This window comes from Paenibacillus sp. sgz302190 (assembly GCF_059820445.1).
In genome coordinates this window covers 115,343-230,685 of the sequence record NZ_JBZYAO010000009.1, presented here as the reverse complement: position 1 = coordinate 230,685, position 115,343 = coordinate 115,343, and the positions used below count along the sequence as shown (strand labels likewise).

General features: G+C 51.4%; 63 protein-coding genes and 1 pseudogene (2 of these 64 running past the window's edge). 57 read left to right on the top strand and 7 right to left on the bottom strand.

The window, feature by feature from the left end:
* From AC6RNO_RS13220 to AC6RNO_RS13190, 7 genes are all read left to right on the top strand, one after another.
* On the top strand, positions 1 to 1,835 hold the 3' portion of the coding sequence (locus AC6RNO_RS13220) for a helix-turn-helix domain-containing protein (RefSeq protein ID WP_497105712.1). It extends 415 nt beyond the left edge of the window; 1,835 of the gene's 2,250 nt are visible here — the last part of the coding sequence; its start codon lies off the left edge, out of view; its stop codon occupies positions 1,833 to 1,835.
* Positions 1,836 to 2,011: 176 nt separating this feature from the next.
* On the top strand, positions 2,012 to 3,598 hold the full coding sequence (locus AC6RNO_RS13215; RefSeq protein ID WP_474681270.1) for an extracellular solute-binding protein: 1,587 nt from the start codon (positions 2,012 to 2,014) through the stop codon (positions 3,596 to 3,598).
* 94 nt (positions 3,599 to 3,692) lie between these two features.
* Positions 3,693 to 4,598, top strand: coding sequence for an ABC transporter permease (locus tag AC6RNO_RS13210; protein WP_474681269.1), 906 nt, complete (start codon positions 3,693 to 3,695; stop codon positions 4,596 to 4,598).
* A 15-nt stretch (positions 4,599 to 4,613) separates the two neighbouring features.
* Positions 4,614 to 5,492: an ABC transporter permease subunit gene (locus AC6RNO_RS13205; RefSeq protein ID WP_497105711.1), complete on the top strand. Its 879-nt coding sequence runs from the start codon at positions 4,614 to 4,616 to the stop codon at positions 5,490 to 5,492.
* A 44-nt stretch (positions 5,493 to 5,536) separates the two neighbouring features.
* On the top strand, positions 5,537 to 6,328 hold the full coding sequence (locus tag AC6RNO_RS13200) for a Nif3-like dinuclear metal center hexameric protein (RefSeq protein WP_497105710.1): 792 nt from the start codon (positions 5,537 to 5,539) through the stop codon (positions 6,326 to 6,328).
* 59 nt (positions 6,329 to 6,387) lie between these two features.
* A complete protein-coding gene (locus AC6RNO_RS13195) occupies positions 6,388 to 9,813 on the top strand; it encodes a glycoside hydrolase family 2 TIM barrel-domain containing protein (protein WP_497105709.1) in 3,426 nt (1,141 codons plus the stop codon).
* Between the two features lie 50 nt (positions 9,814 to 9,863).
* Positions 9,864 to 10,547, top strand: a complete 684-nt coding sequence (locus AC6RNO_RS13190; RefSeq protein WP_497105708.1) for an MOSC domain-containing protein — start codon at positions 9,864 to 9,866, stop codon at positions 10,545 to 10,547.
* Positions 10,548 to 10,637: 90 nt separating this feature from the next.
* Here AC6RNO_RS13190 and AC6RNO_RS13185 read toward each other — a convergent pair whose 3' ends face one another.
* Together AC6RNO_RS13185 and AC6RNO_RS13180 are read right to left on the bottom strand one after the other, a co-directional pair.
* Entirely contained in the window at positions 10,638 to 12,413 is a 1,776-nt protein-coding gene (locus AC6RNO_RS13185) for a cache domain-containing protein (RefSeq protein WP_497105707.1), read from the bottom strand.
* Positions 12,410 to 13,420 carry a response regulator gene (locus AC6RNO_RS13180; RefSeq protein WP_497105706.1) on the bottom strand — a complete coding sequence of 337 codons (1,011 nt, stop codon included), beginning with the start codon at positions 13,418 to 13,420 and terminating at the stop codon, positions 12,410 to 12,412. The genes AC6RNO_RS13185 and AC6RNO_RS13180 overlap by 4 nt, the downstream gene beginning before the upstream one ends.
* 259 nt (positions 13,421 to 13,679) lie before the next feature.
* On the opposite strand from AC6RNO_RS13180, the gene AC6RNO_RS13175 reads away from it, so the two are divergent.
* From AC6RNO_RS13175 to AC6RNO_RS13155, 5 genes are read left to right on the top strand one after another with little or no spacing between them, the layout of a single operon-like run.
* Entirely contained in the window at positions 13,680 to 15,182 is a 1,503-nt protein-coding gene (locus AC6RNO_RS13175) for an extracellular solute-binding protein (protein WP_497105705.1), read from the top strand.
* A gap of 26 nt (positions 15,183 to 15,208) precedes the next feature.
* Complete coding sequence (locus tag AC6RNO_RS13170; RefSeq protein ID WP_474681261.1) at positions 15,209 to 16,105, top strand: ABC transporter permease; 897 nt, start codon at positions 15,209 to 15,211, stop codon at positions 16,103 to 16,105.
* A 1-nt stretch (position 16,106) separates the two neighbouring features.
* Positions 16,107 to 16,961: an ABC transporter permease subunit gene (locus AC6RNO_RS13165; RefSeq protein ID WP_497105704.1), complete on the top strand. Its 855-nt coding sequence runs from the start codon at positions 16,107 to 16,109 to the stop codon at positions 16,959 to 16,961.
* Between the two features lie 23 nt (positions 16,962 to 16,984).
* A complete protein-coding gene (locus AC6RNO_RS13160; protein ID WP_497105703.1) occupies positions 16,985 to 18,307 on the top strand; it encodes a sulfatase-like hydrolase/transferase in 1,323 nt (440 codons plus the stop codon).
* Positions 18,308 to 18,331: 24 nt separating this feature from the next.
* Positions 18,332 to 19,879: a sulfatase-like hydrolase/transferase gene (locus AC6RNO_RS13155; protein WP_497105702.1), complete on the top strand. Its 1,548-nt coding sequence runs from the start codon at positions 18,332 to 18,334 to the stop codon at positions 19,877 to 19,879.
* A gap of 316 nt (positions 19,880 to 20,195) precedes the next feature.
* Here the strand turns inward: AC6RNO_RS13155 and AC6RNO_RS13150 are convergent, their stop codons facing one another.
* The gene (locus AC6RNO_RS13150) at positions 20,196 to 20,531 is read right to left on the bottom strand and encodes a hypothetical protein (protein ID WP_497105701.1); all 336 of its coding nucleotides are present in this window, start codon (positions 20,529 to 20,531) and stop codon (positions 20,196 to 20,198) included.
* 468 nt (positions 20,532 to 20,999) lie between these two features.
* Between AC6RNO_RS13150 and AC6RNO_RS13145 the strand changes: the two genes are divergently transcribed.
* From AC6RNO_RS13145 to AC6RNO_RS13090, 12 genes are all read left to right on the top strand, one after another.
* A complete protein-coding gene (locus AC6RNO_RS13145) occupies positions 21,000 to 30,566 on the top strand; it encodes a glycoside hydrolase (RefSeq protein WP_497105700.1) in 9,567 nt (3,188 codons plus the stop codon).
* Between the two features lie 436 nt (positions 30,567 to 31,002).
* Positions 31,003 to 31,890 (top strand): 3-hydroxyacyl-CoA dehydrogenase NAD-binding domain-containing protein, encoded by an 888-nt coding sequence (locus AC6RNO_RS13140; protein WP_497105699.1) that lies wholly within the window; start codon positions 31,003 to 31,005, stop codon positions 31,888 to 31,890.
* A gap of 79 nt (positions 31,891 to 31,969) precedes the next feature.
* Positions 31,970 to 32,212 (top strand): acyl carrier protein, encoded by a 243-nt coding sequence (locus tag AC6RNO_RS13135; protein WP_474681254.1) that lies wholly within the window; start codon positions 31,970 to 31,972, stop codon positions 32,210 to 32,212.
* A complete protein-coding gene (locus AC6RNO_RS13130) occupies positions 32,212 to 33,345 on the top strand; it encodes an acyl-CoA dehydrogenase family protein (RefSeq protein WP_474681253.1) in 1,134 nt (377 codons plus the stop codon). The genes AC6RNO_RS13135 and AC6RNO_RS13130 overlap by 1 nt, the downstream gene beginning before the upstream one ends.
* A 34-nt stretch (positions 33,346 to 33,379) precedes the next feature.
* Positions 33,380 to 34,435, top strand: a complete 1,056-nt coding sequence (locus tag AC6RNO_RS13125) for an HAD-IIIC family phosphatase (protein WP_474681252.1) — start codon at positions 33,380 to 33,382, stop codon at positions 34,433 to 34,435.
* A 27-nt stretch (positions 34,436 to 34,462) separates the two neighbouring features.
* Positions 34,463 to 35,716 (top strand): acyltransferase domain-containing protein, encoded by a 1,254-nt coding sequence (locus tag AC6RNO_RS13120; protein ID WP_497105698.1) that lies wholly within the window; start codon positions 34,463 to 34,465, stop codon positions 35,714 to 35,716.
* A 16-nt stretch (positions 35,717 to 35,732) separates the two neighbouring features.
* On the top strand, positions 35,733 to 44,978 hold the full coding sequence (locus tag AC6RNO_RS13115) for an SDR family NAD(P)-dependent oxidoreductase (RefSeq protein ID WP_497105697.1): 9,246 nt from the start codon (positions 35,733 to 35,735) through the stop codon (positions 44,976 to 44,978).
* 112 nt (positions 44,979 to 45,090) lie between these two features.
* On the top strand, positions 45,091 to 46,878 hold the full coding sequence (locus AC6RNO_RS13110; protein ID WP_488436325.1) for an ABC transporter ATP-binding protein: 1,788 nt from the start codon (positions 45,091 to 45,093) through the stop codon (positions 46,876 to 46,878).
* A 43-nt stretch (positions 46,879 to 46,921) separates the two neighbouring features.
* The gene (locus tag AC6RNO_RS13105) at positions 46,922 to 48,766 is read left to right on the top strand and encodes an ATP-binding cassette domain-containing protein (RefSeq protein WP_497105696.1); all 1,845 of its coding nucleotides are present in this window, start codon (positions 46,922 to 46,924) and stop codon (positions 48,764 to 48,766) included.
* Between the two features lie 38 nt (positions 48,767 to 48,804).
* On the top strand, positions 48,805 to 49,710 hold the full coding sequence (locus AC6RNO_RS13100) for an ACP S-malonyltransferase (protein ID WP_474681247.1): 906 nt from the start codon (positions 48,805 to 48,807) through the stop codon (positions 49,708 to 49,710).
* A gap of 49 nt (positions 49,711 to 49,759) precedes the next feature.
* Positions 49,760 to 51,583: a non-ribosomal peptide synthetase gene (locus AC6RNO_RS13095; protein ID WP_488436328.1), complete on the top strand. Its 1,824-nt coding sequence runs from the start codon at positions 49,760 to 49,762 to the stop codon at positions 51,581 to 51,583.
* 16 nt (positions 51,584 to 51,599) lie between these two features.
* On the top strand, positions 51,600 to 52,622 hold the full coding sequence (locus tag AC6RNO_RS13090) for a hypothetical protein (protein WP_497105695.1): 1,023 nt from the start codon (positions 51,600 to 51,602) through the stop codon (positions 52,620 to 52,622).
* A 100-nt stretch (positions 52,623 to 52,722) separates the two neighbouring features.
* Here AC6RNO_RS13090 and AC6RNO_RS13085 read toward each other — a convergent pair whose 3' ends face one another.
* Positions 52,723 to 53,610, bottom strand: a complete 888-nt coding sequence (locus AC6RNO_RS13085; RefSeq protein ID WP_488436330.1) for a TetR/AcrR family transcriptional regulator — start codon at positions 53,608 to 53,610, stop codon at positions 52,723 to 52,725.
* A 263-nt stretch (positions 53,611 to 53,873) separates the two neighbouring features.
* Between AC6RNO_RS13085 and AC6RNO_RS13080 the strand changes: the two genes are divergently transcribed.
* From AC6RNO_RS13080 to AC6RNO_RS13050, 7 genes are all read left to right on the top strand, one after another.
* Positions 53,874 to 54,518, top strand: a complete 645-nt coding sequence (locus tag AC6RNO_RS13080; protein WP_488436331.1) for an HlyD family secretion protein — start codon at positions 53,874 to 53,876, stop codon at positions 54,516 to 54,518.
* Between the two features lie 21 nt (positions 54,519 to 54,539).
* A complete protein-coding gene (locus AC6RNO_RS13075) occupies positions 54,540 to 56,126 on the top strand; it encodes a DHA2 family efflux MFS transporter permease subunit (protein WP_497105694.1) in 1,587 nt (528 codons plus the stop codon).
* A gap of 51 nt (positions 56,127 to 56,177) precedes the next feature.
* Positions 56,178 to 56,837 (top strand): HlyD family secretion protein, encoded by a 660-nt coding sequence (locus AC6RNO_RS13070; RefSeq protein ID WP_474681241.1) that lies wholly within the window; start codon positions 56,178 to 56,180, stop codon positions 56,835 to 56,837.
* An 11-nt stretch (positions 56,838 to 56,848) separates the two neighbouring features.
* Positions 56,849 to 58,174, top strand: a complete 1,326-nt coding sequence (locus AC6RNO_RS13065; RefSeq protein ID WP_497105693.1) for an efflux RND transporter periplasmic adaptor subunit — start codon at positions 56,849 to 56,851, stop codon at positions 58,172 to 58,174.
* Positions 58,175 to 58,202: 28 nt separating this feature from the next.
* Positions 58,203 to 59,951, top strand: coding sequence for a hypothetical protein (locus AC6RNO_RS13060; RefSeq protein WP_488436333.1), 1,749 nt, complete (start codon positions 58,203 to 58,205; stop codon positions 59,949 to 59,951).
* A 114-nt stretch (positions 59,952 to 60,065) separates the two neighbouring features.
* Complete coding sequence (locus AC6RNO_RS13055) at positions 60,066 to 60,314, top strand: hypothetical protein (protein WP_497105692.1); 249 nt, start codon at positions 60,066 to 60,068, stop codon at positions 60,312 to 60,314.
* Positions 60,315 to 60,434: 120 nt separating this feature from the next.
* The gene (locus tag AC6RNO_RS13050) at positions 60,435 to 63,206 is read left to right on the top strand and encodes an S-layer homology domain-containing protein (protein WP_497105691.1); all 2,772 of its coding nucleotides are present in this window, start codon (positions 60,435 to 60,437) and stop codon (positions 63,204 to 63,206) included.
* A gap of 141 nt (positions 63,207 to 63,347) precedes the next feature.
* On the opposite strand, the gene AC6RNO_RS13045 is transcribed toward AC6RNO_RS13050, so the two are convergent.
* Both AC6RNO_RS13045 and AC6RNO_RS13040 read right to left on the bottom strand, forming a co-directional pair.
* Positions 63,348 to 64,244 (bottom strand): RCC1 domain-containing protein, encoded by an 897-nt coding sequence (locus AC6RNO_RS13045; protein WP_497105690.1) that lies wholly within the window; start codon positions 64,242 to 64,244, stop codon positions 63,348 to 63,350.
* An 866-nt stretch (positions 64,245 to 65,110) separates the two neighbouring features.
* Positions 65,111 to 65,551: a hypothetical protein gene (locus AC6RNO_RS13040; protein WP_497105689.1), complete on the bottom strand. Its 441-nt coding sequence runs from the start codon at positions 65,549 to 65,551 to the stop codon at positions 65,111 to 65,113.
* Positions 65,552 to 65,591: 40 nt separating this feature from the next.
* Here AC6RNO_RS13040 and AC6RNO_RS13035 point away from each other — a divergent pair, with 40 nt between their 5' ends.
* From AC6RNO_RS13035 to AC6RNO_RS13000, 8 genes are all read left to right on the top strand, one after another.
* Positions 65,592 to 65,813: a hypothetical protein gene (locus tag AC6RNO_RS13035; RefSeq protein ID WP_497105688.1), complete on the top strand. Its 222-nt coding sequence runs from the start codon at positions 65,592 to 65,594 to the stop codon at positions 65,811 to 65,813.
* A 760-nt stretch (positions 65,814 to 66,573) separates the two neighbouring features.
* Entirely contained in the window at positions 66,574 to 67,083 is a 510-nt protein-coding gene (locus AC6RNO_RS13030) for a hypothetical protein (RefSeq protein WP_497105687.1), read from the top strand.
* Positions 67,084 to 67,121: 38 nt separating this feature from the next.
* Positions 67,122 to 68,411, top strand: a complete 1,290-nt coding sequence (locus tag AC6RNO_RS13025; RefSeq protein WP_497105686.1) for a hypothetical protein — start codon at positions 67,122 to 67,124, stop codon at positions 68,409 to 68,411.
* A 109-nt stretch (positions 68,412 to 68,520) separates the two neighbouring features.
* A complete protein-coding gene (locus AC6RNO_RS13020; RefSeq protein ID WP_497105685.1) occupies positions 68,521 to 70,761 on the top strand; it encodes a helix-turn-helix domain-containing protein in 2,241 nt (746 codons plus the stop codon).
* A 263-nt stretch (positions 70,762 to 71,024) separates the two neighbouring features.
* Positions 71,025 to 71,939, top strand: coding sequence for an ABC transporter permease subunit (locus tag AC6RNO_RS13015; RefSeq protein WP_497105684.1), 915 nt, complete (start codon positions 71,025 to 71,027; stop codon positions 71,937 to 71,939).
* Between the two features lie 18 nt (positions 71,940 to 71,957).
* A complete protein-coding gene (locus AC6RNO_RS13010) occupies positions 71,958 to 72,833 on the top strand; it encodes an ABC transporter permease subunit (RefSeq protein ID WP_497105683.1) in 876 nt (291 codons plus the stop codon).
* Positions 72,834 to 72,858: 25 nt separating this feature from the next.
* Positions 72,859 to 74,532, top strand: coding sequence for an extracellular solute-binding protein (locus tag AC6RNO_RS13005; RefSeq protein WP_497105682.1), 1,674 nt, complete (start codon positions 72,859 to 72,861; stop codon positions 74,530 to 74,532).
* Between the two features lie 18 nt (positions 74,533 to 74,550).
* Positions 74,551 to 78,669 (top strand): PA14 domain-containing protein, encoded by a 4,119-nt coding sequence (locus AC6RNO_RS13000; RefSeq protein ID WP_497105681.1) that lies wholly within the window; start codon positions 74,551 to 74,553, stop codon positions 78,667 to 78,669.
* A gap of 435 nt (positions 78,670 to 79,104) precedes the next feature.
* Here the strand turns inward: AC6RNO_RS13000 and AC6RNO_RS12995 are convergent, their stop codons facing one another.
* Complete coding sequence (locus tag AC6RNO_RS12995) at positions 79,105 to 80,280, bottom strand: acyl-CoA dehydrogenase family protein (RefSeq protein WP_497105680.1); 1,176 nt, start codon at positions 80,278 to 80,280, stop codon at positions 79,105 to 79,107.
* A gap of 330 nt (positions 80,281 to 80,610) precedes the next feature.
* Here AC6RNO_RS12995 and AC6RNO_RS12990 point away from each other — a divergent pair, with 330 nt between their 5' ends.
* The 18 genes and pseudogenes from AC6RNO_RS12990 to AC6RNO_RS12905 all read left to right on the top strand — a co-directional run.
* Positions 80,611 to 82,272, top strand: coding sequence for a hypothetical protein (locus AC6RNO_RS12990; protein WP_497105679.1), 1,662 nt, complete (start codon positions 80,611 to 80,613; stop codon positions 82,270 to 82,272).
* Positions 82,247 to 86,761 carry an amino acid adenylation domain-containing protein gene (locus AC6RNO_RS12985; protein ID WP_497105678.1) on the top strand — a complete coding sequence of 1,505 codons (4,515 nt, stop codon included), beginning with the start codon at positions 82,247 to 82,249 and terminating at the stop codon, positions 86,759 to 86,761. The genes AC6RNO_RS12990 and AC6RNO_RS12985 overlap by 26 nt, the downstream gene beginning before the upstream one ends.
* A gap of 46 nt (positions 86,762 to 86,807) precedes the next feature.
* The gene (locus AC6RNO_RS12980) at positions 86,808 to 89,915 is read left to right on the top strand and encodes a cyclic peptide export ABC transporter (RefSeq protein WP_497105677.1); all 3,108 of its coding nucleotides are present in this window, start codon (positions 86,808 to 86,810) and stop codon (positions 89,913 to 89,915) included.
* On the top strand, positions 89,915 to 90,616 hold the full coding sequence (locus AC6RNO_RS12975) for a thioesterase II family protein (RefSeq protein WP_474681223.1): 702 nt from the start codon (positions 89,915 to 89,917) through the stop codon (positions 90,614 to 90,616). The genes AC6RNO_RS12980 and AC6RNO_RS12975 overlap by 1 nt, the downstream gene beginning before the upstream one ends.
* Positions 90,616 to 91,899, top strand: coding sequence for an acyltransferase domain-containing protein (locus AC6RNO_RS12970; RefSeq protein ID WP_497105676.1), 1,284 nt, complete (start codon positions 90,616 to 90,618; stop codon positions 91,897 to 91,899). The genes AC6RNO_RS12975 and AC6RNO_RS12970 overlap by 1 nt, the downstream gene beginning before the upstream one ends.
* A gap of 3 nt (positions 91,900 to 91,902) precedes the next feature.
* Positions 91,903 to 93,069, top strand: a complete 1,167-nt coding sequence (locus tag AC6RNO_RS12965; protein WP_488436350.1) for a pyridoxal phosphate-dependent aminotransferase — start codon at positions 91,903 to 91,905, stop codon at positions 93,067 to 93,069.
* Between the two features lie 12 nt (positions 93,070 to 93,081).
* A complete protein-coding gene (locus AC6RNO_RS12960; protein WP_488436351.1) occupies positions 93,082 to 93,480 on the top strand; it encodes a VOC family protein in 399 nt (132 codons plus the stop codon).
* A 12-nt stretch (positions 93,481 to 93,492) separates the two neighbouring features.
* A pseudogene (locus AC6RNO_RS12955) lies at positions 93,493 to 93,918 on the top strand (condensation domain-containing protein); the annotation flags it as partial.
* A 19-nt stretch (positions 93,919 to 93,937) separates the two neighbouring features.
* Positions 93,938 to 97,411, top strand: coding sequence for an amino acid adenylation domain-containing protein (locus tag AC6RNO_RS12950; protein ID WP_497105675.1), 3,474 nt, complete (start codon positions 93,938 to 93,940; stop codon positions 97,409 to 97,411).
* A gap of 128 nt (positions 97,412 to 97,539) precedes the next feature.
* Positions 97,540 to 97,989, top strand: a complete 450-nt coding sequence (locus AC6RNO_RS12945) for a 3-hydroxyacyl-CoA dehydrogenase family protein (RefSeq protein WP_474681218.1) — start codon at positions 97,540 to 97,542, stop codon at positions 97,987 to 97,989.
* A gap of 11 nt (positions 97,990 to 98,000) precedes the next feature.
* The gene (locus tag AC6RNO_RS12940) at positions 98,001 to 98,252 is read left to right on the top strand and encodes an acyl carrier protein (protein WP_474681217.1); all 252 of its coding nucleotides are present in this window, start codon (positions 98,001 to 98,003) and stop codon (positions 98,250 to 98,252) included.
* 4 nt (positions 98,253 to 98,256) lie between these two features.
* Positions 98,257 to 99,294 carry an HAD-IIIC family phosphatase gene (locus AC6RNO_RS12935; RefSeq protein WP_497105674.1) on the top strand — a complete coding sequence of 346 codons (1,038 nt, stop codon included), beginning with the start codon at positions 98,257 to 98,259 and terminating at the stop codon, positions 99,292 to 99,294.
* Positions 99,291 to 100,586 carry an acyltransferase domain-containing protein gene (locus AC6RNO_RS12930; RefSeq protein WP_497105673.1) on the top strand — a complete coding sequence of 432 codons (1,296 nt, stop codon included), beginning with the start codon at positions 99,291 to 99,293 and terminating at the stop codon, positions 100,584 to 100,586. Before AC6RNO_RS12935 ends, AC6RNO_RS12930 begins: the two co-directional genes overlap by 4 nt.
* The gene (locus AC6RNO_RS12925; protein ID WP_497105672.1) at positions 100,546 to 108,000 is read left to right on the top strand and encodes an amino acid adenylation domain-containing protein; all 7,455 of its coding nucleotides are present in this window, start codon (positions 100,546 to 100,548) and stop codon (positions 107,998 to 108,000) included. The genes AC6RNO_RS12930 and AC6RNO_RS12925 overlap by 41 nt, the downstream gene beginning before the upstream one ends.
* Positions 108,001 to 108,019: 19 nt before the next feature.
* Positions 108,020 to 111,772, top strand: a complete 3,753-nt coding sequence (locus AC6RNO_RS12920) for an SDR family NAD(P)-dependent oxidoreductase (RefSeq protein ID WP_497105671.1) — start codon at positions 108,020 to 108,022, stop codon at positions 111,770 to 111,772.
* On the top strand, positions 111,765 to 113,996 hold the full coding sequence (locus AC6RNO_RS12915; protein ID WP_474681212.1) for a type I polyketide synthase: 2,232 nt from the start codon (positions 111,765 to 111,767) through the stop codon (positions 113,994 to 113,996). The genes AC6RNO_RS12920 and AC6RNO_RS12915 overlap by 8 nt, the downstream gene beginning before the upstream one ends.
* Positions 113,997 to 114,005: 9 nt before the next feature.
* On the top strand, positions 114,006 to 115,013 hold the full coding sequence (locus AC6RNO_RS12910; RefSeq protein WP_474681211.1) for an ABC transporter ATP-binding protein: 1,008 nt from the start codon (positions 114,006 to 114,008) through the stop codon (positions 115,011 to 115,013).
* Positions 114,988 to 115,343, top strand: the 5' end (the start) of a protein-coding gene (locus AC6RNO_RS12905; RefSeq protein ID WP_474681210.1) for an ABC transporter permease. It continues 454 nt past the right edge of the window; only the first 356 of its 810 coding nucleotides appear in the window; it begins with the start codon at positions 114,988 to 114,990; the stop codon falls past the right edge of the window. Before AC6RNO_RS12910 ends, AC6RNO_RS12905 begins: the two co-directional genes overlap by 26 nt.

The window sequence follows — 115,343 nt, the reverse complement described above, 5'->3', positions numbered from 1 at the left end:
TGTTCTACGATGTGAACCATCGGTCCCCGCAATTGACCTATGACAATTGGCTGGCTGGCGTAAGGGAACCTGACCGCAAGAAATACCGGTTGATGCCGGTCAACGAGTCGGACAAGCCGGGAGAAACGGTCGTCTTTATGGAAGCGTTAACGAATAAAGCCGAGAGAAGGCAAGACGGGACGTTAATGATGCCGATCAACAGAAACAATATACAGCATTTGCTGGAGAACGTGGATTGGGTGAACAGGGGCAGAATTTTTATTATCGATCAAAATGATGAAATTTTGTTCCAGAACCGCAATGGCGAAATTGTGCCGAAAACGTATTTTCAATCTTTGCGCAGCTCCGACAGCATGGTTACGTTTGTGGACTCGGATACTACGGCATGGCGGTATGTAAGCGTATTTCCTTCCGATGTATTCTGGGAGCGTGCCAGAGAAATCCGCAACCTGAACCTGTTGGGGCTGTTGATTTGCTGTCTTATCGGAGCCGGAGTGATTTCCTATTTTGCCCGGAAAAATTATGGTCCCGTCCGCGAGCTGGTCCATGTATTTTCACGCTTCAAGAAGGTGAGCGAGGGGGACGGTAAGGACGAGTATGCCTTTATCCGCGAGAGCGTGCTGGCGACTTTGCGGGAGCGGGACGATATGAACAATCAGCAGTACCAGCAAGTTCGAGTGCTTCAGGGCTACTATTTGTCGCGACTGTTAAAGGGGCATGCGGAAGAATCGCTGTCCATAGAGGAAGCGGCGGGAATTTACCGTCTGCAATGGACGTCGGCGCAGTTTTCCGTACTGTTGTTTCATATGGAGTTGGGCCAAGTTGGCAAGAGAATGTCATTGGAATTGTCGCATTTTATTGTCTCCAATATTGTGATGGATCTGATTCGGCCCCGGCACGGCATCCATTTTGCGGATTTGGACGGTATGCTGGGAGCCATTGTGAATGTGAATCCGGAGCATGCAGGATGTTGGAAAGAGGATGTCGAGGCAGCGCTCTCGGAGGCGCTTGAGTTCATCGAGCAGCGTTACCGCCTGTCCTTCGTCGTCGCAGGGAGCGAATTGCAAAACGGGCTTAAAGGAATCCATCAAGGTTTCCTTCAGGCGCTTGAAGCCCGGGAATACAGCTTGCTGCTTCATGAGGACGGAGTTATCTGGTACGGGGATATTAAACAAGAGGACACGGATTATTATTATTCCATGAATGATGAGATCATCTTGATCAATGTGATCAAGAGCGGCGATGCGCACAAAGCCATCGAGCTGATGGACGATCTGATCGAGGGTATATTTAGCCATCAATCTTCAATTGAAATGATCAAATGCGCTATGATTGACCTGGCCAGTACGATGATGAAAACCATTCCTTTAGATACGCATAAATCGGCCATGTGGGAAGAGCGGCGTCCGGTCAAGCGTCTGCTGGGTTGCTCCACCCGCGCCGAATTCAGGCAGGAGCTTCTGGAGATCGTATCTCTAGTCTGCGAGCGCGCCCATGCGAAAATGTCCCAAATGAGCAATATGGGCATAGGCAGTCAGGTGGAAGAGTACGTGAAAGCCAGCTTCTCCGATGACAATCTAAGCGTCTCCATGATCGGGGCGCACTTCGGCATTACTCCCCAATATGTGTCCAAAGTTTTTAAGGCGCATGCCGGTCAAGGGCTGCATGACTATATTAGCCAGGTCAGAATCAGTAAGGCGAAGCTGCTGCTGGATGAAGGGGCCTCGATCGACGAGACGGCGCTTAAGGTCGGATTTACCAGCAGCAGCGCCTTTATCCGGGTGTTCAAAAAATATGAAGGCATAACGCCGGGCCGATATAAAAGTTTGCCATGATCAGCAAAAACCGGCATTAACTAAAAAGACGATAGAAGTCAAATTGACAATCGTCTTTTTTTGCATTTCGTCAACCGAGTTGCGAAATTGAACATTGCCGGCATCGGGCGCTTGGATTACATTGAGAAAGCGGTTAATCAAGGCACAAATCAAATGATCAGGGGGATTGGCTCATCATGAAATCAATAAGCAAAGGCAAGCTCCTTAGTTCCGCAGCTCTCATTGCAAGTTTCGCGCTGATGGCGGCGGGATGCACCGGAGGCCAAAGCAATGAAGGGGCGCCGGCGGCAAATACGAGCGGCAAGAACGCAAACTTTACGTATCCGATGCAGGGAAATATCGAACTAACTTATATGACGGAATCGCTTGGCGGCATCCCCGAGAAAGTACAGATTGATGAAGAATACCAAAAGCGTACCGGAATCGCCATTAAGCATCTAGGCGGCACACCGATGAAAGACCAAAAGTTCAGCCTGCTGCTGGCAGCCGGGGAGCTGCCGGACATATTCCTGAATACTTGGCTTCAATATCCGGGGGGACCGGAGAAGGCGGTGGAGCAAGGTTATATTTTGAAGCTTAACGATTACATCGATCAATACGCTCCCAACCTGAAGAAAGCGCTGCAGGATAATCCGGAGATCGATAAAATGATCAAAACGGACAACGGCACGTATTATGCATTCCCGTTTATTCGTTCGGAAGCCGGTCGCGTATACGGCGGGCCCATTATCCGCAAGGATTGGCTGGATGAGCTGGGGCTGGGTGTTCCTGAAACGATCGATGAGTGGTATACCGTGCTGAAGGCGTTTAAGGAGAAAAAGAACGCTGCGGCGCCGGTTACTTTCCGTACCATGTTCTTGGGAGAGCGTACCGGAGGCTTTGCGGGCGCCTATGGAGTGATGGGCAACTACTATGTCAAGAATGGCAAAGTCGTCTACGGCTACTTGGAACCGGAATATAAGGAATATCTTCGAACGATGAATAAGTGGTATAAGGAAGGCTTGATCGATAAAGATTTTGCATCGATCGATGCGGCGACGGTCGACAAGAAAATGACGTCCCAGGTGAGCGGAGCGACGTTCGGTTGGCAGTTTTATATCGAAAAGTACAATTCGACCGCGCAAGCCGCCGACCCGAAGGCAAACTATGTCGCCGCGCCGTATCCGACACTCGTAAAGGGCACCAAGCCGGAATTCGGCCAGCTTGATAATGCGTATGCGGGCACAAGCTCCGCAGCGATCTCGGCGAAAACCAAAAACATTGAAGCAGCGATGCGCTGGCTGGATTATGCTTACTCCAAGGAAGGCAGCATGCTGAATACGTTCGGCATTGAGGGCACTACATACGAGATGAAGGATGGTAAGCCTGTATATACGGATCTGGTCGTTAAAAATCCGAAAGGACTCGGCAGCGACCAAGTCATGATGCAGTACGCTCATGGCACGAACTTCCCGATGATCCAGAAGGATAACAACCTGCCGACGAAGTACAAGCAGACGACCGATGCGATTGATATCTGGAAAAATACGAATCACGCGAGCCATTTGCTGCCGCCGGTGACGCCGACTGCGGCGGAATCGGACGAAATGGCCAGCATCATGAACGATATTAATGCGCTGGTGAAAGAGGCGGAGTTGAAAATTATTTTGGGCGCCGAGCCGGTCGACAACTATGATAAATACGTTCAGCAAATGAAGAGTTTGGGTATCGAACGCGCGCTGAAGATTCAACAGGATGCGTATGAAAGATATTTAAAGCGGTAATGAAAGCCGAGGCTGGGGACCGCCGCTCGCTAGACGCAAGCAGCGGTCCTTTGTTCTGAGCGGATTTGGGACTGTGCAAAAGGAAGGTGGAGCAATGACCAGCTTATTAAGGAAAGATTTCATACGCAACAAGTGGCTGTACGTCATGATGATCCCTGTCATCGTCTACTACATTGCCTTTCATTATGCGCCGATGTATGGCGCGATCATCGCCTTTAAGCAGTTTGTGCCCGCCAAGGGGATACTTGGAAGCGAGTGGGTGGGCTTTAAGCATTTTAAAGAATTCTTTTCCAGCATTTATTTTTTTCGTGTGATCAAAAATACGATCTTGCTCAGCATGAGCAATCTGCTTTTCGGATTTCCGGCGCCTATTATTCTTGCTTTGCTGTTGAATGAATTAAAGAGTCCGCTGTTCCGCCGCATTACGCAAACGATTACGTACATGCCGCATTTCATTACGCTGGTAGTGGTCGCCGGCATTATCCGGTATTTTACCCTGTCGGATGGTTTGATCAATGATGTGATCGCCTTCTTTGGAGGGGAGCGGGCATCGTTCCTGCAGCAGCCGGAGTCGTTCCGGTCCATCTATGTGATCAGTGAGATCTGGCAGCAGATAGGCTGGGGAACGATCATCTATCTCGCCGCGATATCCGGCATTGATCAGCAGCAGTATGAAGCCGCCAAGATCGACGGCGCCACGAAGTTCCGCCAAATCTGGCATATTACGCTGCCGGGCATCCTGCCTACCGTCATGATCATGCTCATTCTGGCGCTGGGCAACTTGATGAACGTCGGCTTTGAGAAGATCATTCTTTTATACAGCGCAAGCATTTACGAAACCGCGGATGTCATTTCCACTTTCGTGTACCGCAAAGGGATTTTGGAATTTAACTATGGATACAGCACGGCAGTAGGATTATTCAATTCCGTGATCAATTTCATCATTCTTCTGATGGCCAATCAGTTCAGCAAGCGGGTCAGTCAGAACAGCTTATGGTAAGGAGGGGGACCCGCGATGAACCGACCCACACTCGGAGAACGGATATTTGATGCAGCCAACTGTTTAATTATGGTAATATTGATTTTAGCGACGTTATACCCTTTGCTGTATATTTTGTTCTCGTCTTTAAGCGATGGCAGCAGGCTGATCTCATTCGACGGCATTTTGCTCTGGCCGCAAGGATTTTCGCTGGATGGCTACAAAGCCGTTTTTAGCAATGCCACCTTTCTTCAAGCTTTTAAAAATACGTTCTTCGTCCTGTTCGTTGGCGTGGCGATTAATCTGACATTAACGTCGCTCGGCGCTTATTTTCTTTCGAGGGACGATGTGTTATTAAGCAGGCCCATTATGTTCTTCATCGTATTCACGATGTTTTTTCAGGGCGGACTTATTCCTTTCTATTTGATCGTGAAGTCCTACGGGCTTACGAATACGTTATGGGCGTTAATTCTTCCGTCAGCCATCAGTACTTTTAATTTAATCATTATGCGAACGTATTTTCTGGCTATTCCCAAAGAACTTGAAGAATCGGCCTTCTTGGACGGAGCGGGGCATTTCACCATTTTGTTTCGTATTTTCATCCCTCTATCCATGCCTGTAATAGCCGTTATGATTTTGTACTATGGGGTAGGGCATTGGAACAGCTGGTTCAACGCGATGATCTTCCTGCGCGATCAACATTTATTTCCCGTTCAATTGGTGGTCAGGAACATTTTATTGGAGAACGACAATGCGAATATGATCGGGACGACAACACTGATGCAGAGTCAGAGCGTTGCCGAGACACTCAAGTATGCGGCGATTATCGTTACGACGGCTCCGATCTTATTGTTGTATCCGTTTCTGCAAAAATACTTTGTGAAAGGAGTCATGGTCGGTGCATTGAAAGGCTGATGTGCCTGGAAGCGGCACGGACATGAATGACTTGAGGGCAGACGATGAGTGTAAAAATAAAAACGGTTATCGACGCGTTAATAGCTCCGGTCGGCAAGCTTGAGCAAACCGTCGATACGCTGAAGTTCGGCCATCCCGACACAGAGGTGACGGGGATTGTGACCGCCTTCATGCCTACGCAATTGGTCATCGAGCAAGCGATACGGCGGGGAGCGAATTTGATTATTGCTCACGAAGGGCCGTTCTTCTCGCATCATGATAGCGCAACTCATAAGGAAGACCCGGTGTACGAGGAGAAAAGGAAGCTTTTGGAATCCTCGGGCATCGCGCTATTCCGGTTCCACGATTACTGGCATCGCTATACGCCGGATGGCGTCATGGAGGGCTTGATTCAGGCGCTCGATTGGACCCCGTACATTCGGAAGCATGATGCTGCGGCCTCCGTCCTGCATATTCCCGCAGATACGGCAGGCGCAATCGCGGAATATGTGAAGAAAAAGCTGGGAATTGCTTTTGTAAGAACGCAAGGCGACCTCGGGATGAATTGTTCGAGGATCGGCTTGCTTGCGGGATACCGAGGCGGAGGTCAGCATACGCTTCCTTTATTTTACAAAGAATCTCTGGATCTTATTTTATACGGGGAAGGGCCGGAATGGGAAACGCCCGAGTATGTGAGGGATGCGGTCTATCAAGGAAGACGCAAGGCGTTGATCGTCCTCGGTCATGCTGAAAGCGAAGAGCCGGGTATGAAGCTCCTGGCCGACAAGCTGACAAGCATGTATCCGGATATTCCCGTTCACTATATCAAAGAACGTCCGATTTTCCAGATTGTGTAAGGTGGGAGAAACCGAGTGAGTCTAACAATGGGAATGATGGGAGAGGACGGCAGCAGGTTATGAATATGAAAATATTATTTAACGACGGATGGGAATTTGCAAAAAGCGGCTTGGAAGCGACAGATTGTGCCGGTCTAACGTTCGATCCCATTGATATTCCCCATGATTGGCTTATCTACGATACGCTTAATCTTTATGAAAACAGTATTGGCTGGTATCGCAAGACATTTATTTGCGCCAAAGAAGATAGGCAGCTTTTGCTATGCTTTGACGGTGTTTATATGGATTCTTCCGTCTATGTGAACGGGTGGTTTGCAGGAGAATGGAAATACGGGTACTCCTCATTCGAACATGACATCACAGCTGCCGTCGTCGAAGGGGCGAATGAAATTATCGTAAAAGTCGTGCACCAAAGCCCGAGCAGCAGATGGTATTCGGGGGCGGGCATCTACCGCAATGTATGGCTCAAAACAAGAGATAACAATCATATTGCAACGGATGGCGTTTACATAACGACGAAAAAGACGGACGACGGCTGGCAGGTCGAAGTAGATACCGAAATGTGCGTGCATGAAGCTGTGCAAATTTCGCACACAATCCTGTACAAGGATCAAATGATTGCCGCCGTATCAGAGAAGGTTGATACAGGAAACGATATTCGAACAATGAGCCGACTAAGTCTGTTTGTTGAGAACCCTTTGCTATGGAGCACGGATGAGCCCAATCTCTATCGGCTGATTACCAGATTAGAGCTGACAGCATCGAATAGTGAAATTGAAAACATATCCCACAATATCGGGTTTCGGAGCATTGAGATGTCCCCCAGCCAAGGACTTCATCTGAACGGTAAAAAGATGAAGCTGAACGGAGTTTGCGAACATCACGATTTAGGTGCCTTAGGAACGGCGTTTAACAAAACGGCGATGAAAAGAAGGCTTGATATTTTGAAAGAAATGGGTGTCAACGCAATACGGACGACCCATAATATGCCGGCCCCGGAATTGATGGATTTGACGGATGAGATGGGAATACTTGTCGTCTCGGAAGCTTTTGATATATGGGAAAGACCTAAAACCAAGTTTGACTACTCAAGATTTTTTAAGGACTGGGCTTCTGCCGATGTGAAGAGCTGGGTGATGCGGGACCGGAATCATCCGAGCCTGCTGATGTGGAGTATCGGAAATGAGATTTACGATACTTATGCGGATGAGAGAGGGCAAGAAATAACCAGGATGCTAATGGACGAGGTCGGGATTTATGACCCGAAAGGGAATGCAAGGGTCACGATCGGCTCGAATTATATGCCTTGGGAAAATGCTCAAAAATGCGCTGATATCGTTAAGGTCGCAGGATACAATTATGCGGAAAAATATTATCATAAGCATCATGAAGAGCATGAAGACTGGATTATTTATGGCAGTGAGACATCCTCTGTCGTGCAAAGCCGCGGCATCTATCGTTTCCCGTTCGAAAGATCCATTCTTGCCGATGACGACGAACAATGCTCCGCACTTGGAAATAGTCCGACGAGCTGGGGGGCCAAATCGGCGGAAGCATGCATTATCGCAGAAAGGGATACGCCGTTCTCCCTCGGTCAATTTATATGGACCGGATTTGATTATATCGGTGAACCGACTCCGTATCATACGAAGAACTCTTATTTTGGACAAATCGATACGGCTACATTTAAGAAAGATTCCTATTACATCTATCAGGCGGCATGGACGGATTACAAGACCAGTCCGATGGTCCATATTTTTCCTTATTGGGATTTTAATGACGGCCAGATGATTGACGTTCGCGTCTGCTCGAATGCGCCCAGAATCGAATTGCAGCTGAATGGCGTTCGGGTAGGAACGCATGATATCGATCATCAACACGGTACGCAGCTTGTCGGCTGGTGGAAGATTCCTTATCAAGACGGCGAATTAACTGCAATAGCCTATGATGAAGCTGGCCGTATTCTTGCTGCCGACAGCCAAAAATCGTTTGGCGATGCGAAGAAGATCCGTTTGGCCGCGGATAAAGAACGGCTTCTGGCCGATGGCACAGATCTTATTTTCGTAGAAATTACAATGGAAGATGAGAACGGGCATACCGTAGAAAATGCGAATAATCAAGTGCATGTTGAAGTGACTGGGGCAGGCCGGCTGCTTGGTTTGGACAACGGGGACAGTACGGATTACGATCCGTATAAAGGATTGAGCAGAAGGTTGTTCAGCGGTAAGTTGATGGCTATTATCGGATCGACGCTTACGCCCGGAAACATTCAGATCAAAGTATCTTCGGCAGGAATGAATAGCCGGACAGCGGAATTCGAGTCTCTCCCGGTTGAGGCTCGGACAGTTGCGGGTATTTCCGCGAATACCCGGAATCATGAGCTGCCGTGCGTCATGGGCATGGGAAGCGGCGAAGAAATACCGGTTCGCAAGATTGAAATCATTAGCGATTCCGGGCAACGGTTCGATGAAACGGCCAAAGATATGAAGGTAAGGGCAAAACTGCACCCTGCTGACACCACTTATCAGGAAGTCGAGTGGAGCGTGGTGGATGCTGCAGGGATTGTGTCCAATATCGCAAAGGTGGATGCGGCCGGCTGCGAAGCAAAGGTCACCGCGCTGGGGGACGGCGAGTTCCGTCTTCGCTGTACAAGCAGAAATGGCAGCGACAAGACCAGGATCATATCGCAATTGGAATTTACGGTTGTCGGGCTGGGCACAGCTTACCTCGATCCTTATGGTTTTATATCCGCAGGCCTTTACGATTACAGTAAGGGGGATGTCGGCAACGGGAATGAAAGAGGTGTAGCCACCAGCAGGGAGGGCGAAACTCAAGTCGGCTTTCATCAAATAGACTTCGGCCCCTATGGTTCCGACACGATCACCATCCCCATTTTTGCTTTAACGAGCGAAGAGTACCCCCTGCAAATTTGGGAAGGAGTGCCAGGGGAGGACGGAAGCTCACTCTTGGCGGATGTCGTCTACCAAAAACCAACGAAGTGGAATACGTATCAAGAAGAAACCTATCATCTGTCCAAGAGACTTCGCGGCATTTCTTCGATTTGCTTCGTCCTTCGTCAGAAGGTGCATATTAAAGGATTTTCCTTCCGGCAAGGGAGCAGAGCCTTCGAGCTTAATCACGCGGCGGAATGCGACCGCATATATGGGGATACATTTGAAATTACAGGAACAAGTGTAGAGGGGATAGGCAACAACGTTTCCCTGGAATTTGAACATTTCGATTTTACCAGTGATGGCGCAACAAGGCTTGTTGTGTTCGGCAAATCGCCTATCGATAAAAATACGATTCATATCCGCTTCGCGAACCATAAAGGTGAAAGCAACCGGATTGTTGATTTTACTCAGTCCGACGGGTATGAAGAGCAAGTTTTCGACTTGGAAAAGATTACAGGCGTTCAAAAAGTAACTTTTATTTTCCTGCCGGGATCCAATTTCGATTTTGGCTGGTTCCGTTTTGAGAAATAAGGCTGATAATGGTTCTTGAATCCACAGATGGAAAGGCGCGGTGATCTCCAATGAGTCATGTCGAAATACTTTCGATCAATATAGGTAAACCCCAACAGATAAGCTTTAATCATAAAGAAATTTCAACCGGAATATTCAAACGGCCTGCGAACAGATCCCTATTTTTATCGAGTCTGAATTTCGAGGGGGACGGCCAAGCGGATCTGGTTCATCATGGCGGCAAGGAGAAGGCCGTATGCGTCTATCCTTACGAACATTATCCGTACTGGGAGAAGGAATTACAAAGAACTTTGGAATACGGCGCATTCGGAGAAAATTTAACGATCCGGGGACTACTCGAAGCGGATGTCTGCATTGGCGATATATTTGAGCTGGGCGAATCGATCGTGCAGGTCAGTCAACCACGGCAGCCTTGTTATAAATTGTCCGTAACATACAACTTGCCCGATATGCCGCTAAAAGTGCAGGAAACCGGTTATACAGGCTTTTATTTTCGCGTTTTGCAAGAAGGAGTCGTACCCGCATCCGCCTGTTTAAGAAGAATTGCCCGCCATCCCAAAGCAATAACGGTTTCCTATGCGAACCGTATCATGCATCGTGAGAAAGATCATATCGCAGGTATTAGAAAAATTCTCGAAGCGGAAGAGCTGTCGGTAAACTGGAGAGCAACGTTTTTAAAACGTTTGGAAGGGAATGAAGCGGATTCCCGGGAACGATTAACCGGTAATAAATGAACAGCCGCTTCATTTATTTTCCTCCCTAAAAACGTCAAATATCGCACAGAAGCAAACAATATTAGAACATCAACCAAGATAATCGGCTTATCATTTGGCCGCTCTGGGGATTCGGATTCCGATTACAGTGCCTCTGCCCGGAAAGGAATGAATCGAAACTCCGTAAGCGGGGCCATATTTTAGCTGTATGCGCTTTTGGACATTGGGCAGGCCCAGCGATTCGTGCTGACTTGCTTCGTCATGTGCATTTCCGGACTTAAATGCGTGCTCGAAGCTTTTTTGCTTATGTTCGTCGATTCCGGGTCCGTTGTCCGCAATTTCGATGATAAGGTCTTGCTCCTCGGCGTAGGCGGTTACGATGATAGCTCCGTTCCCTCCGCGAGGCTCGATTCCGTATTTCACGGCATTCTCTACGATGGGCTGCAGAGTCAGCTTCATGATTCGGGAATCCAAAAATTTTTCATTGATGACAACTTTGCTTTCAAAGCTTTTGGGGAATCGAATGTGAATAATTTCCAAGTATTTCATAAGAATCGAGAGCTCGTCTTTCAGCGTGACTTCCATATTGGCGAAACTGGCCGCGTAACGGTATACATCGGCTAAATTTTGCGCAAGCTTTTCCGTTAACGGATTATTTTCCAAACACGCAATGCCGCTGATGATGCCGAGCGTATTGTAGAGAAGGTGCGGATTAATCTGATTTTGCAGCGCTTGAATGGCGGCTTCCTGTTGATGCAATTGCAGCTTCATCTCTTTCATTTCCAGTTCGGCTACCATTCTTAACGAATCGTTCAATTGTTCCACCATCTTATTGAAGCTGTAGCTCAGAATTTGAAATTCGTTGATTTCGGAGTTTAGCTCAACTCGAACATTCAAACCGCCTCTGGCCACCGCCTCCATGGCGGATTTCATTTTTTTTACCGGTCCGACAAAACTTTTCAACACTAGCGGAATGACCGCCACGAGACAGAGAATGATGATAACGACCGTGATCAGTGAAGATTTGATGGCCGTATTCAATCCGCTCGCGATTTCTTGATAGGGGACAATGGCCACGATGTTCCATCCTGTTTGTCCGGATTTTGTAACATCCACCAAGGATTTTTTGCCGTTCCACTCCTGGATGCTCGATTGCCCGTCCAATTGCAGAGACAGCGTGTTGAGGCCCGTATCGCTTCGGGCCTTCCCTACCCATCTTTCATCCGGATAATAGATCACATTCCCTTCCGGCGACAGCAAAAAGAAAAACCCGCTCTTGCCCAGATTGGACTTTTGGAACGTGGCGTTAATTTCGGCAAGGGAAAATTCAATGACCAGGTTCCCTATTAAAGAAACATTTTGAGAACTGTACACGGGAATCAGCATGCTCATAACCGGCAGATTATTCGTCGAATTTCTGTACGTTGGCAATGTTTTGGTTTGCGCCGTCGGCGTTTCCAAGTACCAAGGTTTATTGGCGTACATCGTTTCACCTTTATTGAGGGCAATGATACGCTTATCGGAAGAAACCAAGTACAGATTGACGATCTCCGGATAGTTAAAAGAGATATAGACTTCCATTTCCTTCTGCAAATCCGTAACTTCTTGCGGAGTTAGTGGGGCGCCGCTTTCCAGCCACTTCTGAACCAACTGTGTAGTGATCAAGGTTCTCGTCGATTGGGCCATTTGCTTTAAATAAAATTCAAGGTGATAGCTAAGACGTTCGGAGGCCTCTCCAGTAATGGTTTTGAAATCCTGCTTTACCGCTTTGTTATAAAATAAGTAAGAAAAACTGGCCATCAGCAGGACGACCAGGATGGAAAGGCACATGAAAAGGGTATACATTTTTACAGCTATGGAAGAATTACGAATGAAGCCCTGTCTCATACTCCCAGGCTCCTCTTATACTCGTTGGGCGAAAGTCCCGTTATCGTCTTAAACAACCGGTTGAAGTAAGGCAGCGTCGAAAAGCCCACCATATCGGCGACTTCGTAGATTTTCAAATCCGTCTCAAGCAGCAGCTGCTTCGCCTTATCGATCCGGTATTGGTTCAAATAGTTGACGAAGGAATCGCCGGTATTTTTTTTGAAAATGACGCAAAACCGGGAGACGCTTAAATCAGCGATTTCGGCAATTTGAGACAGTGTAATTTCTTTCATATAATTTTTTTGCACATATTCTTGAACTCTTTTCATAACCAGATTCGGATTTTGGCTGGGAGCGGTTTCAAGATGCCGAAACCAATTTTCCAATAAGGAATAAAAGTATTTAAGAATCGCTTCCTTGTCTTGTCCGTTGATGGAGGCCCATTCCGCTCGCTCCCCCGTATGGCCGGTCTGTTCATACAGCTTGTCCGACAAGATACGCAGCATGCCCATTTTCTCGCCATGTGCCGCATGTTTGACGGTTAAGACGGATTTAATCAGCTCGGATAATTCGCGCCAAGCTTTTGGCCGGTCAAAGGAATCCAGCTTATGAATAAATTCATGGATGAGCAGCCAATGTTCCCGGTGCCGGTGAGAGCGCTGCATAAATTCCACGGAATGTGTAAGGGCTTTCTTTATTTTCTCTTCTGAAATCGGCTTAAGGACATACTCGGCAACCCCATACCTCATCGCCTCTTGCGCATAGGAAAAATTATCATACCCGCTAATAATGATCGGCGCGACAGACACTTGATATTCATACACTCTTTGCAGCAGTGCCAGCCCATCCATCCCCGGCATCATAATGTCGGTGATCAGCACGTCCGGCCACAATTCATTCATCAACTTCCACGCTTCTTCGCCGTCTCTTGCTTCACCGATAACTTTAAATCCTTCGATTCTTTCAATCAATTCAATGACCTGATTCCGGATCCAGAATTCATCTTCCGCAACAAGCACCTGATACATAGGAGCACCTCATTTGCTGATCGAACTTTAAGAAGAGTCGGTACGTCCCGATTGACCGAATCTATATTCATTTTATCCGCTCGACTTTCGTTTGCATACCCTATTTTCGAAGGCCAGAACGCATGGACACGTCTCAATCGTCGTGTGAGAAAAAAATAAGTCAATAAACAAAAAAATAGGGTAACGTAAATACAAGCCGAGAACTGTATAGTAAGTAGTGTGAGATTTATCACATCCATATATCCAAGGGGGAAAAAAAGTGAAAAAACTTGCCGCATTAGCCGTATCTTCTTTGATTATCGTCAGTACTACCGGATGCGGGAAAGCAAGCGATACACAAAAGCCGGATGGAACCGGCAGCGGTTCGACCGATAAGAAAATGACCGTCACTTTAATGACGTCAAGCTTTTCCGGAGGGGGATGGGCGGACAATAGCCCGGTGGTGCAGAAGCTGAATGAAAAATTAAATATCGACCTGCAAATTCAGTGGGTTCCTTTCGACACATTGGCTCAAAAGGAAAACGTTATGGCGGCTTCCAACAGTTTTCCCGATGTGTTCTGGGTTCAGCAAAACGAGTTTGTCAAATGGCGGGATAAAAATGTATTCATGGATGTCAAACCGTACTTGAACCAATATCCGAACCTGAGCAAACAAATACCGGAAGATGGATTGCAAATCGAAAATCCGAAGGGAAAATACTTCGGCATTCCTTACTATATTCAGGATACGCGGGATTCGTTTATCATCCGGCAAGATTGGCTGGACAAGCTTGGATTGAAAATGCCGACAACAGTGGACGAATTCGCGCAAGTGGCCAAGGCGTTCGCTGCGCAAGACCCGGATGGCAATGGCCAACAAGATACGAGCGGTTTCTCGTTCGGCATTCAAAACAATAAATTTTACGGTATTGCTCCGATCATGGCGGCATTCGGCCTGGGCAACGAGTGGAGCAAATCCGGCGATCAGTTGGTCAACTTTAAGACGCAAACCAAGGAACTGAAACAATTTGTTACCTTTATGAACAAGCTTTATCAAGAAGGGGCTCTGGACAAAGATTTCGCCACCAATAAAACGAACGATCAAGCGGACAAGTTCACATCCGGCAAAGTGGGGATTGCCGAAGTCGTCCCGGTGGAGTTTCTTCAAAACCGCTTGCCTACTTTGAAAAAAGCGCAGTCAAGCGCAGTAGTGAGCCAGCTTCTTCCGCCGAAAGGCCCGGATGGGAAACAAGGGACCTCCACCTTGTCGATGACATCTAAGATTGTGATCAACAATTCCATCGACAAAGACAAGCAGCAGCGCATTTTGAAAATGCTGGATTATATGCTGTCCGACGAAGGGTATGACCTGATCAAAAACGGCGTTGAAAATGTGCATTACAAATCGGATAACGGCAAGTTCGTCAAATTGGAAGCTTATGACAAAGATCGTCCGTTTCTGCTTTCTACATGGTTCATGCGCCGATTTGATCCGTTAGTGCAAATTCATAAGTGGGATGACGGAAATCTGGCCAAACAGCTTCAAGCCTTTGGCGACAATAACGCAAAATACAAATGGCCGAATGCGGCGGCTGCGGTTGTATCGGACGTTCAAACCAAGCTTGCGCCAAATCTGGACCAGAAATGGCTCGCGAGCATGATTAAAATTATTATGGGGCAAGCTCCTGTGGATACGGTCGATCAGGCGGCGGAAGAATGGTTGAAAAATGGCGGGGACCAAATCACGAAGGATATCAATGCCGAGTACCAAAAGCTTCAATAACTAATTACTGGAGTTGAACGATCCCCATGATGAAACTTGGAAGTCGCAGCGTGCCGTTATATTTGATGATTTTGCCCGGTTTGTTATTCTTTATCCTGTTTCGTTATATTCCGATGGGGGGTCTAGTCCTTGCTTTCAAGGACTACGACCCGATCGGCGGATTTGCCAGCAGCCCTTGGGTCGGCTTGGACAATTTTCGCAAGCTATTCGCCGACCATGATTTCTGGATATTGCTGCGCAATACGTTTGTGTTAAGCGGAATTAATTTACTTTTCTTTTTCCCGGTGCCCATCATAATCGCGTTGTTATTGAACGAAGTTAGATTGCCGTGGGTTAAGAAAATCGTGCAAACGACCATCTATATTCCCCACTTTGTTTCGTGGGTCGTAGTGGCCGGCATCACCGTTGTATTATTTGCCACACAGGACGGCGGGATTAACAAGCTTTTGGTGCAGTACGGATTTCCGCGATTCGAGCTGTTGACAGATCCCGCTTACTTCCGAGGGCTGTTCTTATTCCAAAATATATGGAAAGAAATGGGGTGGAGCGCGATTGTGTTTCTTGCCGCATTGGCCTCAGTGGACCCGGGGCTTTATGAGGCTGCCTACGTCGATGGCGCAGGACGCTGGAGACAAATGTGGCATATTACTTTGCCGAGCTTGCGTTCCATTGCGGTCATTTTGTTTGTGCTGCGCTTGGGTTCGGTCATGGATGTAGGCTTTGAGCAAATATTGTTGATCCAAAATTCGGTAAATATTAGCGTGTCCGACGTCTTTGACACTTATGTGTACCGCAACGGCATTCAGCAAGGCGAGTACAGCTTTACGACCGCAGTAGGCCTTTTTAAATCCGTTGTCGCTTTCGTTCTTGTCATGACGGTGAATCATTTGGCCAAGAGGTTCGGCGAGGAGGGAGTTTACTAGTATGAAAAAAGCAAATATCCTCTTCGACGCATTTATTTATGCGGTGCTGCTGGTCTGCTTTCTATTTGTAGCCTTTCCGTTCGTCTACATCCTGTTCAGTTCATTCTCTACAAAAAGCGAATTTATGACGCGCGGATTTTTTATTTTCCCGCATGAATGGACGCTGAACTCGTACGGCTATTTGCTGCAAAATCGAAATTTCACGCATGCTTACGGCAATACGTTTCTGATCACGATTTGCGGGACGGCGATAAGCCTCTTGTTCACCGTATTTATGGCTTACGGATTATCCAAGAGCTGGCTTAAGGGGCGAAGAGTGCTGAATCTGCTTGTCTTGTTTACGATGATTTTCAACGGCGGAATTATTCCCACTTATCTCGTCGTGCGGCAATTGCACCTGTTGAACAGTTATTGGGCGCTATTTTTGACCGCCGCTATTTTCCCGTTCCTGCTGATTATTATGCGCAGCTTTTTTGCCAGCGTTCCGTTGGAACTGGAGGAGGCGGCCAGAATTGACGGGTGCGGCGAATGGCGGTTGCTGTTCCGCATTATTTTGCCGCTGTCTTTGCCTTCGCTCGTTACGATCGGGCTTATGTATGGAGTAGCTCATTGGAACAATTATTTTCAAGCGATTTTGTACCTAAACGATGCTGACAAATGGCCTGTCCAAGCTTTCCTGCGTCAATTTTTACTTGAATCCGATACTGGAATGGCGACAGACATCGGGGGATTCGAATACGGGCCGCCGGTCAAAATGGCCGCCGTCGTGGCTACAGCCTTGCCGCTTATCTTTTGTTACCCTTTCCTGCAAAAATACTTTAATAAGGGTATGATGGTAGGTTCAGTCAAAGGTTAAGCCGAAGGAGGAGACATGCAGCGATGCGCAATATTGTCATGATTACGACAGACCAACAGCAAATGCGGGCGATGAGCTGCGCCGATTCAAGCTATCGCACGCCCAACCTGGATCGGCTGGCGCAGATGGGCGCACGGTTTACAGGGGCTATCAGCACGTCAGCCCAATGTTCGCCTTCAAGAGCTACCTGGGTGACAGGGAAATACCCCCATCAGGTGGGCGTCAATAATATCGGCCATATGCTGGATCCCGGCGACTGGGGAATCGCCAAGGAATTCAATAGCTGCGGCTATGAAACCGTGTATTTCGGCAAATGGCATCTCGGCAATACTCCAGCCGATTACGGGTTTCAAATCACCGATTACCGGACGGACGGCTTGCAGCTTGACGGAGCCAACGGCGATCCCCGGTTTCACAGCTGCAAGGACGCCGAGACAACGGCGAAGGCGCTCAATTACTTGGGGGACCGCGATGGCGGGAAGGCGTTTTTTTTAACGGTATCGTGGTATATGCCGCATCCGAATTCCCCGGAGGACGGTCCCTTCGAGCTTCTTGAAGGCGATGCCGCCGCATTTCCGAGGGAGCGGATGCCCGTGCCGGCCAGCTTTTATGCCGACGATTTATCCACGAAGCCTGCTTTTCAAAAAGAGCGGGCTTCGAAAGCCGAGTCGGCGCTGACTGAGGACATCGTGAAGCGCGATGCGCAGCGCTATCGGGCCATGCTGAGCCTGATGGACCGGAATTTGGGCCGCTTGCTGGAGCAGCTCGAAAGGAAGGGGCTGCTGGACAATACGGCCATTCTTTTCACCAGCGATCATGGAGATATGCAGGGGGCGCACAAGCTGCGCTTAAAGGGCGTTATTCCGTACAAGGAGCTGTATAACGTGCCGATGATCCTCTATGTTCCCGGCCTCGATCCGGCGAGGAAAGTCATTCCCGATCTTGTTTCAAGCGCTGCGGTTCCGGGGACTTTGCTCGAAGCGGCAGGGCTTCCGGTACGGGAGCGCTTTGAAGGCGGCTCGTTTTTGAACGCGATGGTGCGGAAGGAACGGCCTTCGGAGGAAAAAGTATTTTTCGAGCACTACAAGGCGTACTGGGGATTCCATCCGTTCCGGGGCGTGCAGACGGCGAGATGGAAATATGTGTTTTATTACGAAGAGGGCTACGAAGAAATGTATGACCTGGAAGAGGACCCGGATGAGAATGTAAATGTTGCCAACTGGCCGAAATTCGAGGGGATCCGCCGGCTGCTCAAGGAAGAAGTGGATTGCTGGTGGGAATCAACGGGAGCACTTACTCGAGAGCCGATTATCGATCAGAACAATCCATGGGGCAAAGATATTTAGCGATGAATGGAGAGGTTGAGGTAGATGAGAATATTATTTTTGGATTTGGATTCGACGAGCCCGGATCATCTGGGATGCTACGGTTATCATCGGAATACTTCGCCGAATATTGATAAAATCGCAGCCGAAGGCGTGCGGTTTAACAATTATTATACATCCGACGCGCCATGCGCGCCTTCCCGGACGGCGCTGATGAGCGGCAAGTTCGGGATCATCAACGGTCTTGTAGGCCACGGCGGTACAGCCGGCGATATGAAGCTGGAAGGGACGGAACGCGAGCTGATGGGCAAGCTGACGCGCGGAGGTGCGCTCCCGTCTTATTTGGGACTGGCTGCCGACTTGAACACGGTGTTAATTAGTCCTTTTGCCCAAAGACATTCGACTTTTCATTTTTATGCCGGATTCAACGAAATCCTTAATACAGGCAAATATGGCAACGAATCGGCCGAACATGTAACGCCGGTCGCTCTGGATTGGATCGGGCGCAACGCAAGCAAAGATGACTGGTTCCTGTATATCAATTACTGGGATCCTCATACGCCTTACCGCGCACCGATGGAATTCGGCAATCCGTTCGCCAATGAGCCGCTGCCGGCATGGTTGACGGAGGAAGTGCTGGAGAGGCATAAGCAAATGGTCGGTTCCCATTCCGCGAATGAGCTGAATATCGATTTTCGGAACAAGACCTACAATAATGAAACGAGTCCGAATTTCCCTCGGCATCCCGGGGAAATTCAAAACATGGACGACATGAGAACGATGATTGACGGTTACGATTGCGGCATCCGTTATATGGATGAGCATCTTGGCCGGTTATTTGCCGCTTTGGAAGAGCAGGGCGTCATGGATGACCTGATCATCATCATTTCTGCGGACCACGGCGAGAATATGGGGCAATTGGGCATTTACGGCGAACATGCGACCGCCGATCAGGGCACATGCCGCATTCCTATGATTATTCGTTGGCCGGGCATGAAGCAGGGAATCGCAGATGACGGCCTGCATTACCATCTGGACCTGCTGCCGACAATGGCTGACATGCTGGGGACGCCGATCGTGCCTGACTGGAGCGGTGTCAGCTACGCCCCTGTTCTGAAAGAAGGAGCCGACTGCGGTCGCGATTATTTGGTCGTTTCGCAATGTGCCCATGTCGTCCAGCGAAGCGTTCGTTTTCGAGATTGGATCTACATCCGGTCTTATCATGACGGATTCCATCTGTTTGACGAAGAGATGCTGTTCAATCTTGCCGAAGACCCTAAAGAACAGCTCAATGTTGCGTCCGAGCACCGGGACGTTTGCATGGAAGCGGTCTATTATTTGAACCAGTGGCATGACGAAGCGATGCGCCGGAACAGCGACGCGGTCGACCCGTTGTGGATGGTGATGAAAGAGGGCGGACCGTTCCATGCCAGGGGGTATCTCAAAGGGTATATCAAGCGGCTGGAGGAGACGGGCCGAGGGCATCTCGTGCCGGAACTCGTCCGTAGGCATCCCGGTGAGTTCCCGCAAGAACCGAATGCCGTCATGGGGCATTTTCAAGCGAAGATTGGCGCCAGAATGGCGGGGAAATAGGGGAGCCGACAACCGCCTATCCGCCGGAGGGGACGAGCCGTATCATGCGCGGTAGGGCTTACTTATGCCGCAAATCCCGCCGCAACCGTTGCCGTGTGTCGTCACGCAGCCGGGATGCACCGGACGGTTCAGCGAGCGGGCCGCCTGATAGGCGCTTCCGTCCAAAAGCCTGCGAGAGTGCAGGGATTTCTGGCGCCGAGGGGGGCTGCGTCCATGTGGGCGGTGAAAAGCCTGCACAATTCAGGCTGTTGAAAAACCCCCACGCTAGAGGAGATAGCTGCAATCTGCTTGGCTGCACGAAGAAAACCTGCAAAAATCAGGCCACCCCAAAACCCCCCACGTTAGAGGAGATAACTACAATCTGCCCGGCTGAACGAAGAAAACCTGCAAAAATACATGAATTTGCGTTCTTGATCGCTGACCACGAATAATTCCTGCAATTGTGCAGGCTTTTCAGCGGGGACATGGGCTCAGGTTCACTTTCAGCGAAAATTCCTGCACTTTTGCAGGTTCTTCGCCAAAATAGGCCAATTTCAGGGAAAAAACCTGTACTTTCGCAGGTTTTTTCCCTATCAAGCTGCTTTTTGCCCATTTGCGCAGTTCCGCGACCTATACCGGGAGAGGCACTGGCGGGGAAAAGCAGTTCCCCCAAAATCAGGGTCCCTCTGCTTCCCCTAATCCTAACAACGTGTCGCGACTTTCTCGGGCAGCCTGCACAATTGCAGGAATAGTTTCTTTTCAAGCATATGTTTGCAGGTTTTCTTCACGAACGCGCCAAGCGGATTGTGCTATCGGCTCTGGCGCGGGTTCCTTGGTCAGCCTGAGTTACGATGGCGATGGTTCCATAATTAAGCAAAACTGCGGCTCCAGACGTTGGGGCAGCAGTTTTTTTGCGTTGATTTTGCGTGGGTTTGCCGCTTACAGTATTGCCGGGCCTTAGAGACCAATGATTGGAATCGTAAAAAATTATAATTTTCGAAGAAAAAATTATATCGTGAATGGGTTAAGTTTCAGCTATAATGAGCTATAAATTATCTTGAATGAAGGTAATTTCCGGAATTAGCCGGACTGTGGTTTTCAAGCGCTGCTGTTTCTTATACACACCTGGAGGAGGAAAAAGATGTTAAAACGCACCCTGGCGCTGGTCACTTCCGCACTTGTAGCTGCCGGTCCTATGGCACCGACAGTTACACATGCCGCAGATGTTAGCAGAGCTTTAGTGAGCATCGATGCGAGTTCAACTTTTCAAACCATTGACAACTTTGGCGCATCTGACGCGTGGTCCATGGATCCGATCGGAAAGGAATGGTCTGAAAGCAACAAGGAGAAGATTGCCGATTTACTATTTTCGCAGGACAAAGGGATCGGTTTATCAAGCTGGCGGTTTAATATCGGGGCCGGTTCCAACGATACGGATGAAAATATTATTACAATCCCATGGAGAAGGGTGGAAAGCTTCAAGAAAGATGAAAACAGCGCTTACGATTGGTCAAAGCAGGGCGGACAGCAATGGTTTTTGAAAGCTGCGAATGACAGAGGCGTTAAGGATATTATCGCATTTGTGAACAGCCCGCCGGTATGGATGACCAAGAACGGGCACGCACAGCCGGACGCTTCCGTCGGCTCTACGAATCTTAAACCGGGTTACGAGGGCAAGTTCGCCGGCTTTTTGGCTGATGTGGTGGATCATTTCGATAAGTCAGGCATTCATTTTAATTATGTCAGCCCCATCAACGAACCTACGTGGGATTGGAACGGAGCCGGACAAGAGGGGAACCGTTATAACAACACGGATTTTATCAATGTCATTAATAATCTTTATGCGGAGCTCAAGAATAGAAACATCAATACCAAAATCACTGCTCCTGAAGGCGTCGAAATCCTGGCTCTGCTTGATGACGCCAAATATGCACAATTTATGGCCTCCTCCCAAAATCCTAACGATAACAAACAACAATATCAGGGCGGAAGCAACAAATTAAATGTAGGCAAGTACCGGGAATATATCAAGGATTTTTTGGGCAATCCTGAAATCGCTTCCAAAATCGACAACAAGATCGTTTCCCACTCTTATTGGTCGGATACGGTTTCCGACAAAAACGGGGACCGCCTGGGGGCATTGCGGAAGCTGCTGTGGGAAAATCTGCAAAGTACGTTGCCGGGTTCGTCCTACTGGATGAGCGAGTACTGCGTTCTCGGCGATGTCGGGGAAATGCAGGGGAACGGAAGAGACTTAGGCATCGATCCGGCGCTTTTGATAGCGCGCACGATTCATTATGACCTGTCCGTTGCGAATGCATCCGCTTGGCAATGGTGGACGGCTGTGTCCAAAGGAGATTATAAAGACGGTCTGATTTATACGGATTATAGCGTGCCGGGTGACCAGCAATCGATCTATACGTCCAAAATGTTATGGGCATTGGGCAATTACAGCAAATTTATTCGTCCCGGGGCCAAACGGATCGCCATGACCGGACTTGCGGAGAATGACCCCAAGGGATTGATGGGTTCGGCTTATTTGCATGAGGGCAATCATAAAATCACTTCCGTCTACGTGAACTATACGAATGAGGATAAGCCGATTACCGTTCAGCTTAATCAAGTGCCGGACGGAAAAAAAGTATACCATCTTACGCCTTATGTGACGAGCGCAAGCGAAAGCTTGACTCAGCGCGACATGGTAACGGCGGGTGCTGACGGCGCATTTCAGTACACAATTCCCGCAAGGTCCATTGTAACGTTGGACGGCAGCTATGTGCCTGCGGATCAAGCGCCGGATAAGCCGGGTATTGATTCCGTCAAGCCCTTGAATAAAGCGGCGGATATCAAGCTGAACGGGGTTGCAGGAGCCGAAAGCTATAAAATCGTTTACGGCAAATCCCCGGACAATATGAATATGACTGCCGGTCCGGTGGCGGGTGCAAGCTACACGCTCCTCGGGCTGGAGAATAATACTGCGTATTACATACAGGCAATAGCCGTGAACCGGAACGGCGAAAGCGCCCCTTCCGACACGGCAACTGTGACGCCGGTGCTTAGTCCGCCGCAGCAGGTGTCCGCAAATCCCGTTGACGGAGGGATCGGCATTCAATTCTCCGGCGATCCTCATGTTCCGCACTATTTGGCAAAATGGGGAACCGCCAGCGGCACGTACAACGGCACAGTGGAAATCGCCGGTCAGGACGGTTTGTATAAAGGCGTCATTACAGGTTTAACCAACGGCAGTCCCTATTACTTGGCGATCCAGGCGCAGGACGGAGCGGACTACAGCGCTTTGTCTACCGAAATGACGGTAACCCCGACTGTTCAAGCGCCAAGCAAGCTGATCGCCGTTCCGGGCGACGGCAAAGTTCAACTGGAGTTCCCGGAGGTGCCGGGCATTGCCAAGTATGCTTTGGAAATGAACACCGGGAACGGTGCGCCGACAACGACGCAGCTGCTTACGAATTCCGCAACGATCGATCATCTGACAAACGGTCAAATCTATTCCTTCCGCGTATCTTCTGTAGGCACGGGCGGAACGGGGCAGCCGACAGCAAGCATCCAGGCTATGCCTCAAGCGGAAAACGTTACGTGGGAAGACGATTTTCAGAACGCTTCCTTGATTCCCTATAATCAGGATGTCAGTGTATGGAAGATGGAAAACGGGCTGTTGAAACATCAATCCGGAGGAGACAACCAGGGAGAGCTATCCGTTAAAAATGTCAAGGTGATTGACGGCACTATCTCCGTTACGGCCAAACACGCCGAGCCGGGCGCCGACTGGGGAGTTGTTTTCCGCGGTACGGATTATAATCATGCCTATGCCTTCGGATTCGAGAACGACGCGCTGTTCTTGCGGAAAAATGGCACGAATCTGGCCAAATCGAAGGCTTTCTCGGCCAAGCTGAACCAACTGTACCAGTTGAAGGTCGTTTTGGACGGTTCGCATATTCAGGCCTATCTGGATGATGAACTGATCTTTGATGTGCAGGATTCCACTTACAGCAGCGGTATGGTAGGACTGCATAGCTGGGATGATGCGCAGTTTAGCTACATGAAGGTGATTAGGCCGGGTGACTTGAAGAAAGCCCCGGAGATCAATACGGTTCGCAGCGGCAACCATCGGATCGATTTGAAATATGCGGAAATCGACGGGGCAACCGCCTATACGGTGCAATACGGCACAGCATCCGATAACTTGCAGAATCAAGCGGCTGCGAGCGGAGGAAATGCCGCAATAACCGGGCTCAGCAACAATCAGGTTTATTATTTCAAGGTTGTGGCGACGAATGGAGTCCTTCAGACCGAATCAAGCATCGTATCGGGTACGCCGCACGATGTCGATGTATCGCAGCTGCTCTACTATGTAGATGCGGGGGATTCGAGCCCGGATAAATTGGAAGACGGCGAGTCGTTCGGTTCCATGAACGGAGTGGAGGATCAAGCTTACGGGGCGGATCCCGTGACCGGATACAAGTGGGGCTATGAAGCCGACGATTCGCAAACTTGGGCCAATCTAACCGAGGACCGCTGGAGCAGCATTCGCCAGTACGACGGCAGCACCAACGGCAAAGGTCTCGCCTATCGGTTTGAAGTGCCCAACGGGTTGTATAATCTGGATCTGGGATTCGATGATCCTTGGGATAGTGCCGACAGGGTGATGGATATTGAAGTAGAAGGACAAAAAGTTCTTACCAACTACTTGATCGGAGCGGGCCAAGACGTGAAGCGGGTAGTGGGCGTTTCCGTTACGGATGGAGAGCTTGACGTAAAAATCATAAAACAGGGCGGCAACAAGCCCTTGATTAGCTGGCTTACCGTTCAGCAAGATACCGGCGTTCCTGCTCAACCGGCGATCAAACGCGCAGCCGAAGGGGATTCCAAGGTTACTTTGTATTTTGACGAGACTATTCATGCCGATTATGACATTGCGTATGGCACGGATCAAGGGAACCTTGCCCACCACATCTCTGTGCCGGGAAATGTCAACCATTACACGGTTGAAAATTTGACGAACGGCACGCCGTACTATTTTGCGTTGACAACGGTTAGAGGCAGTTCCTCAAGCCCTGCATCCGACGTGAAAACGGCGACACCGGTAGGCCCTGCGGATCCTAATCTATACTATTTTGTGGATGCAGGGGCGACCACTGTGCAAAACGGGGTTACACTCGGCGCGAAACAGTCGGTTCCCGATCAAAGTTTCGGAAAGGATCCCGTCACCGGAGCAGCCTGGGGATATGTTGCGGATGACGGGCGCACCTGGGCCAAGAGCGATGAAACAGACCCGTTTCTCTCGATCCGTCAATATGACGGAAATGATAACGGGAAAGGAATCGCTTATAAATTTGAAGTCCCCCCTGGCACGTACGATGTGCGAATGGGCTTTGACGATCCTTGGGATTCGCCGACCAGATTGATGGACATCTACGTTCAGAACGACCGCAAGCTACAAAATTACGTGGTCGGCGACAAGCGGGAGATCAAGGAATTTACCGCGGATGTGACAACAGACCAGCTTGAAGTCAAACTGGTTAAGGCAGGGTCCGACAAGCCTGCTGTCGGGTGGATTTCCGTCCGATACGTGAAACCGCTTCCGGGATTGGAGAACACAGGTCCGAAGCTTTGGTACAAGTTCAATGAGGGCAGCGGGACAACGGTTAGCGATGCTTCCGGAAACGGCCATGCGGGCACGCTTAGCGGCGGCGTTTCGTGGGGAACGGCGAAAAACGGCGCTGGCGCTGGCGCGTTAAACGGAACAGACGGCTTCGTTCAGATGCCGAACGGAATGCTGTCGGGTATAACGGACCTCACGGTGTCGACGAATGTGTATATCGATCCGGCAATTAAGAATCCTTACTGGATCTTCACGTTCGGTTCGGCGGAAAACCCCGCTTCGGCTCCCGGCACCAAATATTTCGGCATGTTGACGGACGGAAGCGGCAATTCCCGCGTCAGCATGACGAACGACAGGTGGTCCGCGGAACAAAACGCGTCGAAAGGCTCATCCCTTGCCAAAGGGGTGTGGAAACATGTCGCCGTGACCGTGTCCGGCACAATCATGACATTTTATGAAGATGGAAACAAGATTGCTGAGAGAAAAAATGTAACGGTTTCTCCCAAAGATATGGAGGTGACCGTAGCCAACTATATCGGCAAGCCTGCTTATCCTGCGGATCAATACTTTAAAGGGCAAATTTCGGATTTTCGCTTATATGACCGGGCTTTATCCGCCAGTGAAATCAGAAATGTATGGATCGAATCCCTGACTGACAGCGAGGCTGTTCAGGCGGTCAAAGACGGCTTGGATTTAGGTGATACTGCGGCTGTGGTCGGCAACTTGACACTTCCGACTGTCTATGCGGCCGGGGTAAACGTCACATGGAGCTCTGACCGCACGGATATTATTTCCGCTGACGGCAAGGTGACCAGACCGCTCGACGCAGATACAACGGTCCATGTAACGGCAGCTATTCATAAAGGGGCTGCGACGGACAGCAAAACCATTGCGGTTACCGTTTTGAAAGCGGGGGATGCGGTCGGCCTGGACTCCCGCGCCTATGTGCTATTTCTCAACCAGACCCACAGGACGAAAGTTACGGTTACTCATCCGGACGGATCTGTGGACGATGTGACGGGTTCAGCCGCGTATGAATCGTCGGATTCCAATGTTGCCGCGGTGGACGGTTCGGGAGTGGTGACCGGGCTCCGCAAAGGAACGGCAGTCATTAAGGTTGCATACAAAGGCGAGACCTACCAAGTAACTGTAACGGTAAAGAATGATATGCTGCTGTGGTACAAATTGGGCGAAACCGGCGGCACTACCGCGGCAGACGCATCGGGGAACGGGAACGACGGTATCCTCAAAAACGGCGCAGCCTGGGGACCGGGCATTGGCGGCAGCTCGCTGCAATTAAGCGGCGGTTACAACGGCGCCTATGTACAGATGCCGAACAACCTGCTCCAGGGGGTCGACGATTTGACGATATCGGCCTTCATGAAGCTGGATGCAACCGCAACGGCGCCGCAATGGCTAGCTACATTTAGCAATACGAAAAATGGATACATCTACTTCGCGCCGACTTTGAGCGGCAGGTTCAGATACTCCATTACGCCTACGAACTGGAGCGGAGAGAGCGGGGTAGCGAGCAGTTCGATTCCCGTCAATTCCTGGAGGCAGGTTGCGGTAACTTATTCTGCCTCAACCGGAACCGCCACCTTGTATGTGGACGGAGCAGCCGTACAAAGCGATTACGTTGCTCAAAAGCCGAGCAGTCTGGAACCGACCGATGCGAATTTTATCGGCAAGCCGTGGCCCAATTATGGCGACCCTTATTTTAAAGGCAACGTCAGCGACTTCCGCTTATACAGCAGAGCGTTGGAGAAGTCCGAAATTCAGTCGATCTATGAAAGCAAGCTGAGCGATATGTTTATGGCGGATCAAATGAACCTGACGCTCGGGGATACCAGCGCCGTACAAAGCAGCTTGAAACTCCCGGCCAGAGGTTCGTACGGAAGCGCGATCACCTGGACTTCAAGCAATGAAGCGGTGATCAACAGCCGGACGGGCGCGGTGACACGTCCAGCAGCCAGCGACGGCAATGCAACGGTCATGCTGACGGCGACCATCAGCAACGGCCGAGCGACAGCAACCAAAACGTTTGCTGTGACGGTCATCAAGCAGCTTGCGGATGCCGAGAAATTGCAACGCGATGCGGAGAATTTGACGGTTCACAACATCGGCGATGTCCGCGGCAATCTGACACTGCCTGTACAAGGCGAGTTCGGCTCCGTGATTTCATGGTCCTCCGAGGACCCCGCCGTCGTTGCGCCGACCGGTGAGGTGAAGCGTCCCGCCGCGGGTACCGGTGATGCGGACATCAAACTGACGGCAACGCTCAGGTTGAATGGCGAGGTTCTCACCAAGGCATTTTTGGCTCACGTAAAGATGCTGCCCGCGAAGCCGGATTATGCAGGCTATCTGTTTGCCTACTTTATCGGCGAAGGCACGAAAGACGGCGAACAGCTCTACATGGCGGCGAGCAAGGGAAATGATCCGCTGCACTGGAACAATTTGAACCAAGGCAAACCTGTATTTACATCCCGACTGGGTGAAAAAGGGGTCAGAGACCCTTCCATTGTCAGGTCCCCGGACGGCGATAAATTTTACATGATCGCAACGGATCTTAATATTTACAGCAACGGGGATTGGACCCGGGCGCAAACAACGGGCAGCACGTCCTTGTTGATTTGGGAATCGTCGGATTTGATCCATTGGTCGAATCAAAGACTGGTTAAAGTATCTTCCGATTTGGCGGGAAATACTTGGGCGCCGGAAGCGTTCTATGACAAAACGACCGGGGAATATGTCGTCTTTTGGGCTTCGAAGATGTACAGCGATGCCGCCAAGTCAGGCAGTCCGAATGAGAGAATTATGTATGCGAAGACGCGGGATTTTTATACGTTTACGGAGGCCAAGGAGTACTTCAATCCCGGATATTCGGTCATTGATACGACCATGATTGAAAACAACGGGAAGATTTACAGATTTACGAAGGATGAACGCGATTTCAACGCTGCGACTTCGCCTAACGGCAAGATGGTATTCGAGGAATCCGGCGACTCCATATTCGGCAGCTTCACCATGATCAAAGAAGGGATCGGCAAAGGAACGATCCCTGCCGGAGAAGGACCGCTGGTGTTCAAGGCGAACGGAGAAAACAAATGGTATCTGTTTATCGATTACTTCTCCGGCGGAGGCTACAAGCCTTTTTACACCACCGATCTGGCATCGGGCATATGGACTCCGGTTTCAAGCGGATACAGTTTCCCGACACCGGCGCCGAGACATGGAACGGTGCTGCCGATCACAGCGGAGGAGCTAACGAGAATCAACGGAACACTGCCGGTTGAAGTCGCACCTGCGGCAAGTGAAGTGACGAGCGTGACGCTCGATCAACAGGCTCTCGCTCTAAAACCCGGGCAGACCGCACAGCTGAAGGCGACCGTTCTCCCCGACCTTGCAGGGAACAAGACGGTCCTGTGGTCCAGCAGCAATGAAGCGGTCGCCACCGTCGACGGCGCGGGAACCGTGACCGCAATCGGCAGCGGTACGGCTGCGATTACCGCGACTACGGTGGATGGCGGAAGGATCGCCACGGCTCAGGTCACGGTTCGGGAAGCAGGCGCAGTACCTGTAACCGGCGTGTCGCTCAATATGGCCGCGGCCCTGCTGCAAGTCGGAGGGACGACGCTGCTTGAGGCCGCCGTCACACCGGGCGACGCAACCAACAAAGCGGTGCGCTTCACCTCTTCAGCGCCAAGCGTAGCCTCCGTGACGTATGCGGTTTATAACGCGCAAACCGGAACGACCAGTGTTATTGTTACCGGCGTTTCCAGCGGAACTGCGCTCGTCATTGCTACAACAGAGGACGGAAGCTATACGGCGGCCAGCACTATAACGGTGGCAAGCGGCGGCGGCGATAGCGGCGGTAGCGGCAGTACATCGAACTCGACCGGATCGGCCAACACGCCTAAAGAACCGGAAGCGCCTGTCAGCGACATCCCCGGTAAAGTGAAAATAGGAGCCCCTGTTGTCGAGACAGGATCAGCCAAAGTCACTGTCGATGCTCAAGCCTTGAACAAGGCTTTTGAAGAGGCGGGGGTTGCCCTGATTGAAGTGCCGAAAACAGCGGAAGTAAATCGCTATATCGTCAACCTGCCGGCTTCGGCGCTGACGGCAGCGGGTGGCAAACAAGTCACAGTAGCAACAGAAATCGCTACTGTCGCAGTACCTTTGGGCATGTTAGGAGCTTCTGCCGGAACGGGCACTGCGGACGTTACGTTGTCGATCGGGAAAGCCGATGCGGTTGGCCTGGATGCGGCGGCACAGGCGGCGATCGGCAGCAAGCCGGTCATTGAGCTTACTTTGACGGCGAATGGGTCGGCCATTGCCTGGAACAACCCGGAAGGACCGATACGCGTGTCGATCCCTTATACGCCTTCCGCCGAAGAGCTTGCTAATTCGGAGCATATTACTGTTTGGAAGGTCGGTGCAGACGGACGAATAACAGCAGTTCCTACGGGAAAATATGATGCAGCTGCCGGAACCGTCACCTTCGCGACCACGCAACTCGGCCGATATGCGGTTGCCTACGTCCACAAGTCTTTCCGCGATCTGGCGGATTACGGCTGGGCCAAACATGCAGTCGAGGTCATGGCGTCTAAAGGAGTCATTCAGGGTACTTCGAACGATATCTTTGAGCCCGGTGAAAACATTACGAGAGCCGATTTCGTCCAGCTTTTGGTTCGCACTCTTGGATTGACCGCCAAGACAGACGGCCAATTTGCAGATGTCAGCTCCAACGCTTACTACGCCGATGCGATAGCGATTGCCCGGAAGCTGGGAATTTCCGCCGGGGTCGGCGGGAACCGATTCAGCCCGGATTCGACGATCACCCGTCAAGATATGATGGTATTGATCGAGCGCGCGTTGAAGGCGGCGAAAAAACAGATTGCAGCAGGATCGGAGGACCATCTTTCCGGATTTGCCGACAGCTCGGAAGTCGCACCCTATGCGAAGCAAAGCGTAGCTGCGCTTATCCGGAACGGAATTATTAGCGGAGACGGCAGCGGAATCAATCCGCTCGGGAATGCAACGAGGGCAGAAACGGCAATGCTTATGTATCGAATCTACAATAAGTAGGTATTTTGGGCCGAGAAGACGAAAATTTTGATTGCAGGACCATTAGTATCATTGGATGCTAGTGGTCTTTTTTTGCACGAATCTTGCTGCGCGTTGTAGGGCGAAACGCTGGATTTTACCGGATGACGTTGTAAATATTTGCTTTTCTCATTTGTAAATTCATGGTACAATATGGAATATTAATGGTTTAAACTCCCTCAGCTAGCGCGGCTGAAATACTGATTTCCCCATTCTCTGCTTGCTGCATGCATCAAGTTTTTTCTTTCCTTACAGGAATTCCCGCATGACTCCACTCCAAGCTTCTCTCACCAAGTTACGCCATAGTCTGTTCATAGTTTATTCCTTTTACTTCCATTGATTAAGTTAATAGATTGCTGATTGGCAATCCGGATGCACGGTCATATCAATTCATAGCGGCAAATCCCCTGATTTTGGCATGTTTTCGGGAAGTTTATTTAACGAGGGAGTGATTTATTTGGAAAAAATCGGAGTAATTGGCGCTGGGGTTATGGGCAGAGGAGTTGCCCAGAACTTCGCACAATTCGGCTATCCGGTTGTTCTCATAGATATTTGTGAGAGCATACTGGAGAAAGCAAGCGAGGAAATCTATAACAACGTGAGGTTTCAGGGATTATTCAAGAAGAGCGAAGTTGTAATGGAGCCTGAAACTGTACTATCAAGAATAAAATTTTCTACCGATTATGGGTTGCTGGCCGAGGTGGGTTTTATCGTAGAGAATGTTGCTGAAAAATGGGAAACCAAGAGTGAGGTTTATAAAAAATTAGATGAGATCTGTCAAGATAACTGCGTAATCCTGGTTAATACTTCATGTATATCTATAACAAAGGTTGCATCTTTAACTAAAAGGCCATCCTTTATCCTGGGGGCTCATTTTATGAATCCCGTGCCTGTGAAATCGGCGGTTGAAATCATCCGCGGTTATCATACATCTGATTCAACTATCGAGCGGACCAAGGAACTGCTTTTCACAATTGGCAAAGAAACGATCGTAGTGAACGATTATCCGGGCTTTGTCTCGAATAGGATTTCACATTTATTTATGAATGAAGCGGCTTTTGTAGTCCAGGATCAGGTAGCTTCGCCCCAGGAAGTAGATGATATTTTTAAAAAATGTTATTCGCATACAATGGGGCCATTGGAAACTGCAGATTTGATAGGCTTGGATACAGTGGTGCAATCTTTGGATGTTTTATATGAAAGTTACCAGGATTCCAAATTCCGCTGCTGTCCCCTATTGCGTAAAATGGTCGCAGCCGGCTTGTATGGCAGAAAGTCGGGACAGGGGTTTTATACATATGAATAAAGTCGCGTAGGAAGGGGGCCAAATTAAAGTTAAAACAATGAATTGACAAAGTATTTTACTTAAAGGAAGGTGATTTTTTATGGAAAATGTACATGTAAAGGTCAGGATTAAGGGATTTCTCGGCAAATTTTTCAAAAAGCACGAACTGCGGGATGACGAGGATATATTCTCATTGGGATTTGTAAACTCTTTATTTGCTATGCAGTTAGTTATGTTCCTCGAAAAAGAATTCAAAATAAGAGTTGACAATAAAGATCTCGATATGGACAATTTCAGGTCTATCAATTCCATTTATGAACTTGTCGAAAGGAAAGCCAGTTAATGATAATTGAACTGACCAAGGAACAACAGGCATGGAAGGCTGAATTCAGAGAATTTGCAGATCAGGTAATCGAACCTAGTGCTGAAGAGAACGACCGGGAGGAACGTATTGCGCCCGAAATTATAGCGAAGCTGAAAGAGAAAGGATACTTGGGTTCCATGCTTCCGAAGGAATACGGCGGAATGGGACTGGATTGGGTTACAGTCGGCATCTTGAATGAAGAAACGGGACGAGGATGTTCCTCCGTTAGAAGCTTGCTGACCGTCCATGGAATGGTGGCATTGGCCATTCTAAGGTGGGGAAGCGATGAACAGCGAAGCCGGTTGCTGCCCCAACTGGCCGCCGGCGAAATCATAGGCGCTTTTGCGCTTACAGAGCCGGATGTAGGCAGCGATGCTAAGAATGTACAGACAACAGCTGTTCTTTCGGACGATTGCTATGTGCTGAATGGACGCAAAAAGTGGATCACCATGGGGCAGATCGCTGATATTTACTTGGTGTTTGCGCAGTGTGAAGGCAAACCCACTGCTTTTTTGGTCGAGAGCAGTTCTCCCGGATTTGTCAGAACCCCCATAACGGGGATGCTGGGAGTAAGAGCTTCGATGCTGGCGGAGCTGCATTTTGACGATTGCAAAATCCCGAAAGAACACATTGTGGGACGAGTGGGGACAGGCTTATCGCACGTGGCCTTAAATTGTCTGGATTATGGAAGATACACCGTTGCCTGCGGATGTGTCGGCCTGGGACAAGCCTGCTTGGAACAATCCGTGAGCTATGCGAGGAAAAGGAAGCAATTTGGTTCGCCTTTACGGGAGAATCAACTGATCCAAAAAATGTTAACCGAAATGGCGGTAAATACCAAGGCGGCAAGATTACTATGTTACCATTCGGGATACTTGAAGGATGCCATGGATCCCGATTCGATCATGGAAACGTGGACGGCAAAATATTTTGCCTCCAGGATGATTAATCAGGTAGCAAGTGATGCTGTGCAAATTCATGGGGCAAATGGATGCAGCCGTGATTATCCCGTTGAAAGGTATATGCGCGACGCCAAAATCAATGAAATTATCGAGGGAACTACGCAAATGCACGAGATGCTTATCGCAATGAACACATTGAGGAACACCTAACCACTTTATACAAGCCGCGTTGGAGGGATGCGTGATGAACAAAGAAAGCACCGCAACGAAGGAAAAACAAAAGATCAAATGTATTGTATGGGATTTAGACAATACGATTTGGGACGGGGTACTTCTTGAAGACAACAACGTCACGCTTCGAAGCGGGGCCGTTGATATTATCAAAACGCTGGACAACCGTGGGATCTTGCAGTCCGTTGCGAGTAAAAATGATCATCAGGCAGCCATGAATAAGCTTGAAGAGTTTGGACTGCAGGAATATTTCATCTATCCTCAAATCAACTGGAACTCGAAATCCTCTTCCATCGCGGCTATTGCGGAATCCATCAATATAGGCATAGACACACTGGCATTTGTCGATGATCAACCCTTTGAACGAGAAGAAGTCAAATATGCGCTTCCTGAAGTCCTTTGTATAGACGCTTTGGATTTGCACCTGCTCCTGGACATGCCCGAGATGAACCCGAAATTCGTTACAGAAGATTCAAAAAATCGAAGAAAAATGTATATGAGCGATATCAAACGGAACCTTGTAGAGGAAAGCTTTATAGGTACACACGAAGAGTTTTTAGCGTCGCTCAATATGAAATTTTTTATATCAAGGGTTAAAGAAGGGGACTTGCAGCGAGCGGAGGAACTGACGGTAAGAACCCATCAATTAAATACTACCGGATACACGTATTCGTACGAAGAGATCGACAAGATGAGTACATCGGATACTCATTTGCTGCTCATTTCGGATTTGGAAGATAAATATGGGACCTACGGTAAAATAGGGCTAACGCTTATAGAAATAGGACAAGACGTATGGACCATAAAGCTCCTGCTGATGTCCTGTCGCGTCATGTCGCGCGGAGTAGGGACGGTCATGATCAATCACGTCATGAACCTTGCCAAGAAGGCAAATGCGGTACTGCGTGCCGAGTTTGTCACGACGGACAGAAATCGGATGATGTATGTTACGTATAAATTTGCAGGGTTTAAAGAGATTCACGAAGACGGAAATTATATCGTATTCGAAAATGATCTTTCCAATATACAGCCGTTGCCCGGGTATATCAGGCTGGCTGTGGAAAAATAAAAATAGTATGCAGGGAGGCATTTGATCATGGAAAAGTTCGCTTTTATTTTTCCGGGACAAGGAACACAGTTTATACAGATGGGCAAATCGTTTTTTGATCACTACTCGATCTCGAAACAGACATTCGAGGAAGCGAGCGATGTTTCGGGAATCGATGTCGCCAATCTATGTTTTAACGGAAGCGTGAGCAGCATTAATGAATTTTCCAATATGCAGCTTGCTATTTTAACGACCGAGATTGCGATATTTAGAGCGTACATGGAGGATTATGGGGTTTACCCTCAATTTGCAGTAGGCCACAGTATTGGCGAATATGCCGCTCTTGTGAGTGCCGGGGCTGTAACTTTCAGGGATGCGATTGCAATCATGATGAAAAGGGGGGAATTAATAAACGGAGTAGTTCAAAAAGATATAGGTCATATGGCCATCATCGAACAATCCAAACAGGAAATCATAGAAGAGTGTATCAGAGCGGCCAATGCGGAGGGGAGCGTATTTATTTCATGCTTCAACTCAAATAGTCAATACGCGATAAGCGGCTTAAATGAGAAACTTGAAGCGGTCGAACAGCAACTGCTTGATAAAGAGGCCATGGTATCCCCGCTTTTCAGCAGTCCGCCGATTCATTGTCCGATCATGAACGAAATTTGTATGGAGTATTTGGAGTATATTAGCGGTTTTGAATTTTATCCGTTTAGATTTCCTGTTATATCCAACTATACCGGTAATCCTTTATCGGACCCGAATAAAATTGCTAAAAGTTTGACTTATCACTTAATTTCTCCGGTTCTGTTTACTTCAGCCCTTCATCTCTTCCGGCGATTTGGCGTTACGGCGACGATTGAAATGAGCCCTAAGCTGCTATTATCCGAATTTATTAAGGAGAATCTGCCGAACTTGAAAACCTATTGTTATGGCTTGATCAATGACAAGCACAAGCTGGATGTTTTGTTTACATCCGACCCGAATTTCGCTAAAGATCTGCCCAATTTTGCCGGAAGATGCCTTAGCATTTTAGTTTCTACAGAGAACAAGAACACGGATCACAATGAATACAAGGAAGTTGTTAAAATCTATGAAAAGCTCAAAGAGAAATACAATGCGACATCTAAGCATAGAGACGGTGTAAAAAGCGAGATACAGGCCGAAATGCTTGATATGTTGATTGCGGCGTTGCGAATCAAAAAGCTTGACCCGAGACAAATCAGAAATTGCGTAAAAACGTTATTGGATGAAACCAATTCTTTCTATCATTTTACCAAAGTATTTCAGACTCTGTAGAAAGCGGGATCATGTCATGAAAAATAACCATATCGATCATTCGCCTTATAAAGAAGATGATATAGCGGTTATTGGCATAGGATTGCAAATAGCCGGCACCAACAATCTGGATGAATTTTGGGAAGTTTTTGAAAATAATATAGACCTCATCAGGGATCTTCCGCAAGGCCGCCAAGATGATTTGCAAGAGCTTGCCCACATCTATACGTTGATGATGCCGAATTCCAACAGTAAAATATCATACAACAAGGCTGGATATTTGGAGCGTATAGACGAATTCGACTATGAGTTTTTCAAACTCCCGCCTATAGAGGCACAAGTCATGGATCCTATACAACGGATATTGCTGCAGACCATTTTCCATGCATTCGACGATGCTGGCTACACATCGGAAATGTTGAACGGTTCCAAAACCGGTATTTTTATCGGTTATACCCCTGGCTCTACGAAAGATAATTATTCCACGAATATTTTCCATAATAATCCTGAATTGATCAAGTATTCAAATGTAGGCAATATGCCTTGCATGGTGCCTTCCCGCGCATCGTACCTATTAAATTTGAAAGGGCCGACGATGGTTATTGACTCCGCGTGTTCTTCATCTCTGGTGGCCATTCATGATGCATGCGTAAGCATCAAAAATGGCACATGTTCCATGGCGATCGCCGGCGGCATCAGACTGCATTCGTTTCCAATTGCCTATGATGATATGAATGTAGGCTTTGAAACGGATGATAGTAAAACCAGAACCTTTGACAATACGGCCAGCGGAGCGGCAATAGGAGAAGGATCTGCGGTTGTTTTATTGAAATCGTTAAAAGCAGCGGAACAAGACAAAGATCATATTTATGCGGTAATCAAGGGCAGCGCGATTAATAATGATGGCGCGTCTGCAAGCATTACGGCTCCAAATCCCGCCGCTCAGGCCAATGTTATTTTGGATGCCCTGCAGTCGTCCGGAATTTCCCCTGAAGAGATCGACTATATTGAGACGCACGGCACGGCAACCGCGCTTGGAGATCCGATTGAATTTCGAGGTCTTACGAGCGCATTTGAGAAGTATACGGATAAAAGGCAATTCTGCGGATTGAGCTCATCGAAAAGCAATATCGGACATTTATATGAAGCTGCCGGAGTTGCTTCTTTTATTAAGGCGCTTGCCGCCATTAAGAATAAAAAGATACCGGGAGCAAGCCACTTCAACATTCCTAACCTAAAGATTGATTTTTGTGATTCTCCCTTCTACATAAACACTACTACGAAAGACTGGAATAAGAATGGCTTAAGGGTTTGCGGGGTCAGCGCCTTTGGCATCAGCGGTACAAATTGTCATGTTATTGTGCAGGAATATGAAAATAACCTTGAGGATCTGCAACTGACCGGACAGCATGTACTCGGAATTTCGGCAAAGTCATCCGAAAGCTTGGTTTCTTTGTGCAAACAATACAAAGAATATTTGGAAAAAAGCGATGTTGATGCGAATCTTTTTGCCGTTAATGCAAATTTGTACAGAACCCATTACGCCAAAAGACTGGCTGTCGTATTTTCCAATCGAAATGACTTGGTTGGCATTTTACATCGGTTGGCCGACTGCGGTCCAAGCGAATGGAACCGTCTGCCGGGAGTGTACTACGACCATGAGCACACATCGCAACAAATTGATTATGGTCAAGTTCGATTGACGGTAAAGCGCTGCAATGCCAACATCGCCACCTGTTTGGCAGGCAATCCAACCGATGTTTTGCACGATGAAATCCGTTCCGATTTTGAATTTATAGCTAGTGTATACAGTTATGGTGCTAAATTAGACTGGAGCTCGCTCTACAAAGGGTTCGAACCCAGACATATCACAATTCCCCCCTACCCTTTTAAGAGAAGCCGTTGCTGGCTGCCCAAAAAGGAGAAAAAGAAAAACTGGAACGAATTGGCGGACCAATTGAATGCCCTTAAATATGATAGCGAAGCCATCCCTTTCTCTCCTGCCTCTATCCCTGCTTCTTCCGATTTGTTTTACAAAAGAATCTTTGTGGAAGCGCAACCGATTGAGAAGAACGTTGAGCTGGGAAGATGCTTGTTCATTCACCTGTCAGATGATTCTGTTGAACAACTGTACGAAGGTTTGCAGCAGCGTTTTTTTGACGTAGAGCGGATTTCCATAGATACTGCGGAAGCGAAGAGGATCGGTCTTGAAAAATATTTTGGACAGCTGTATAGGAGAATCTCCTTTAAGGATCTTTCGCACATTGTAATTGCCGATTTGTTTGGCACAAAAGAAGATTGGCTCCCGGAAGAATTGCTCCATATGCAAAACGTGATGTTATTAGGCATTGTAGGCCTATACCGCGAATTTTCAAATTACGAGAATCTTTTAAAAGTCGTTCCTGTCCTGAACAATTGTTTCCGGGTTACAGGGGAAGAGGCTTATTTGAACCCGAATGGTTCGCCCGTTTTCGGCCTGTGCAAATCCTTTAATCGTATGTTTAAAAATATTGCTTCATGCTGTATTGACAAGGACCCTGGCACGAGTTGGATTAGGATCGTCGATGAAATTTGTTCTGTCTCCAAAAAGGATATTGTGGCTTACCGCAATAATAAACGTTTCTGCGAAGGCCTGCAGGAAGCGGAAATCGCCGCGGATAGCAAGCAGCTCGTGGTTAAAGATCAAGGAGTGTACTTGATAAGCGGCGGGTTGGGTGGAATAGGCTCTGAAACTGCAATGGAAATAGCCGGTCGGGCCAAATCGGTTTCTATCATTCTTGTTGGCCGCACGCCGCTGCCCGAACAATCGGAATGGGATTCGATACTGCGAAGCCATCCGGGAAGCGATTTGGCGGAGAAGATTGAGCGGCTTCGCTTGCTCAAAGCTAAAGCTGGGCATGTGGATTATTTCGCCCTGGATATTGCGGATGCCGATGCGCTGCAATCTGTTATTCGCACAGTACATGCGAAGTTTGGGAAGCTTAACGGAATCGTCCACAGTGCAGGGATCAGCGGAGGCATTACGTTCGAACAGCTGAACGAAGAGCATTTCACAAATATACTAAAGCCCAAGGTGATAGGGACTTATAATCTGGACCATGCTACAAGAGATCAGAACCTGGATTTCTTTCTTATGTTCTCAAGTATTTCCACTATTTTTAGCAGTGCCGATCTGCCGGGTTATATCGCAGGGAATATTTATTTGGATAGCTATAGCGAATACCGCAATAAAGCAACCGGAAGCAAAAGCATTACCGTAAACTGGGCTACGTGGTCGGAAATAGGGATGGCAGTCAAGTCCAACTTTACAATTGATACGTTATTTCAGACTATAAAGATCAAAGAAGCCATCGGCGCGTTGTTTACGGTGCTGCAAAACGATAGCGGTTCTGTTGTAATAGCTCGCTTAAATCTGAAAGACAAAATTTCCATGCTGTTAAAGACGTACCCCATGCAGTTATCTCCCCGAATTTTGGAGGCTTTGCATGCGGAGACTTATGATAACGCTGGTTCCGCGAAATCGAATCCTGCCATCCATAGTGAAACATATGCAAATGTAGAAGAAACTCTTATTAGAGTATGCTGCAAAAATCTTGGCTATGAAGATATTCAGGTTCATCAAAATTTCTTTGAATTGGGTGCCAATTCGATCTTGTTATCGATTATTTATAAAGATCTGAATGAGCTGTTTCCCGGGATTTTGCAGGTAACCGACCTGTTCTCCTATCCGACTGTCAGTTTATTGGCAGAACATATCAGCAATAAAATAGCTCAGGATGGTGCTGCTGCACAACCGGAAAGCGAAGAGACTGAGTTTAAGGTGACTGAACCCGCTTTTCTAGAACCTGCCTTTATAGAGGCGCATGGTGCTGCGCCCAGCCCAGTCAATTTGAATCCTGTTAAAGCTGCTTCCAGGGAAGCTATGTCTGTGGAGAACGATGACGGCAGTGTCGCCATTATCGGTGTTGGATTAGAGCTTCCGGCCTGCAACAACTTAGATAGTTATTGGGAAGTTCTAGTTAATGGGATTAACGTTGTCCGCGATATCCCGGCCGAACGATCCGTTGATATCACGAATCATCTGCTTTCCCGGGAATTTGACGAAAGTCGCATTCGATTTCGGAAATGCGGGTATTTAGATGAAGTTAACAAATTCGATCACGCTTTTTTCGGGATATCGCCTCGTGATGCCGCGCTGCTTGATCCGGTCTTGCGAATCTTTTTGCAGTGCTGTTCCAATGCAATTGATGATGCCGGCTATGGCGCGGACGGTGTGAAAGGCACGAATACCGGGATATTCCTCGGGTATACGGCCAATCTTGGAAATGCATATAACAGACTCTTGTATGAAGTCGATCCAAAGCTGTTCAATGATGCTTTGCCGATTGGCCAGGTCAGTATGACAGCCAGCAGAGCCGCGTATGTATTTGATTTAAAAGGCCCCAGTATGGTCATCGATACAGCTTGTTCGTCGTCCCTGGTTGCGCTGCATATGGCGTGTGAGCAGATTCGATTCGGCAAATGTGAAATGGCACTGGCAGGAGGGGCATCCCTTATGGCCATTCCTCTTGACGATGGAAGCGGCGTAGGCTTCGAATCCCCGGAAGAAAAAACACGGGCATTTTCCGATCATGCAAGCGGATCGGCTATAGCGGAAGGGGTTGGGGTCGTTTTACTCAAATCACTGAAGAAGGCTCAGCAAGACGGCGACTCCATTTATGCTGTTATTAAAGGAAGTGCGATTAATCAGGATGGGAGCTCCTTCGGGATTGCCGCGCCAAATTACCTGGCACAATCCGAAGCCATTAAACAGGCATGGCACGATGCCGGTGTGACGGCAGCCGATATCAGCTATATGGAAGCCCATGGCACAGGTACTCAGCTTGGCGATCCCATTGAGATTAGAGGAATTCGTCACGCGTTTGAAACCTTTACCGAGCATAAACAAATTTGTGGCGTAGGTTCTGTTAAAACCAATTTGGGGCACGCCAATGAAGCCGCGGGTATGTGCGGACTGTTCAAATGCATATTAACGCTCCAAAACAAACTCATACCGCCAACCCTCCATTTTCAATCGCCAAACCCAAATATCGACTTTATTAATTCTCCATTATACATTGTGGATAAAGTGACCCCGCTTAAGGCAAAAGGGGATAAGGCGATCATCGGGATCAGCGGTTTTGGAATGAGCGGCACAAATGCTCACATTATTCTGGAAGAAGCGCCGAAAGCCGTTAACGCAAATGCCGGCAGCGGCAAACAGTCCCTAATTTTTACAGTGTCGGCCAAAACGGAACAGGCAGTTTTTCAATTAATCGACCGGTACAGATCTTATTTGCTTGAACATAAGAATGAGAACCTTCTGGATTTAACCTGCACGCTGAATATTGGAAGAAAGCATTACTCACATCGGTTAGCCTTTATTTATCATAATCAAAATGAGCTGGTAAGCAAGCTGACAGAACTAACTCATTGCGAATCGTTCCATGAGATAAAACATGATTGGTGTTATGCTGGCCATTATTCGATTGTTCCCGAGAGCAAGAAGGAAAAATATTCCTATGAGATTACTTCTAAGGAACAGCAAAAGCTAACGGAAGAAGCAAACCGTCACTGCGCAAATATAGGAAATCAAAATGACTCCGGTTTGCAGGCAATTTGCAACTGCTATATCAAAGGGGCAAACATCGCATGGGGAGTTTTGTATAACGAACCCTATCGGAAGCTCCATCTGCCCACCTATCCCTATGCTAGACATCATGCCTGGTACCAAATCCCGGCGAAGGACAGGAAGATCGGCGCGGAGAAAAGCACAGAGGAAAGTTTATACGATCATTTCTTCCACCATAAAAGATGGGTCGTTCAAGATAAGATTGCTATCAAAATGCCCCAAAAAGACGAAGTCTGCGTGATCGTCCACTGCGACAACAAGGGGAATTTCATCCTTTCGCAAAGGTTAAGGGAAAAAGGGGTAAGAGTCGTTGAAGTTTTTGCCGCGCATGATTCCTTTTGCCAAATAGATAAGGATACGTATCAGATTGAAAACAATGTCGACCAGTTCAAGGAATTATTTTCGCAGCTATCCGATATGAAAATCTGTAAAATTGTTCATATGGGCGCTTATCGGGATAAAGAGCCTAAAAACGCCGATGAATTATACGGGGAATTCGAATATGGCTTTTTCAATGCTGTGAACTTGGTAAAAGGTCTTGTAAAGGCTCGTCTTGACCAAGATATTAAGCTTGTGCTCGTCGCCTCAAATGCAAGTCGGATATTCGGGCAAGAACAGCGAACCCTGCCTCACAGTGCGACAGTCCTGAGCCTTGGCAAGATTATTGAGCAAGAGAACCCAAGTATAAGCTGTCGTGCGATCGATACGGATATGGAAACAACCATCGATCACATTGCGGATCAGCTTTTTGCAGACCACAACATGTATTTGGTTGGTTTGCGCCAAGGACAAAGTTATATTGAGGAGTTCGATGCGGTAGATGTTAAACCGGAAACTGCAAATCGGATTGTCAATGGAGGGACCTATATAATTACGGGCGGCACCTCCGGAATTGGCGTGCAAAATGCAAAGCTGTTTAGCCGGCAAGCCAATTGCAATCTGATTCTTCTAAGCAGAAAAGGGTTTCCTGATGAATCGCTATGGGAAAGTTACCAAGAGAAAGAGGGATATAGGGACAATATTAAAGACTTCAAAGAGATAAAAATGAATGGCTCTGCACTAGAATTTATCAAGTGTGATATCAGTAAAGCGGACGATGTGCAGAACATGCTGGAATCCGTACGTGCAAAGTATAAACAAATAAACGGCATCGTTCATTGCGCCGGTGTAGTCGAACCGAGTTTCATTCTACGGAAATCAAAAGAAAGTTACATGTCCGTATTCGCTCCAAAAGTGCTGGGGACCTGGAACTTGGATAAATTTACGCAGCAGGATCAGTTGGATTTCATATTGCTGCATTCATCCAATGTTACTGATGCAGGTGAACCGGGACAAAGCTGTTATATGGCCGCAAACGCATTTTTGGATTCCTATACGGATTACTTGAATGCGCAAGGCAGGAATACTTACACGGTCAACTGGGTTGCTTGGAAAGAAACGGGGATGGCTCATCATACAGGCACTAATGTAGACACGGTCACTAAAGCCATATCCAACCAAGAAGCGACGAATGCCCTTAACCAACTGCTCAGAAGTAAACCGCAGCGTGTTGTGATCGGTCAGTTTAACGAAAAGGTTGACATGGTATCCTTTTTGAGGAATAGCCGTCATGCTGTGGCTCCAAGTTTTACAGCGAAAATCTTTAAATTTACTTACAAAAGACAGGTTGACGAGGTTGCAGCGGCAAAGAATGCCGTTATGGCAGCGCCTCCGACCATTTTGCAAGAGAAGAGCCATGTCAGCAGTTCCGGCAAGGAAATCAAATTGACTGGAAATGTGGAAGACCGTTACACGCCTGTCGAGAAGCAAATCGGAAAAGTTTATTGCGACATTTTGGGGTATGAAGAAGCCGATATTTATGAGGGATTCTTCGAAATGGGCGGCGACTCCATTCTCCTTACGGAAATGCATGATACCATTAACAAGCTGTATCCCAATATTGTCAAGATTGCGGATTTATTCGAATTTGATTCCATTCACAGTCTAGCCGAATATATTTCGAAACGAATCAAAAAAGAAGAAATTCCAGAAAAAGTTGAACCGGCAAATGCAAAGGAGATCAAACTGAAAGGAAATATCGAGGGAGTTTATTCGCCCGTCGAAAAGAAGATCGGTGAAGTGTACTGTACGATTCTAGGGTATGATGAAGTGGATATTTATGAAGGCTTTTTTGAAATGGGCGGCGATTCCATTCTCCTTACAGAAATGCACGATATTATTAATAAGCTGTATCCGAATATAGTCAAAATCGCTGATTTGTTTGAATTTGATTCTATCCAAAGCCTCTCCGCGTACATTGCTTCCCGCAAAGAAAAAATGGAAAACGCCAAAAAGGCCGAAGATTCAGACAGGAATCAAAAAGAACAAACGGCGAGTGCTGCTTATTATGATATGAGCAATCCACAAGAAAGGATTTATTTTGATTATCGGCTAGCGCACAATAAAAATGTCTATAATATCGGGTTCGTATCGGACAAATCAGGAGATGAGTACGAGGATTTAGTTATTAATGCAAACAAATTTATTGGCCAGTTCGACATGTTAAGAACGACTTTTAAAACGGTAAACAAAAAATTGGTGCAGGTCGTCAATCCGATGAAGCCCATCGAAATTCAACGAGTGAAAGTCGATTCAGCGGCGAATATTGACTATACGAAATACCTGAAAACGTTCAAGCTCAGCGAGTACCCGTTGTTTAATCTGACTCTGTTTGAGGCTCCTGATAAAAAACTGTTATTCTTTGATTTCCACCATATTCTGCTGGACGGGTATTCTACAACTATTCTTCAGGAACATATGGAGGCCTTTGGAACGAATGACTTACCCGGCAACCCTCTATGCCCTTATTCGAAGTATGTTGAGTTTGAAAAGATTTTCTATACTTCCAATGAGTACAAAGACATGGGTAATTATTGGAAAGACCAGCTTAGCGGATTTGATTTTACAAATCCATTCGAAAGCAAGCAAGCAGACGAACATGCTTATGGGCATACTTCAATCGAATTAAGTTCGGAGCTTGCCGATGCGATGTTGGAGTTTGCCAAGTCAAGAAAGACCACGATTTTTAATATCTTCTTAGGCGTATATATGCTGTCGCTTGCCCAAATTACAAAAAAGAAAGATATTTCGATTCTTACGCCTGTGTTAAACAGATATGTACCGGAATTTAAACATTCGATAGGCGTCTTTACAAACCTGATTCCAATCAGAGTAGAATTGCAGCCCGAACAGTCGTTAGACGACTATATGAAAAATGTGACGAAAACAACGATAGGAGGACTTAAAAATCAATTTTATCAGTACAACCATCTAATTGGGGATTTAAAAAGCTCAAAACCTGAGTTCTTCTTTTATATGGATTTCGAAGATAACTCATTGAAAAAGTACAGAAGCACGGAGGACATCCCGTACGCTGTCAATATTCCAAAGTTTACGTTGGATCTGGAGATTAAGAACTTTAATCAAATCTATCATGTTTCCGCCTCATATAAAAAGAATTATGTAGACGATGCAGAAGCAGCGGCGATTCTTGATTTGCTGGTAAAAAATTTAGCGGAAAATTTCCGGAATGACAAATTTCATCAAACCTTGGACACCTTCCTCGATCAATGATTGGACTAAATGACTTGACGAGCTCCTTACAAGGGGAACATACAGGGAATGTTCCTGCATGTTCCCAAGGGCTCGATTTGATGGGGCCCACGCTTATTAGGAGGCTGACTGAGTGAAGATTAGAATCGTAAAGAATCTGATAAGTTTGTTTAAATTGGTGTTTATAAATAATAAATTTTACTTACTCGTTTCTTTTATACATATTGTCTGTAATGCTGTTGCGCCTTTTATTACAATCATCTACTTTAAATATTTAATTGATGCTATTCAATTTGACCACGGACTGCTTTATATATGTAAAATTACTCTGGCGATGCTCATTGCTAATCTCGTTGTAACGAATGCTCAGATTTATACTAAAAGCGCAACGACGCTGCATTCCAAATGGCTGCTCGTTCCGCTGACTGCAATGTTTTGCAAGAAATCGATTGATATGGACTATAAATACACAGAAGATCAATCCATTATTCAGGAGATGAATCGGGCTTCTTTTGTACTCGCAAATGGCGATAATTTGGAAAGGTATTTAGCGGCGGTAAACGGCATTTTTATTGCTATCGCACAATTGGGTTTTATTACTTATTTAGCGTCGCTGTTAAATCCATTCATGATCATCATCGTATTGGCAGTTTCCCTTATAAATACGTTTATCAGCTTAAAGATACAAAATAAGAATTATCAAATTCACAGAGAAGCTTTACCCATCGACAGGAAATGGCGTTACATTATTAATCTCGCTACCGAGCTAAAGTTTGCGAAGGAAATAAGATTATTCGGATTGAAAGATTTTGTTACCCGAAAAGGAGATGAAAACAGAAATGAATATTTCTCGTTTTTTGATAGAACAATCAAAAATGAAAGGAAGGGACTGCTGGGCAGTACATTTATAAATATAACCCAGGAGATCACAATCCTCGTTATTCTTGTGTTTTCGGTAATTTTCAAAGGACTGACTATAGGGAACTTCATTGTTCTGATGAACGGGATCAGACAATTCAGCGATAGCTTTCGGGCATTGTTCGACCATATCGTGAATCTATACAACATAAACAATTATATTGACGATTTCTTTGTTTTTTTGGGACGTAGAAGCGAACTTAGGGAGAGTTCAAAAAAAATAAAAATAGAACCGGGGAGTCCGCCAGGGAAGTTTGAGCTTATCGATGTTTCTTTTCATTACCCCAATAACCCCAGGTTGATTGTGAAAAATATTAATTTGACCATTGAGCCCGGCGAGTGTCTTGTAATCGTAGGCGAAAACGGAGCGGGTAAAACAACCTTGATCAAGCTTCTGATGCGGCTGTACGACGTAACGTCCGGAGCTATACTCTATAACGGCATTAATATAAAAGATTACGACTATGACAGCTATATGGACGCCTTATCGACCGTCTTTCAGGACTTTAAAATTTTTGCAATCAGTGTATACGAAAATATTACTTTTAAAGATAAGACCGAATATGACCCTCTTGTTCATTCTTTACTTAGTCAAAACAATCTGTCGGAAAAAATTCAGTCTCTTCTTTATCGGGAAAGAACCATTTTATCAAGAAGGTTTGATAGTGACGGTGTAGAGCTTTCAGGAGGACAAGCCCAAAAGCTGGCTTTTTGCCGAGCGATGTACAAGAACAGTCCTGTTTTGATTTTGGATGAGCCAAGCGCCAGTTTGTCTCCGATCGCCGAAAACGAAATGTACATTACATTCTCAAAAATAATAAAGGACAAGACGACCATCTTTATCTCGCATCGTTTGAGCAGTTCGTCCATTAGCGATAAAATTTGTGTGCTTGATGACGGGGAAATTGTGGAATACGGAACGCACAAGGAACTCTTGAATAAAAATGGCCTATATCAAGGTATGTACGAAATACAGTCACGCTACTACAAAGAAATTCTATAGACAATGTCATCATGTCACACTAGTTGGAGCGGAGGGAAGCTGCTTGGGGAAATTACTTGACAGAACGAAAGAGATGATACGGTATTTTTGGAATATCTATCTTCTGTACAGGAAGATAGGGTCATTTGATAAAATTTACATTTTGAATAGTGTGTTCATTGTAGGGGTGAGAGCGATTCATCCCTTTAACAGTGTTTTTTTCTTAAAATGGATTGTAGATGAATTAACCGGACAAGCAAGATGGACACATACACTCTTGTATGTAGGTCTGATGTGTCTCATTGAACTATCGCTGCGTTCCATAGACGGCGTGTTTTGGACATACGAGCAAAAGAAAATCCTGCGATTTAAGACAATCTTTCTAGAAGAAATCAATTTGAAAACAATGAGTTTATCCTATCAGCAAATTGAAGACCCCAAGATTATCGATAGCAGGCAAAAAGCGATGGAAATTTTTTATCCCGGGCAAGCCCATTTTATGGATTTGAAAAATACAATCATCGATTCCAAGCAGCTCTTTGCCAATACACTACAGCTTTTTGGCGTTATTAGCATTCTTCTTACGTTTGGACCTTATGTTTTTATCGTATTGTTATTCACCTATTTTGTTAGTGTGATCCTGAATACGATTGCGGCAGACAAAGAATTCCAAGTATGGAGCCATTCCTTGGTGAATATCGGCCGCAGAATCGGTTATTTTCAGGAGCTTTCCACTGACTTTGCTTATGCCAAAGAAATGAGGATTAATAAATTAGGCCAGTGGATCGTCGACAAGATGCATTATTATTTCAATTATATGAAGAGAGATGTAACGAAAGCCGTTCATGCATTTACTTTAATGAGCATCCTTTCGAATACGTTACAAGTACTCATAAATGGAGCCGTTTATTTTTATATCGGATGGCTTGCTTTCCACAAAGTTATTTCGCTGTCGGAGATTGTGGTTTATATTACCAGCTTAGGTGTCTTCGTGGCCGCTCTATTCGGTATATCAGCTTGCATCATCTCCCTTCAAAAGGCCGGAATGCATCTTTCAACCTATTTTGCCTATTTGAAAACAATCACATCGAATGAATTGGGTCAAACAGATGCCGGATATATTTCCGATTATAGATTGGATTCCGCTCAGCTTGAAATCGAATTTGTTGATGTGTGGTTTAAATACCCGGAGCAAGATCATTACACCATAAAAAATTTAAACCTGACGATCTTCGCCAATGAGAAATTGGCAATTGTAGGTGAAAACGGCGCGGGTAAAACAACACTGATCAAGCTGTTGTTAAGGTTCTATAGGCCGACGAAAGGGCAGATTTTCATGAATGGGATCGACATTCATCGCATCACCCTTGACGATTATATGAAAAATATTACAGCCGTGTTTCAGGACTTCAACATATTAAACTTTTCACTTCTGGATAATATTGTGTTTGATAAAAAATATAATGAGGAAGAAATTACGGAGATCATTGACAATCTGAATTTGAATAAAACCGTTGAGAATTCGCCGAAGCATATGCATACGGAGCTTGGACGTCTTTTTAATCAGGACGGAATCGAGTTATCAGGCGGGCAGCAGCAGAAGCTGGCCATTGCTCGAGCGCTGTTTAAAAATTGTTCGCTCATTATTTTGGATGAACCCACCGCGATGCTTTCACCAAAGGCGGAATATGAGATCTATTCCAATTTTGCCGGACTTACCAAAGATAAAACAACCGTCTATATTTCCCACCGCATGTCCAGCTGCCGATTCTGCAATCGTATCGCAGTTATGAAATTGGGCGAGATGGTCGAGTTGGGGAATCATGGGCAGCTGATGAATGAGCAGGGCGAATATTACAAGCTGTACACAACGCAAGCGGAATTTTATAAAAACTTAGAGGTTTCTTAACAGTCAGTAAGTCTTAATTCATAAGAGGTGAGTCAGTCATGGTTAATAGAGGGAAGGCCGCATGTCTCTTTGGGGGGCAAGGTTCACAACATATTGGTATGGGAAAAGATTTTTATGATCTGGATGACGACTGCCGTCAATTATTTAAAACTTCCAGCAGCGTAATGGGCTACGATATGGCTGAGTTGTGTTTCTACGGACAAGAAGAAACATTCGCTCAGGAAATCTACTCTCTGCCCAGCATGTTGGTGATTGATTTATGTGCCTTCACAGTGGCTATCAAGCGGGGATATGCTTTTCAGGCATTAGCAGGCTTCTCGCTTGGTGAATACGCTGCATTAGCAGCTGCGCAAGTTGTCTCGACACGCGACGCGTTTGAGCTTGTAAAGCAGCTGATCATAGCTTCGGAATCGGATTTGAAAGACGACTCCTATGGCATGGCTGCTGTGAACATGTCGGCGGAAATGTGCGAGCTTATTTGCGCTTCGGTTCAAAATGGCTACGTCAGACTGGCAAATTACAATTCGAAAAATCAAGTTACTATAGCCGGCAACATGAAGGGACTGGACGCTTTTCGCAGGATTGCACAGGAAATGGATGTGAAGGTGATCCCAATAAAAGTAAATCGACCCTATCATTGCAGCCTTATGGAGCCTGCCGCGAACATGTATAGCAATGAAATAAAAAACATCAAGTTCACCGAACCTGCCATTCCCATATATTTAAATGTAAACGGCGAAGCAGAGACAAATGCAGCCGAAATAAAATCAAAAGTAGTGAAACAATTATATTCACCTGTTTTATGGACGAAAACATTGGAAAATTTGCGTTTGGCCGGCTTCGAGTACTACGTTGAATGCGGGCTAAATAGTGTATTGTCCCGGATGGCTAGAGATACGTTGGGAGTCGAAAGGGAAAAGACTGTATTTGTAAGAACAAGCTAATTTAAAATCCATGTCAACGCTTTGTATAAGAAGAAATGAGGTGGACTTATTGTTTATAGAAAAAAAATCAAATCAAATCTTGGATGGTAATTTCCTGGGAAATACGACCGTATACGGATTGTTTGAAAAAATGGCCAATAAGGTTCCTGATCATACGGCTATTATGTTTAAGGAGAAAACGATTTCATACAGCGAACTGCTGAATAAAGTAAAGCGCATTGCCTATAGATTGAAAATCGAAAAAGTGAACAAAAAAGATACAGTTGCAATCATGATGAGAAGATCGGTAGACGTTGTTGCAGGCATCCTGGCCGTTTTAAAAGCGGGCGCGGCTTTTCTTCCGATTGATCCGGAATACCCGGAACAAAGAAGGGAATACATGCTGGCAGACAGTAATGCATCCTTATTGATAACAGATTCAATGACGGCGGAAAAAGCCGGTCAAATAAAGGTCTTATGTGTGGATGAACCGGGCGGCTATGAATTTGAACAAGATGGAAGTATAAGTGAAGAACCGCTGTCTGATGATTTGGCTTATATCATATATACATCGGGTTCAACGGGAAAGCCTAAAGGGGTAATGATTGAGCACAAGTCAGTCGTAAATTTTATTAACGGGATTACGGAGTTAATTGATTTTGCGGAAGGAAAGAAAATTCTCGCGCTGACGACAATATCATTCGACATTTTTGTGTTGGAAGTGCTGCTGCCCCTAACCAAAGGATTGACGGTAGTTTTGGCGGATGAAGATACGCAAAAAAATCCTAAACTGCTTGCCGATACCATAGTTCATAGCTGTATTGATATGCTGCAAATAACGCCATCCATGATGCAATTGTTGATCAATCATAATGAAAAGCAGCTCGGGTGTCTTCGAAACCTGAAGGAGATCATGATTGGGGGTGAAGCATTGCCACAGTTATTATTGGACAAGATCAGAGGAAACACAAATGCAAGAATTTATAATATGTATGGACCGACAGAAACAACAGTATGGTCCACGGTAAGCGATTTAACCGAGAAAAACAATATTGATATCGGCAAACCCATCCTCCATACAAAAATCTATATTTTGGACGAAAATGATCATATTGTTGAGGAAGGTCAAGAAGGGGAGCTGTGCATAGGAGGGCTCGGTCTTGCAAGGGGTTATTTAAACAGGCCGGAGCTTACATTGGAGCGATTTGTTGCAGACCCCCATGTTTCAGGCGAAAGAATGTACAAGACTGGGGACCGGGTCAAATTGCTTGCAGACGGAAATATACAATATCTCGGAAGAATAGATAATCAAGTGAAAATAAGAGGGCATAGGATTGAGCTGGAAGAAATCGAGTCTGCCCTGTTACAAAATGGATCTATTCGCCAGGCTGCAGTTTCCTCATGGCAGGACAAGGAAAGCCATAGTTATTTATGCGCCTATTATTTATCTGATCATGATCTCTTGTCTGCAGATTTGAGAGAATTTTTGGGGCATATTTTACCTGACTATATGATTCCTTCCTATTTTTTCAAACTTGATAACATGCCCTATACCCTAAACGGGAAAATAGACAGAAAAGCTTTGCCGGCAACCGAATATATGGCTTTCATGGCGCAAGAACATGCAGCGGCTCAAATGATTGAGGATACAAACCTATTATCAAAGATCAAAGAGATTATAAATTCAAATTTGGAAGTTGCTGTTCCATTGGAAAGGATAGATTTACAAAGCCAATTGACAGACTTTGGGCTGCACTCCATTCTTTTCATTAAAATGCTTGTTTCAATAGAGACTGAATTTGACTTTGAGTTTGAAACTGAATATATTCATATGAATAAATTTCCGACGGTTCAAAGTTTAGTTTCGTATGTGGAAAGCAGAGTGTTAATTTAAAGGCTGGAGGGGCTATATGGAAAAAAAATTAGAAATGACTTATCCAACTATCACCTCGTACCCCAGAAATGCAAATATGATTTCGATACTTTCTCACCACAGTTCCTTTAAAAACTGGTTGTATTCCAATCATATCCAGCTTCACATCAGCAAAGAAAAAGAAATGAATTACTATTGGTTAATGTTTTACCAGCCGCTTGCACGAATCCATTATCCTTTAATTAATCGGCAATACCTCAAACGCGAACTGCTCCAGGATCATAACATTGATATACTGGAATTAATCACAAAATCGATTGATAAGTCCGGATATATTTATTTATGTGTAGATACATTTTATATTCCTGCTTACCCGCTATTTCAAAAGAACCACTATTTCCATGACCTCTTTATTTTCGGATATAATCTAACCAACCAAATATTTTACGTCGCCGATTTTTTTAAGGATGGCCGGTATTCGTATGAAACTATAACCTTTACAGATTTTTTAAATGCGTTCAAAAGCGATTTCAAAGATTCTAATTCAGAAAATTTCGATGTGCAAATATTGCATGTTGATTACCAGAAAACATATACACTGGATATCCCGTTCATAATTGAAGAACTAATCGGTTATTTGAATTCCGTTAATTCTTCCAATAAATACAAAATGATCACGGAGCCGCTTCATGATACCGAGTTTATATTTGGTTTAAACATTTACCCTATATTAATAAAAAGCGCTGACGATAGGCAAAGTTATCATTGGCTTATGAAGGCGATTCATGTTCTATACGACCATAAAAAGCTTATGGCTGAGCGAGTTAGTTATTTTATGGAGAACAACATTATCCATGATAAATTTTTAAAGGAATCTTTTGAAAATATAAAAGTACTTGCAGAAGTCACTCGAAATATGTGTATAAAATACTCTTTGGTTCAAGATGAAAAAATGAAAGATCACGTTATCGCGAATCTACATGATATTTGTGCTAAAGAGAAAAAAAATATAGAAAGTTTAATATTTGAATTGAAACTCTCTATGGAAACAAACTCCTGAGTGAATGCCAATAGATGCTCGCCCATTTTGGGGCGGGCGTTTTTATTTAACGGGTTATCGCGGCTGCTGACGCCACTGCCAGCCGCCGCGATAACATGCATTACAACAGCTTGGTCACAATCCTTCGATAATTTTCGAATTCGCTTGTACTGCTAATTTGCTGGCACATTTCCAGCGACAATAGCGCGCTTTCAATTAAAAAAACTCTAGGTTCCTTGCTGACAAAGAGTTCTTCTTGAATAAAATGCACAAACTTCAAACACGTGGAAGCCTGCAATTGGTCATTTGCCAAATTTTTGTCAATAATCTTTCTGAAATTGAGTGTCGCCAGTGAAAATTGACTGTTGAAATAATCGTCTTCATCCGAATCGGGAGAGAGTTTATGAATATCTTCAGGGGAGAAGATTTGATCTCCTCTAGCACTCACATCGTCCAAAATCGATTGGACAGACTGAACCGCATATTCGATTAATTTCGTAAATCCGACGTGGGCCTTGATTGTTTTGTTAAAGCGAAGCAGGGTATGCATGATGCCGGTAAAAAGTATGGCGCAATCCAGTAAATAAGGTTTTTTGTCCTCGGCAAATATGTCTTGAAACCGGTCATGTACCCAATTTATAAATTTGAAATTGATTTTTCTAATAAAGTCGGTAAGTTCGGGCTCATTGGAAACAAGAGCATCCTCAAGGATAAGCGTGCTTTTGCTTTCGTTGTTTAATTCCAGCGATATAATCACTTGTTTGGCAAATATATGAATATCAGCAGGATCCTCCCCAATGAGCTGAGCTTCTCTTTCTTCTTCAAGTTTTTTGAAAACAGATGTAAATACCGCCTTCAAAAGCTCCCCCTTGGAAGCAAAGTAATTATAAAAAGATCCCTTCGAGATCTCGCTATGATGAATAATCTCTTGAATGGATGTCGCATGATATCCGTTTGCCTGGAACAATTCATAAGCCTTTTGAATGACACGTTCTTTACGCTTATTCACGTTTGATGATCAGCTCCTCAATCACGTACTCTTCTTTAAGTAGATTATCACACTTGGACTATAATCTCAATTTTGAACACCGAGTAAAATTTTTCTTGAATATGATTCGAAAAGAGGCTATATTTCTAAGTATAACGATTGCCCAAAATTATACCTCAAGTCCATTTTGTAGGGAGGGAACTCAACGACATGCCGGCCTTTATGAATATGGGGTCAACAAAAACCGTTAAGCATTTCACTAAGACGATAAAGGTAGAGAGAACATGAAGAAAAAATTGATCCTGTACGTTATTTTGAGCGTTTCTTTATTGGTTGGATTAGGGGGAGGCTCTTATTACTGGTATCAAGTGAATTATTTTATTAAAACCGAGGATGCCAGAGTAGCCGGAGATATGTATCGGATTATCCCGCGTTTAACGGGAAAGCTTCATTCCCTTCAGGTTGCGGAAGGCGAAAACGTGATGCAGAACCAAATCGTCGGCCAGCAGGACTTTGTTAATTTGTCGGCAAGTTTGCTTGATCAGGCGGTATTGCGCACGTCATCGAACGGAACGGTGGTCAAAATCAATGCGAAACCCGGTGAAGTGGTTTCCGCCGGACAAACGGTAGCTACGGTAGTAAACAAGCAAAATTTGTACATTACCGCCAACATCAAAGAGGATAGCATTCGCCGGGTATTTATAGGGCAGGATGCCGAGTTTACAATAGACGCTTTTCCGGGAGTCACATTCACGGGAAAGGTGAAAGAGATCGGGGAGGCTACCGCAGCGGCCTTCTCATCCACGGCTTCCTCTTCCGGAAACTTTACGAAGGTTACGCAAATTTTTGCCGTCAAAATTTCTATCGATGACCAGCAAGAACTGAATATCATACCAGGCATGAGCTCGGTGGTAAAAGTTCATCTATAGAAGAGGGTGGGGAGAAAAACGATGTCTGTAGATCAATTAGAAGAGATCCCGGCAGTTGTGGAGGGAGAAAAAAAAGAAGCGAACTTCTGGCTTCCGCTTGTCGCTATTATTTTGGCCACTTTCTTATCGGTGTTAAGCAGCAGCTTGGTCAGTGTGGCATTGACCAAATTGTCTCTCGTATTCGGCGTTCCGACCAGCACGGTGCAGTGGGTGGCAACCGGTTTTATGCTTGCTTCCGCTGTGGTGATTCCTGCAAGCAGTTATCTCAGCACCAGGTTCGGCAGCAAACAAGTGCTGGTTGTGTCGGTGGCAGGCTTCACAATTGGTTCTTTGTTATGCGGATTTGCGTGGAATGATACGAGTTTGATTGCTTTTCGTATTTTTCAAGGTTTCACGGGCGGCTTCATCATGCCGATCGGCATGTCTGTCATATACAGCATCGTACCGCGCCAACAGATCGGCTTAGCCATGGGCGTATGGGGCATTGCGGCGATGGTAGCTCCTGCCTTGGGGCCTACCTTGGGCGGATACATTATTCAATATTTTAGCTGGAGATTATTGTTTTTGATTAATGTTCCCATAGGCTTGATAGCTTTGGCGGCTTGCTACTTTCTGATCAAGGACGTTTCGGCGAAGGAAAAAGGCAAAAAGTTCGATTTCACCGGGGCCATCTTCTCCGTCTCATTTTTTGGCACCGTGCTGTTCGCCATAAGTAAAGCTCCGACCGAGGGCTGGACATCTTTTTATATACTGAGCTTATTTTTTGTGGCTGCTGTCAGTTTGGCTTTACTCTTATGGGCGGAGCTTACTAAAGAGCGGCCGCTGATGAACTTGTTCGTGTTAACCAATATTAAATTCTCCTCCAGCGTGCTAATATCCGGGCTTGTCCAGATGTCCATGATGGGCAGCACCTTCCTGATGCCGATTTATTTGCAAAATATATTATCCTTGAACGCCATGGAGGCCGGGATCCTGCTCCTGCCTCAAGCGATAGTTATGGCTCTTATGATGCCGATCAGCGGCAAGTTTTTGGACAAATTGGGAATTCTGCCTTTAGGCATGACCGGTTTAGCGATCCTGGGCATAACTACATTAAAGCTTTATTCATTAACAGCCGATACGCCTTTATCTTGGGTGAACACGATTTTGATCATAAGGTCTGTCGGTATCGGACTTTGCTTGATGCCGATTAGTACGGTCGGCATGATGGATGTTCCGAAAGACCAAATCTCGGATGCCTCGTCGTTATCGAACGTATTGCGGCAGGTTATGTCTTCGATGGGGATTGCGCTGTTAACGGGTATCATGAGCAGCCGCCAATATTTCCATTTCTTTAGAATGACCGAAAATGTCCCGTCGACATCCGATAGTGCGAATCAATTCATTTCGGCAATAAGCGGTATGCTGGGTCAAAGAGGGCTGGACCTGTCCGCCGCCCGCACAGTAGCCATGACTCAATTTTCGGGCATTTTGCAGAAAGAGGCGATGGTCCGCTCGATCGCAGATACTTTCTTTCTCTCTGCTTTGCCGGCTTTTATTTGCATCCCGTTACTGTTATTGCTGATTCTTAAGAAAAAGCCGGATGAGCCGCTCGTACAAAAAGCTTAATACGGGGAAACGCATGAACAAACACAAAGACCGCATGTTGGAGGGGAAGAAATGAAGCGCAAGCTGATTCTGTATGTTATTTTAGCTGTCATAGTTCTTAGCGGCGGTGGCATTAGTTATTATTACTGGTACCAAAACGCAAACTTTGTGAGCACGGAGGATGCGCGGATTTCGGGGGATCTGTACCGGGTGATGCCCCGGATTTCCGGTAAAATCAATTCATTAGGCGTGAAGATAGGCGATGCGGTAATTGCAGATCAAATCGTCGGCCAGCAGGATATAACGAATCTGTCCAACAATTTGCTGGATCAAGCGGCACTGCGCGCTCCCATTAGCGGAACGGTTATCCAGACATCGGCCAAGGTGGGGGAAGTCGTATCCCCCGGGCAATCCGTTGCGGTGATCGTCAATAAGAGCTCGCTTTACGTATCGGCGGAAATTGAGGAGACCAACATCAATAAAATACATATCGGCCAACCGGTTTCGTTCAAGCTGGATACTTACGAAGGGGCTGAATTTCAAGGCAAAGTGAAAGAGATCGGTCAAGCGACGGCTTCAACCTTCTCCCTGCTTCCTGTGACCAGTACGAGCGGTAACTTCACCAAGGTTACACAGCGTGTCAATATAAAAATTTCCATAGACGATCAAAAAGGGTTCGATCTGTCGCCCGGCATGAATGCGATCGTCAAAGTTAATATCAAAGGGGAGTAAGGTGAATAGAGATGAGAAAACATTTGAACGTGCTTTTATCATTAAGTATACTGGCGGGATCTATGGCGGTCGTTAGCGGTTGCAGCTCTTCTTCGGCAGGCGCATCCGTGCAGCCGCAGCTTCCTTCGGTGAAGGTTACCACACTGGGAGGCGTGAGTGCTGCAGGAGCAAGCGGCAAAATTGCAGCCGACCAAACCGTGCAAGTGGTTTCCAAAATCAGCGGTAAAGCAGTGAGTGTCAACGCGGAGGAAGGCGCGAAAGTGAAGAAAGGCGATGTGCTCGTTCAACTGGAGACCGACGATCTGTCCGAGCAATTCGATCAGGCGCAGGCGGGATTTGCCGCATCGCAAGCGAAGCTCGCAGATACGGAAGCCGGCGCACGTTCGCAGGATGTTCGCGCTGCTGGGGCGGCAGTGGAGCAGGCCAAGGCTGCAATCACACAGGCGGCGGCAGGGGTCGATCAGGCGCAGGCGGCGCTTGATTTGGTGACGAAGGGCTACAATCAGGCGCGGAATTATTTTGAACAAGGTGAAGTCACCGAAGAAGGACGAGATAAAGCGGCGCTCGATTATGAGAAAGCAAAATCGGCTCATTCCACCGCCCTGGCGCAGCAGCAATCCGCGAATGCGCAGCTTTCTTCCGCTCAAGCAAAGCTGGATTTGTTGAAGGAAGGGGCGACGGCAAACACCCTTGACGCTTTGCGGGCGGACGTAATGCGCACGGAGGCGGCAATGAACATTGCCCGGCATGCCCTAGATAATGCGGCAATCGCAGCCCCGATCGACGGGGTGATTGTCCGGAAAAACGTTCATGCCGGCGAGATGGCACAGGCCGGAGGCGCTTTATATACCATAGTAAATATGGATCAAGTGAAGGTGGAAGTGAGTGTGCCTGAGAATATGGTTGCTTCCATCCAGCAGGGATCTAAGGCAGCAGTCACATTGCCGAGCATTCCTGGCAGAACTTTTGAAGGGACAGTATCTTTCGTAAGTCCAGTCTCGGATACGAATAACAATACATTCCCGGTTAAATTGTCGGTAACGAATACGGACGGAGCGCTGCATGCCGGAGCGGTTGCCGTAGTTGCCTTCGGCAGTACTCCAGGTGAGGCTGGGACCCGTCTGGAGATTCCGAAGACAGCGGTCATTACGAAAGACGGCAAATCGATCGTTTACAAGCTCGACGGAGATATTGTTCATCCTGTTGAGCTGACAACGGAAGTGAAAAATGAGGATTGGCTTTATTTGACCGGAGCCGCAGGACTCAAGAACAGCGATAAGATCGTTCTAAATCCTTCCGATAAGCTGACTGACGGCACCAAAGTACATGCGGAATAATCCCCTTAATAAGAAAGGAACTTGTCACATGAAGATCCAACTAAAACAAGCAGCTATGACTTTTGTTTTGTCCGCTTCGCTGTTGATGTCCGGCTTACCGGCTTGGGCGGATGGCTATGATGCGGCATCCGACGCCACGAGCGCTGCAGTTTATCACATAAATGAGAGCCTGCATGTAAAGGCAGAGGGTATTTATAATGAAAAAACTTCAGCAGGCGTACGTCTGGGGGCCGTTATAAGAATTGCTAATACGAGCGGTCAGACGCTTCGCGTTCCCGATCATGAACTGCGGGCTACGACGAGCGAGGGGACCGTGTATACGCTTCGTCCAAGCAGCAGTAATGCACGCGGCATCCAGCCGAACTCCGAGGTTGAGCTGACTTACTACAAATTGATAAACCGGCAAACGGAAATTAGTTTGAAGGATTTGTCCCTGATCGATGTGAATTACAACGTGTTTCCGAAGCTGGAAACAACTTTGCTTACTATACCTGTAAGCGGCTCTGTTTGGAGCGGCAGCCGTTCTGAATTTGAAAACGCAGCTGCATCGAAGGCATGGGGAGAGCCTTTTGCGATCCCGATGCTGCAATCTCCGCTTACTTACACGACCGTAGAATGGAATAAAAGCAATACGGCTTCAGGCGTGGATTATGTTGTGAAGTTGTTGGTTGAAAATCCGTCGGATCAGACGGAAACCATTCCGGCGCTTCTGTTGGACGGGAAAAGCAAGGGCGACTTTTATACCGGAAAACGGTTAGAAGGGGAAGACATTTCTTTAGAGCCCGGCGAAAAAACGTACATTCATTTTGTCATTCACGCCAAGATGGATACAGTGCTTGAAAGCTTCAATGTGCTGACGCCGGAAAGCTTTACCCAAACCGATGCTGCAGGCCAAGCTAAAACGGTGAACTTCAGTATCGGCCGGTTGAATGTTAAACTGCAAAACCGCGGAACAACGGCGGACAATTATACTTACGGCACACCGATCGCGTTTGAACCATGGAACAATGTCATTCATCAGGATCTGAACGTAGCCCTTACCGAGCTGCATGTAACGGATAATAAAGATCAAGGCAGCAAGGTAGCTTTCGCCAAGTTCAGCATCAGCAATAAAGGGCAAAATCCTGTGCCTATGCCGGCATTTCAGACGGAGCTTTCCAGCTTGGGCGGCCATGATTATACGGGCGTAAGGCAAACCGCCGCTCAAACGAGCGTAGCGCCCGGAACTTCGATCGTTGTCAGCTATGCATTCGTGCTTCCGGTTTCCGAAGAGAACGAGGCTTTTACGATGAACATACAGGAAGTTGTCGCAAGCGATTCGGCGAATGGGGGTAATAACGGCTACAAATCAACCATAGCTTCTTATAAGGCGGCAGTGCAAGGGGACGATGACCGCCACAGCATCAAGCTGTATCCGTATACACTGAATATTAAGGATTATTTCCTGTCGCAAATGACAGTGGGGGGAAGCCCGTACGTGTCGCCTTATTACACTTACAAGCTTCGCTTGAATCTGGACATTGCCCGCGATAGGCAAGTCATTACAGACGGAGGCTTCTCGAAGCTGAAATTCGAACTGGCGGATGGAAACGGCGGCATTCTGGGCTCCAAGTCATTCCCTTTCATGGGGGCTGACCGTTTGGTAAACGGAGATCAGACGTTGACTTTTACAAACTTGTCGTTCAATCAAATTCAAAGCGGCGTTTCCGTGAAAGTGTATGAGACAATGAGCACGCCTGCAGGAGAAATAGATCGCTTTATTGCAGAGCTGAAGTAAGGAGTAACTTATAGAAACCGGCAGGGGATTGAGCGCAATGAACGAATGAGCTCGATCCTCTTGTTAAAGGAGGTCCATTTTGCTAACTTCAAACTGAATGAAACGAGGGTAAGAATGGATAATGATAAACAGTCACTTGTCATAGAGCTTATTCGTACGATTCAATTGACCAGAAACATGAATTGGAAGCTTGAAGATGATGCCAAAGATGAGAATACGGCAGCACAAATAAGAGGTTTAGTCGATTTTCTTGGAAAAGAACAAAGCTACCAGTTGACGTACCTGCTGGATCAAGTGTTTGTGTATTTTAATGAGTTGAGTGAAGAAGAGAATACATTGCAGCAGACAAGGTTAGAATCATGAGGTTTACAAAATGTTTAAAGAGCCCCAATAAATTTATAGATTTATCTATAAATTTTTAAGGGCTCTTTTTTTCGGCATGATTATAATAGGCATAAACATAGCATAAGGAGTGGACATGATTTGACAACGAAATTCAAAAGAAAGCAAGTATCCGTTGCCTTGGTATTGCCCCTGCTGCTAAGCTCTCTGAATGGAAGCTTTGCAAGTGCGGCGGCATTACCAACTACAGTAACCCCGCAGTCAGCACCGCCTTGGGGGTATTTTGTAGATAATTATCAAAATAATACTTCGGCTAATAGTACGGTAAGCTCCAATTCTGCCGTTGGGACGCTTTCCAAGTTTCTGGATCTTTGGACACCTGGTGACAAAGTAACTGATTCGGTGTATTACTGGAAAAATGGCACCAAGCTGAACCCCAGTGTGCTGGATGCTAACATGCAGTATGTGGGAAATATTGCAGCTGCTCGCACTGCTGATCAAGAAACGGCGGCATACTTGGATGATCGAAGAAATCAAACATACTCTGTCACGGAAGGTTTAGGATCACTCACTGATGTGTATCGGACCAAATCGGGAACATATACAACGATTACGGGTGTTGCAGCAGATGCCACAGTGAAAAAATATGACGACGGTAACGGCTCCAATGCTGCAGGAGATGTGAACTCCGAGCTTGGCAAGATGGTAACTCTGATCGGAACGTTGCGAGGCAACTATGCATCAGGCAATCCATCCAAAAATTTCTTTCAGTATCCTCGACCATGGCGTCAGCTTGGCGAAAATGTTCTTATACCTACCCTGATTCCCGCAAAAAGCAGTACTCCGGCCTCGGACGGCGGCTTCCCTAGCGGTCATACGAATGCTGCGTATCTCGCCGCTTTTTCATTAGCCTACGCAGTACCCGAACGGTTCCAGGAGCTCTTGACCCGGGCTTCGGAACTTGGAACCAATCGGATTGTAACCGGTATGCACTCCCCGTTAGATGTCATGGGAGGACGTGTCTTGGCAACGGCCCTGGCGGCCGCTACTTTGAATGATCCGGCCAATGCCGCGATGAAACAAGCTGCTTATGACAATGCTCATGCGAATTTGTTGACGCAAACCGGTACAGCGGTGGATCGCTTCAATGATTATGCAAAGAACAAAGCAGACTATACGCAGCGTTTGACATATGGATTTAACCAGATCAATGCAACCACGAACCCGGTGGTAGTTCCAAAGGGCGCTGAAGTCTTGTTGGAAACCCGTTTGCCCTACCTGGACAGCACGCAGCGCCGCTGGGTATTGGCCACGACCGGTCTTCCATCCGGCTATCCTCTGCTTGATGATCCCGAGGGATGGGGACGGCTTAACCTCTTTGCCGCTGCGGATGGTTACGGCGCTTTCGCGAATGACGTTACAGTGACAATGGATGCAAGCAAAGGCGGTTTCAACGTATTGGATCGCTGGCGGAACGACATCTCCGGTACAGGTAAGCTGACAAAAGAGGGAACGGGTACTTTAAAGCTGCAGGGCGACAATACTTATTCCGGAGGTACACAGATCGACGGAGGTACGCTTGAGGGCAATTCGAAGACAGCATTCGGAAGCGGCGACGTCGCGAACAACGGGGGAACTCTCGTTGAAAATGTTCCCGGAACAATGACCATCGGCGGAAATTACGCACAATCTGCGGGCGGTACGCTTGAACTCAACCTTAGCGGCAAAGATGATCTGCTCAACATTAAAGGCGCGGTAAATCCTAACGGGAAATTACGTCTGAATTTTGTGGATAATTATGTACCAGGCAGCGGCGTTTACACGATCATAACCCATGGTAAGGATCAACGGAATGGACAGTTTTCTTCAGTTGAAACTGCGGGCTTACCTAGTCAATATAAAGTGAAGGTAATCTATAATTCCGATAATATCCAGTTAGCGGTAAACTATACAGGAATATCTTTGGATTCGTCCAGCTATACGTTAAATGTTGGCGGTACCCATAGTACCGTAGTTTCAGCGACTTATTTTGATAATACTGCGGTAGATGTCAGCAAGTATACAGCCTATACGTCTTCTCAGCCGCAAATTGCTGCTGTAAACAGCAGTGGTCTTGTGACTGCAATTAGCCCGGGAAGCACCGTAATTACGGCTACTTACGGAAACTTTAATGCAACGTCTACAGTTCAAGTAAATAGCAGTGGTAGCGGCAGTGGAGGCAGCTCCGGTGGAAGTTCGGGCAATAACACTGGTTCGTCAAGCGGTTCTACAGGAACACCTTCCGATACTAAACCTGCCGCACCGCAAACGCCGTCAAAACCTGATGCTCCTAAAGGATCGACCGGATCGCCAACCACACCAGCCTCATCGAAATTTAGCGATGTGAATGCAGCTTACTCCTGGGCAGCCAAAGCAATTGACGCGTTGGCAGCTAAAGGTGTCATACAAGGTACGGCGGACAAAACGTTTTCTCCGGACAAAAAAATTTCCCGCGCGGATATCGTAGTACTTCTTGTGCGCGCGCTGAATCTTAAGGCGGAATTCGCATCCAACTTTAGCGATGTGAATAAGAGCGACTACTACTACGAAGCACTTGGCATAGCCAAGCAGCTAGGTCTTGCTAACGGTATGGAAGACGGCGCCTTCAATCCTAAAAAGGATATTACCCGCGAAGACCTGATGGTGCTCTGCGCAAGGGCATTAAAGCTTTCCGGCAATTCGGTTGCAGGGAACACTGCCGATCTTTCCAAATTCGCCGATAGCACCCAAATCGCACCTTATGCACAAGAAGCAGTAGCATCCTTAGTCAAGCAGGGCATCGTAGAAGGAAGCGAAAATGGAATCAACCCTCTCGGCACAGCAACAAGGGCTGAAACTGCAGTTATCATTTATCGAATGATAAATAAGCAATAATCGCGAAGAAGAACTCGCCTTTCATTTTTCCACATCGGTTGGATGAAGGGCGAGTTTTTTTGTATGTTTCGATGAATCGCGAAAAGCACCTCACAAAGCACCTTATAATGTTACATAGAATACGCCATGTTTAAAAGAAAACTAATTGCCGGGCAGTTGGATGCCACGCCAACCGCTTACATCGCATTGGCCATATTCATTATCACCCACAGCAACCACAGTGCCGTCCGATTTAAGGCCGAGAGTGTGGGCGCAACCCGCTGCAACCGCGACAATATCGCGCCAGCCGCTTACATTGCATTGGCCATGCTCATTCCAACCCATAGCCGCCACAGTACCGTCCGATCTAAGGCCGATGGCATGATTACTACCCGCCGCAATCGTCACAATACCGCGCCAGCCGCTTACATCGCATTGGTCATGTTTATTCAAACCCACAGCCGTTACCGTACCGTCCGATTTAAGACCGATTGTATGAAGATAACCTGCTGCGACCGCGACAATATCGCACCAACCGCTTACATTGCATTGGCCATACCGATTATTACCCACAGCCGTCACCGTGCCGTCCAATTTAAGACCGACGGTATGCCAGTCACCCGCCGCGACCGCCACCATATCACGCCAGCCACTTACATTGCATTGACCTTCATTATTTCGACCTACAGCCACCACCGTGCCATCCGATTTAAGCCCGACGGTACGACGCCAACCCGCCGCAACCGCGACAATATCGCGCCAGCCGCTTACATTGCATTGGTCATGCTTATTCCAACCCACAGCCGCCACGGTACCGTCCGATTTAAGACCGATTGTATGAGCATTACCCGTGTTCGTCGCCATATGAACATTACCAGCCGCAACCACGACAATATTGCGCCAGCCGCTTACATCACATTGGCCATATTTATTATCACCCACAGCCGTCACCGTGCCGTCCGATTTAAGACCAACGGTATGACGACGACCCGCCGCTATGGTATCTTTAGGCCACCGTTTCACCTTTAACGCCGCTTCTTTCGATGAAATGTAATCCATGTTTTACCTCCTTGAAAACAAGACCTATTTTATTATGAAACGGCTCCACTCCGAGCGGATGCTGCGAAATCCGGGCTTCTGGGCGATCCACGCCTCACCGCGGGCAACAGCCAGCGCGGGGCGGTGAAGTCGTGGGGCACGGCCCGAGCCCGCCCTCAGGGTGCCACGTAGAATCGCGGTCGTGCACCTTGGCTAGGTCCAAGTTCCACCATTCGTTGCCATAAGTGCCCCAGTCTCGAGGGATCGGTCTTGGAATAGAGGCAAGAACGGCAAAGCTTTCCCGGCTTTAGAATGCACCTTGTGGCCGTCAAGATAGGACACAAAGCTCTCCCACGCCAAGTCTTCGTCGAGCCCCTGTGCCGTCAGCGCCTCCGCGATTGCGCGGTCCAAATCATGAGGCATTGCATCTTTCCCTTTCCCTGATCATAGCGATTCGGACACGGGATTTCAACACGGTATATCCAAAAGAAAAAGCTTTCCCCCGCGCTTCGCTTGGGCTACGTCCACCATCTGTGAACACCAATGTCATGAAAATGTATTACATTATTTCCACTGTAGTTTTTTCAACAACCGATCCCTTAGGGATAACAAAAAAGAGCGATATGCAATATTTCATACCTTAAATATTTTAAAAAACTATCTTGACATCTTGTGGCGCTTTACCTCACAAAGCACCTAATAAAGCTCGCCACCTCACCTTACAAAACACCTAACACAACATATGGATGAAACTGCCTAAATTGGATAAGTACTCTTTGATTATAGGCATAGCCAGATTTTCCGGTGTTGAGCACGTCAAAATCGGGAATGATTTTGGTGATTGAAATAATTGGCGGGGTACTAGAGAAAATTGTAAGCGGTAATCATCAAATTTGATTCTTTACCAAATCTATCATGTATCTTTTTCCACTAACTTCCCGCTCCGATATGAACTCCCCCCCATTCCCTGGACGAGATGCAATTTCAAACCCTTGCCCCCAATCGAAATGACCAGTAGCCAAATTAGATATGTATAGAATGGACATGTTTAGGTCAGCAGCAGCCTTGTGAACTATCAAATGCAAGAACATAGAATTAATTCCAAAGGGAGTGAAACCGGAAGGGGCTGAACTTCCGGTTTTTGCGGCCCATCGGCAGTGCATTCGAACCCTCTGCCAGCTCATCCGGGCTAAAAAGGAAAACCCGGTCGCCAGAGCAGGCGCATCATTGGCAGCGCGCGGAGAAAACCTGCAAAAGTGCATCTTTTTGCTCCTGAATGCGCTTGATTCGTAAAATTCCTGCAAATCTGCAGTTTTTTCCGCTGCCATTGCGGACCGGGCCCTCTCAGAGTGGAAAATTCCTGCACAATTGCAGGCTTTTCCCCAAAACGAGCCGATTCTGTCGAAAAAGCCTGCACTATTGCAGGCTTTGCCGTCCACCGGCAGTGCATTCGGGCCTTACGCCAATGCAGGCTTTGCGGCTCCCTCCGCCAGCGCATCCGAGCGCTCGGCGGCCCAAAGCTGGCGCATCATTGGCAGCGCACGGATAAAACCTGCAAAAGTGCATCTTTTTGCTCCTGAATACGCCTGATTTGCAAAATTCCTGCAAATCTGCAGTTTTTCCGCTGCTATTGCGGGCTGGGCCCTCTCAGAGTGGAAAATTCCTGCACAATTGCAGGCTTTTCCCAAAAACGAGCCGATTCCGTCGAAAAAGCCTGCACAATTGCAGGCTTTTCGGTGGCTCTCCGCCAATGCAGGCTTTGCCGTCCAGCGGCAGTGTATTCGAGCTCTCCGCCAATGCAGGCTTCGCGCCCCACCGGCGGTGCATTCAGGCCACCGGCAATGCAGGCTTCGCGCCCCGCCGGCGGTGCATTCGGGCCCACCGCCAATGCAGGCTTCGCCCCTCACCGGCGGTGCATTCGGGCCCGCCGCCAATGCAGGCTTCGCGCCCCACCGGCGGTGCATTCAGGCCACCGGCAATGCAGGCTTCGCGCCCCGCCGGCGGTGCATTCGGGCCCACCGCCAATGCAGGCTTCGCCCCTCACCGGCGGTGCATTCGGGCCCGCCGCCAATGCAGGCTTCGCGCCCCACCGGCGGTGCATTCGGGCCCGCCAGCGCATCCGAGCCCCTCGCGAATGCCCGCACCGTGCGCAGCTCCCAGCGCGCGGCGGCGCTGCGCCGCATGACAGCGGCCCGGTCGCCCCGCGGGGCCCTCAACCAGGGTGCAGGTTCGGATGCACGGGTGGAGGGCTTTTGCGAAAAAATCGTCTATCGGGCAAAACATGTTTATTGCCTGCTCCCGGCCGGAAAGCTATAGTACTTGGAGAAATCTACGCGAAGCGGAGGTAGTTATGGATACGAATATCCATATGAAAGAAGCGTTTCGGCGGCGCGCCCGGATGATGTTGGAGCAATCCCCGCTCAATCCTGTCCCCGATTCCGACAAGGCTCGGAGGTACTTGTACGATGCCATTGCGCGGTTAGGTCTGCAAAGAGAGACGGAGCTGGCCTTGCATCATGTCCGGTTGGCCAACGACGATCCCGGCGAGCATGGGATGTTTTTTCGCTATGCCAATATGGATGCTTTTTTGCGGTTCGGCCATCTATACAGCGCCGAGTTAAAGGAAAAAGTAAGGGCACGAATGCTGCAGCACGATCAGTTCGAGCTGGAGAGCGGCACCGAAAACCATAAAATCATGAATGCGGCAGCCGGATATTTGACCGCACAAACGTGGCCGGACTGGAAGCATGCAAGCAGGCTTATGGTGCGGTGCGCCGCCTATTTGGAGCGTTATTTTCACCAGGTTTCCCATTTTGGGCAGGGGAGTTCGACTCGACCACTTATAGCGCGATGTATTTGAACGCATTGGCAACTTTATACGATTTTGCCGGAGACCTTTTGCTGAAAAAGAAAGCCGAAATGATGCTCGATTGGTATTTGGCCAATACGGCGGGGGACTGGCTGAACGGCGTATTTACCGGCGCGCATTCGCGGGATTATTACCCGACCGAGACGTTCGGCAGTTCGCCGGCGGGAACGGCGGCGGCCTGGCTGTACTTCGGCGGGCGAACGCCCGATTTGCGCAATGGCGAGCCGCATTACAGCGTCATTAATGCGCTGTCCGCTTACGCGCCGCCCGATATGCTCGTACGCATCGCGCAGGACAGAAGCTTTCCGTTCGAGCATGTGGAAACGCACGACGTAACTTCCGTTTCCGCGAAAGCTCACGATTTTCATGAAACCAGGGAGCTTGCGGGAGCAAGCCGGGGCTTGAAGGGGCTGGGTTATATTAGCCGAACCGGCGTCCGCAAATACACCTATGTCACGCCCGGCTTTGCGCTCGGCAGTATGACGGACGGCAAGCGGGGAGATGTGATATGGTCCGGACAGCTAAGAAGATGGTCGCTCGATTGGGATTCGGATGAGCCTTCCGGGGTCCTTTTTTTCAATCATCCGTTTCCCGATTTCGGCTCTCCGGAGGAACGGTATGCGGACAATTGGCTGGGATCGTCGCCATACGAGCAGGTCATTCAGCATCGAAGCGCGTTAATCGCGCTGTACCATATTCCGGCGGGGACGGCTTACCAATACGGCCCGCGGCAGCCGTTCCCGTCGGATCGCGATCCTTATATCGACGGGTTCTTTTCCGGCAAGGCCATTTACCTCCTTGCCGAAAAGCCCGGCGGCCGCATATTCGCCCACGGCGGAACGGTTTTGATCGCAGTGAGGCTGTTGAAGCCGTACCGGTGGATAGCTGACGAAAGCGGAAACCGAAGGCTGCGGAGCGACGGTCTCATTCATGCCGTTATCGTGGAAGCGGCAAGTCCAAGCGATTACTCCCGGGAGTCGGACAGCGGGTTGAGCGAAGAGCGGCAAATTGCGGCTGAACTCGGCCGCTACCAAGATGCCATAATGAGCCGAACGCATGTGGATGCATCACGGCTGGACAGCCCGACTCCCTCCATCACGTATACGGCTTTAAGCGGGGACGTCTTACATATCGCGTACGACGGGCAGCGGCTGCTGAACGGAAAAGAGATCCGGTATGACGAATGGCCGTTAATTCGCAATCCGTTTATGGAGTCGGAATTGAACAGCGGTATTCTGAAGTTGGAATACGAGGGGAAGGTATGCACGTTGAATTACAAAACTTGGGTAAAGGAATGGACAAGTAGCGGTTCTAAATAAATGAAATCCGCGCATACTTATCAGAGAAAAACCCGAAATGAACGGGTTTTTCTTGTGTTAGGAAGCATTTCGCAATCTGCATGCGGATTGAATCAGAGGGGCGCTTTGTATGAGCAAACGATGGTTTTACCGGCTTCTGTTTTCCTATTTGCCCGTTTTTTTCATGATCGCCGCCATGCTTATTGTGCTAATTTTTGTTGCGATCAGCCAATTATCGCGAAAAGAAGCCGAGAAGGCGAACGAAACGTATGCGCTGCACGTCATGCAGTCGGTAGATTACGCTTTGAAAACGATAGATGAATATGTGATTAAGGAGCTGCAGACGGATAGGCGGATCGACCAGTTTTTCGACAACAAATTTGCAGGAAATCCCTACTATTCCGCTTATGAAATCACCGAGCTGATTCGCGGGATGACGAACTACAACAAGTTTATCGATTCGCTGTATATTTATCGGGCTTCCGATCAAGTGGTCATCAGTCCCAACACGATGATGAAGGTCGACCGTTTCGGCGATGAAACGTTCATTGAAGAGATGATGAAGAGCCCTGCGCTGTATCATCTGACGAACCGGCGGATCTACAAAGAATTTGCCGAGACGGATCAACGCAAAGCGGTCGTTTCTTTAGTTCGCAAAATTCCTCTGTTATCCGGACGGCAGGGGATTGTCGTCGTCAATATCGGCATGGACTCGATTGAAAGCATGGTGGGCGACATGTCCCGTTCAAAGGTCAGCTTTATCGACGTGTACGATGCCGAAGGCAACAGTCTGACGGCATCCGCCAATGCCGCCGGAGCAGCGGGATTCAACAAGAGAGGGTCGGAGCTGACCCGAATCCGCTCGGACTATACGAATTGGGAATACCGGAGCGGCCTCAACGATGAGCATTTATTTACGTTCACCTCCGTATTTTCCTATGTATGGATCGGGCTGGGCCTGCTGATGGTCGTCCTCGGAGGAGTCTGGATGACTTATGTGACGCACCGCAATTACCGGCCGATCGAGTCGATTATGGCCCGCATCCGTGCGTATTCCGAGCTGAAAGCTATCGGGCTCGATGCCGATAAACAGGACGAGTTCCAGTACATCGACCGGGCATTGGGCAATTTAATGGAGCTGTCCAGCCGTTATGAGAAGCAGCACGAGGAAGATATCGTCTTCCGCCGCCGCCACTTTTTCAAAGAATGGCTTGAGGGCAGCCGGGCGATCGGCTACGAAGAATGGAAAGCCGAGATGAAGCGGCTGCACGTGCCTTCCGGCTTCAGGCAGCTTGCCGCTGCGGTCATAGAGCTCGACAAGTACATGGAAGTATGCCGAATGTTCTCGCAGAAAGATCGGGAGCTGCTGAAATTTGTGCTGAGCCGCGTCGTTTACGAAGCCGCCGAGCAGCTCCGTTTGACGGTATGGGCGGAATGGACGGCCGCTCACAGGCTGGGCGCAGTCCTGTTTGCCGAAGCGGATGAAAAAAACAGCGAGAAGCTTGCGGCTCATTTTTGCGAACATGTGCGCTCCTGGGTCGAGCAGCATTTGCCTTTTCGCGTTACGATCGGCGTCGGACCTGCGGTCGCCCAAGTGCAGGAGCTTGTGCAGTCCTACGATGCCGGAGCCAACGTGCTTCGCTTCAAATCTTCGTTGGGAACCAACCGTGTCATCTACCATTGGGAGTCCGAAGCTTCAGCCGAGAAAGAAATGTATAAGCATTTGCCCCTCGTTAAGTCGCTGGCGCAGTTTTTTCGCCTGGGAGACGAGGCGTGGAGGCCGGCGTTGGAGCAAATTTTTACCGAATTAAAAGCCGGGCTGTTTTCGTACGATGAAATCCGCAATCTTATGAATTATATGGTGTATCATTTGCACCGGGAAATGCTCGAACTATCGGCCGAATTTCAGGAGCTGTGGAAGCGGGAGGCGCTGCCGGGGCTGAACGATGCCATAGAGCGGTTCGATACGATCGAGGAAGCGTATTCGCACTGGTTTCGTATTTTGGAAGAAGTGTCGGAACAGATGGCCGCTTTGCGCGAAGTCAGAAGCACGCATGCTTTAATGAAGCGGATTCGCGCCTATATGGAAACCCATTACGCCGATCCGGAATTGTCGCTCAACTCGCTGAGCGAGCGGTTTCGGCTGCATGCTTCGCATGTAAGCCGGTCGTTCAAAGAGGAATTCGGCGAAAAATTCGTCGATTATCTCGTCAAAATCCGGATGGAACAAGCGAAAAAGCTGCTCCAGAGCAGCGATGATTCCGTTCAGGACATCGGGGTCAAAGTCGGCTATGTGCATGCGATATCGTTTATCCGCGCTTTCAAGAAGTACAGCGGTTTCACGCCGGGCGAGTACCGGAAGGAAGAGTAGAACCTGTATTTCCCGGGAAAACGCCTACCTCTAAACGCGGCCCTCACATCTTTGAAAGACCTCGATAAAGGTTTATCTCATGTTTATCGATCGGCGCGTCAAGTTCGCAAAAGCCTAGTGCAGCCGCAGTTTGCTAAAAGAGTTTATTCGTAAATTCATGTATATTGAGCCTTATGGCACCTCCGAGGTACATTGATTCCATCAGCGGCTGGGGTTTCAAGTTTCCAAAGTTTCCAGTTTCTGCTGAAGGAGGTGAATCAGACATGCAGCATACGCCGCCGCAAGCGCGCCGTCGTTTTCAACAAAATATCCCTCTCTTGATGATGTTCGTTCCGGTCATCGCTTATTTTGTCATTTTCAAATATTTGCCTATTTTAGGGAACGTTATAGCGTTCAAAAATTACAATTTGATGGATGGAATATGGGGAAGCCCATGGGTAGGTTTGAAGCACTTCAAGTCGTTGTTTACCCAGCCGCAGACGGTGACCATCATCCGCAATACCGTTACGTTAAGCTTGTTAAGCATTTGCGCCGGCTTTCCGTTTCCGATCCTGATCGCGATCCTGCTGAATGAAATTCGCGCGCTGCGGTTCAAACGCGTCGTGCAGACGCTGATCTATTTGCCGCATTTTTTTTCATGGGTGATTGTCGGGGGCCTCGTCGTCACGATATTTTCCCAGCAGTCCGGAATCGTGAACAAGCTGTTGGAGCTATGGACGGGTCAAACCGTCGCTTTCTTGTATCAGGAGCACAGCTGGATCGCGATCTTTCTTGGCTCCGGCATTTGGAAGGAAGCGGGCTGGGGAGCCATTATTTATTTGGCCGCGCTGACGTCCATCGATACGCATCTGTATGAAGCCGCCAGCATCGACGGTGCGTCGAAATGGAGGCAAATCTGGCATGTGACGCTGCCAGGCATCCGCAGCACGATTATTTTGATGCTGATTCTGAGCATGGGGAACGTCATGGAAGTAGGATTCGACCACGTGTATATGCTGCAAAATGCGGCGGTAACCGATGTTTCGAGCGTCATCAGCACCTACATCTTTATTGTCGGCGTCCAGGGAGGGCAGTTCAGCTTAACGACTGCGGTCGGTTTATTCGAATCGTTGGTCGGCTTCTTCTTCGTCGTCCTTTCGAACCGGGTTGCCAGAAAATTCGATCAAGCACTGTGGTAAGAAAGGAGCGTTCCCGTCATGAAATTAACTTTGGACGAAAAAATATTCAACGTGCTGAGCTATGCCTTTCTCGGTCTGGCCGCGCTAAGCTGTGCCCTGCCATTGCTCCATATCGTATCTTTATCGCTGAGCAGCTATCAGGCGATCGTATCGGGGCACGTCACATTGTGGCCGCAGGGCTGGACTTTTGAAGCGTACAAAGCATTGTATGCCGGCACGAATCTGATCAAAGCTTTTCGCAATAGTGTCGTCATTACCGTTGTCGGCGTAGCGCTCAGCATGTGGTTTACGGTGATGGCGGCGTACCCGCTGGCCAAATCCTATTTTTATGCACGCCGTTTTTTTACGCTGGCGATCGTATTTACGATGCTGTTCGGAACGCCGCTGATTCCTTTGTTTCTCATTGTGAAAAGCTTGGGCCTGATCGATACTTACGGCGCCATCTGGCTGCCGGGATTAATCAGCGCGTTCAATATGCTGGTGCTTCGGACCTTCTTCATGAATATTCCGGAAGAGCTTGAGGAAGCGGCGCGGTTGGACGGCTGCGGAGAGTGGCGGCTGCTCGCCGGCATTATGATCCCGTTATCCATGCCGGTCTTGGCTACGCTGACGTTATTTTACGGAGTGGGCTATTGGAATTCGTTTTTGCATGTGCTCATGTTTCTGAATGACAGCGCCCGGATGAATTTGGCGGTCATGATTCAGCAGATGGTGGCCAGCCAATCCGTCCTGCAAGAGATCAATTCAGTCCGCCAGGACGATTTGCAGCAAATGACGCCGGAATCGATCAAAGCGGCCGGGGTGATCGTATTGATAGTTCCCATGCTGATGATATACCCGTTTTTGCAAAAATATTTTGTGAAAGGGGTTATGATCGGCGCGATTAAAGGCTAACTAAACAGCTTGAGGGGGAAGGTTGATGACCGTGTTTATCGCAAATAAGAGCCACCGCAATGCGCTATTGCTCACGTTGGCCTGCACCGCCGCGTTGGCGGGCTGCTCGGCCGAGAAGTCAGGCGCCGGCACGTCAAGTTCGAATGCTTCCAAGGCGCCGGAGGCCGGCAAAAGGGGAGCGATCAGTATTTCGGTATATGACCGAGGCAATATTCCTCCGGAGGAAGGGAATTGGGAGAACAACCGCTGGGTGGAATGGATCAACAAGAACGGTCCTGTCGATGTCAAATATACGCCCGTGCCCCGCTGGGAATCGTTTCCGAAGTTTAACGCATTGCTCGCTTCCGGGACCGCGCCGGACTTGATTTTGGAGTACGACGCCAACTACAGGAACAGCTGGTACTCGCAAAAGCTGCTGATGCCGATCGATGACATGGTCGACAATTACAGCACGACGTATAAGCAAATTTTGGAGAAGTACCCGCTGCTGCGCAAAATAGGAACGAAGGAAGACGGCAAATTGTATGAAATCGGGCGCTTGAATGTCGTCGCTCCGCATCATCGCCTGTTAATCCGCGAGGACTGGCTGCAGAAGCTGAACCTGCAGGTGCCAACAACGACCGAAGAGCTGTTGGGCGTCGCAAAAGCGTTCGTGAACGACGACCCGGACGGCAACGGCAAAAAGGATACGTTCGGCATTAACTTGAGCGGCGTCGGCTTTTCGGTCATCAGCCACATGTTCGGCCGTTCGATCGATTGGGCTGTGCAAAACGATAAAATGGCGCATGATTGGGAGCGGCTTCAAGCGTCGGTGGAATTCCAGAAGCGTCTGTTTGACGACGGTCTGGTAGATAAAGATTTTTTGACGGATAAAAACGGGCAAAAAGGCATTCAAGATTTTATGAACGGCAAGCTTGGGATTTTTGCCATCGACAGCGCATGGTTTACGATATCGAATTATGAAACTTTGAAGAAAAACAATCCGAATGCCAAAGTCATTCCGATTGCGCTGCCGAAGAGCAAGTTCGGCCAGTTCAGCCCGATTATCAGCACCCCGGTGCAAATGGTCGGCGTTGTCAATGCGAAAGCGAAGGACCCGAAAGCGATTATGCAGTATATCGACTGGATGGTCGATCCGAAAAACGCGAGCTTGCTGAAAAACGGCATCGAAGGCACGCATACGCAAAAAGGATCAAACGGATGTCCGCAGCCGATCGATACGGAAAAAAACAAAAAAGAGCTGTACACGGACGATCTGAATATGATGAGGTCCGACCTGCTGCTCGGCAAATGCGCGGAAGTGTATTTGGTGAACCTGCGCCCTGAAGTGCCGACTCAGAAGGAACTGCTCGATATCAACCTGAAATCCAAAGAAATTTATATCAACAAAGAACGGCCGATTCCATCGCTCGGCTACGATTTCCTGCCGGTTCTGCCCGATGATCTGCAGGCTATCGTCAAAAGCACGAGCAAATCGAACAACATCGATAAAGGCGATATTTGGCTGAAAGCTCTGGTAGGCGGCGCCGGCTACAGCGCGGAGCAAGCCGTTAAAGATGCCAAAGCGATTTGGGAAAAAGCAGGCGGCAAACAGGTCGACGATTACTACGCCAAATGGTATGAGACCAACAAAACCAATTCGTTCAGCATCGATGACCTTTACAAGTTCGCCGAACAGTCTCAAAAAGAACTGAAATAGAACGAAGGAGGAGATCGTATGAGATCTCTGCAAAAGTGTAAACTCCTTATTTCCGTTCTCCTGTTCTCGATTATCATCCCCATGCTTCCGCTGTTTCCGGAGTCGGAGCATCATGCGCATGCAGCGGCAAGCGGCATTACCCAAGATTACTGGAACAACGTCCCCGGCGGCAAAGTGGAACAGATCCCTGTAAACACGCCGCCGACGGGTTCGCGGATTTTGCCGAACTTCGAGGCGCCAAGCAATACCGGCGATTATTACGGCTCCAAAATTTACGGGTTCCTGACCCCGCCGGTCAGCGGAGGCTATACGTTCTGGATTGCGGCGGACGACAGTTCCGAGCTGTGGCTTAGCCCTGACGGTGAGCCTGCCCATAAAGAGAAAATAGCCTACAATACGGTTTACACCAATCCCCGGGAATGGGAAAAGGCTCCCACCCAGAAATCGGTAATCATCACACTGACAGGTGGAAAAAGGTATTACATGGAGGCGCTTCACAAGGAAAACGCTTCGAATGACAATCTGGCCGTCGCCTGGCAAGGGCCGGGAATTGCCCGGCAGGTCATACCGGGCGCTTATTTGGCTCCTTATGTACTGCCTGCCGCACCGATGAATCCCGTAGAGAACGATGCCGCGAATACGTTCGGGTGGACTCCGGTTCCCGGCTATGAAGATACGGCCGCGTACGAATACAGCACGGACCGCGGGTATCACTGGCAAACCGCTGCGGCAAATCCCATCCAGCTGGACAATGCAAACTATACGGCCGGGCAAATTCAAGTCCGGTTGAAAGAAACTTTGACACAGCCTGCCGGAAACATTTTGCGCTCGACTGCTTTGTTCACAATGGTTAGAACGGAACAGCCTCCGCAGACCTATGCGCCGCTTTGGAGAATCGGCCTCGACGACGGGCAGTCGGCGGAATTTACCGATTATAAGCAGACGCCGGTGGAGTCTGTAACCGTTCCGGCCGACTGGGCCGCCCGCACGGACTGGAGTTCGGTGTCCAAAGGGCTCCATCTCGGCAAAAACGGTACGATGGTGATTTCGTACAATTTGGCCGCGGTTCCGGACTACGGCGTGCAGTTCAGCTTCCGCAGCCTGGATGCTTACGTATCCGTGCCGCAATTGGCTGTATTTTCCAACGATACGATGGCCGGCTTGATCCAGGTTGCCGGCTTGAACGGCGGAAATACGTCCAAAAAATTTAAAGAGACTTACGAGCTTTATATTCCGAAGGAAATGCTGAAGGCCGGGCCTAACGAGCTGAAGCTGTCTTTGGACAGAGGCTTGTATGCGGGCGCCGGCGGAGACGATTTCCACTGGTTCGAATGGGACTATGCCAAGCTTGAGGCGTTGGGAGCCCCGGCCAGCGAGCCGATTCACGGGCGGTACACCCGTATGGGAACGGCGCTTGTGTCCCATGTGCTGAAAGACCGCGACCTGCAGACGGCGGAAGTGGTGAAATGGCTGGGACTCGCTTACAGCGGCAATGTGATCCGTGCGGGCCAATTTTCGCGGGAATGGCTGACTGTGCTGCGCGATTTGAATATGGCGCCGGTGCTTTTGCCGTTCGGAAGTTATATCAAGGATGTCGAGCTCGCGTCGGGGATCGTCCCGGAAAAGCTGAAAGATTACTATAAAAAGCTAATCGAGGAAAACGGGGACCTGTTCGAATATATCGAGCTGGACAACGAACCCGGCGTTTTTGACAACGCTTTCACCGCCGATTTGGCGCTCGCCAAGTATGTGAAAGAACAGAAGGCTTTGCTTAACCCTTGGTTGAAAGCGGTTGCACCGGGCTGGGCGTACTGGCCGTCCAAAGGAACCCCCGACGGATGGGAGCGCGATCCCGCTTACCGCAGGCAGATCGAAGACTATACCGATATGACGAACGGCCACAGCTATACCATGACCGGTATTGCCGGCGGCGACGGAGGCGCTTTGGTCGAGACGCTCAAGACGTACCCCGAATATCAGGGCAACGGCGTGGCGAAGCCGATGATGATGACCGAGACGGGAGCCAACGATTTTCATACCGACAATAACCGCTACGATACGTTCGATCACCGCTTTGCCGCCATTTTTGACCGCGAAATGCGCAGTACGATCGGCTACCTTGACTACGTCATGCAGCATGCGGCTTACTTCAGGGAGTACAGCTTGCTGAAAGAGGATATCGAGATGAAATCCGCCGACGATGCGGAGGCGTGGATCCATCCGAGCGACTCGGATGAAACGCGTCTGAACGTATTCCGCCGGCTGGCGCTCGCCTACGGCACCCACGGCAAACCGCTGCCTTACGTGTATGCGAATCAGAGCGAGCTGGCCGGGAAAAAAGCATACTTTCGCGCGGTAGACACCTCTGCTATCGAAACCAGCAATACCGGCGCAAAGTCCGATAAGATTTTGCTTAATTTTGTTAATTTTGAAACGGTGCCGGTGACGATGAACGTCTATGTCACGATGCCGGACAGCGTCGAGTATGCGGGGGAGCGCTTTGGCGCAGGGAACAAATATGCGGATGCGCGCAGTTTTGTTGTCGTGAACGGCGCCTCAGGCGCGCAATTATCGGAAACGCTCCGGCCGGGAGAAGCGGTGCAGTATATGTTGACCCCGTCGGAGCACGTGGCGCCGAGCAAACCCGGCCTGGAAGCGCGGGCCGTTTCTTACAAGCAGATCAAGCTGACTTGGCAGCCTTCCGCCGACAATAAAGAAGTTGCCGGATATAAGCTGTACGATAACGGAGCGCTCCTGGCTAAACTGCCGAAAGCCGTAACCCGTTATTCGCATAATGACGTAAGACCGGAAAGCGCACACTATTACACGCTGATCGCTTATGACGATTCGGGCAACGAGTCCGAGCCGAGCGACCCGGCGGCTATTTCTTCGCTGACCTTGCCTGCATCCCCTTATACGACAACTTCGGCGGGGGCCTTGCATGTTGAAGCGGAGCAAACGGAGCTGGAGGGAGTGACCAATCATGGCACATTCGTTGGCATGTACTTTACGCAAGGACGGTTGAACGTGTTGAAGGCGCCGGTCAAAGCTAACACCAATTATATCCTGAAAATGAAATATAGTGCGGCGGCGAACAAAAAGGTGAACCTCGTTATCGACAACCAGTTGAATCGGGTCCTGGATTTGCCGGGAACGGAGCCGAACGTTTATACCACAGTCGAATATAACGTCACCATGCCGGCGGATACGAGCAACCTGGTGCTGTCCATTGCCAAGAGCAGCGATAATGTTTTTGCATTTTTCGATTGGTTCGAGCTGAAGGAAGGCACTGTGGATGAAACCCCGAAAGCGCTTTGGACGAATGTCGCCCATAAAAGCGCGAATATGTACTATTCTTCACCGACCTTCGGAACCGGCGCCAACGGAGCGGATCTTCACGAGACGTCGACGTCCGGCGATTACGCAGCGATGGGCTTTAAAGGTACGGGAATCCGCTGGTATTCCGATATCGAGTCCGCTTTAGGCGAAGCTGACGTGTACATCGACGACGTTCTGCAAGGGACGGTGGATTTGAAAACGGCGAACACGCAAGGCGCGCAAAAAGTTGTTTTCGAAAAAACGGGGCTCCCGATGGAAAACCATATCGTTAAAGTCGTCGCTAAAAACGGCAAAATCGTCCATCGTTCGTTCGAATTTTTGAGTCTGGAGCGTCAGCCTTATACGCCGGGCCCGGATCTTATCGTAACGGACCTCGGCACGGACCCGGCCCAGCCCTATGCCGGACAAAAGGGTGTCCGCTTTTACGTGACGGTGAAAAACGTCGGCATTCTCCCGACGCCAGACGGCAAAATAACCGGAGCCGTATTCGGCCTGAACGGCGGCTCGTTCGGATATACGGACACGTACAGCCAATCGATCGGCGTAGGGGAAAGCGTGACGCTGTATACGAACGCTGGCGGCGAAAACGGGTATTGGGAAGTGCCTAACGGGGAGGCGACCTACCAGTTAAGCGTCCATATTAACGATATCGGGCGATTCGCGGAAATGGACCGCACGAACAATACCAAAACGGTAACTTTCCAGGTAAGCAAGCAGAATCCCACGCCTCCCGCGACAACGTCGGCAGCGGACGGGATAACCGGGGCAGACGCGGATAACAACAAGGGTGTTCATTGATCACGACGCCCCCTGAACGGCCGACAGTCCGGCCTGGAAGCTCCCTTGCGGCATGCGAAATCCCCCCAGCTCGACTGGGGGGTTCAGGGGAGCCGGTCTGGCGGCTGCTACCACTTGCGAATTGTGGAAATCTGCTCGAAATTTCATACAGAAATTTGACTGATTTCGTAAAATCGAAAAATAAGTATGAAAAATCGAACAGAATCGTGCTTACCAGCGGTAAAGATGACATTTGTATGCGAAAAACTAAATAGAATGCGCAAAAAGGACTGCAATAGGCCGTCTCATGGCAACCAGTTCCAACATCCGCCCGGCGCAGCCCGCATGCACTTGGGGCGCGCCGGCCCACATGCACCTCGGGCACGCCGGCCCGTATGTGCCGAACATCGCCATTCCTGTCTGTCGCCGGGCGGACGAACCTAAATGATGGGCCGGTCAGCTTCCTAAAAGCTGGCCTGCGTGCGCGTCATGGTGCTGCGTGCCGTAGACGTTCATGCCGTAATCGCCGATCAGCGATTGCAGCACTTGGGAAGTGCCTTCGATGATTTCCATTATTTTTGCCTCCCGCATGAGCCGTTCCGCCGGGAAATCGTTCCGGCATCCGTTGGCTCCGAGCGCCTGTACCGCTTCCGAAGTCACTTGGACGGCCGTCTTCGAGGCCACATATTTGGCGATCATCGTCTCCATCATGGCGTCGTCATGCCGGCTGTTTCTGAGCTCGCCGGCTCTCAAACAGAGGGCGCGCGCGGCGTGCACCTTCGCCACGGCTTCGCCGATCATCGCCTTCACCGCCGGAATTTGGCCGAGCTCATCCCCCAATTGCCGGCGGCTCTTCGCGTAGGAAGCCATGAGATCAAGCGCTTCCCGGGCGATCGCGAGCGCTCCCCAAGCTACGCTGTAGCGGCCGTGATCAAGCGCCGTGTTAACGACGTAGCTGAAGCCCCCGCCTTCTTTGGCGAGCATATTTTGTTTCGGAACCGCCACGTCGCGCAGCTCGATTTGGGCCAGATGGGTTCCCCGCGAGCCGATCATGCCATGGATGGGCGAGGTGCGGAGCCCTTCGCTCTGATGGCGTTCCACGATAAATGCCGACAACTGCCCGGCATCGCCTTTGGCGATGACGATAAAAAAATCGGCGATGTCCCCGAACGAAATCCATTTCTTCGTGCCGGAAAGGATATAGTTTGCTCCGTCGAGCCGATAGGACGTCGTCAGCTCCGTCGGATTCGTGCCTGCATCGGGCTCCGACAAGGCGAATGCGCCAAGGCAGGCGCCCGATGCGATGCCGGGCAGCCATTGATCTTTTTGCCGCTCGGTTCCCCAGCGCAGCAAGCTTTCTCCGACGAGCGACGTCTGGATCGTCAGCAAAGTCCGCGCCGAGCAGCACGCTTTGCCGATATGCTCGGTCAATTGCCCGTATTCAAGCGGATTCCACTCCAATCCGCCGTACCGTCTCGGAAATGTTGCGCTTAGGAAACCGTGCGCAGCCAGGGCGCGAATCGTCTCTGCGGGCATTCTTTCCTCGCGGTAGCAAATTTGCGCTGCGGGGCGGATCGCTGTTTTTACGAACTGCGCGACGTCGTCGTCATCATAAGGGCGGAAGCTGTTCATGCCACAATCCTCCTCTTTCAATCGTTCTTAAACGTTTCTACAATGAAGACAAAATTCCTTTATTTGGATTTAGGGGATGCGGATCGCTAATTTTAGGGTTAAAAAATCGCCAATATTGAATGTATTTTCGCCGTGTCTATATATGATATAATTTCCATATTCATGTAACTAACTGACGATGACGTCTTCACTTTCAACCTCACTATCGCGTCTGCCAGTCGGGCGCATTTCACTTCTTTTTATCCAAACTTGCCTTTTCAAATTTGTTAACCGCTTACATTTTGGTAATTTCGAACACAACCACATATTGTTTCCGGAGGGATTTTTCGCATGGAAATCGAGATGAAGCCTCTGCATGACGGAAAACGCACTTGTTTGCAGGATTTGATCGCGACTGTTGCCGGGCATTGGAACAGGCCGAGCGACTTGATGTTTTCGCAATCATGGGGAGGCAGCTTTAATCCCTCGGCCGGTGTGGAAGCGTATATGATCGGCGATCGTTTTGAGGCGCAGTTTGAAACCGCTTTAGACGAGCTCGACAGGTATCACGGCATTGAACTGCGCACTTACAATGGCATTGGGGCGGAGTCCGTGCTTAAGCATGCGGAAGAAAGCTGGCAAAGGGGATTGCCCACTATCATTTACCTGGATCATTACTGGACTCCCTGGCTTGGCGGCTACCAATTCAGCCATCGCGAACATTATGTGCTCCTTACAGGGATAAACCGGGAAAAAAACACCCTTATTTGCATCGATACGTTCGGCAGCCAGGGGAGGGAGGAGCTGCCTGTAACGGATTTCTTGCAAGGCAGCAACGGAAGCTGCGGCGTATTCCGGTTTCACTCGAACGTCGAAGAGGTTGACGTGGCGCAGTGGGCGGACAGGCTGCGCAGGAAGCTGTGGCCGGAGGAAGGCTTAAGCGTATTTGACAGCATTCACCGGTTTGCGGATGCGCTGGAAGACCCGCGTTTTGACATGAGACGGGAAGTGGCGCCCGCAACGGGGGAGACCGTTTGGGTAAGCCCCATCATTTGGAACATCATTCACGCCGAGCGGGGGCGGTACTGTTTTCAAGCGGCGGCATCGTATATCGGCGAACGTTATAGCGATTCGCGGTTCAAGGAGCTTGCAGCGCAATTGTCCGAGTCGGTAAGCGAATGGATCGCGCTGAGAAATATGCTGCTCAAACATCATTATTTGAGCGTGCCGTCTTCCGCCGGACTTTTGGAGAAAGCCATCGATAAGCTGCATCGGACAGCGGAACTGGAGCGCAAGGCGGCCGAACGGTTTCTTCATCAAACGTCAAGCGGGCAGACTTGGCCGGCTGCATCCGGCATCTCCCATGATGGCGGTACTGAGGCGGTTGGCCGTTTGCCGGAAGGAAGCTTGGAGCTGCCTGCCGTGCGGATCGATTTGGCCGCATTTTTCAACAATACGGGCTTTGGCGGGCTGCACTCGGGCGCCACGCTTACTTGCATGGACGGCGGCGAGCATTTTTTGCTGGAGGATGGGGGCGATCCGCCGCCATGGAACGACGAAAGGTGCCGTCCATTTGCAATCAACGAACCTGTGCGCGGAAACGGCGACAATGTGATCTGCCTCGGGCAGTCCATTCCGGTCCAGGCCGACTGGTACACCCATTTGGCATTAGTCGGCTGTGCTGAGTGGGGGAACTATAAGGATACAGTTACCCTCGTCTATGAAGATGGAACGGACGGGCAAGCCGCTTTGGCTCTCACCGACTGGAATGCCGATCAACCGGTTTACGGCGAACAGATCGTATGGAGCGGGAAAACCGTCTGGTACGAAGGGGACAAGCCGCACGTTCTAGCCGGGAAAAAGCTGTATGTGCAAGCTGTTCCGTTTAAATTCGATAAACGGTTGGTAAGTATGACGCTGCCCATTTGTCCGAACCTGCATGTGTTTGCCTGCAATCTCTATATTCACCGGTCGAAGGAGGGAAATCATGTCGCAGGAAAATCCGATGTTTGAACTGCTGCAAGCCCAACAACGGATTTGGTTTATCGAGGAGACGTTCCCGCAAAGTCCCATCTACAATATCGGAGGGGCGGTGCTTTTTCAATCGGGCATCCGCACGGATTTGCTGGAGCGCGCTATATTGTCCGTCGTTCCGAGGCATGACGGTTTGCGGCTGCGTTTGTCCATGGAGGACGGAGTCGTGCGTCAAACCGTATCCGGGAGCTGCCCGGACAAGCTGGAGCATGTGGATTTCAGCGGGGAAGCCGATCCTGAACAGGCATTTGCCGCATGGTTGCAAAAGCAGGCCGAGACGCCTTTCCGGCTGTACGACACCCGGCTTTTCGAATTCGTTATCCTGAAGATTTCGGAGCGTGAGGCCGGCTATTTTTTGAAGTTTCATCACGCGATTGCCGATGGGTGGTCCATGAAGATCATTACGGAAGACGTGCTGGATGGCTACGAAAAGCTGCAGTCCGGGGGCGAGCCGGATTTGACGAAAGCCCCTTCGTATTTGCTGGCCGCAGAGGAAGAGCGCAGCTATCTGGAATCGGAGCGCTGCCGCAAAAGCAAAGCGTATTGGCTGGACAAGTTCAGGGAGTTGCCTGAACCGCAGCGTGAAAGCGCGTTAACCCGCCGCGCCCGCAGAAGCACCGTGCTGTTGGAACCGGAGACGACGCGCGCGATCAGACAGTGGGCAGCCGGCAACGGCCTGACGGAGAACGTGTTTTTTACGGCGCTGACGGCCATTTATTTGCGCAAATGGCGGCGTCAGAGCGATATCGTCATCGGCGTGCCCGTGCTGAACCGCTCCGGCAGGAAGGAGCGCCAAATCTTCGGCATGTTCGCCGGTTTGATGCCTTTGCGGATACGCTTCGACGCCGGTCAAACGGCGAAAGATACCGCGATCAAAGTCGGACGCGAATTGAAGGCGGGGTTTGCGCACCAGAAATACCCGTACAATTTTTTGGTGCGGGACCTGGAACTTCACCGTTACGGAAGCGATACGCTATTTGATGTGTGCGTCAATTACAGCAACGCTTCCCTGGTGCAGGAGCACGGCGGCATGCCTGTCCGGAATATCGATTTCTTTCCGGGATATCAGACCTATGGGCTTCACCTGCTCATTAAAGATTGGGGCGGCAACGATTCCATTCGGCTCGATATCGAGTACAATACGGACGATTATGAGGACGGCGATATTGCGGACATGGTTACGCGCTTGAAGCGGATCATCACGGCGATGTGCTCCGAATCGGACATGCCGGTCGAACGGCTGGAGTGGATCGGCGACGATGAACGGCAGTGGCTGCTGAATCATGGGGCAGGCGCGGCCAAGGACAACGGTCCCCGGACGATGATTCAAGCGGGGCTGGAAGAGCGCGCCCGCACGAGCCCGGAGCTTCCGGCGCTCAGATTTGAAAATCGGCGGATGTCATACGGCGAGCTGAACAAGGCGGTGAACCGGATCGCCTGGGGATTGAGAAAGGCCGGTGTGCGTGCCGGAGAGACCGTCGGATTGTGCATGGAGCGCTCGGCTAACGCCGTCATGGCCGCGCTGGGGATTTTGAAGGCGGGTGCCGCCTACATGCCGCTCGATCCGGCGTATCCGCAGGAACGGATGAAGCTCATGCTGGACAAATGCGGCGCAGCGCTTCTTTTGACCGATGAGCGGCAGCAGGAGCGACTGAATGGCTTGCATCCGCACATTTTGTCGGTTCAGGACGCGGATTTCGGACAAATGCCCGATAACGATCCGCCCTGCCTGCCGAATGCGGCAAGTCCGGCTTACGTCATTTTTACTTCGGGTTCGACGGGGCAGCCGAAAGGGGTCATGGTGGAGCATGCGGCATTGATCAACCGGATCATGTGGATGCAGCGGCAGTACCCGATTGGCCCCGGCGACGTAGTACTGCACAAAACGCCGCTCACATTCGACGTATCGGTGTGGGAGCTGCTGTGGTGGAGCGCCGCCGGAGCGGAAGTGTGCGTGCTGTCTCACGGAGAAGAGAAAGATCCTTCCGCGATCGCGGCATGCATCCGCACGGCCGGCGTAACGGCCGTTCATTTTGTACCTTCGATGCTGAGCGCTTTTTTGACATCATTGGAAAAGGGAGCCGTTCCGCCGGATGATTTGCGTTCCGTCAGGCACGTATTCGCGAGCGGGGAGGCGCTGCCGTCCGATTATGCCAGGAGGTTTTACGCCGTCTTGCCGGCAGGCCCTTTTCAGGCACAGCTGCACAACCTGTACGGGCCGACGGAAGCGGCGATTGACGTGACGTCTTTCGATTGTCCGCACGACTGGAGCGGGTTGTCCGTCCCTATCGGCAAGCCGATCGACAATGTGAGGATGTACGTGCTGGACGAGGAGCTGGAGCTTGTTCCGAGAGGAGCGGCGGGCGAACTGTGCATCGGGGGGATCGGGCTTGCCAAAGCGTATGTCGGCGACGAGGCGCTGACCGCTTCCAAATTCGTGCGCTTGCCGGCCGGGGGAGAGCGCGTTTATCGGACAGGCGACTTGGCCAAATGGCTGCCTGACGGCAATTTGTTCTATTTGGGCCGGATGGATCAGCAGGTCAAAATTCGCGGCTGCCGGATCGAGCCCGGCGAGATCGAATACGGGCTGCTGACGCACAGCTCGGTCAGGGAAGCGGCCGCTATAGCAAGGCAGGATGGGGCAGGGGGCCTTTACTTGTGCGCTTACATCGTTGCCGCCAAGCCGGTTGAAGAAGACGAGCTGAAGCAGCATCTCGGCTCGATCGTGCCGGCCTACATGATTCCGGGCCGATTCGTATTTTGCGACTCTTTGCCGATGTCCGCGCATGGAAAAATCGACCGCAAGCTGCTGCCCGAGCCCCCAGCGTCGAGTGCAGACGGCAGCAGCGCGCAGCCGGATAACGATCTGCACAAAGCGGTACTGAGCATCGTCCGCACGGTATTGGCGGATGAGGGGATCGGCCTCACGGACAACTTTTTTCGGGTTGGCGGCGATTCCATCAAAGCGATTCAAATCGCCGCCAAGCTGCACGAGGCGGGCATTGCGATCAAAGTGAAGGATTTGCTGGGAAATCCGCTGCTCTGCGATGCCGTCCGCTTTGCCCGGTACAACGAAGCCCGCGAAGAGCGGCGATTTCCGGCCGGGCCGCTCAAGCCGACCCCGATTATGGCGTGGTTTTGGTCGAAAAACCACCCGCATCCGCAGCACTGGCACCAGAGCGTTGTGCTGAAATTGCGCAAAGATACGGATCGGACCGCGCTGGAGAACGCCCTTGCGGGCATGCTGCACGCCAGAGACGTTTTCTCGCTGGCGCTGACGGCAGGCAAAGACGGGCCGGGCTTGGCATACCGGACCGATCGGGAGCCCGCACCTGCATTTCGCCTGGAGGTCCGGGATTTGACCGCATTGCCCGAGGCTGAGGCGAAGGCGGAGCTGAACAGGTGGGCGGACGGCTGGAAAGCGCAGCTGGACTTGGAGCGCGCTTTGCCGTTCAAAGCCGCGCTCGTTCTTTTGCCGAATGAACAAATCCGGCTGCTTCTGACCGCTCACCATCTCGTGACGGACGGAGTATCCTGGAGAATTTTGATCGATGAGCTGGATCAGCGGCTGTCTGGCGCATTTCAGGTCGCTCGGCAGCCTGCGGCCGCCTATTGGGAATGGGCCGAAACATTGCATGCGGCGCTCGACGATGCGTATGACGAGCTGGCCTACTGGATTCGCGAAATATCGTTCAACGAATCCCCGGTCCGCCCCGATTTCGATACCGGTCCGGATTCGTACAAGCACTGCGGCAAAGCGGAGCGGGTGCTGGACCGCGGGGCAACGCTGGCATTGATGGGCGCTTCGAACGATGCGTACCGGACAAGGCCGCTTGAATTGCTGCTGGCGGCGCTGACGTCGGCGGCACACAAGCTTTATGGCGGCAGCCAGCTGCCCGTTATGCTGGAAAGCCACGGCAGGGAAGCCGTGTCCGAAAGTTTGAATGCAGCAGGAACGGTCGGCTGGTTCACGTCGTTGTTCCCGGCCAAGCTGCCGCACCCGCAGCAAAATGCCGCCGAACATATTATCGCGACGAAAGAAGCGATAAGGCGCATTCCGCAAAGCGGCACCGGCTACGGGGCGCTTGCTTACCTGCTGGGCGCCATCGATCCGGTGGACGAACGTCCGTTGATCCGCTTCAACTTTTTGGGCGATCTGGACTCGGGCTTGAAAGCCGAATGCTGCTTGCTGACTGATGAGTCGTACGGTGCGGATATTTCGCCGGATAACGAGCTGAACTGTCTGCTGGACTTGAACCTGTATGTATATGCGGGCCGTCTGCATATGACCGCCGTTTACAGCCGAAATAAATTTAAGCCGGAGACGGCGGACCGGTTCCTGCAAACGTGGGAGGAAGAGCTGCACGGGCTCATCCGCCATTGCGCCGATAACAAGTCGTATGTGCTCGCCGCAGCCGATTTCGAATGGTCCGGACTTAGCCAGGAAGAGCTTGACGGGCTGTTTTAAGTTGTAAAAATATACGCCTAGCGTGCGTTCTGCGGAAGGAGGGTTTATGACGAAAAAAAGAATGTCGTTCACACGGGCACTATTGTTGTTTTGTCTGTGTTTGACCGGCTTGTGGATCGCGCTCGGGCCGGCGGCTGCCGCAGACCGGGCGTTCCCTGCGGATGCGATCGGGACGTGGATCGACGGCAAGTGGAAAGAAAGCGGCATTCCGGGCATGTCGGTCATCGTCGTCGATAGCGGCGGAATCGTCTACAGCCGCAATCTCGGCTGCGCCGATGCGGAGCGGCGGCAGGCTGTCGGCGCGGATACGCTGTTCGAGCTGGGGTCGCTGTCGAAAGCTTTTACGGGGCTTGCGGTTTTGCAGCTTGAACAAGCGGGGAAGCTCAAGCTGAGCGATCCGGTCAGCCGCTATTTGCCCTGGTTTAAAGTGAATTTCGAAAACGGCAGCCCGGAAATTACGATCGGCCAACTGCTCTACCAGACAAGCGGAGTTCCGTTCAAATCGATCGGCTTTCTTCCGCAGGACGATGGAAGCGGCATGCTGGAAAAAACGGTCCGGACGCTGATCGGGACAGAGCTTTCCGAGACGCCGGGCAAACAGTTTTTATACGCCACGATTAACTATGATGTGCTTGGGCTTATCGTGGAAAAGATCGCAGGCGAGCCGTTCGACTCGTATTTGCAAAACCGTGTGATCGGTCCGCTGGAGCTGAAGCAGACGTTCGCCGGGTACGGCAACGTGACCGGGGCCAAGCCTTCGCAGGGCTTTAAAGTAGGCTATTTGTCCTCCAGGCCGTATGATGCGCCGCCGTTCAGCGGCAATACGCCGGCAGCTTATGTGATTTCGAACGCCGGGGACATGGCGCGTTGGATGATGCTGCAGATGGGCACGGCGGCAGGGGGCTCGTTCGACCGCACCCTGATCGACCGCTCGCACATCCCCGACCGGACCGTCCCGCCGAATGGCGACGGTTCGTCGTACGGAGCCGGCTGGGCGATTTATCAGAAGGGCGGAGGCGAATGGAGCCACGGCGGGACGAATCCGACGTTTTCTTCGTACATCGTGCTGAGGCCCGAAGAAAAGATTGGCGTAGCCGTTCTGGCGAACATGAACTCCGATTTGACGAGCAAGATCGGCCAAGGCGTTATGGACCTCATGCTCGGCCAAAAACCGGAGAAAAACCCGGTCGACTATTATACGCAAATCGACCGGGTCGCGATGTGCATGCTCGTTTTTGCCTTCCTGGCGGGCGCGGGGCTTTTGTACTCGTACGGACAGACGGGCTTGGAAATTGTCAAAGGCAAGCGTTCATTTGCCGGAATCGGCAGGGAAACGCTCGTTGCGGCGCTTTTGTCCGCATTCTCGCTTGCGGTTTGCTTGACGGGTCTCTATTTTTTGCCCAATTTGTTGTTCTGGGAGCTGCCGTGGAGCTTTGTCGAAGTGTGGGCGTCCCCTGCGGTTTTGCTTGCGGTTCGGCTCTTCGCTGTCCTTATGATCCTGTATGCCTGTTACGTTATGGTATGCCGCTTATACCCGCTGCCCCGGGAAAAGCCGGTGCTGACCATCGTCATGATGAGTTTGCTGAGCGGTTTCGGCAACGCTTTTATCGTGTTCATGATCAATCAGTCGTTTCAGCAGGGCGAGAAGTTTCCGACGACGCTGTTCATGTATTTTGTGATGGGAATTTTATTTTACGTATATGCCCAAAAAATCGTCCGCACCAAAATGGTACGTTTTGCCAATCAGATGCTGTATGAGAAAAGAATGGAAATTGTCGACCGCATGCTGGCCAGCCGTTATGCCAATCTGGAGCGGATGGACGCGGGCAAAGTCAACGCAGCGCTCATCAGCGATACGGAGACGATATCCAATTCGATCAATATGGCCATTTCCGGGATTACCAGCGTGATTACGCTGCTGTTTTGCTTTATTTATCTCGGTTTTCTCAACGTGTACGGCTTGCTTATTTCCACGGCCATCATTTTGGCGGCGGGCACGATCTTTTATACCGTTTCGGCGAGAGTCAATCGTTTATGGGAAATTACCCGGGATATTCAAAACGTTTTTTTCAAATTTGCGGACGATTTGATCAAAGGGTTCAAAGAGCTCTCGCTCCATTCGCGAAAACGGAACGAATTTCAGCAGGATATGGAGGGCAACAGCAGGCTCTATAAAGACAAGCGTTCGCAGGGCGACTTGATGTTCGCGGACGTGTACGTGATCGGCGAGCTGATGTTTACCGTCGTCATCGGGGTCGTTGCCTTTTTGTTTCCGCAAATATTTAAACAGATGGGAAGCGCCAATCTTCGCAACTACGTATTCGTGTTTCTGTACATGACCGGCCCGATCAACGGCGTTCTGAACGCCATCCCGCAAATGATCGGCATCCGCATCAGTTGGAAACGCGTGAACGCTTTGCTGGACGAACTGAGCGTGCAAGCGGGGCATAAAAAACGCATTCCTGCGGGGGATAAAGCGGAAATTGCCGATACTGCGACCGAATTGTCGCTCGAGCGCGTCGTCTATCATTACCCCGGCGGAGGAAGCGCCGCTTTCAAGCTCGGGCCCGTCGATTATACGTTTCGCGCGGGCGAGATCGTATTTATTACGGGAGGCAACGGCAGCGGGAAGTCGACGCTGTCGAAAGTGATCACAGGACTCAGCTCTCCTGATGAGGGTGCGGTTCAGGTGAATGGCAGACCTGCCGAAGCAAGCGAGCTTGGCGAGTTGTTCTCCGCCGTGTTCAGCGATTTTCACTTGTTCGAGCGGATATACGGCCTAAATGTGGCCGGCAGGGAACAAGAGATCGACGAATATTTGCGCCTGCTTCAGCTGAAAGACAAGGTTGAAATTCGAAACGGCCTTTTCAGCACGACGAAATTGTCGTCAGGCCAGCGGAAGCGACTCGCGCTCCTGCTGTGCTACTTGGACGACAGGCCGTTCTACTTGTTTGACGAATGGGCGGCCGATCAAGATCCTGAGTACAGGGACTACTTTTACACCCATTTGCTCAAAAGGATGAAGCAGCAGGGAAAGGGGGTGATCGCCATCACTCACGACGACCGGTACTTCCATTTGGCGGACAAAGTGCTCAAGCTGGAGTTCGGTCAAGTTACGCATGCGGAACAATACGCGCTCCAAAGGAGGTCGTAATGAATTTATTTTGCTTGCCTTATGCCGGCGCAACGGCGTCGATTTACAAGAAGTGGGAGCAAGAGCTGGGCGGAGCGATCCGCATTCAGCCGCTTGAGCTCCCCGGCCGGGGACGAAAGTTCGGCCAGTCGCTCTTAAGCTCGATGGAGCGGTTGATTCAGCACGCCTTCGAGGATATCCGGGAGCGCATCGGCCAGGCCGATTATGCCTTGTTCGGCCACAGCCTCGGGGCGGCCATGGCTTTTCGCCTTGCCGAGAAGCTGGAGCAATCGGATTTGCCGAATCCTCATCATATATTCGTTTCGGGGGTTTTGCCCCCGCACGAGCCCAAGCCTTACCGCATCGACCCCCATCTGGCTGATCCGCAGCTGATCGAGCAATTGAGGCTGTTGGGGGGACTTCCCGAGGAAGTCGGGAACAGGCCGGATTTAATGAAAATTATGCTGCCGATCATCCGCGCGGATCTGCATGCGCACAATGACGATCCGCCCAGGCAGCTACCGGGCCGTCACGTTCAGTGCGGAATGACCGTGCTTTACGGCAAGGAAGATCCGTTAACTTCCGGAGATATGAGGGGCTGGACAGCGTATACGGCCGGCGAATGCCGGTTCGAGGCTTTTGACGGCGGCCACTTCTTCATTCACGATTTGCAAAGCCAGGTCACGTCGCTGCTCGTCTCGACGCTGCAAGAGCTTGACTAATGAAAGGGGAGATGATGATGATCCGGACAAGCATCCTGTTTCCCGGACAAGGAGCGCAGTACGTCGGGATGGGGGCTTATTTGACGAAGCGGTATGCCTTTGCGAAGTCCATTTATGCGGAGGCGAGCGATGCGGCCGGTTTCGACCTGCTCCGCTTAAGCGAAGAGGGGCCGGACGACCGGTTGACCTTAACGGCCAACGCCCAGCCTGCCATACTTGCCGCCGGTTATGCGGCGTTTGCGGCGCTGCAGCAGGAGACGGGCCTGGAACCGGCGTTTTTGGCCGGCCACAGTCTTGGGGAAATTACGGCGCTGGCCTGTGCAAAGGCGATTCCGTTCTATGCGGCGGTGAAGCTCGTCCGCCGCCGTGGGCAGCTGATGCAGCAATCGGCGGCTCCGGGTTCCGGGGCGATGATTTCGGTGATCGGCCCCGACGCGGAGACGGTGGAACGGGCGTGCGCCGAAGCGAGCGGCCCGGGCTGCATCGCGGTTGTGTCCAATTACAACTCCGCTGAGCAGACGGTCATTTCCGGTCACCGGGAAGCGGTTGAGCGCTGCGCCGAGCGCCTTGGCGGGAGCGGGGCGAGGATCGTGAAGCTGAACGTGAGCGCGCCTTTTCACAGTCCGCTGATGGAGGACGCCGCTGCCGGATTCAGGGAAGAGCTGGAGCGGATCGTGTACCGGCCGCTGAAATATCAGGTCGTATCCACCGTAACCGCTGCGCCTTACGAGGATGAATCCGTCATCGCCGGGCTGCTCGAACGGCAGTTGACAGCCCCCGTCAAATGGGTGCAGGCGATGCGGTATATGATCGAGCAAGGGACCGCTTTATGCATCGATACGGGCCCATCGGCCGTCGCCCTCAATCTGTTGAGGCAGGCGGCCCCTGCCATGAAGCTGTTCGCCTACGATAAGGAGCAGGACAGACAGCGTCTGCATCTCATGTTCCGCCATACGCGGACGGAAGCGCCTTCACCCCGGTCCTTCGTTTCCCGCTGTTTGGCTATCGCGGTATGCACGCCGAATTCGAACTGGAACACGGCCGAATACAAGGCGGGCGTGTCCAAGCCTTACAAAGAAGTGCATCAACTGCAGCTCGCTCTCGATGAAGAGGACAGGCTTCCAAGCGAGGAAGAAATGGCGAGGGCGCTGGATATGCTGCACTCCGTGTTTCAGACGAAAAAAACGCCGATGGACGAGCGCCGCATGCGCTTCGAGCAGCTGATGAGAGAGACGGGAACGGAAAGTTTTTTTCTTTCAAGAGAAAACCTTAAGGAGGGCTAAACCATGCTGCAGGTGAAAGACAATATCCGCTACCACGACGAGCGCTTTCTGATGTTCGTTCTGGACCAGATGGCTTACGACTATGAGAAAGAGGGCAAAGAAGTGATACGGATGACGCTCGGCAAATCCGAGCTTCCCGTCCGGGACGCAATTACCGATTCCATGGTCGGGGCCATGCGCAATTTTTCCAAAAGCACGCTCGTATTCCCGGGAGGATTGCCCGAGCTGAAGGAGGAGCTGTCCCTTCATTACGCGCAGCGCTACCAACTGCAAATTCCGCCGAAAAACTTCGTGATCGGCGTCGGCACGAGCTCGCTGTTCCGCAACCTGTTCCAGGTGCTGCTCAAGGAAGGGGACGAAGTGCTGCTTCCTCATCCGTATTACTCGCTGTATCATTTCAGCGCCCTGCTGGCCGGAGCGACCGTCAAATATTACAACATCGACCTGTCGACCATGGCGCTGGACGTGGACTCTTTTAAACAAAATTTTTCCGCCCGCACGAAGGTCGTCGTCATCAATTCGCCGGGCAACCCGCTCGGCAACATTTTGACCCGTGAGGAATTGTACCAAATCGATGCGATCGTAGGCGGGCAGGCGGTCGTCATTAACGACGAGATTTACGCCAACATTTGTTTCGACGAGCCGGGGGAGTCGGTCATGCAGCTCGAAAATACGGCTTCGACCTTCATTACGACGAACGCGTTTTCCAAAGGGTACCGCATGTACAGCAGACGCGTCGGCTACTGCATCGTTCCCGACGAGCTGGTAACGCCGCTGACCGTCATTCAGCACCATACGCTGCTGACGCTCGACCCCGTCGTCCAATTCGGAGCGATCGAGGCGCTTCGCCACCAAGAGGACGTAAAGGAGCTGGAGGCGCTTTACAAAGACAGGCGCGACTATACGCTGGAGCGGTTCAAGGACGTGCCGCTTGTCAAAGCGCTTTATTCCAAAGGCGGATTTTACATCGTGCTGGAATGCACGGAATTTATGAAAGTTCACGGCATCGGGACGAGTCTGGAATTGGCGGAAAAAATTATGGAGCATTGCTGCGTTGCAACCGTTCCGGGTTCCGATTTCGGCCTGCCGGGGGCGCTGCGCCTTTCGTTTTCGAGCAAGCAGTATCATACCGGCATCGACCGACTTGTGTCGTTTTTTCAAATGATCTAGAAAGCAGGGTGGATGCATATCGGAAAGGTTCATCATGTCGGATGGGTCGTGAGCGATATCGAAGCTGCCATCCTGTCGGTTAAGGCGCTTTTCGGCAGCGGCTGCGTCGTGCGCGAGGTTGTGGAGGACTCTGCCAGACAAGTGCTGGTTTGTTTTGTAGAGGGGGATTACACGATCGAGCTGATACAGCCGGCCGGCAAAGGCTCTCCGGTGTACGATTTGCTGCGCCGGGCGGGTGCGACGGTTTACCACGTCTGCATACATGTCGAAAGCATCGATGCGGAACTGGAGCGGTTAAGCGGTCTGGGCGCGCTCGTCGTATCGGGCAAAAGTCCCGCCCCCGCTATCCAAAACCGGAATGTGGCTTTTATTTACGAAAAGCATCTTGGACTAATCGAATTGCTGGAGTAAGGGGGAAGCCAGATGGCAAATGCTGTGCCGATAGCCAGGGAGCAGGTCGAGGATATTCTGATGCTGACTCCGATGCAGGAAAGTATGCTTTTCCATTATTTGCAAAGCGAAGAGGCGCTCGTTTATTGCGAGCAGGCGGGTCTGGAAATGGAAGGCGGGCTGGACATTCCGGCTTTCTACGGAGCGTGGAGAAAGCTGGCGGAAGCCAACGAGATGCTGCGCACCGTCATTCGGTGGAACGACCGCCACAAGGCCGTGCAAATTATTAAACGCGAGCATGACATTCCGATTGACGAGACCGATTTAAGCGGCGTGCCGGAAGAGGACATGCCGGCGAGGCTGACGGCTCTCCGCGAAGCGAGGCTGAACGACCGGATCGACGTGAGCGCGGCTCCGATCCGTATTTTGCTGTGCAAACGGGCTGCGGACAAATACGAGCTGCTCCTCGNAAGAGGACATGCCGGCGAGGCTGACGGCTCTCCGCGAAGCGAGGCTGAACGACCGGATCGACGTGAGCGCGGCTCCGATCCGTATTTTGCTGTGCAAACGGGCTGCGGACAAATACGAGCTGCTCCTCGATTATCATCACATGCTCATCGACGGGTGGAGTCTTGGTGTTATTTTGCAGGAATTTCTTGCGGGCTATCATGCTCTCAAAAGCGGCCGGCCGCTTGCGATACAGCGGAAAACGCCGTACAAAAGCTACATCAAATGGCTGCACGAACAGGATAAATCCGCCCAGGAATCGTATTGGCGGGCGTATTTGGCAGGCTTGCGGCAGCGTTCGGTAATTCCGCCGGATCGGCCCAAGCTCGCGGATGCGCCGTCCGCCGCTTCCGTAGCCTGCGCGTTCGGCGAGCCGACGGCGGCCCGGATGCGCCGGTTTTGCTCGGAGCGGCAGCTGTCGATGGCGAGCCTGCTTTACGGAGCTTGGGGGGCGCTGCTCCAAAAGTACAACAATACGAGCGACGTCTGCTTCGGCGTGACCGTATCCGGCCGTCCTCCCGAAATTGCGGGCATCGAGCACATGGTCGGCCTGTTTATCCAAACGCTGCCGCTTCGTCTTGCGTCCGCTCCGAATGATACCGCAGTCGATTATTTGCGAAAAGCCGCAGCCGATTTATCCGGCAAAGAGGCTCATGCTTCCATCCCTCTGCTGGATTTGTCGGCCTACAGCGAGATGGGCGGCGGCACCCTGCTGTTCGATTCGGTGATCGTCATCAAAAATTACCCGCTGGGGCGGGGAAGTCTTGCCGAGACGGACGGGCTGCGCGTAAACAAAACGTACGTGCACGAAGAAACGAATTTCGATTTGACGCTGCAGGTGTCTTTGCAAGAAAGCATTCATATTGATTTTCACTACAACGCGCAGCTTTATGACGCGGAGACAATCGAACTGCTCGCGCTTCGCTACCGGCGAATGATCGACGGATTCATGGAGCGGGCCGATCTGCCGATGGCCGGCATGGAGCTCGTCACGGCTGAGGAAAAAGCGGAGATCGGCAAGCTGTTTCACGATACGGCGGCCGATTGTCCGGAACAGACGATTCCGCAGCTGATATGGCGCCATTCGCTCCAAACGCCTGAGCGGGCCGCCGTCAGGTATGAAGATCGGCTGCTGACCTATGGGCAGCTGCGGGAACAGGCGCTGCGCATCGCCGCCATGCTAAGAGCGAGCGGCATGCGGGAGCAGGAGCGGATCGCCCTGTACGTTCCCAGGTCGCCGGAGATGATCGCGGGCATCCTCGGCATCCTGGAAGCGGGCTGCATCTGCGTGCCGCTCGACCGGAACCATCCGGCCGAACGGACGCTTGCGATTCTGGAGGACAGCCGCTCGGCCGCCATGCTTGTGCTGGACGAAGCGGATGCCGCCGCCGGCTTCGACGGCACCGTGCTGCCGATCGCTCCCGGCAGGCCGGCTGCCTCCGCTAGCGCGGAGCAAGCGGAGGCGGCGACGCCAGACGCCTCGTCTCCGCAGAGCGTCGCGTATATGATCTACACGTCCGGCTCAACGGGTAAGCCGAAGGGCGCGATGCTGCATCACCGCGGAATTGTCAACCACGCCTATGCCAAAATCCGCGAGCTGGGCATCGGCGCAAGCGACAAGGTCGGCAGCAATTTCAGCGTAAATGTGGTGGCCTCGATCTGGCAAATATTGTCGCCGCTGTTTGTTGGGGCGGAGCTTGTCGTCTATTCGGAGGAGGTGGAGCGCGATCCGCTGGAGCAGTTCGCACGGATCGAGGAGGACGGCGTAACCGTCATCGAGCTGATACCGTCCGTTCTGAACGCCTACGTCCGCCTGCTTGAACAGGGACAGCCGGTGCTGCCTTTGACCCGGCTAAAAGCAATCGCGCTCACTTCGGAAGAGACGAAGCCCGTGCTCGTGAATCGGTTTTACAGCTATTACCGGATTCAGCTCGTAAACGCCTACGGGCAAACCGAATGCTGCGACGATACGCTCCATTACCGCATTCCGTTCGCAACGGATACGGAGCGGGTGTTGATCGGCAGGCCGGTGATGAATATGCGGCCATACATTTTGGACCATCACGGCATGCTCCAGCCGCTGGGTATGATCGGCGAATTGTGCGTCGCGGGAGCGGGCGTTTCCTACGGCTATTGGAATCGGCCGGACATGAACCGGGACAAGTTTATCGAGCACCCGCTGGAGCCCGGCGTTACGATGTACCGGACAGGGGATCTGGCCTCATGGCGGCAGGACGGGTCGATCCGCTATTTGGGGAGGGTCGATCACCAGGTCAAAATAAGAGGAAACCGGATTGAGCTGAATGAAGTCGAAAACGGCATGGCGCGATTGCCGGAAATCCGCGAGGTTGCGGTCATCGTCCGTGCCAATGCAAGAGGCGAGGATGCGTTATGGGCGTTTTTTACGGCTGCTTCCGCGCTGACGGTCGTCGTCATTCGCGAGTTTTTAAGGAAAAAGCTGCCGTCGTATATGATTCCCGAACAATTCGTGCAGTTGGATCAAATGCCGCTGATGCCTAACGGCAAAATCAACCGCCATGCGCTTCGCGAGACGGAAGCCGGCGCGCTGCCCGCCGGAAATGCGGCCGCCGTGCCGGAAGGGGAACTGGAAGAGCGGATTATGAGCATATGGGAAGATGTGCTGCACCGGGACAAGCTGGGCGTCATGGACAGCTTTTTCGATGCAGGCGGCAATTCGCTGCTCATTTTGCAGCTTGCCGCACAGCTGAACGATGCGTTCGGCGTCAAGCTGGCGGTGACGGATCTGTTCGCCAACGCCACGATCCGCAAGCAGGCGTCGTTCATTCGCGGCATGACGCACAATGAAAAGATGGAGCAGGTTCCGCTTCGCTCGATCGTCATGCCGCAATGGGACGAGGAAGCGGCGGCTTCGGCGGAGCTGTCCGTTTTCGAAGCCCCGATGCCGGCCGGGGTATGGCACATGCTGCACAAAGCCGGTTCGCAGCGGGAATTTCAGGCGAGCGACATCGCTGTCGCCGCTTTGGCTTTGCTGCTGAACAAGCTTTCCGGGCAGGATGAGATCACCTTGTATGAGCTGCACCCGGATCAAGCCAGGATCAAGCCGCTTTATTTCGATTTTCGCGCGATGGAGGGAGTGCCCGCCCTGCTGGCCGCTTACGCCGATCAAAAGGCGGGAAACGGCGGCCGCTGGCTGGCGCCGGAATCGTTCCTGCTCCCGGCCCAGACGCCGAAGTCGTCGCTGCACCCGCTTGTCGTTATTCGCGAAGAAGGCGGGCAAGCCTTCGCCGATTCCTCCTTGCCGGCGATGTTTAATTTGCTGGTCGAATGGCGGGAGACCGGTCCGGAGGCGGCGGCCGTAACGTGGCGGTTATCCGGCGGCGGGCGCTTTAGCAAGGAGCAGGTGAAGCAGTGGGTTAGCGCACATATGAAATTAACCGTATATACGGCGGAAAATCGGGTTTAGTCCATAGAATCCAAAGAATCAAAGGTGGGAGATCAAGAAACCCGTTTACGAAGCGATGGATCGGATTTGTCCGGAATCTTGCATTTTTGCGGTCAACACCTCCGTCATTCCGATTACAAAGGCAAGGCGTGATCGGCATTCATTTTATGAACCCGGTTGCACGGAAGCCGACCGTCGAAGTCATTCGCGGCTACCATACGAGCGAGCAAACGATCCGCATAACGGACGAGCTTCTGGCAAGCATGGGGAAATCGTACGTGCTGGTGCAGGATGCGCCCGGTTTCGTATCCAACCGGATTTTGATGCTGACGATCAATGAGGCGGTGTATGTGCTGCAGGAGCAAATATCGTCCGTGGAGGATATCGGCAGATTGTTCCGGGAATGTTTCGGCCATGCGATGGGGCCGCTGGAAACGGCGGATTTGATCGGGCTCGATACGATTTATTATTCCATCGATAATTTGTACCGCGAATTCAAGGACGGCAAATACCGCCCGTGCCCGCTGCTGAAAAAGATGGTCGACGCCGGCTTGTACGGGATGAAAAGCGGAAAAGGCTTTTACGAATATGACAATTAGGGGCGATTATCGTGGACGAAATCCAGAGCAAAGTCAAGGCGTTTCTCGGCAAATACATTCGCAAGCAGTATCGGGATGACGATCATTTGTTCGAGCTCGGTCTGGTGAACTCCTTGTTCGCTATGCAATTGGTCAACTTTTTGGAGAAGACGTTCGAATTGTCGGTAGAGAACGAAGATTTGGAGATTCAAAACTTTCAGTCGGTTCAGGCTATTTGCCGATTCGTCGAACGAAAAACGGCCCCTGGGCGAAAGACGGGGTAGACTTATGGAAAAACCGGTAAAATGCGTAGTTTGGGATTTGGATGAAACGGTATGGACGGGCGTGCTGCTTGAGGATGAGACCGTGCGTTTACGGCCGGGCATCGTTGCCGTATTCGAGGAGCTGGACCGGCGCGGCATCTTACTGTCCGTAGCCAGCAAAAACTACGGCGAACACGCGCTTGAGACGCTCCGCAGCTTCGCTATCGACCACTTTTTTCTATATCCGCAAATTCATTGGAACGCCAAATCGTCGTCGATTCAAACGATCGCCCGCGAATTGAATATCGGGACGGATGCCATCGCGTTTGTGGATGACCAGCCGTTCGAGCGCGACGAGGTGGCTTCCGTGCTGCCGGAAGTGCTGTGCATCGACGCCGGAGACATCGTTTCCCTGCTGGACATGCCGAGGATGATGCCGAAATTCATCACGGAGGATTCCAGAAACCGCAGGCTGATGATGAAGGCGGACGAGCGGCGCAAAACGGCCGAAATGGCTTTCGCAGGGCCGCAGGAAGAGTTTTTGGCGTCGCTCGGCATGCGTCTGTCGGTCCATCCGGCGGCTGAGGAAGATTTGCAGCGGGCGGAGGAATTGACCGTCCGGACGCATCAGCTCAATTCCACCGGCATTACGTTTTCTTACGAAGAGCTTGCCTCGTTCATTCATTCGCATACACATCTGCTGCTGGTCGCCGAATTGACGGATACATACGGAACGTACGGCAAAATCGGGCTGGCGCTCGTAGAGCGCGGCGCGGACAGCTGGACGCTCAAGCTGCTGCTGATGTCATGCAGGGTGATGTCCAGAGGAGTAGGCGGCGTGCTGCTGCAGCTCATCGTGCGCATGGCCAGGGAACGGGGCGTAAAGCTGCTGGCGGAGTTCAAACCTACGGACAGAAACCGGATGATGTACATGACATTCAAGTTCGCCGGATTTAAAGAAGCGGGCGGAGACAGCGGCCTTCTGCTGCTTGAATACGCTTCGGACGCTGTGCCGCCGCTGCCGTCTTATGTGCAGGTGGAAGAAGCGGGGGTGCGGCAATGACCAGGCTTGCGATGTTTTTCCCGGGCCAAGGCTCGCAGCATACGGGTATGGGGCAGACGCTGTATGACACATCGGCGGCGGCGCGCCTCTGCTTTGAAGAAGCTGAAGACACGCTCGGCATGGATATTAAAAAGCTGTGCTTTTCCGGCACGTTCCGCGATCTGTCCCGCGTCGATCTGATGCAGATTGCGCTGCTGACGGTGTGCAAGGCGGCTTTTTCGGTGTATATGGAAGAAATAGGAATTTTACCGGACTTTGCAGCCGGTCACAGCCTGGGAGAATACAGCGCTTTGGCATGCTCGGGCGCGCTCGGCTTTGCGGATGCGCTGCGGATCGTGGAGCTCAGAGGCAGGCTGACGCTGGAATTGGCCGAGCGGGATATCGGCTGCATGATGGTCGTGCAGGACGCGGACGAAGAAGAGCTGATCCGGCTGTGCGGTGAATGCTCGGCGGGCGATGATATCGTCGCCCCCGCGTGCTTCAACTCCCCGCGGCAGACGGTGGTGGCCGGCACGCATCAGGCGCTGGCAAGGCTGGAAGCCGCCTTGTGGCAGCCGCATATCGTCACGACGCCGCTGTATAACAGCGCGCCGTTTCATACGCCGTTAATGAACGAAGCGGCGCAGCGGCTCGCCGAGGCGGTGTCGGCCTGCGCCGTCCATCCGCTTCGCTTTCCCGTCTTGTCGGGCGTCACGGCGGCTCCGTACCGCGATGCCGGCGAGCTTGCCGCCAGTCTCGGCGGGCAGCTTGTCCGCCCCGTGCAATGGCGGAAAATACTCGATTATGCGGAAAGCCGGCGGGTGGATGCGGCTATCGAAATGGGGCCCAAATCGGTGCTGAGCATGCTGGTCAAAGAGAATGGGAAGCCGTTTGCCGCCGTATCGTACAGCGTGGCCGGGGATGCCGAACAGCTCCCCTGGCTTGCGCCGGTACATTCAGGCTTGCCCGATGCAGGACTTCAGTACCATTTTATCGAGCTGTGTTTGGGCATCGCGGTCAGCGTCAAAAATTTGAACCCGGACAGCCGGGAGTATGAGCTGGGCGCGGCTCAGCCTTACGAGCAGTTGGAACGGCTGGCTGACGAGGCGGATGCGGCGGGGCTGCCGCCGACCGTTCCGCAGATGAGAGAGGCGCTCCGGCTGCTCATGCTGATTATGGACACCAAGCGCGTTCCGCCGGAGGAACGCAAAGACTATTACGGGAAGCTGCTGCGCGATACGGGAACAGCATCCGTCTTTCAGGAGGAAATCGATGTTGAGCCAAAGCTTGTTCGAACTGCTGGATCAAGTTGAAATCGAGACCGAAGTGGAGGAAGTTACAGCCAAGGAAATGGCGATTGTCGGCATGGCGCTGAACTTTCCGCAAGCCGGCAATGTGCGGCAATTTTGGAGCAACCTCCGGGCCGGGCTGGACTGCGTGACCGGGGTTCCCGGCCGCAGGAAGCGCGACGCGGAAGTTTATTTGCAGCGGTGTCTCCGTCAGGACGCGCTTGACGCACAGTTTGACGAGCTCGGCTATCTGGATGAAATCGATACGTTCGATTACGAGTTTTTCGGGCTGTCGCCGAAGGAAGCGAGCCTGATGGACCCTGCGCACAGGCTGTTCCTGCAATGCGCGTGGCAGGCTGCGGAAGACGCGGGTTATGGCGACGGACGGCTGTCCGGGACGGATACCGGCGTGTTTTTGGGCTATTCGGCCAGCGAGCTGTACGATTACAAACGGCTGATCGGCGAGCTGGAGCCCGATTCGGCGGCGCTCGCGGCCGCGGGCAATATCATTTCCATGATGGCCAGCCGCGTCGCCTATGCGATGGATTTGCACGGCCCGAGCATGATGATCGATACGGCCTGCTCCTCTTCTCTGGTCGCGCTTCACGAGGCATGCAAAGCGGTTCGGGCCGGCGACTGCAGCGCGGCGATTGTCGGCGGCATTCGGCTGAACCTTGTGCCGGTGCGCCGCCAGCATAAGCTCGGCATCGAATCGGCGGACAGCCGCACGCGCACCTTTGACGACAAGGCCGACGGTTCGACGCTCAGCGAAGGCGTGGCGGCGGTCGTCATCAAGCCGCTGCCGCAGGCGCTCAAGGACGGAGATGCCGTCTATGCGGTCATCAAAGGCTCGGCGATCAATCAGGACGGCCGCTCGAACGGCATTACGGCGCCGAATCCCGATGCGCAGGCCGCCGTTATCGAAAAGGCCTGGAAAGCGGCAGGCGTGCACCCCGAGACGATTTCCTACATCGAAATGCACGGGACGGGGACGAAGCTGGGCGATCCGATCGAAATGGAAGGGCTGATGAAGGCGTTCGTCAAATATACGGACAAGAAGCAGTTTTGCGCCATCGGTTCGGTCAAATCGAATCTCGGCCACCTGGACAGCGCGGCGGGCTTGGCCGGGCTGATCAAAGCCGTGCTGTCCCTGAAGCACGAGGAACTGCCGGCCAGCTTGTACTTTAACAGGCCGAACCGGAAAATCCGCCTTCACCGTTCGCCGTTCCATATGAACGCCAGGCTGAACAGGTGGCCAAGAGGGAGCGAGCCGCGCCGCTGCGGCGTCAGCGCGTTCGGCATCAGCGGCACGAACTGCCACGTCGTGCTGGAGGAAGCGCCTGAAGCGCCGGCTCTTCCGGCGTCGCGGGAATCGTCCGCGCCGCGCATTTTTGCGGTGTCGGCCAAATCGCGGCACTCGCTGGTGAAGCTGGCGGAGCAGTACATCGAATGGCTGTGCGAGGAGCCTGCGGCGGCTTTTGACGATGTGTGCCATGGCGCATGTACGGGGCGGGGCCATTACAAATACCGGCTGGCTGTGATCGCCGACGGTTCGGACCTGCTTGCGGAGCGGCTGCGGATCGCCGCCGATCTGCTGCTGGACGGCGATGGCGATGCCGCGCTCCCCGGGCAGGGCATTTATGCGGGCGTCGTCACCGCCTCGGAGCGGGACGCCGAGAGGGCGACAGCCGAGGCGGGCCTGCTTGCGGACGCCCTGCCGCCATCGGAAGCGGAGCTGCGGCAAATTGCCGCTTTGTATACGGCGGGAGCGGACGTGCAGTGGCGCAAGCTTTATAAAGGAGAGCGGCGCGTCAGGACGCGGCTGCCGGTTTATCCGTTTTTGCGCAATCGCTGCTGGCTGGAGATGAGCGGTAATCAGCTGTATCGTTCGTTTTTTTCTTCAGAAGCGCAGCTGTTCGTTCCGGAATGGCGGCAGGCCGACAACGATCAGCCCGCCACCGCGCCGAACGGAGCCTTGGTCGTGTTTATGGATTCCGGCGGCATTGCCGAACAGTATGCCGAGCGGCACAACGCGCACCGCAGCAAATGGGTCGAGGTGACACTTGGACATGCGTTCGCGCAAACCGGTGAGCGACGCTTTACCGTCGGGCGGACGCTTGGCGATTACGAACGCCTAGTTGACCGGTTTCGTCCACTCGGCGTCGCAGGCGTCGTCCATTTTGCCGCGTTGGACGATCTTGCGGAGGGGCCGCGTGGCAGCGGAGATAAGCTCGCTGACGGTTTGTTCAGCTTGTTCCTTCTCGTCTCGGCGCTGCGCGGCCGCGGTTGGAAAAGCCCGCTCCGAATGACGCTCGTCGCCCCGCAGGCTTACCGGGTGTTGGCCGAGCAAGCGGCCCGGCAAGCGGTCGTCCGTCCGGAATTTGCCGCCTTTTTCGGCTATGGGAAAGTCGTCTCCTACGAGCTTCCCGGGTCAACATGCCGCTGCATCGACTGGGACGGCGGCTCCGCCGCGCACCTGCTGTTCGACGAGCTGGACAAGCCGTCGGACGACTATGTGTGCGCGCTGCGCGGCGGCCGCCGTTATGTCGAGCGGATCGCATTGCTGGACACGGCCGGCGAACCGGCGGCGGCTCAGACCCCGGTTCCGGTCCGTTCCGGAGCAACGTATGTCATTACCGGAGGCGTCGGCATCGTCGGTTTGCAGCTTGCCAAGGAGCTTGCCGCAAGCTGCTCCGTGCGCATCGTTTTGCTGAACCGGTCGCCGTTTCCGGCGAAGGCTTCGTGGGAGCGGGTGCGGTATGAGTACGAAATGGACCGCAAACATGAAACGCTCTACAAGCGGATGCGGCTTATGGAGCAGATCGAAGCCGGAGGATCGGAGGTCGTCTGCATGCAGGCGGACATTGCCGACGAGCGCTCGCTAAGCGCTGCGCTGGCGGACATCCGCGAGCGGTTCGGCCCGATCCGGGGCGTCATTCATGCGGCGGGCATCGTGCGCAGCTACGACGAGGTGCAATCGCCCCTGACGATGGAGACGCTGTGTGAGGATTTGTCGCCGAAAGTAGCCGGAACCCGCCTGCTGGACAAGCTGACGGACCGGGACCCGCTTGATTTTTTTGTTCTTTGCTCCTCGGTGATGACGCTGACGGGCGGAAACAACGTCGGCGGCTATGTGGCCGCGAACGCCTTTCTGGACGCGTTCACGGACGAGCGGAACGCGCGGGGCAAGCGGACGGTCGCCGTCAACTGGTCGACGTGGGAGGAGACGTTTTTTACAAGTGTGCTCGGAGCCGGAAAACCCGAATATGCGCGCCTGTACGGGCAGTACACACTTTTCAAGGTGATGTCGGGCGAGCATGCAGGCCACTATTTCGCACAGGCGTTGGCCGCGGGCTTGCCGAGGCTGATCGCGGGCCAGTTCAATCGCGATGCCGACATCGTCCGCATGCTCGATACGCTAGCGTTCAAGTTTGCGGACGAGACGCGGGATGAGCTGCTGCGCGAGCGGCTCCCCGAGGCGGCCGGTACGCGGCTGGAGGAGATCGTGGAGCAGGGCGGCGGCCTGCCCGATGTCGAGCTGAAAGGCAGGCTTGACGGCGCCTATTCCGCTGCCGAACGAGGCGCGGCCGCGGTATGGAGCCGCGTGCTCGGTTACCGGACGCTCGGCGTAGCCGATAACTTTTACGAGCTTGGCGGCGACTCGATCTCCATGATGAAGCTGATCGCGGGCATTGACAGGCAGTTCGGCGCAGAGATGAAGCCGACGGTGTTCATGGAGCTGCTGACGATTGAGCGGATGGCGTCCTGGCTCGACGAACAGAACCTTGGGGACAACCGGACGGCTCCGGTGTATCCGGCGGCGCTGCCCGATCCGGACAAGCTCGCCGAGCCGTTTGAGATGACGGAAGTGCAGCGCGCTTACTACATGGGCCGCAGCGACTATTTCGAGATGGGCGGCGTTTCGACCCATGCCTACTCGGAGCTGGAAACGAGGCTCGATCCGGCAAAATTGAACGACAGCCTGAACAAGGCCGTGCGGCGTCATCCCATGCTGCGCTGCGTCATTTTGCCGAGCGGCAAGCAAAAAGTACTGGACCGCGTCCCGGACTACCGGATCGAGACGGAAGATATCCGGGCGCTGGACGAAGCGCGGCAGCAGGAGCGCATCGGGATGGAGCGCCGCAGAATGTCGCACGACGTATTCCGGCCCGAATGCTGGCCGCTGTTCGAAATCAAGGCGTTCCGCATCCGCGATGACGCGCACTATTTGTGCATCGGCTTCGACGTGCTGATCGCGGACGGCCTCAGCATGCAAATCATCGAGAATGACATCATGCAGGCGTATTTGCATCCGCACATCGAGCTTCCGCCGCTGGTGTTCACATTCCGCGATTATATGCAAGCCTACGAAGCGTTTCGGCGCTCCGATACGTATGCAGCAAGCAAAACATACTGGCTGGGCAAGCTGGACAGCTTCCCGGAGCCGCCTTTCGTGCCGCTCGTCCGGGAACCGGGGACCGTAGCGAAACCGACGTTCCGGCGGCTCGGCGCGATGCTGGGGGCGGCGGAGTGGCAGCGTTTCAAAAACATGTCCGCCCGGCACAGCGTGACGCCGTCCGCCGTCTTTTGCGCGATATACGCCGATGTGCTGTCCTATTGGTCCAATCAGCCCAGACTGGCTATCAACCTGACCGTATTCAACCGTTATCCGTTCCACCCTGATATCCCGAACATGGTCGGAGATTTTACGTCACTCATGCTTCTCGGTTTGGATCTGGGCACCGGCCTCGCGTTCTGGGACAAGGTGAAGCATGTTCACCGCACCATTCTGGAAGCGATTGAACACCGCCACTTCGACGGTACCGAGATGATTCGGGAGCTGGCCAAAATCCGCCAAAAACCGAAAGCGGCGATGATGCCGTTCGTGTTCACGAGCCTTCTGTCTCAGGATTTTCAAGCCGGAGGCTCGGGCGGCGACGTTCCCGGAGACGTGAAAATGAGAGTAAGCCAAACCTCGCAGGTGTATTTGGACTTTCAGCTGACCGAGCGCGGCGGCGTTGTCGAGTTGAGCTGGGACTATGCAGCGGAATTGTTCGATGAGGACATGATATCCGGCATGTTCGAAACGTTCATGCACCGGGTGGAGCGGCTTGCCGCAAATGAAGGAGCAGCCGGCGGCATCCGGCTCCCGCAGGTGGAAGCCGAGCTGTACGCCCGCTTTAACGAAACGGCGAGGCCGCTGCCGCAGGCCGTCACGCTGGACGGCTTGTTCGCGCAGCGGGCCGCACGGCAGCCGGACAAGATTGCCGTCATCTCCGGCGAACAGGAGCTGACTTACGGGCAGCTGAGCAAACTTGCGCGGCAGTTTGCCATATATTTGCGCTCGTGCGGCATATCGCGCGGCGACTTTGTCGGCGTGTTGGGACGCCGCGACAGCAGCACGATTGCGCTCATCCTGGGAGCGCTGATGGTTGGGGCCGCGTATGTGCCCGTGGAGCCGGAATATCCGGAGGAGCGGCGGAATTATATCGTCGGCCACAGCGGGTGCCGCAGCCTGATCGACGCCGCGGCGGTTATCGGCGAGGTGCGGGACTTGGATCTGGAGCCGGAGCTTCCCGGACAGCCCCTTTTTGCCGCGGAAAGCTGCCCTGACGATACGGCCTACGTCATTTACACGTCCGGCAGCACGGGGACGCCGAAAGGCGTCGTGATTACGCACCGGGCAGCGGCCAATACGATACTGGATATTAACGAACGGTTCGCTATCGGAGAAAACGACCGCATACCGGCCATCTCCTCTTTTTGCTTCGATTTGTCGGTATACGACTGGTTCGGGGCGCTGGCGGCCGGAGCGGCCGTCATCGTCATCGACAACCAGCGGGATATGCCCGCCCTGCTGCGCACCGCCGCTCAGGCCGGCGCCACCGTCTGGAATTCGGTTCCGGCTTTGCTGAATGCGATGCTGGATCATCTGCCTTCGGACAGGAGCCCGCTTTCGCAGCTGAGAGTCATCATGCTTAGCGGAGACTGGATACCTTTGCCGCTTGCCGGATCGGTCAGGGAACTATTCCCCGCTGCATCGCTGTACAGCTTGGGCGGCGCGACGGAGGCGGCGATCTGGTCGATTTACTACCCGGTTGCGGACGTGTCCGGCGAATGGAAATCGATTCCTTACGGCGTTCCGCTCGGCAATCAGCGCTGGTATGTGCTGGATGAGGAGCGAAGGATATGTCCGGTCGGCACTACGGGAGAGCTGTATATCGGGGGAGCGGGGCTTGCTTCCGGGTACTTGCATGACGAGGACAAGACGAAGCAATCGTTCATTGTTCATCCCGAGTTCGGCACGCTGTACCGCACGGGCGATTTCGGCGCGATGCGGAGAGAGGGCTATATCGAATTTCTCGGCCGGCGCGACCATCAGGTCAAAATCCGCGGTTATCGGGTGGAGCTCGGCGAGATCGAAAACCTCCTGCTGAAGCATCCAGGCGTCAAAGATGCGGTCGTCATCGACAAAAAGGACGCAGCAGGCCAGACGTACCTGGCGGCCTATATCGTTCGCGGAGGGGCTCTGCCGGAAGCGGACCGGGAATCGCTGTACGAGCACCTTAGCGCCCATTTGCCCGGCTATATGATTCCGGCCCGCTGTACGTTTCTTGATAGCATTCCGCTATCCGCGAACGGAAAGGTCGACCGCAAGCTGCTCCCGGAGCCGGAGCTTGCCCTGCTCGCGGACAAAGCGCCCGTCGAGCCGTCGACAGAGCTGGAGAAGCAAATATTCCGCATCTGGACAGAGGTGCTGGGTATGGATCGCTTCGGCATCAAGCAGTACTTTTTCGACATCGGCGGCGACTCGATCTCGCTCATGAGCGTTCACGGTAAAATCGAGAATATGTATCCGAACAAAGTGAGCATCGCCGATTTATTCGCGTATCCGACGGTGGAGACGTTGGCCGGAGAGCTGGCGCGGCGCTTAAACCCCGATGAATACAAAACCGTGTCGGTGCTGCTTCCCGCCGATACCCGCCGCTCCCTTGACGTGTTGGCCCGGCGCTGCGGGGTGAACGCTTACGGCATCTATCTGGTCGCGTTCGTTTTTATGATCGCAGACTTGAACGGCGAGCAAAGCGTAAAGCTCGTCGCGACGGACGAAGCGGGCATCGAGACCGCCCACCGTATTTCGCTGGCGGATATCGAGAGCGTGGAGCAGGGGGTGGAGGCGCTGACCGCCCGGTATATAACGGACTCCGTCCGCGTCGTTTCGCAAGCGGGCCCGGACTCGGGCGCGCTGATGTTCGCCAGGGAGGAGGCCGCCGTGAAGGGCGAATTCGCCGCAGCGCTGTGCATGTCGAAAGCGGAAGGTGTGCAAGCGCTGTACAAGGCGTCCGCAGATGCAAGGTCCGCAGAAGCAAGCGAAGCCGCGAAGGCGCTCTCGGACCGCTTCCGGAAGCTGCTGCACATTTTGGCGGAACAACTTTAAAGGAGGAGGAGAGTCGGACATGGCCAAAAAATTGATCGATCTCATGAAGCTCAAGCCTGAATCGGAAGCCCGGACGGAGACCGGCAATGAAATTGCGGTCATCGGAATCGGTCTCGATTTTCCGCGGGCGGGCGATGCAAGAGCGTTCTGGGAGCAGCTTGCGGGCGGCGTCGGAGCGACCGGCAATCTCCCGTATTCCCGCAGGATGGAAGCCGAGAGGTATGCGAGATTCAAGCAAATGGACAAAAGCGAATGGCAGTTCATCAAACAGGGCTATCTCCGCTTCATCGACCGTTTCGATTACCGCTTTTTCGGCCTATCCCCGCGCGAGGCGGAGCTGATGGACCCGCATCAGCGCCTGTTCCTGCAGACGGCGTGGCACGCCTTCGAAGACGCGGGTTACGACGACAAGCGCCTGAAGGGCAGCCGAACCGGCGTGTTCGTTGGCTACGATCACGAAGCGTACAGTTATACAAGCCGGGTGTTGGAGGTCGCTCCGGCGGCCTACAAGGAAGCCCATGTCGGCAACCTGGTGTCGATGATCCCTGGCCGGGTCTCGTACCATTTTGATTTAAAAGGTCCCGGCATGATCGTGAACACGTCCTGTTCTTCATCGCTCGTCGCCGTTCATGCCGCTGTGCGCTCGATTTTGCGCGGCGAATGCGAAATGGCGCTGGCGGGAGGCGTCCGGCTCGATATTATGCCTGTCGATTTGACCGGGAAGGTCGGCATCGAATCGTCGTCGGGCCAAACAAGAACGTTCGACGATAAAGCCGACGGAACCGTGACCGGAGAAGGCGTATGCGCGGTTGTCCTCAAGCCGCTGCGCCAGGCGCTGGAGGATCGCGATCCGGTATACGCGGTCATCAAAGGGAGCGCCGTCAATCAGGACGGCCATTCCATCGGCTTGACCGCTCCGAACGTGCTCGCGCAGGAGGAAGTGCTGGTCGAGGCTTGGCGGGACGCGGGAGTCGATCCCGAAACGATCGCCTATCTGGAAGCGCACGGAACCGGCACTAAGCTGGGCGATCCGATCGAAATCGAGGCGATTGGCAAGGCGTTTGCCCGGTTTACGGGCAGAAAACAATTTTGCGCAATCGGCTCGGTCAAGCCCAATATCGGCCATCTGATCGGCGCCGCGGGCCTGGCCGGGTTCGTGCGCGCCGTTTACGCGCTCTATCTTCGGAGGCTTCCACCGACGCTGCATTTTACGCGGCCGAACCGGAGCATCGCCTTTCAGGAATCGCCTGTATATGTCAACGACATTCTCAGAGAGTGGACGTCAGACGGCACGCCGCGCAGATGCGGCGTCAGCTCGTTCGGCTTTAGCGGCACGAACTGCCATATCGTGCTGGAGGAAGCGCCGGAAAGTGCCCCAAGCCCGCTTTCGGCCCCAGCGCTGCAGACGCATGCGCTCGCGCTCTCGGCCAAGTCCCCTGCCGTCCTGCGGCAGCGGGCCGGGCAAATGGCGTCCTGGCTGTCTCAACCGCGGCCGGAAAAGCTTGGCGACATCTGCTTTACGGCGAATGCCGCGAGAAGCCATTTTACCTGCCGGCTCGTGGTCGCCGGCCGAAGCCGGCGGGAAATCGCCGATGCGCTGAACGCGCTGCAGGAGGGTGATTTTCAGACGATCGTTCCCGGCGCGGGCCTCGCTCCCGGCGCGGATCTGCCGGAGGACGCAGGCGTCATGCGCCGGTTGTGCGCCGCGTATGCGCGCGGAGAAGAAGCGGATTGGCGGGAGCTGTACGCGGAAGACGCGCACGAGCGCGTCCGCTTGCCGCTCTATCCGTTCGAGCCGCTACGGTGCTGGATCGATAGCCCGCTTGCCGCTCCGCTTCCGTTCTGGGAACCCGGATGGGAACAAGCGCCATCGGATGCGCAGGCGCGTCCGCCGGTCCGCAAGCGCTGTCTGGCCGTTCACGACGGCGGCGCGGCGGCCGCAAAGCTGACAGACGCGATCCGGGCGGGAGCGGACTCGTTAGTGGAAGTGCTGCCCGGATCGGAGTTCGGCAGGGAAAGCGCAAGTGTGTTCCGGCTCGATTTTGCCGCGCCCGCGCTTGCGCCCGATTACGGCGCCTTGTTCGCTGCGGTTGATCCGGGAGAGCTCGATCAAATCGTCTTTGTTCATGGGCTGGAGCCGCCTGATCCTCGACCTGCGGCAAACCGGCTGGAAGCGAGCGTCAATGAAGGCTTGTTTCATTTGATCGGCTTGTGCAAAGCTCTCGCCGGGCACCGCGGGCTGGGCCCCGAGCTCGTCGTTGTGACTGCGCACAGCTATGCGATCAGCGGGCGGGAGGGCGGTTTGCTTCCGGGCAACCGGCTGCTTCATACGCTCGGGACGACGCTTCCGCTGGAGTCGCCGAATTTGCGTATTCGGATCGTCGATACGGACGCGCTCACTTCGCCCGACGCCTTAGCCGGCGAACTCGCAGCCGCGGCGGAGGCGGATTCTCCGCAAATTGTCGCGCTGCGCGGAGGAGAGCGATACGTCCGGGTGTGCCGTATCGCCAAAGACGCTCCGTCCGGCGAGCTGCCGCTGCGGGCCGGGGGCACCTACGTCATTACCGGAGGCGGAGGCGGCATCGGCCAGGAGATCGCCCAATTTTTGGCTGATCAAAAGCCGCTTCATATCGCCGTCATCAGCCGGCTATCGGCGCCCGACGCGCAGACGCTGGATGATATCCGGGGCGCCGGCTCCACGGTCTCGGTCCATTATGCGGATGCCGGCTCGCGCGACGAACTGCAAGCGGCGCTTGCGGATATCCGCAGCGGCTTCGGTCCGATCCGCGGCGTCATTCACTGCGCGGGCGTCACCCCGCAGCAGGGCGCGCTGTTCGATAAACAGCGGGGTGTCATTCGCGCAGCGCTTGCGGCGAAGCTTTTCGGGACGATGCATTTGGACGAACTGACGCAGGAGGACCCGCTTGACTTTTTTATCTGCAGCTCCAGCATTTCGGCTTTGGTCGGATTGCCCGGCGAGATCGAATACAGCATGTCCAACGCGTTTCTGGACGCGTTTTGCGAGGAGCGGAATCTTCGTCTCGGAGGGACGAAATGCATCAATTGGCCGGCATGGAACGAAACGGGAATGGCCGTGCTTTCCGGCTCCGATCTGTCCGGCGGCGTGCTCGATTCGGTTTCGAGCGCCGAAGGGATGGAAGCTTTCGAGCGCTTTCTCCGCTCCGGCCTCAGCCGCGCTATCATCGGCAATCCGGCGAGAGGCGGCCAGCGGTTCGCTCTTCTCATCACCGGCAGGATCGGGATTGCCGATTATTACGACCGGCGCGAGGAAAGCCGGGAAAGCGCGGCGAGCGATTCTTTTGCTGCGACGGACGATAAGCCGCAAATTGTTTTGCACGGCCATGATGCGGGCTATACGCCTACCGAGCGGCAGATCGCGCAAATTTGGCAGGAGGTGCTCGGTTATTCCAGCTTCCATGTCGAGGATCAATTTTTCGATATCGGCGGCAACTCCATCATGATTATGAAAGTGCTGTCGCTGGTGGAAGGGCATTTTCCGGGTACCGTGCAATTGTCCGACCTGTTCGCTTTTCCGACGATTGCCAAGCTTGCCCGCCTGATCGACGAGAACCGTCGTCCTACCGGGAATGCGCGTTTGCAGGAGAACGCAGGAGGCGTGAACAGCGGAGATGGCGACGACGGCGAAGAACATATCGAGGAGCTGATCGACCGTTTGACCAGCGGGAAAGTGACCGTATCGAAGGCGATGTCCTACTTGACGGACGAAGGGACAGGTGAAGGAAATGGATAGTCCGCTCGAATATGTGCTGGAGCAAATTGCCGCCGGGAAAATCGACAAGCAGGTCGGCGTCCAACTCGTCAAGCGGCTGCGCGCGCGGGATGCGGACCGGCCCGCCCGGAGGAAGGAGGATGCGATCGCCGTGATCGGCATGTCCGTCCGCCTGCCGATGGCGGATCATTACGACGTTTTTTGGCGCCATTTGACGGAGGGGACGAGCTGCATTCGCGAGCTTCCCGCAGGCCGCAAAGCGCAGGCCGACCGTCTGACCGGCGGCGCTGTCCGCTACGCGCAAGCCGGTTATTTGAGCTCCATCGACGATTTCGATTATCCGTTCTTTCGATTGTCGCCCGGCGAAGCGAATTTGCTCGATCCGAACCAGCGCATTTTTTTGCAAACGGCTTGGGCGGCGCTGGAAGATGCGGGCTACGGCGGCAAAAAGCTGGCAGGCAGCCGGACCGGCGTGTTCATCGGCTACAACGCCTGGCCGACGTATGGCACGATATTGTCCAGGCTTCATCCCGACAAAATGGGGGTTGCGCTGCCAGGCAACATCGCGCCGATTATCGCCAGCCGTTTGAATCACCTCCTAGATTTGCAAGGTCCGAGCATGGCGATCGACACGACCTGCTCTTCGTCGCTGGTCGCCGTGCATACCGCTTGCCAAAGCCTGCTTAACGGAGAGTGCGATCAGGCGCTGGCCGGGGGCATCAAATTGAACATTTTGCCTGTCGACAAAGACTTCAGAATCGGCATCGAAACGAGTGGGGACGAAACCCGGACGTTCGACGACCGGGCGGACGGCACGTTATGGGGCGAGGGGGCGGCCGCCGTGCTGCTCAAGCCTTTAGCGCAGGCGGTGCGGGACCGCGACCATGTCTATGCGGTCATTAAAGGCAGCGCGCTCAATCATGACGGCAGCTCGATCGGGCTGACCGCGCCGAACGCGCTCGCGCAGGAGAAGCTGCTCGTCGACGCCTGGGAGCGGGCGGGCGTCAAGCCGGAAACGATTTCGTATATCGAGGCGCACGGCACCGGAACAAAGCTGGGCGATCCGATCGAAATCGACGGCATTACGCGGGCGTTTCGCAGGTATACGAGCCGCAAGCAGTTTTGCGGGATCGGCTCGGTCAAAAGCAGCATCGGCCACCTGGACGGCGCGTCGGGCATCGTCAGCCTGGTGAAGGCCGCCTTGTGCCTGACGAATAAAAAACTCCCGCCGTCGTTATATTTCACGCGTCCGAACCGCAACATCCGGTTCGAAGATTCGCCGCTGTTCGTCAATGACCGGCTGCGCGACTGGGAGGCGGACGGATCGCCGCGGCGCTGCGGCGTCAGCTCGTTCGGCTTTAGCGGAACGAACTGCCACGTGGTGCTGGAAGAGGCGCCGGCCGCGCCGGATTCGGCTGCGGAGACGGCCTCGGACGCACCGGCGCTTATGGTGTTATCCGCGCGCGAGCGGCAGGCGCTGACGGACTATATCCGGCAAGTCCGGAATTGGCTCGTTTCCCGGCCGGACATACCGCTTGCCGATCTTTGCTTTGCGGCCAATGCGGGGAGAGACGCTTACGAGTACCGCTTCGCGCTCGCCGCGGGCGGCAGGGCGGAGATGATCCGGATCATGGACGGCATTGCCGACGGCGCGAAGCCGCTGGAAACCGGCGCGGCCGACTATGCGTACGGCGACGGCGCAAACGGCTGGAGGGAGCCCGTCCCTCCGTCTCATGTCCGCGCGTTGACCGAGGAATGGACGCGCTCGGGCCGAACGGCGCTGCAAGTGCTCCGGCAGCTCGCCGCCGCCTTTGCCAGCGGCTCCGCGATACCGTGGAGCCGCTTCTATGAAGGGGAAACGAGGCGGCGGACGCCGTTTCCGACGTACCCGTTCCGCGCGTTTTCGTGCTGGATGGACATACCGGAGAGCTATTCCGATTCAGCCCGCCCCGCACAGAGCAAAGAGGCGGCAACCCATGCGGCGATCCATGCGGGGAGCCGCGAAGAGCTGGAGCGTCTGCTAACCGGCATTTGGAAAGAAGTGTTCAGCCTGGAGCAAATTTCTGTAACGGACGATTTTTATGAGCTTGGCGGCCATTCCATCGTTGCAGTCCATATGGAAGCTAAAATGAATGAAATCGGCATCATGGCCGATATGAACGTTTTTCAACAGTATCCGACTATCCAACTATTAGCTGCTCATTTGTCTGATGGCTATGCCGGCAGCATTCGACCGAAGGAGTGATAGATAACTATGCCGGCCATCCTCGTGAACGAGTTGTCCAAGGAATATACATATTATGAAAAAGAGACGGGCTTGCGCCATTCGTTGAAAAATTTATTGTCCCGCAAAAAGCTGATCCGCAAGTCGGTCCGCGGCATTTCATTTGAAGTCGGGGAAGGGGAGGTCGTCGGCCTCCTCGGACCGAACGGAGCGGGCAAAACGACGACGCTCAAAATGCTCTCCGGCATCCTTCACCCGACTTCAGGAACGGCGTCGGTGCTGGGATATACGCCATGGGAGCGGAAAAAAGCGTATAAAATGCAGTTTTCGATCGTCATGGGCCAAAAAAGCCAGCTGTGGTGGGATTTGCCGGCCAGCGAATCGCTGCTGCTGAATAAAAAGATTTATGAACTGAGCGACAAAACGTTTCAAAGCTCGCTCGATGAGCTGTCGGAACTGCTTGACGTGAAGGATTTGCTGAACGTCCAGGTGCGCAGGCTGTCGCTCGGCGAAAGGATGAAGATCGAGCTGATCGCATCGCTCATTCACCGGCCCAGAATCATGTTTCTCGATGAGCCGACCATCGGCCTCGATTTGATTTCGCAAAAAAATATTCGCGCTTTCATCAAATATTACAGCCAGCAAACGAAGACGACGATTTTGCTAACGAGCCACTACATGAACGATATCGAGGATTTGTGCAAACGGTCGATTATTATTAATCACGGCGCTATCGCGTACGACGGGGAGCTGGGTAAAATAAACCGGCTGATCGGGGAACGCAAGCGGATTCGCCTGCAATTCGCGGAACCGGTTTACGCGCATTCGCTGAGCCGTTACGGCGAGGTGATCGAGGCGGAAGATTATCATGTCGTTCTGGAAGTAGCCAAGGACGAGATGAGGACGATAACGAAAACGATATTGGATCTGCTGCCTGTCGTCGATTTCACGATCGAGGATTTATCGATCGAAGACGGGCTGGCCGAAATTTACAAGAAGGATCGTGATAGCCTTGAAATCAGCGGGCAAGTACACTAAAAGCTTTGCTCTCGGCGTTCAAAACGCGATGGAATACCGCACCGATTTTTGGCTCAGTCTTGTCAGCGGCGTCTTTCCGCTCATGATCCAGCTATTCATGTGGAACGCGATTTTCACCGGTTCTTCGTCCGGGACGGTGTACGGTTATACGTATGACCAGATGATCGGCTATACGATTATGGCTGTAGCGGTCGGTAAGTTCGTATCGGCGGGGTTCGAATACGAAATCGCGAACGATATCAAAAGCGGCGGACTGAACAAATTCATCGTTCAGCCGATCAGCTACTTCTGGTACCGCATTTTTTGCTTTTACGGCAGCAAAACGGTTCA

Coding starts and splice junctions, on each gene's coding strand:
- AC6RNO_RS13215 (WP_474681270.1), top strand. CDS start 2,012: ATGAAATCAATAAGCAAAGGCAAGCTCCTTAGTTCCGCAGCTCTCATT.
- AC6RNO_RS13210 (WP_474681269.1), top strand. CDS start 3,693: ATGACCAGCTTATTAAGGAAAGATTTCATACGCAACAAGTGGCTGTAC.
- AC6RNO_RS13205 (WP_497105711.1), top strand. CDS start 4,614: ATGAACCGACCCACACTCGGAGAACGGATATTTGATGCAGCCAACTGT.
- AC6RNO_RS13200 (WP_497105710.1), top strand. CDS start 5,537: ATGAGTGTAAAAATAAAAACGGTTATCGACGCGTTAATAGCTCCGGTC.
- AC6RNO_RS13195 (WP_497105709.1), top strand. CDS start 6,388: ATGAATATGAAAATATTATTTAACGACGGATGGGAATTTGCAAAAAGC.
- AC6RNO_RS13190 (WP_497105708.1), top strand. CDS start 9,864: ATGAGTCATGTCGAAATACTTTCGATCAATATAGGTAAACCCCAACAG.
- AC6RNO_RS13185 (WP_497105707.1), bottom strand. CDS start 12,413: ATGAGACAGGGCTTCATTCGTAATTCTTCCATAGCTGTAAAAATGTAT.
- AC6RNO_RS13180 (WP_497105706.1), bottom strand. CDS start 13,420: ATGTATCAGGTGCTTGTTGCGGAAGATGAATTCTGGATCCGGAATCAG.
- AC6RNO_RS13170 (WP_474681261.1), top strand. CDS start 15,209: ATGATGAAACTTGGAAGTCGCAGCGTGCCGTTATATTTGATGATTTTG.
- AC6RNO_RS13165 (WP_497105704.1), top strand. CDS start 16,107: ATGAAAAAAGCAAATATCCTCTTCGACGCATTTATTTATGCGGTGCTG.
- AC6RNO_RS13160 (WP_497105703.1), top strand. CDS start 16,985: ATGCGCAATATTGTCATGATTACGACAGACCAACAGCAAATGCGGGCG.
- AC6RNO_RS13155 (WP_497105702.1), top strand. CDS start 18,332: ATGAGAATATTATTTTTGGATTTGGATTCGACGAGCCCGGATCATCTG.
- AC6RNO_RS13145 (WP_497105700.1), top strand. CDS start 21,000: ATGTTAAAACGCACCCTGGCGCTGGTCACTTCCGCACTTGTAGCTGCC.
- AC6RNO_RS13140 (WP_497105699.1), top strand. CDS start 31,003: ATGTTTTCGGGAAGTTTATTTAACGAGGGAGTGATTTATTTGGAAAAA.
- AC6RNO_RS13135 (WP_474681254.1), top strand. CDS start 31,970: ATGGAAAATGTACATGTAAAGGTCAGGATTAAGGGATTTCTCGGCAAA.
- AC6RNO_RS13130 (WP_474681253.1), top strand. CDS start 32,212: ATGATAATTGAACTGACCAAGGAACAACAGGCATGGAAGGCTGAATTC.
- AC6RNO_RS13125 (WP_474681252.1), top strand. CDS start 33,380: ATGAACAAAGAAAGCACCGCAACGAAGGAAAAACAAAAGATCAAATGT.
- AC6RNO_RS13120 (WP_497105698.1), top strand. CDS start 34,463: ATGGAAAAGTTCGCTTTTATTTTTCCGGGACAAGGAACACAGTTTATA.
- AC6RNO_RS13115 (WP_497105697.1), top strand. CDS start 35,733: ATGAAAAATAACCATATCGATCATTCGCCTTATAAAGAAGATGATATA.
- AC6RNO_RS13100 (WP_474681247.1), top strand. CDS start 48,805: ATGGTTAATAGAGGGAAGGCCGCATGTCTCTTTGGGGGGCAAGGTTCA.
- AC6RNO_RS13090 (WP_497105695.1), top strand. CDS start 51,600: ATGGAAAAAAAATTAGAAATGACTTATCCAACTATCACCTCGTACCCC.
- AC6RNO_RS13080 (WP_488436331.1), top strand. CDS start 53,874: ATGAAGAAAAAATTGATCCTGTACGTTATTTTGAGCGTTTCTTTATTG.
- AC6RNO_RS13075 (WP_497105694.1), top strand. CDS start 54,540: ATGTCTGTAGATCAATTAGAAGAGATCCCGGCAGTTGTGGAGGGAGAA.
- AC6RNO_RS13070 (WP_474681241.1), top strand. CDS start 56,178: ATGAAGCGCAAGCTGATTCTGTATGTTATTTTAGCTGTCATAGTTCTT.
- AC6RNO_RS13065 (WP_497105693.1), top strand. CDS start 56,849: ATGAGAAAACATTTGAACGTGCTTTTATCATTAAGTATACTGGCGGGA.
- AC6RNO_RS13060 (WP_488436333.1), top strand. CDS start 58,203: ATGAAGATCCAACTAAAACAAGCAGCTATGACTTTTGTTTTGTCCGCT.
- AC6RNO_RS13055 (WP_497105692.1), top strand. CDS start 60,066: ATGGATAATGATAAACAGTCACTTGTCATAGAGCTTATTCGTACGATT.
- AC6RNO_RS13045 (WP_497105690.1), bottom strand. CDS start 64,244: ATGGATTACATTTCATCGAAAGAAGCGGCGTTAAAGGTGAAACGGTGG.
- AC6RNO_RS13040 (WP_497105689.1), bottom strand. CDS start 65,551: ATGGCAGCGGAAAAAACTGCAGATTTGCAGGAATTTTACGAATCAAGC.
- AC6RNO_RS13030 (WP_497105687.1), top strand. CDS start 66,574: ATGGATACGAATATCCATATGAAAGAAGCGTTTCGGCGGCGCGCCCGG.
- AC6RNO_RS13020 (WP_497105685.1), top strand. CDS start 68,521: ATGAGCAAACGATGGTTTTACCGGCTTCTGTTTTCCTATTTGCCCGTT.
- AC6RNO_RS13015 (WP_497105684.1), top strand. CDS start 71,025: ATGCAGCATACGCCGCCGCAAGCGCGCCGTCGTTTTCAACAAAATATC.
- AC6RNO_RS13010 (WP_497105683.1), top strand. CDS start 71,958: ATGAAATTAACTTTGGACGAAAAAATATTCAACGTGCTGAGCTATGCC.
- AC6RNO_RS13005 (WP_497105682.1), top strand. CDS start 72,859: ATGACCGTGTTTATCGCAAATAAGAGCCACCGCAATGCGCTATTGCTC.
- AC6RNO_RS13000 (WP_497105681.1), top strand. CDS start 74,551: ATGAGATCTCTGCAAAAGTGTAAACTCCTTATTTCCGTTCTCCTGTTC.
- AC6RNO_RS12995 (WP_497105680.1), bottom strand. CDS start 80,280: ATGAACAGCTTCCGCCCTTATGATGACGACGACGTCGCGCAGTTCGTA.
- AC6RNO_RS12990 (WP_497105679.1), top strand. CDS start 80,611: ATGGAAATCGAGATGAAGCCTCTGCATGACGGAAAACGCACTTGTTTG.
- AC6RNO_RS12985 (WP_497105678.1), top strand. CDS start 82,247: ATGTCGCAGGAAAATCCGATGTTTGAACTGCTGCAAGCCCAACAACGG.
- AC6RNO_RS12980 (WP_497105677.1), top strand. CDS start 86,808: ATGACGAAAAAAAGAATGTCGTTCACACGGGCACTATTGTTGTTTTGT.
- AC6RNO_RS12975 (WP_474681223.1), top strand. CDS start 89,915: ATGAATTTATTTTGCTTGCCTTATGCCGGCGCAACGGCGTCGATTTAC.
- AC6RNO_RS12970 (WP_497105676.1), top strand. CDS start 90,616: ATGAAAGGGGAGATGATGATGATCCGGACAAGCATCCTGTTTCCCGGA.
- AC6RNO_RS12965 (WP_488436350.1), top strand. CDS start 91,903: ATGCTGCAGGTGAAAGACAATATCCGCTACCACGACGAGCGCTTTCTG.
- AC6RNO_RS12960 (WP_488436351.1), top strand. CDS start 93,082: ATGCATATCGGAAAGGTTCATCATGTCGGATGGGTCGTGAGCGATATC.
- AC6RNO_RS12950 (WP_497105675.1), top strand. CDS start 93,938: ATGCCGGCGAGGCTGACGGCTCTCCGCGAAGCGAGGCTGAACGACCGG.
- AC6RNO_RS12935 (WP_497105674.1), top strand. CDS start 98,257: ATGGAAAAACCGGTAAAATGCGTAGTTTGGGATTTGGATGAAACGGTA.
- AC6RNO_RS12930 (WP_497105673.1), top strand. CDS start 99,291: ATGACCAGGCTTGCGATGTTTTTCCCGGGCCAAGGCTCGCAGCATACG.
- AC6RNO_RS12925 (WP_497105672.1), top strand. CDS start 100,546: ATGTTGAGCCAAAGCTTGTTCGAACTGCTGGATCAAGTTGAAATCGAG.
- AC6RNO_RS12920 (WP_497105671.1), top strand. CDS start 108,020: ATGGCCAAAAAATTGATCGATCTCATGAAGCTCAAGCCTGAATCGGAA.
- AC6RNO_RS12915 (WP_474681212.1), top strand. CDS start 111,765: ATGGATAGTCCGCTCGAATATGTGCTGGAGCAAATTGCCGCCGGGAAA.
- AC6RNO_RS12910 (WP_474681211.1), top strand. CDS start 114,006: ATGCCGGCCATCCTCGTGAACGAGTTGTCCAAGGAATATACATATTAT.